The following is a 107,229-nucleotide window of genomic DNA, read 5'->3' as shown; positions in this document are numbered from 1 at the left end:
CGAATCCTCGTACCCCAGCCACATTAAAAAAGCTCGCTTCGGCGAGCTTTTTGCTTTTCTGCGTATATTCAATGCCGAATGCGATGTTGATACGTCTTATCCTTCAATGTCGGATGCGACGCTGGCGCGTCTTATCCGACCTACGGTTAGCATGACGCTACAACCCTAACGCATATTTCAGCGCCTGACGTTTCAACACGCCAGCACGCTCCGCAGCCATTAATCCGAGATTACGCACAAAACGCAGCGGCGGCAGATTATTGCTGAATCCGGCATAAAACAGATCCATACCGCTTTGCATAATGAAGTTATCCGCCATGCGCCGCATCTGGTAACGCTTGAGCACAGGATAACTGGCCCACGCTTCGCCATAGCTGCGGGCGTTGACCAGAACATCAATCAGGGCATCAACATCACGATAACCAAGATTCACCCCCTGCCCCGCCAGCGGATGGATGGTATGCGCGGCATCGCCCACCAGCGCAAGCCCTGGTTGCACATACTGCAACGCATGGCGTCGCGTCAGCGGAAACGCACCTGCGGCAAGCGGCGTCACGTAACCCAGACGCGACGGGAAATGTTTCTCGATTTCCGCCTGTAACTGCACCATATTCATATTCTGCAACTGGCGAATGCGCGCCGGAGAGTCATACCACACCAGCGATGCCCAGTTATCAAACAGCGGCAGAAACGCACGCGGTCCGTCCGGGGTAAATTGCTGCCAGGTGCTGTCGCCGGGATCGTTCTCACACTGTACGCTAATCAACATACACGACTGCGCATACTGCCAGGCATGAACGCCAATTCCCGCCATCTGCCGCACCTGCGAATTTGCGCCGTCGGCACCAATCACCAGTTTCGCGCGGATCACTTCGCCGCCCTTCAGTTCCAGCTCCTGAAGATCATTATGGCGATGCAGCGCAATCAGCGAGGTTGGCACACGTAACGTCACGTTCGGATGCGCTTCCAGCGCCTGCCAAAGCGCCTGTTGCAGGACAGTGTTTTCTACCATATAGCCCAGCAACGGTAACTTAAGTTCAGCGGCGTCAAACGCCACATGCGCCGTTTCCCACTCCCAGGTTTCCAGTCTGCGGTAAGGATGGCAACGCATAACCTGTACTGCATCCCAGACGCCTAAACCTTTAAGCAATGATACCGAAGCCGCACTAATCGCCGAGATCCGCACATCCGGCCGGCTATCAGCGACAAACGGCGCAGGTTCTGCGTGCTCGATTACCGTTACCGAAAATCCGTGCTGTGCCAGTCCCAGCGCCAGTGCACCGCCGACCATTCCTCCGCCGACAATGGCAATTTCCGTTGGTTGATTTGTCATGGTCAATCATCCTGTTAGCAATATGCTTTAAGTTTACAGGATTTTTACCCCCAAGGGCTGATAACGCTCATACTGGTCACAACGGCAGCAAAGCATTACACTATGCGCCCTGCATTCCTGGCTACTATTTCGCAAGAGCAAGTCGATGACCAAAAAACTCCATATTAAAACCTGGGGCTGTCAGATGAACGAGTACGATTCATCGAAGATGGCCGATCTGCTGGATGCCACCCACGGCTATCAACTGACCGACGTGGCGGAAGAAGCGGATGTGCTGCTGCTGAACACCTGCTCAATCCGCGAGAAGGCTCAGGAAAAAGTCTTCCATCAGTTGGGTCGCTGGAAACTGTTAAAAGAGAAGAATCCGGACCTGATTATCGGCGTCGGCGGCTGCGTGGCATCGCAAGAAGGCGAGCACATTCGCCAGCGCGCCCACTATGTCGATATTATTTTTGGGCCGCAAACGCTGCACCGTCTGCCAGAGATGATCAACTCCGTGCGCGGCGACCGCAGCCCCGTTGTAGATATCAGCTTCCCGGAAATCGAGAAGTTCGACCGTCTGCCAGAACCGCGCGCCGAAGGGCCGACTGCGTTTGTCTCCATCATGGAAGGCTGCAATAAATATTGCACCTACTGCGTGGTGCCTTACACCCGTGGTGAAGAGGTAAGCCGTCCGTCTGACGATATTCTGTTTGAGATTGCCCAGCTTGCGGCTCAGGGCGTGCGTGAAGTCAACCTGCTCGGTCAGAACGTGAACGCCTGGCGTGGTGAAAACTACGACGGCACCACCGGATCGTTTGCCGATCTGCTGCGTCTGGTTGCTGCGATCGACGGGATCGATCGTATTCGCTTTACCACCAGCCATCCGATCGAATTCACCGACGATATCATCGAAGTGTACCGCGACACGCCGGAGCTGGTGAGCTTCCTGCACCTGCCGGTACAGAGCGGTTCCGATCGTATTCTGAACCTGATGGGACGTACCCATACGGCGCTGGAGTACAAAGCGATCATCCGTAAATTGCGTGCGGCGCGTCCGGATATTCAGATCAGTTCTGACTTCATCGTTGGCTTCCCGGGCGAAACCACCGAAGACTTCGAGAAAACCATGAAGCTGATTGCCGACGTCAATTTCGACATGAGCTACAGCTTTATCTTCTCTGCACGTCCGGGTACGCCAGCCGCCGATATGGTTGATGATGTTCCGGAAGAAGAGAAGAAGCAGCGTCTGTATATTCTGCAAGAGCGTATCAATCAGCAAGCGATGGCATGGAGCCGCCGGATGCTCGGCACCACCCAGCGTATTCTGGTAGAAGGTACATCGCGTAAGAGCATCATGGAGCTTTCCGGTCGTACCGAAAATAACCGCGTGGTCAACTTCGAGGGCACACCGGATATGATCGGTAAATTCGTCGATGTAGAAATTACCGACGTCTACCCGAACTCTCTGCGCGGTAAAGTGGTGCGTACTGAAGATGAAATGGGTCTGCGCGTGGCAGAAACACCGGAATCGGTGATTGCCCGTACCCGCAAAGAAAACGACCTGGGCGTGGGTTATTATCAGCCGTAATTCTCAGGCCCGCCGGTCTGGTAAGTTTTGAGACTGACGACAAACGCAAATTGCCTGATGCGCTACGCTTATCATGCCTACATGATTCCAGCAATATATTGAATTTGCATGAATTTGTAGACCGGATAAGGCGTTTACGCCACATCCGGCATGAACAACACGCTCTTCGTCAATAATCACTGGCCCGCCGTTCCGGTGGGCCTTGTTTTTTCTCTCTTTATCCCCATCTTTATCGCAATGCTTGCGCCTTTTTCCTGTGGCGTGAATAATTTCGTTATAGGCCGGTGAATGTTCAGCTTCCGGCGGCATACAGATAAGAGGAACAGTTTGAACATAGACACTCGCGAAATCACCCTAGAGCCAGCAGACAACGCGCGTCTGTTGAGCCTGTGCGGCCCGTTTGATGACAACATCAAACAACTCGAACGCCGTCTCGGCATCGAAATCAATCGCCGCGATAACCACTTTAAACTGACCGGCCGCCCGATTTGCGTCACCGCCGCGGCAGACATTCTGCGCAGCCTGTATGTCGATACCGCCCCAATGCGCGGTCAGATTCAGGATATCGAACCAGAACAGATCCACCTTGCGATTAAAGAAGCGCGCGTGCTGGAGCAAAGCGCGGAGAGCGTGCCGGAGTACGGCAAAGCGGTCAATATCAAAACCAAACGCGGCGTAATTAAGCCGCGCACGCCAAACCAGGCGCAGTACATCGCCAATATTCTCGACCATGACATCACCTTCGGCGTTGGGCCGGCGGGTACGGGTAAAACCTACCTGGCAGTAGCTGCAGCAGTTGATGCCCTGGAGCGTCAGGAAATCCGCCGTATTCTGCTGACTCGTCCGGCGGTAGAAGCCGGTGAGAAACTGGGCTTCCTGCCGGGTGATTTAAGCCAGAAAGTAGACCCGTATCTGCGCCCGCTGTACGACGCGCTGTTTGAAATGCTGGGTTTTGAGAAAGTCGAGAAACTGATTGAGCGCAACGTTATTGAAGTCGCGCCGCTGGCCTATATGCGTGGTCGTACGCTAAACGACGCGTTTATCATTCTTGATGAGAGCCAGAACACCACCATCGAACAGATGAAGATGTTCCTGACCCGTATCGGTTTTAACTCAAAAGCGGTTATCACCGGCGACGTCACACAGATCGACCTGCCGCGCAACACCAAGTCTGGTTTGCGTCATGCCATCGAAGTGCTGGCTGATGTCGAAGAGATCAGCTTTAACTTCTTCCACAGCGAAGACGTGGTTCGTCACCCGGTCGTGGCGCGTATCGTTAACGCCTATGAAGCCTGGGAAGAAGCCGAACAAAAACGTAAAGCGGCGCTGGCGGCAGAACGCAAGCGCGAAGAACAGGAACAAAAATGAGTCAGGTGATCCTCGATTTACAACTGGCATGTGAAGATAATTCCGGGCTACCGGAAGAGAGCCAGTTTCAAACATGGCTGAATGCGGTGATCCCGCAGTTTCAGGAAGAGTCGGAAGTGACTATTCGCGTGGTCGACACCGCCGAAAGCCACAGTCTGAATATGACCTATCGCGGTAAGGATAAGCCGACCAACGTGCTCTCCTTCCCGTTTGAAGTGCCGCCTGGCATGGAGATGTCGCTACTGGGCGATCTGGTTATCTGCCGTCAGGTGGTTGAGAAGGAAGCTCAGGAGCAAGGCAAACCACTGGAGGCGCACTGGGCGCATATGGTGGTGCATGGCAGTCTGCATTTGTTAGGTTACGATCACATCGAAGATGACGAAGCAGAAGAAATGGAAGCCCTCGAAACAGAGATTATGCTTGCTCTGGGCTATGAGGATCCGTACATTGCCGAGAAAGAATAATTTGCCAGGCATTTGACTGGCAGATGTCCCCGCCGTTGGTGATTAACGACGGCGTTTTGATTAACTAACATGAGAACCCATACGACGCCATGAGCGACGACAATTCACACAGTAGTGACACGATAAGCAACAAGAAGGGATTTTTCTCCCTGTTACTCAGCCAACTTTTCCACGGTGAACCGAAAAACCGTGACGAACTGCTGGCGCTGATCCGTGATTCCGGGCAGAACGACCTTATCGACGAAGATACGCGCGATATGCTCGAAGGAGTGATGGACATCGCAGACCAACGCGTCCGCGACATCATGATCCCCCGCTCCCAGATGATTACCCTGAAACGCAACCAGACGCTGGACGAATGCCTTGATGTCATCATCGAGTCAGCCCACTCACGTTTCCCGGTGATTAGCGAAGACAAAGATCACATTGAAGGGATTCTGATGGCGAAAGACTTGCTGCCGTTTATGCGCAGCGATGCTGAAGCCTTCAGCATGGACAAAGTGTTACGTCAGGCGGTTGTCGTTCCTGAAAGTAAGCGCGTAGACCGTATGCTGAAAGAGTTTCGCTCTCAGCGTTACCACATGGCGATCGTCATTGACGAATTCGGTGGGGTTTCCGGTCTGGTGACCATTGAAGACATCCTGGAACTGATTGTTGGTGAGATTGAAGACGAGTATGACGAAGAAGATGATATCGACTTCCGTCAGCTGAGTCGTCATACCTGGACTGTGCGCGCACTGGCTTCCATTGAAGATTTCAACGAAGCGTTCGGCACCCACTTTAGCGATGAAGAGGTTGACACCATCGGTGGTCTGGTGATGCAGGCGTTTGGGCATCTTCCGGCGCGTGGCGAAACCATCGACATCGACGGTTACCAGTTCAAAGTGGCGATGGCCGATAGTCGGCGTATTATTCAGGTTCATGTCAAAATCCCGGATGACTCACCCCAGCCAAAGCTGGATGAATAAAACCGAAACTGGATAGATAACTACATGGCTTTTGCCTCATTAATTGAACGCCAGCGCATTCGCCTGCTGCTGGCGTTATTATTCGGTGCCTGCGGAACGCTGGCCTTCTCTCCTTACGACGTCTGGCCTGCGGCGATTATTTCGCTGATGGGGCTTCAGGCGTTGACCTTTAACCGCCGTCCACTCCAGTCTGCCGCTATTGGCTTTTGCTGGGGATTTGGCCTCTTTGGCAGCGGTATTAACTGGGTCTATGTCAGCATCGCGACCTTTGGCGGAATGCCTGGCCCGGTTAACATCTTCCTGGTGGTACTGCTGGCGGCGTATCTGTCGCTGTATACCGGACTGTTTGCTGGCGTGTTGTCGCGTCTGTGGCCGAAAACCACCTGGCTACGCGTGGCGATTGCCGCCCCTGCTCTCTGGCAGGTGACCGAGTTTCTACGCGGTTGGGTACTGACAGGCTTCCCGTGGTTACAGTTCGGCTATAGCCAGATTGATGGCCCGTTAAAAGGGCTGGCACCGATAATGGGCGTGGAAGCCATTAACTTCCTGCTGATGATGGTAAGCGGCCTGCTGGCACTGGCGTTAGTCAAACGCAACTGGCGTCCGCTGGTGGTGGCTGTCGTACTGTTTGCCCTTCCCTTCCCGCTGCGTTACATCCAGTGGTATACCCCGCAACCGGAGAAAACCATTCAGGTTTCGATGGTTCAGGGCGATATTCCGCAATCGCTGAAGTGGGACGAAGGCCAGCTTCTTAATACGCTGAAGGTTTACTACAACGCAACGGCACCACTGATGGGCAAATCATCGTTGATTATCTGGCCGGAGTCGGCAATTACCGATCTGGAAATGAATCAGCAACCATTCCTCAAAGAGCTGGATGGCGTTCTGCGTGAGAAAGGGAGTTCGTTGATAACCGGGATTGTCGATGCGCGCCTCAATAAGCAGAACCGCTACGATACCTACAACGCCATCATCACGCTGGGTAAAGGTGCACCGTACAGCTACGAATCAGCCGATCGCTATAACAAAAACCATCTGGTGCCGTTTGGCGAGTTTGTCCCGCTGGAGTCGATTCTGCGTCCATTAGCGCCGTTCTTTGATCTGCCGATGTCGTCATTCAGCCGTGGGCCATATATCCAGCCACCGCTGTCGGTGAACGGCATTCAGCTCACTGCGGCCATTTGCTACGAGATCATTCTCGGCGAGCAGGTGCGCGATAATTTCCGCCCGGATACCGACTATCTGCTGACTATCTCCAACGATGCGTGGTTTGGTAAGTCTATTGGTCCATGGCAGCACTTCCAGATGGCGCGAATGCGTGCGCTGGAGCTGGCGCGCCCACTGCTGCGCAGCACCAACAACGGCATTACGGCGGTGATTGGTCCTCAAGGTGAGATTCAGGCGATGATCCCGCAATTCACCCGCGAGGTGTTAACCACTAACGTGACGCCGACTACCGGACTCACGCCATACGCACGTACCGGCAACTGGCCGCTTTGGGCGCTGACGGCGCTGTTTGGTTTTGCCGCTGTGTTGATGAGTCTGCGTCAGCGACGTAAATAATCCCTTCTTATCGTGCCGGAATACATCCCGTATTTCGGCACGCTCGCCGGATGCGGCATGCACACCTTTTCCGCCTTCACCATTCTTCTGTCCATTTCTGGCACATCTATTGCTTTGTTATACAAGGCAAACCTTGAACCGGCATTAGCGCAACCCGGTTGCACCACCACAAATCAGCGGTAGCACCAAAAAGGTGCGTTTTAAGAATTTTGCTTCGGAATGGTGCGGCGTATCTCGCAAAAACAAACAATAAAACAGCAATATCTTTACATTTAGCCAAACTAAATGTTACCTAACAAGCACAACACTGCACAATAAAGTTGCAGATGATAACAACACAAACACTCACAACGGGTATCCATGCGTTTTTAACGCAGAAGATAAAGGAGTTGGATATGCAATTACGTAAACCTGCCACAGCAATCCTGGCCCTGGCGCTTTCCGCAGGACTGGCACAGGCAGATGACGCCGCCCCGACAGCGGGCAGTACACTAGACAAAATCGCCAAAAATGGTGTGATTGTCGTCGGTCACCGTGAATCTTCAGTACCTTTCTCTTATTACGACAATCAGCAAAAAGTGGTGGGTTACTCGCAGGATTACTCCAACGCCATTGTTGAAGCAGTGAAAAAGAAACTCAACAAACCGGACTTGCAGGTGAAACTGATTCCGATCACCTCACAAAACCGTATTCCTCTGCTGCAAAACGGCACTTTCGATTTTGAATGTGGTTCTACCACTAACAACGTCGAGCGCCAAAAACAGGCGGCTTTCTCCGACACTATTTTCGTGGTCGGTACGCGCCTGCTGACCAAAAAAGGCGGCGATATTAAAGATTTTGCCGACCTGAAAGACAAAGCCGTCGTAGTCACTTCCGGCACCACCTCTGAAGTTCTGCTCAACAAACTGAATGAAGAGCAAAAAATGAACATGCGCATCATCAGCGCCAAAGACCACGGTGACTCTTTCCGCACCCTGGAAAGCGGTCGTGCCGTTGCCTTTATGATGGATGATGCCCTGCTGGCCGGTGAACGTGCAAAGGCGAAGAAACCAGACAACTGGGAAATCGTCGGCAAGCCGCAGTCTCAGGAAGCTTACGGTTGCATGTTGCGTAAAGACGATCCGCAGTTCAAAAAGCTGATGGATGACACCATCGCTCAGGTCCAGACCTCCGGTGAAGCGGAAAAATGGTTTGATAAATGGTTCAAAAATCCAATTCCGCCGAAAAACCTGAACATGAATTTCGAACTGTCGGACGAAATGAAAGCACTGTTCAAAGAACCGAATGACAAAGCACTGAACTAATTACAAGAACCAGGGGCGGAAATTCCAGCCCTCTCGATTGTTACGTAGCACGGACAGACTATACGCCTGATGGTCGTTCCCCATCGGGCCTGAAAACCGCAATACGCTGGGTAACAATCTTCGAGGGTAGCAGTTAACGCTGCTACCCTCTTTTTTCTGGAGTAGATTTATGTCTATAGACTGGAACTGGGGTATTTTTTTACAACAAGCCCCGTTCGGCAACACCACCTATCTTGGTTGGATCTGGAGTGGTTTTCAGGTGACGATCGCTTTGTCGATCTGCGCCTGGATTATCGCTTTCCTCGTCGGCTCGTTATTCGGCATTTTGCGCACCGTTCCTAACCGTTTTCTCTCCGGTCTGGGTACGTTGTATGTCGAACTGTTCCGCAACGTGCCATTGATTGTGCAATTCTTTACCTGGTATCTGGTGATCCCAGAGCTGCTGCCGGAGAAAATCGGCATGTGGTTTAAGGCGGAACTGGACCCAAATATTCAGTTTTTCCTCTCCTCTATGCTCTGCCTGGGGCTGTTTACTGCGGCTCGCGTTTGCGAACAAGTACGCGCCGCAATCCAGTCACTACCGCGCGGGCAGAAGAATGCCGCGCTGGCAATGGGGCTGACGCTGCCGCAGGCTTACCGCTATGTGCTGCTGCCTAACGCTTATCGCGTTATCGTCCCGCCGATGACTTCCGAGATGATGAACCTGGTGAAAAACTCCGCCATCGCCTCGACTATCGGTCTGGTAGATATGGCGGCGCAGGCGGGTAAATTGCTCGACTACTCGGCCCACGCCTGGGAGTCGTTTACCGCCATCACGCTGGCGTATGTGTTGATTAACGCGGTTATCATGCTGGTGATGACGCTGGTTGAACGTAAAGTTCGCCTGCCCGGCAATATGGGGGGCAAATAATGTACGAGTTTGACTGGAGTTCCATTGTCCCTTCCCTGCCATATCTGCTGGACGGGCTGGTGATCACCTTGAAAATCACCATTACGGCGGTGGTCATTGGTATTTTGTGGGGCACCATGCTGGCGGTGATGCGTTTATCGAGCTTTGCGCCCGTGGCGTGGTTTGCCAAAGCCTACGTTAACGTTTTCCGCTCAATTCCTTTAGTCATGGTTCTGCTGTGGTTTTACCTGATTGTGCCGGGTTTTCTGCAAAACGTGCTGGGATTATCGCCAAAAAATGATATCCGTTTAATTTCGGCGATGGTGGCGTTTTCGATGTTTGAAGCGGCCTACTATTCAGAGATTATCCGCGCCGGTATTCAAAGTATTTCTCGTGGTCAGTCGAGCGCCGCGCTGGCGTTGGGAATGACTCACTGGCAGTCGATGAAACTGATTATTCTGCCGCAGGCGTTCCGCGCGATGGTGCCGCTGCTGCTCACTCAGGGTATCGTACTGTTCCAGGATACCTCACTGGTGTATGTGTTATCTCTGGCCGATTTCTTCCGTACCGCCTCAACCATTGGTGAGCGTGATGGTACGCAGGTCGAGATGATCCTGTTTGCCGGATTTGTTTATTTCGTTATTAGCCTTAGCGCGTCGTTGTTGGTCAGCTACTTGAAAAGAAGGACAGCATAATGATTACCCTGAAAAATGTTTCAAAATGGTATGGTCACTTTCAGGTGCTGACCGACTGCTCAACCGAAGTGAAAAAAGGCGAAGTGGTGGTGGTTTGCGGCCCGTCTGGTTCTGGCAAATCAACGCTGATTAAAACCGTCAACGGCCTCGAACCGGTGCAGCAAGGTAAAATCACCGTCGATGGTATCGTGGTTAACGACAAGAAAACCGATCTGGCAAAGCTGCGTTCCCGCGTCGGGATGGTGTTCCAGCATTTCGAGCTGTTCCCTCATCTGTCGATTATCGAAAACCTGACCCTGGCGCAGGTGAAAGTGCTTAAACGCGATAAAGCGCCGGCTCGTGAAAAAGCATTGAAATTGCTGGAGCGCGTGGGACTTTCCGCACATGCCAATAAGTTTCCGGCGCAGCTTTCCGGCGGTCAGCAGCAGCGTGTGGCGATCGCTCGCGCATTGTGCATGGATCCTATTGCCATGCTGTTCGACGAACCGACATCGGCGCTGGATCCGGAGATGATCAACGAAGTGCTGGACGTGATGGTGGAACTGGCGAACGAGGGGATGACCATGATGGTGGTGACCCACGAAATGGGCTTTGCCCGTAAAGTGGCGAATAGAGTGATCTTTATGGACGAGGGAAAAATTGTCGAAGACTCGCCGAAAGACGCTTTCTTCGATGATCCGAAATCGGACCGCGCAAAAGACTTCCTCGCGAAAATCCTGCACTAATCCTTCTGGCGCGCATACCCAGGTGCGCGCCATCTCACGCTTTATCGTTTCGGTCCTCGTATCTGTTACATTCCGGCGTTACCCTTGTCGCAAAGAAACACACAACAAGGAGCAACAATGGCACTGCCAATTCTGTTAGATTGCGACCCAGGTCATGACGACGCTATCGCAATAGTTCTCGCCCTCGCCTCACCAGAGCTTGATGTCAAAGCCATCACATCTTCCGCCGGAAACCAGACACCCGATAAAACATTACGCAATGTTCTGCGTATGCTTACCTTGCTTAATCGCACCGATATTCCGGTAGCAAGCGGTGCGGTGAAACCGTTAATGCGTGAGTTGATTATCGCGGACAACGTACACGGCGAAAGCGGTCTGGATGGTCCGGCATTACCGGAACCGACGTTTGCACCGCAAAACTGTACGGCGGTAGAGCTGATGGCGAAAACGCTGCGTGAAAGTGCGGAACCTGTCACCATTGTTTCTACCGGACCGCAAACTAACGTCGCCTTGCTGCTCAATAGCCATCCGGAACTGCACAGCAAAATCGCCCGTATCGTGATTATGGGCGGTGCAATGGGGCTTGGTAACTGGACGCCAGCCGCCGAGTTTAATATTTACGTGGACCCGGAAGCAGCAGAGATTGTCTTCCAGTCAGGGATTCCGGTGGTGATGGCCGGTCTGGATGTCACTCACAAAGCACAAATCCACGTTGAAGACACCGAGCGTTTCCGCGCGATTGGTAACCCGATTTCAACCATTGTTGCCGAACTGCTGGATTTCTTCCTCGAATATCATAAAGACGAAAAATGGGGCTTTGTCGGCGCGCCGCTGCACGATCCGTGCACCATTGCCTGGCTATTGAAACCCGAGTTGTTTACCACCGTGGAGCGCTGGGTCGGCGTTGAAACACAGGGGAAATATACCCAGGGGATGACAGTTGTTGATTATTACTATCTTACCGGTAATAAACCGAATGCCACTGTAATGGTCGATGTTGATCGTCAGGGCTTTGTTGATTTACTGGCTGAACGTCTGAAATTTTACGCTTAATACTCCTTATTGATTAAGATCACCACGTTTTACCAGGGTGGTCTTAATCTGGTTATCTCTTTTTCTTTCAAGATATAAATGCAATGGATAATGCAGAACTCGCCATTGGTATCGATCTCGGTACTACCAATAGTTTAATTGCTGTCTGGAAAGACGGTGCCGCACAATTAATTCCAAATAAATTCGGTGAATATTTAACACCATCCATAATTAGCATGGATGAAAATAACCATATTCTGGTCGGTAAACCGGCAGTGTCCAGGCGCACATCGCATCCTGATAAAACCGCAGCGTTATTTAAACGCGCGATGGGCAGTAATACCAACTGGCGTTTAGGCGGTGACACATTTAATGCACCGGAATTGTCCTCTTTGGTATTGCGTTCATTAAAAGAAGATGCCGAAGAATTCCTGCAACAACCGATTAAAGATGTGGTGATCTCTGTTCCTGCTTATTTCAGTGATGAACAACGCAAGCATACCCGTTTAGCAGCAGAGTTAGCCGGGCTAAATGCAGTGCGCCTGATTAATGAGCCAACGGCAGCCGCGATGGCGTATGGCCTGCATACGCAGCAAAATACCCGCTCGCTGGTTTTTGATCTCGGTGGCGGCACGTTTGACGTCACGGTGCTTGAATACGCTACGCCGGTGATTGAAGTGCACGCCTCCGCGGGTGATAACTTTCTTGGTGGCGAAGATTTTACTCATATGCTGGTCGATGAAGTTTTAAGACGCGCGGAAGTTGCCAAAACCACGCTTAACGAGAGCGAACTGGCAGCCTTATACGCCTGCGTGGAAGCGGCAAAATGTAGCAATCAATCGCCAATGCACATTCGCTGGCAGTACCAGGATGAAACGCGGGAGTGCGAATTTTACGAGAACGAACTGGAAGATTTGTGGTTACCGCTACTCAACCGCTTGCGTGTACCGATTGAACAGGCGTTGCGCGATGCACGTCTGAAACCGAGTCAAATCGACAGCCTGGTACTGGTCGGCGGTGCGTCGCAAATGCCACTGGTGCAGCGAATCGCCGTGCGTCTGTTTGGCAAACTACCGTATCAAAGTTACGACCCGAGCACCATTGTCGCGCTGGGCGCAGCGATCCAGGCCGCCTGCCGCTTACGCAGCGAAGACATTGAAGAAGTGATCCTCACCGATATTTGCCCCTACTCGTTGGGCGTTGAAGTTAACCGCCAGGGCGTTTCCGGCATTTTCTCGCCAATTATTGAACGAAACACCACTGTGCCTGTATCGCGTGTAGAAACTTACTCAACCATGCACCCGGAACAGGATTCAATTACGGTTAACGTCTATCAGGGAGAAAACCACAAAGTTAAAAATAACATTCTGGTGGAATCATTCGATGTGCCGTTGAAGAAAACCGGGGTTTATCAGTCGATTGATATTCGCTTTAGTTATGATATCAACGGGTTGCTTGAAGTTGACGTGCTTCTGGAAGACGGCAGCGTTAAGTCCAGAGTCATTAATCACAGTCCGGTAACATTGAGCGCTCAGCAGATTGAAGAGAGTCGGGCGCGGTTATCCGCATTGAAAATTTATCCGCGCGATATGCTCATTAACCGTACCTTTAAAGCCAAACTGGAAGAGTTGTGGGCGCGTGCGCTGGGTGAAGAGCGAGAAGAGATTGGCCGGGTGATGACCGATTTTGATGAGGCGTTGCAGTCAAACGATATGGCCCGCGTCGATGAGGTTAGGCGGCGGGCGAGCGATTATTTAGCCATTGAGCTCCCATAAACACGACTGCCGGATGCGGCGTAAACGCTGCATCCGGCCTACTCGTAGATCGGATAAGATGCGTCAGCATCACATCTAACTGAGCAACATCGCGATTTTGCCGAGAGCATAACCTATCACCAGCACCGTTAAGCTGATTTTAATAATGCTGGTAATGCTCTGTGGTTTTTCATCCTCATCATTTTTCTCTTCATGATTTTCAGGTATAGGCTCATCGACATCTTCATCCTCCGGCTCGAGTTTCACTTTTGTCAACAGCATCCGGGTGATAATGGCCTCTAATGGATGAGCGTCTCCGCCTTCCAGCCTTGTATTAAGACGGGCCAGCATCTCTTGTTTCGGAAACGCTTCCAGTACTACCTGTTCCGCTACCCGATACAGATCCAGTAACGGTGAATCTTGCCCTGTCTCGCTACCGACTCTCGATTTCCACCACGCCCATGCTTTGCGTTTGAAGAATAACGACTCGATAAACGATTGACCTAACGGCGATAATTTTCCGCTATGTAAAATTTCCGCCCATAACAGCCGCGTCCAGGCGCTCTCGCCGGGGACATATTTCAGCGGCTTACCTTGTGCATCAATCATGCTTCGCGCTTCGATAACCATCACTAATAACGCGAAATAATCCGGGCAATGACGCTTGCTCCACTGCAACAACAAATAATCCGCTAGTGTAGATGGGTAACTCTCCCAGTATGCGCAGAGATCGGCAAGCAGACTTTCCCCCTCACCGCAGTACAACCGTTGTGCACACGAGTAATATCGGGCATCTTCGCTTTCAGGTTCTTCCGTTTGCCACTGTTGGGCAACAGGAATGAGTTCCGCCATACCTGTTTGTACCGAGCTATACCAGCGCAACAATTTGCGATGCAACTTCTCATCATCAGGAATTAACCACGGACCTGCCATCGCCAAAAATGCAGTGACATAGTCAGGATGGTAACGACCGCAACGTTCCAGCGCGAAGTAATAATCAACAGTCTGGTTCTGTAACGCGACGGGATATTCCAGAAGGCTAAGGAAATCGAAACAATCCCCAGCCTGAATGGCCTCAAGAAAAGCCTCCCGCTCTTCTTCATCCATTCCTTCGCTGTCACTAAACGAATGCCAGTTCAAACGCTCTGCCAACAAAGATGCACAATTCAATGAAAGATATCGCGCCTTCATAGCGATTGCACACAGCGGCCAGCGTAATTGTTCGACATCCTCCATGTTCCAGGTATTTAATTGCTGAATAAATTTCTGCCAGGCGGAGGGCTGAAAACGATCACTTTCCGAAGCCAGTAAGGTTCTGAACGCTTTCAGTGCTTCGTGCTCTTCTGCAAGATCTTTCTCGTTATCAGCATTTTTTTCGTCTGGATTGACCGCAAGTCGCAGCGCCTCTTCATAGGCCTGGCGTAATGCTTTAAATCCCTGCGGATCGGTTTCTGGATGGTACAACGGTAAACGAGCAAGATAAGCCTGACGGATAATATCAACTTGTGTTGTGCTTTCGATTTCGAGGATTTGCCAACATGTTTTCATAGGTCGCTCACATCCTTAAGCGTTGCCGGGCATTTAGGCTGGGCAGTTAATGGCTGCCAGGGAAGCGTGGCATAGAAACGATCGGTTCCCGCTGCCAGCTCTTCGAACATCCGACTCCCGGCGCTATCGTATTTGTACAAGGTCAGCGCCTCGCGTAGCGAAGCGTTGTCTTCGCACTGAGCGGATTGCCAGTAGAGACGTCCTAACGAATAGGCGGAAAAATAGTGCATCCAACTGTGATAGTAATGGTGTGCTCGTCCATAGACACGCGATTGCAGCCATAAACTCTCGTCTTCCGTCAGCCACTTGTTGAGCACACCGACCCGTGACAGAAACCCCATTCGAACATAATCCCAGGCTTTGATTCCCCCTTCCCCGCAGCACATAGCGGTTTGTGCAACAAATTGGGTATAAATTAGCCCTCTGTCAGAGCCACCAGCAATTAATGCTTTCCACTCTTCAGGTGAAGAGCGATGCCATGCCAGATATAACCCGGCTAAATCATTTGCGTGACCATCATCGGTCATTTGGTAAATAGTCTGAATTAAATCATCACGATTATTTATTCCCCAGGATGATGACAGATCAAATTCTTTTACTCCGGTATACATTTTTGGCGAGTCCTGTGCAGGCTTGCATCCCTTATTAAGAATCTCCATTGGCGTAGAAAGCGCAAATAGAAGGCGTTGTTCTTCCTTATCCATATATTAACAATCCTTTAAGTACATTAACTGACTACTTTTTTATTAATGATGAGTATAAACTTGACGCTTTCAAAATAAAAAGAAAATCGAAGTATTGATAAATGAACAAAAAAATATATTTTATATTCGCAATATTTATAGTTGCGGCTATCACTTGTATTAGCCAACCTAAGAAAACGACCTTGCGCGATAAAGCTATGGCGAATTATGTCTTTGATTATTTAAGATCACCAGGCAGTCTTCCGTTTACCACGGCAGCAACGGAGCTTTCCGCGATTCATGGTCACTCAACGTCGCAATATCGCCTTGGCGAATTTTATCTTCATGGTAGCGACGGTAAACCACTGGATTATACACAGGCGAGATACTGGTATGAGCAATCAGCAGAACAGGAAAATCCGCGCGCACAAAGCAAACTGGGGTGGATCTACCTGAAAGGTCTGGGAGTCAAACCAGATACCCGTAAAGCAATTCTCTGGTATAAGGAAGCAGCTGAACAAGGGTATGCTCATGCTCAATATACTTTGGGTTTGATCTACAGAAATGGCTCAGGTGTTAATGTTAACCATTATGAATCTCAAAAATGGTTAAAACTGGCCGCCAAACAACATTACAAAAATGCGGAAAGATTGCTTGCCGGGCTTCCCGCACATTAACGTCGACTGTCACCCGAAGAGATGGAGTATTTTCCCTATCAAACCAGCAAAAATAAAAATATAGAAAATAATTTTAATGATGCCCAGACAGCCCGGCCCACCATCATCAACAGGCATTGGCTGCGGTTGCGGCTCCGGTTCGACGGTTTGCTTCTCGGTAAAATTCGCCGACTGAATTAATAATCGACGAATAATTAATGCTTCCAGTGGGCAACGATCTTCTGCATCAAGACGAGCGACGATCGGCATTAATGATTCTTCTGTAGGCTGGTTCGCCAGCACTAATTGTTTAGCAACTAAATATAATGGCCATAAGGAATGCTCTGTATCACGCGTGAGTGAGATTCGCGGCTTACGCCCTTTGTGCAAAACCATCTCGACCAGAGAACGCCCCAGCGCAGAGAGTTTTTCATGGCTGAGTATTTCGTATAATTGAAAGCGCGTACTGGCGCTGTCGCCAGGAACATAAAGTAGCGGTTTTCCCTGATCGTTAACCAGTTCACGTGCTTCAATCATCATAACCACTAACGGGTAATAATCGACCCGATGCTGACGGCACCATTGCAACATTAAAGCATCCGCCTGGGTAGAGGGATACTCGCGCCAGTAGTCACAAAGTTCTGCCAGCAGGTTTTCGCCTTCTCCACAATAGACGCGTTGCGCGTATTCATAATAACGCGCATCTTCATTATCAGGTTCAGCTTCCCGCCACGACCGAACATAATCCAGGAGTTCGGGTATTCCCACGTGGCTTGAGGTATACCAGCACAGTAAATTTCTGTGCAGTTTTGCATCATCGGGGATAATCACTGCGCGATGTTGCGCTAAATACAGTGTCAGCCATTCTGGATGCGATGACCAAATCCGAGCGAACATTTGGTAAAAATCAATGGTTTCATTTTGCACGGCAACGGACAGATGCAGAATGGTCTGGAAGTTAAAAATATCCCCCTTCGCAATGGCATATAAAAAGGATTCCAGTTCTTCTTCGTCTATTTCCCCAGTGTTTTCCTCCTGCAACCACCGCAATCTTTCAGCTAATAACGCCACGCACTCGAAGGATAAATGGGCAGTGTTCATAGCTATCGCGCACAACAACCAGCGTAATTCATCAATCTCTTCCATCGAGCAATAATTTAATTGCTGAATGAATCGCTGCCAGGCTGAGGGCAGAAAACGTTCGCTATCAAAGGCAAGTAACGCACGAAAGGCGAGCAGAATTTCATGTTCTGCAACTTCATGTTCTTCTGCTTGCCAAACAGATTTAGCAGGCGACTGCGCAATCCGTAGCGCGTCTTCATACGCCTGACGCAGTTGTTTAAAGCCCTGTGGATCGGTTTCTGGATGAAAGGACGGTAACAGCGCCAGATAAGCGCGACGGATAATATCGACGTCAGTCGTTTCCTCTATTTCAAGGATCTTCCAGCAATTTTTCATAGGTCGCTCATATCCTTAAGCGTTTCCGGGCATGAAGGGTAGTCAGCCAGATGTTGCCAGGGTAAGGTCGCGTAATATGCATCGTCACTGGCAACTAATTGATAAAACATATCATTGCCGGAATCGTCGTATTCTTTACGCGCTAAGAATTCACGTAATAAAGGCAGATTATCATCCTCGGGAGACTGCCAATAATGTCGACCAAAGGTATAACCGGCAAAGTATTGCCGCCAGTTACTATAATAACGTAGCGCCCGTAAATGAATGCGCGACTGGATCCATAGACTTTCTTCTTCACTCAGCCAGTTATTAAGTACGCCCATACGGCTTAAAAAACCCATCCGGACATAATCCCAGGCTTTGATTCCCCCTTCGCCACAGCATTCGGCGGTGCTGGCGACAAATTGCGCATAAGCCTGACCTTGCTCATTTAATTCAGCAAGATAGCCACGCCATTCACATGGCGAATAACGAAACCAGCGGTGATAAAATCCAGCCAACCGTGCAGCATGACCGTTATCGATCATTCGGTGAATTGTGCGCAGCAGGTCATCACGGCCATCAATTCCCCAGGAAGAAGAAAGGTCAAAAAAGCGTGTACCTAAATACATTTTGGGAGATGAATGCGAAGGTAAACAGCATTCATTGCGTATTTCCATCGGAGTGGAAAGTGCAAACAATATTTTTTGCGACTCCATGTCCATATAATTTGTCCTTAAATATTCATTTAATGAATATCAACCACATTGCGAGGCTCATTTATTTATACTTTTCTGACGCAGCATGATACGCATAAAATAAGACTTACGCAAAAACAGAACACATAAAAATATAATATGTTTTATCTGCAACCATAAGGAAATGATAATGATTTTTACGTCAAGTTGCTGCGATAATTTATCAATAGATGAGATTATCGAACGTGCTAAACAAGGCGATAGTGAGGCACAATATATTGTTGGGTTTTATTACAATCGCGATAGTGCAATTGACTCTCCGGACGACGAAAAGGCCTTTTACTGGCTCAAACTTGCCGCTGAACAAGGGCATTGTGAAGCACAATATTCTTTAGGTCGAAAATATAACGAGAATAAAAGCCGCTATAAAGATAATGCGCAAGCTATCTTCTGGTTGAAGAAAGCCGCCTTGCAAGAACAGGCATTAGCAGCCAATTTGCTGGGTTGCATACTCGACGAAGCGGCACCGCCTAACTATGAAGATGCGGTTGAGTGGTATCGGAAGGCAGCAGAGCAGGGGTTGAAATATGCACAAAATAATCTGGGGTTAATGTACCAAAATGGCACTGGGGTGACGCAAGACTATGAACAGGCTTTCTATTGGTACAAACAAGCCGCGCTCCAGGGGCATAATCCCGCACAGGATAACCTTGCTGACCTTTATGAAAAAGGTACAGGTGTTCCCCAAAACAAGACTCTCGCCGCATTCTGGTATTTGAAAAGCGCCCTGCAAGGTAATCAGCACGCCCAATTTCAAATAGCGTGGGATTATGATTTGGGCGAAGGAGTGGACCAGGACTATAAACAAGCGATGTACTGGTATCTGAAGGCTGCCGCTCAGGGAAGCATCGGCGCTTACGTTAACATCGGCTATATGTATAAACATGGGCAAGGCGTTGAGAAAGATTATAACGCTGCCTTTGAATGGTTTACGAAAGCCGCTGAATGCAATGACGCCACTGCCTGGTATAACCTGGCCATTATGTATCACTACGGAGAAGGAGGACCTGTCGATCTCCTACAGGCTCTCGACCTGTATCGTAAAGTTCAGTCATCCGGTACCAGAGATGTCAGTCAAGAAATCCGTGAGATTGAAGATTTACTGTAGAGATAAAAACAAGGGCCGGGGAATTTCATTCGGCCCAAATTCTCTTTATTGGTGTGCGAAATCAAACTATTACGGCTCGAACGGGCGTCTCTGGAACTGATCATGACCACATTTCGGGCATAGCGTCAGCACTTCCGGCGTGTAGATCGGGAGATGGAAGTGACATTTCTCGCAGACCAGATTCCCAAGCCCTACCACTTCTCCGCTGTGATAAACCCCGTGATGATTGAGATCCTGGAAAACTTCACGCCATTCAAGCTGCGTTTTATCGGTGATGTCCGCCAGTTCCTGCCAGAGGCTTTCTTTAATCACCCGCATAAAAACGCTGTCGGATTCTTCCTTCAGGCTCTCTTCATAACTCATGGCGAACTCTTCCAGGTCACGTCTGACGGCCCGAGTCAGTTCATCGACCTCGGTCCGCGTTAACTCCCCTGTTTTTATTACACGCTCACGCGCCTGTTCTACCAGTGCATCGATATCGCGTTCGCCATTACGCAGTCGCTCGCTTAATGACGCCACCAGTTCACGGTAATATTGAGCAACCTTGTTCATCATTTCATCTCCCGTGTCGTTAACTGGCTATAATAATAGACGTTATTTACGCTCAACTTTGCAAGACTGCCCACAGAGTGTGTAAATTCGTGCAAGGATTACCGCTGTGCGATTTCAACGTCGAGTGCGCGAAAGGCTGTTTTGACGCGGACGTTTGGGCTATGCTATGCGGATCTGAAAAACCACCTCTAACGCTACTTTTGTAGCCGTAATGAAAACAGGACCACTGGCTGCCATGCAAGAGCAATACCGCCCGGAAGAGATAGAATCCAAAGTACAGCTTCATTGGGATGAGAAGCGCACATTTGAAGTAACCGAAGACGAGAGCAAAGAGAAGTATTACTGCCTGTCTATGCTTCCCTATCCTTCTGGTCGACTACACATGGGCCACGTACGTAACTACACCATCGGTGACGTGATCGCCCGTTACCAGCGCATGCTGGGCAAAAACGTTCTGCAGCCGATCGGCTGGGACGCGTTTGGTCTGCCTGCGGAAGGCGCGGCGGTAAAAAACAACACCGCGCCAGCACCGTGGACGTACGACAACATCGCGTACATGAAAAACCAGCTCAAAATGCTGGGCTTTGGTTATGACTGGAGCCGCGAGCTGGCAACCTGCACGCCGGAATACTACCGTTGGGAACAGAAATTCTTCACCGAGCTGTATAAAAAAGGCCTGGTGTATAAGAAAACCTCTGCGGTCAACTGGTGCCCGAACGACCAGACCGTACTGGCGAACGAACAGGTTATCGACGGCTGCTGCTGGCGCTGCGATACCAAAGTTGAGCGTAAAGAGATCCCGCAGTGGTTTATCAAAATCACCGCTTACGCTGACGAGCTGCTCAACGATCTGGATAAACTCGATCACTGGCCAGACACCGTTAAAACTATGCAGCGTAACTGGATCGGTCGTTCCGAAGGCGTAGAAATCACCTTCAACGTTAACGACTATGACAACACGCTGACTGTTTATACTACTCGCCCGGACACCTTTATGGGTTGTACCTATCTGGCGGTAGCGGCAGGTCATCCGCTGGCGCAGAAAGCGGCGGAAAATAATCCAGAACTGGCGGCCTTTATTGACGAATGCCGTAACACCAAAGTTGCCGAAGCTGAAATGGCGACGATGGAGAAAAAAGGCGTCGATACTGGCTTTAAAGCTGTTCACCCATTAACGGGCGAAGAAATTCCTGTTTGGGCAGCAAACTTCGTATTGATGGAGTACGGCACGGGCGCAGTCATGGCGGTTCCGGGTCACGACCAGCGCGACTACGAGTTTGCCTCTAAATACGGCCTGAACATCAAGCCGGTTATCCTGGCGGCTGACGGTTCTGAACCAGACCTTTCTCAGCAGGCTCTGACTGAAAAAGGCATGCTGTTCAACTCTGGCGAGTTTAATGGTCTTGACCATGAAGCAGCCTTTAACGCTATTGCCGACAAACTGACTGAAATGGGCGTTGGCGAGCGTAAAGTGAACTATCGCCTGCGCGACTGGGGTGTTTCCCGTCAGCGTTACTGGGGCGCACCGATTCCGATGGTGACGCTGGAAGACGGCACTGTGATGCCGACCCCGGACGACCAGCTGCCGGTGATCCTGCCGGAAGATGTGGTGATGGACGGCATTACCAGCCCGATTAAAGCAGATCCGGAGTGGGCGAAAACCACCGTTAACGGTATGCCAGCGCTGCGTGAAACCGACACTTTCGACACCTTTATGGAGTCCTCCTGGTACTATGCGCGCTACACTTGCCCGGAGTACAAAGAAGGTATGCTGGATTCCGAAGCGGCTAACTACTGGCTGCCGGTGGATATCTACATTGGTGGTATCGAACACGCCATCATGCACCTGCTCTACTTCCGCTTCTTCCACAAACTGATGCGTGATGCAGGCATGGTGAACTCTGACGAACCAGCGAAACAGTTGCTGTGTCAGGGTATGGTGCTGGCAGATGCCTTCTACTATGTTGGCGAAAACGGCGAACGTAACTGGGTTTCCCCGGTTGATGCTATCGTTGAACGTGACGAGAAAGGCCGTATCGTAAAAGCGAAAGACGCGGCAGGCCATGAGCTGGTTTATACCGGCATGAGCAAAATGTCCAAGTCGAAGAACAACGGTATCGACCCGCAGGTGATGGTTGAACGTTACGGCGCGGACACCGTTCGTCTGTTTATGATGTTCGCTTCTCCGGCGGATATGACTCTTGAATGGCAGGAATCCGGTGTGGAAGGGGCTAACCGCTTCCTGAAACGTGTCTGGAAACTGGTGTACGAGCATACTACGAAAGGCGATGTTGCGGCACTGAACGTCGATGCACTGACTGAAGATCAGAAAGCGCTGCGTCGCGATGTGCATAAAACAATCGCTAAAGTGACCGATGATATCGGCCGTCGTCAGACCTTCAACACCGCAATTGCGGCGATTATGGAGCTGATGAACAAACTGGCGAAAGCACCGACCGATGGCGAGCAGGATCGCGCCCTGATGCAGGAAGCGCTGCTGGCGGTAGTTCGTATGCTTAACCCGTTCACCCCACACATCTGTTTCACGCTGTGGCAGGAACTGAAAGGCGAAGGCGATATCGACAACGCGCCGTGGCCGGTGGCTGACGAAAAAGCGATGGTGGAAGACTCCACGCTGGTCGTTGTTCAGGTTAACGGTAAAGTCCGTGCCAAAATCACCGTTCCGGTGGATGCAACGGAAGAACAGGTTCGCGAACGTGCTGGCCAGGAGCATCTGGTAGCAAAATATCTTGATGGCGTTACCGTGCGTAAAGTGATTTACGTACCGGGTAAACTCCTCAATCTGGTCGTTGGCTAAGCGCGGGAGGAAGCGTGCGATATCTGGCAACATTGTTGTTATCTCTGGCGGTGTTAATCACCGCCGGGTGTGGCTGGCATCTGCGTGATACCACGCAGGTCCCTTCCACTATGAAGGTTATGATCCTGGATTCCGGTGACCCGAACGGGCCGTTAAGCCGTGCAGTGCGTAACCAGTTACGTCTGAACGGTGTCGAGTTGCTCGATAAAGAAACCACGCGTAAGGATGTTCCATCCCTGCGTCTGGGCGCTGTATCAATCTCACAGGATACCGCGTCGGTTTTCCGTAATGGTCAAACTGCGGAATATCAGATGGTGATGACTGTTAGCGCGTCGGTATTGATTCCTGGGCGAGATATCTACCCGATTAGCGCCAAAGTCTTCCGTTCGTTCTTCGATAACCCGCAAATGGCGTTAGCGAAAGATAACGAGCAGGACATGATCATTAAAGAGATGTACGACCGTGCCGCCGAACAGCTTATTCGTAAGCTGCCAAGCATTCGCGCTGCGGACGTCCGTTCCGACGAAGAAACGTCGGCAACAACGGATACCACAGCAACGCCTGCACGCGTCTCCACCACGCTGGGTAACTGATGATTCGGTTGTACCCGGAACAACTCCGCGCGCAGCTCACTGAAGGGCTGCGCGCGGCCTATCTTTTACTTGGTAACGATCCCCTGTTGTTGCAAGAAAGCCAGGACGCCATTCGTCAGGTAGCTGCGGCACAAGGATTCGAAGAACACCACACTTTTTCCATTGTTCCCAACACGGACTGGAACGCAATATTTTCGCTATGCCAGGCAATGAGCCTGTTTGCCAGTCGACAAACGCTATTGCTGTTGTTACCAGAAAACGGACCGAATGCGGCGATCAATGAACAACTCCTCACGCTCACCGGATTGCTGCATGACGATCTGCTGTTGATCGTCCGCGGTAATAAATTGAGCAAAGCGCAGGAAAATGCCGCCTGGTTTACCGCGCTTGCAAACCGTAGCGTGCAGGTTACTTGCCAGACCCCAGAACAGGCCCAGCTTCCTCGCTGGGTTGCCGCGCGAGCAAAACAGCTCAATTTAGAACTGGATGACGCGGCGAATCAGGTGCTCTGCTACTGTTATGAAGGAAACCTGCTGGCGCTGGCACAGGCACTGGAGCGTTTATCGCTACTCTGGCCGGATGGCAAACTGACACTGCCGCGCGTTGAGCAAGCGGTGAATGATGCCGCACATTTCACCCCTTTTCATTGGGTTGACGCTTTGTTGAGCGGCAAAAGCAAGCGCGCATTGCATATTCTGCAGCAGCTGCGCCTGGAAGGCAGTGAACCGGTGATTTTGTTGCGTACTTTGCAACGTGAGCTATTGCTACTGGTTAATCTGAAGCGTCAGTCTGCTCATACTCCGCTGCGTACGCTGTTTGACAAGCATCGGGTATGGCAGAACCGTCGTAACATGATTAGCGAAGCGCTAAATCGCCTGAGTCAGCCACAGTTACGTCAGGCTGTACAACTCCTGACACGAACGGAACTTACTCTCAAACAAGATTACGGTCAGTCCGTGTGGGCAGAACTGGAGGGATTATCTCTTCTTTTGTGTCATAAACCACTGGCAGACGTATTTATCGACGGTTGATATGAAATCTTTACAAGCTCTGTTTGGCGGCACCTTCGACCCGGTGCATTATGGCCATCTAAAACCCGTGGAAACGCTGGCGAATCTGATTGGCCTGACGCGGGTAACGATTATCCCTAACAACGTTCCTCCGCATCGCCCCCAGCCTGAAGCGAACAGCGTGCAGCGAAAACACATGCTTGAACTGGCGATTGCCGACAAGTCGCTGTTTACCCTTGATGAACGCGAGTTAAAGCGTAATGCCCCCTCTTACACATCGCAGACGTTAAAAGAGTGGCGACAGGAGCAAGGCCCAGATGTGCCGCTGGCGTTTATTATCGGTCAGGACTCGCTGCTGAACTTTCCGACCTGGTATGAATACGAAACGATTCTCGACAATGCACATTTGATAGTCTGTCGACGTCCAGGTTATCCGCTGGAAATGGCACAACCGCAGTACCAGCAGTGGCTGGAAGATCATTTGACGCATAATCCGGAAGATCTGCATCTTCAGCCTGCAGGTAAAATTTATCTCGCCGAAACGCCGTGGTTCAACATCTCGGCGACAATCATCCGCGAACGTTTGCAAAACGGCGAATCTTGTGAGGAATTGTTACCAGAATCGGTACTGACTTACATTAACCAACAAGGCTTGTATCGCTGATATCTGCCGTCACGGAGGGAATGATGCGACTGTGGTTAATTCGTCACGGTGAAACGCAAGCGAATGTCGACGGGTTATACAGCGGTCATGCGCCTACACCACTTACGGAGCGCGGTATCGCGCAGGCGAAAAGCTTGCATACACTGCTACGTGATGTTCCCTTCGATAAGGTTTTATGCAGTGAACTGGAACGGGCGCAGCACACCGCGCGCCTGGTTCTTGATGCCCGTCAACTCCCCATGCAAATCATCCCTGAACTCAACGAAATGTTTTTTGGTGACTGGGAAATGCGGCATCATCGCGAGCTGATGCAAGAAGATGCCGAAAACTATAGTGCCTGGTGCAATGACTGGCAGCATACCATCCCTACTCGCGGTGAAGGCTTTCAGGCATTTTCACAGCGGATAGAAAGGTTTATTGCCGGACTTGGTGAGTATCAGCAGCACAAAAACATATTAATCGTTAGCCACCAGGGTGTGTTGAGCCTGTTGATTGCCCGCTTAATCGGCATGCCTCCCGAGGCAATGTGGCATTTTCGTGTAGACCAGGGCTGCTGGAGCGCCATTGATATCAATGACGAGTTCGCAACACTACGCGTCCTCAATAGCCGCGCCATCTGGTGCGAAGAAGCATGACTTTTCTGTTTTTTTACAGGTAAGCCGCAACGGACATTGACAGGCCCGGGCAGGCTGATATTCTCCGCAACCTGACTTTTCCGCCATACACGACTTTGTAGAAATTGTTTTACAAAAATGGCGATGCAATCTGTGACGCGGGGTGGGATGATAGCCCACTTTCAAGAGCCGATTTGCTGACATTTGTCCCGAAATCGCCTCTGCTTCAGGTATACTGACAGACCATTTTTATCTTTTTTATTTCACCCAGGGGGAAAACTTGCAGGGTAAAGCACTCCAGGATTTTGTTATCGACAAAATTGATGACCTCAAAGGTCAGGACATCATCGCCTTAGACGTTCAGGGCAAATCCAGTATCACCGACTGTATGATCATCTGTACGGGTACATCCAGCCGCCATGTTATGTCCATTGCTGACCACGTGGTTCAGGAATCTCGCGCTGCGGGTTTATTGCCTCTCGGCGTTGAAGGTGAAAACGGCGCGGACTGGATTGTGGTCGATCTAGGTGATGTGATTGTCCATGTTATGCAGGAAGAGAGCCGTCGCCTGTATGAGCTGGAAAAACTCTGGAGTTAATGCGTGAAGCTGCAACTTGTCGCCGTGGGAACGAAAATGCCGGACTGGGTACAAACCGGTTTTACCGAGTACCTGCGTCGTTTTCCGAAAGATATGCCTTTTGAACTGATTGAAATTCCGGCGGGAAAACGCGGCAAGAACGCGGATATCAAGCGCATACTCGACAAAGAGGGTGAGCAAATGCTGGCTGCCGCAGGTAAAAACCGCATTGTCACCCTTGATATCCCAGGCAAGCCCTGGGACACGCCGCAGTTAGCCGCTGAACTGGAACGCTGGAAGCTGGATGGCCGCGATGTCAGCTTGCTGATTGGCGGGCCGGAAGGGTTATCGCCTGCCTGTAAAGCGGCGGCAGAACAAAGCTGGTCACTTTCGGCGCTTACCCTCCCCCATCCGCTGGTTCGCGTACTGGTCGCAGAGAGTCTGTACCGGGCGTGGAGCATTACCACCAACCATCCTTATCACCGTGAGTGATATGGTAGCCTTAAGTAGAAAACGCAGCGGATGAAATTACAGAACTCTTTTCGCGACTATTCGGCAGAGTCCGCGCTGTTTGTGCGCCGGGCGCTGGTCGCCTTTTTGGGGATTTTGCTGCTAACCGGCGTGCTCATCGCCAACTTGTATAATCTACAAATTGTTCGCTTTACCGATTACCAGACCCGTTCTAATGAAAACCGCATTAAGCTGGTGCCTATCGCCCCCAGCCGCGGCATTATCTACGACCGTAACGGTATCCCTCTGGCGCTCAACCGAACTATCTATCAGATAGAGATGATGCCGGAGAAAGTCGATAACGTGCAGCAGACTCTGGACGCCCTGCGCAGCGTGGTTGACCTGACCGATGACGATATCGCCGTGTTTCGAAAGGAGCGTGCACGTTCGCACCGTTTTACCTCTATTCCGGTGAAAACCAACCTGACTGAAGTTCAGGTGGCGCGTTTCGCCGTTAACCAGTACCGTTTTCCTGGTGTGGAAGTTAAAGGCTATAAACGTCGTTACTATCCCTATGGCTCAGCGCTGACCCACGTTATCGGTTATGTCTCGAAAATTAACGATAAAGACGTCGAGCGACTGAATAATGACGGCAAACTGGCCAACTATGCCGCAACACATGATATCGGCAAGCTGGGGATTGAACGTTACTACGAAGATGTTCTGCACGGCCAGACGGGTTATGAAGAAGTTGAAGTTAACAACCGCGGTCGCGTCATCCGCCAGTTAAAAGAAGTATCGCCGCAGGCCGGGCATGATATTTACCTGACGATTGATCTCAAGCTCCAGCAGTACATTGAAACACTGCTGGCGGGCAGTCGTGCCGCTGTTGTGGTCACCGATCCGCGTACAGGTGGCGTGCTGGCGCTGGTTTCCACGCCAAGTTACGACCCTAACCTGTTTGTTGACGGTATCTCCAGCAAAGATTATTCCGCGTTGCTGAACGACCCGAACACACCACTGGTGAACCGTGCCACGCAGGGGGTTTATCCGCCAGCGTCGACGGTTAAACCTTATGTGGCGGTTTCGGCATTAAGTGCAGGGGTAATCACCCGTAATACCAGCCTGTTTGATCCTGGATGGTGGCAATTGCCGGGGTCTGAAAAGCGTTATCGTGACTGGAAAAAATGGGGCCACGGTCGCCTGAATGTCACTAAATCGCTGGAAGAGTCAGCAGATACCTTCTTCTATCAGGTTGCCTACGATATGGGCATCGACCGCCTTTCTGAATGGATGGGTAAATTTGGCTACGGTCATTACACCGGTATCGATCTGTCGGAAGAACGTTCCGGTAATATGCCGACCCGCGAATGGAAACAGAAACGCTTTAAAAAACCGTGGTATCAGGGTGACACCATTCCGGTCGGTATCGGTCAGGGGTACTGGACAGCGACCCCTATCCAGATGAACAAAGCACTGATGATCCTGATTAACGACGGTATTGTGAAGGTTCCGCATTTGCTGATGAGCACCGCCGAAAATGGCAAACAAGTGCCATGGGTACAGCCGCATGAACCGCCGGTAGGCGATATTCATTCTGGTTACTGGGAACTGGCGAAAGACGGCATGTTTGGTGTTGCTAACCGTCCTAACGGTACGGCACATAAATACTTTGCCAGCGCGCCCTACAAAATTGCGGCGAAATCCGGTACCGCGCAGGTCTTCGGCCTGAAGGCGAACGAAACCTATAATGCGCACAAAATTGCCGAGCGTCTGCGCGACCACAAACTGATGACCGCGTTTGCGCCGTATAACAATCCGCAAGTCGCTGTCGCTATGATTCTGGAAAACGGCGGGGCTGGCCCGGCGGTCGGTACGCTGATGCGCCAGATCCTCGACCATATTATGCTTGGTGACAACAACACCGATCTGCCTGCAGAAAACCCGGCGGTTACTGCTGCGGAGGACCATTAATCATGACGGATAATCCGAATAAAAAAACATTCTGGGATAAAGTCCATCTTGATCCCACAATGCTACTGATCTTACTGGCATTACTGGTCTACAGCGCCCTGGTAATCTGGAGCGCCAGCGGCCAGGACATCGGCATGATGGAGCGTAAAATCGGCCAGATCGCGATGGGGCTGGTCATTATGGTGGTGATGGCTCAAATTCCGCCGCGCGTTTATGAAGGCTGGGCGCCCTATCTCTATATCATCTGTATTATTTTGCTGGTAGCGGTAGATGCCTTTGGGGCCATCTCCAAAGGCGCTCAACGTTGGCTGGATCTCGGTATCGTTCGTTTCCAGCCCTCGGAAATCGCCAAAATAGCTGTGCCGCTCATGGTGGCTCGCTTTATCAACCGTGACGTTTGCCCGCCGTCGTTAAAAAATACCGCCATCGCGCTGGTGCTGATTTTTATGCCCACGTTGCTGGTGGCAGCGCAGCCTGACCTGGGAACGTCAATCCTCGTTGCGCTTTCCGGTCTGTTTGTACTGTTTCTCTCCGGACTTAGCTGGCGCCTGATTGGCGTTGCAGTGGTACTGGTGGCAGCATTTATCCCAATCTTGTGGTTCTTCCTGATGCATGATTACCAGCGCCAGCGCGTAATGATGCTACTCGACCCGGAATCAGACCCACTTGGCGCGGGCTATCACATTATTCAGTCTAAAATTGCTATTGGCTCCGGCGGATTACGCGGTAAAGGCTGGCTGCACGGTACCCAGTCACAGCTTGAATTTCTGCCCGAACGCCATACCGATTTTATCTTCGCGGTACTGGCGGAAGAGTTGGGATTAGTGGGTATTTTGATTCTGCTTGCTCTCTATATTCTGCTCATCATGCGCGGACTGTGGATTGCAGCCAGAGCACAAACTACCTTTGGTCGCGTCATGGCTGGCGGCTTAATGCTGATATTATTCGTTTATGTCTTCGTAAATATTGGTATGGTAAGCGGTATTCTGCCGGTTGTAGGGGTTCCACTCCCGCTGGTCAGTTATGGAGGATCGGCGCTCATAGTGCTGATGGCTGGGTTTGGGATTGTGATGTCAATCCACACCCACAGGAAAATGTTGTCGAAAAGCGTGTAAGAGGTGCGAATGCGTAAGCAGTGGCTCGGGATCTGCATCGCGGCAGGAATGCTCGCGGCATGTACTAGCGATGATGGTCAGCAACAGACGGTAAGTGTGCCGCAGCCTGCGGTATGTAACGGCCCTATAGTTGAAATTAGCGGGGCGGAACCACGTTTCGAACCACTGAACGCGACGGCAAATCAGGATTATCAGCGCGACGGCAGAAGCTACAAAATCGTGCAGGACCCTTCACGCTTTAGTCAGGCGGGCCTTGCAGCCATTTATGATGCCGAACCTGGCAGCAATCTGACAGCATCTGGCGAAGCATTTGATCCAACGCAGCTGACGGCGGCGCATCCAACGCTCCCCATCCCCAGCTACGCCAGAATCACCAACCTGGCTAATGGGCGGATGATCGTGGTGCGCATTAACGATCGCGGTCCCTACGGCAACGACCGTGTGATTTCACTTTCACGCGCGGCAGCTGACCGTCTTAACACCTCGAACAATACAAAAGTTCGTATCGATCCTATTATCGTCGCCCAGGATGGTTCATTTTCTGGCCCAGGCATGGCTTGTACTACCATTGCCAAACAGACTTACGCCCTGCCTGCGCCGCCCGATTTAAACGGCGGCAGCGGAACAAACTCTATGTCTGTCCCGCAGGGTGATATTCTCCCGGTCAGCAACTCAACGCTGAAAAGCGAAGATCCGACCGGCGCGCCGGTAACCAGCAGCGGCTTCCTCGGCGCGCCGACTACCCTGGCGCCCGGCGTACTGGAAGGCAGCGAACCGACGCCTGCACCACAGCCCGTTGTCTCAGCATCTGCAACAACATCTGCAATGGTGACACCGCAAGCCGCTTCGCAAAGCGCCAGCGGTAACTTTATGGTGCAAGTGGGGGCCGTTAGCGATCAGGCACGCGCGCAACAGTATCAACAGCAACTGGGACAACAGTTCGGCGTACCCGGTCGCGTGACCCAAAACGGCGCGGTCTGGCGTATTCAGCTTGGTCCATTCGCCAACAAAGCTGAAGCCAGTGCCTTGCAGCAACGTTTACAAACCGAAGCCCAATTACAGTCATTTATTACCACCGCGCAATAACGTAAGGCAGGCATCTGAAATGTCAATTTCTGTAAATGACGTTAACAAAGTCACGCGGAAAGTCGGATGCCTGGCGGTAGTGCATTTGCTATAGTAGGGCACTTATTTTAAATTCCATCACGGATGTCGTAGTTCAGACCATGAATACCATTTTTTCCGCTCGTATCATGAAGCGCCTGGCGCTCACCACGGCTCTTTGCACAGCCTTTATCTCTGCTGCACATGCCGATGACCTGAATATCAAAACCATGATCCCGGGTGTACCGCAGATCGACGCGGAGTCTTACATCCTGATCGACTATAACTCCGGCAAAGTGCTCGCCGAGCAAAATGCGGATGTCCGTCGCGACCCTGCAAGTCTGACCAAAATGATGACCAGCTACGTTATCGGTCAGGCAATGAAAGCAGGTAAATTCAAAGAATCTGATTTAGTGACCATCGGCAATGACGCCTGGGCCACCGGTAACCCGGTGTTCAGAGGTTCTTCGCTGATGTTCCTCAAACCTGGCATGCAGGTACCGGTTTCCCAGCTTATCCGTGGTATCAACCTGCAATCTGGTAACGATGCTTGTGTTGCCATGGCTGACTTCGTCGCCGGTAGCCAGGATGCTTTCGTTGGTCTGATGAACAGTTACGTTAACGCCCTGGGCCTGAAAAATACCCACTTCCAGACTGTTCACGGTCTGGACGCTGACGGTCAGTACAGCTCCGCGCGTGATATGGCGCTGATCGGTCAGGCCCTGATTCGTGATGTCCCTAACGAATACGCTATCTATAAAGAGAAAGAGTTTACCTTTAACGGTATTCGCCAGCTCAACCGTAACGGCCTGCTATGGGATAACAGCCTGAATGTCGACGGAATCAAAACTGGCCATACTGACAAGGCGGGCTACAACCTTGTCGCCTCCGCAACGGAAGGTCAGATGCGTCTGATCTCCGCAGTCATGGGCGGACGCACGTTCAAAGGCCGTGAAACCGAAAGTAAAAAACTGCTGACCTGGGGCTTCCGTTTCTTCGAAACGGTTAACCCACTGAAAGTTGGCAAAGAGTTCGCCTCTGAACCGGTTTGGTTTGGTAATACTGACCGCGCTTCGTTAGGGGTTGATAAAGACGTTTACCTGACCATTCCGCGTGGCCGCATGAAAGACCTGAAAGCTAGCTACGTGCTGAACAGCAGTGAACTGCATGCGCCGCTGCAAAAGAACCAGGTCGTTGGCACCATCAACTTCCAGCTTGATGGCAAAACTATCGAACAACGCCCGCTGGTGGTGTTACAGGAAATTCCGGAAGGTAACTTCTTCGGCAAAATCATTGATTACATTAAATTAATGTTCCATCACTGGTTCGGCTAAAAATTGAACACTTGAAAGTGTATTTTCCGCCCCCATATACTAAGCATCAGTAAAAAACTCCCGCCCTCTGGCGGGAGTTGCTATTTAATTACGTTACGCCGGAGCTGACATGAAAACCAAACTTAACGAACTGCTTGAATTCCCTACTCCTTTTACCTACAAAGTAATGGGGCAGGCGTTACCTGAGCTGGTTGATCAGGTGGTTGAAGTGGTACAGCGCCATGCGCCAGGTGACTACAACCCAACGGTAAAACCAAGCAGCAAAGGCAACTACCACTCGGTATCTATCACTATCAACGCCACTCATATCGAGCAGGTTGAAACTCTGTACGAAGAACTGGGCAAAATCGATATCGTCCGTATGGTTCTGTAATTCGCTTCTCCGTTACCCGGCCTCTGGTCGGGTAACTCCCCTCCCCTCGCTGTGATATAATTTTCCCCACTTTTACTCATTCTCCACGGAGATGCCGTTTTGTATCAGGATAAAATTCTTGTCCGCCAGCTCGGCCTTCAGCCTTACGAGCCTATTTCTCAGGCTATGCATGAATTCACCGATACCCGTGATGAAAATACCCTTGATGAAATCTGGTTGGTTGAACACCATCCTGTATTCACCCAGGGACAAGCAGGTAAAGCGGAACATATTTTAATGCCGGGTGATATTCCGGTGATCCAGAGCGATCGCGGCGGCCAGGTAACTTATCACGGGCCGGGGCAACAGGTGATGTATGTATTGCTTAACCTCAAACGCAGGAAGTTGGGCGTGCGTGAACTGGTGACCTTGCTCGAACAAACGGTAGTGAATACCCTGGCCGAGCTGGATATTGAAGCGCACCCTCGGGCTGATGCTCCAGGTGTCTACGTTGGGGAAAAGAAAATTTGTTCGCTCGGATTGCGTATTCGCCGCGGCTGTTCATTCCACGGTCTGGCATTAAACGTCAATATGGATCTTTCGCCATTTTTACGTATCAACCCTTGTGGTTATGCCGGGATGGAAATGGCAAAAATATCGCAATGGAAACCTGATGCGACCACCGATAATATTGCACCACGCTTACTGGCAAATATTTTAGCGCTACTCAAAAATCCTGACGTAGAATATATCCCTGCTTAATTCCCCCTCATAAATGACCCAAATCATATTGGGTCATTGTAGTCAGCGTGTTCCAATACTTCGCGGGAACTGATGCTATCGAATGTGTTTTGAAAAAGTATCGTTACATAGAGTTCACAGCGCCGAACGATAAAATGGCACAAACCAACAACAATTTTACATTTTCGCGACCGCTTTGGCTGCTTTCTGGGCCGTTTCAATGATATACTGCCAGTCGTTAATTCAAAAATAGTTGATAATTACAACAATCTATTGAATTGAAACGCTTTCCTTCGTAATTCGCAACTGGAACACGCACGCTATGAGTAAACCCATTGTGATGGAACGCGGTGTTAAATACCGCGATGCCGATAAGATGGCCCTTATCCCGGTTAAAAACGTGGCAACAGAGCGCGAAGCCCTGCTGCGCAAGCCGGAATGGATGAAAATCAAGCTTCCCGCGGACTCTACACGTATCCAGGGCATCAAAGCCGCAATGCGCAAAAATGGCCTGCATTCTGTCTGTGAGGAAGCCTCCTGCCCTAACCTGGCAGAATGCTTCAACCACGGCACAGCAACGTTTATGATCCTCGGCGCCATTTGTACCCGCCGTTGTCCGTTCTGTGACGTTGCCCACGGTCGCCCGGTCGCCCCGGATGCCAACGAGCCGGTAAAACTGGCACAGACCATTGCTGATATGGCGCTGCGTTATGTGGTTATCACCTCCGTTGACCGCGATGACCTGCGCGATGGCGGAGCCCAGCACTTTGCGGATTGCATTACTGCCATCCGGGAAAAAAGCCCGGAAATCAAAATTGAAACTCTGGTGCCGGATTTCCGTGGTCGTATGGATCGTGCGCTGGATATTCTGACCGCCACGCCGCCAGATGTATTCAACCACAACCTGGAAAACGTACCGCGTATTTACCGTCAGGTACGCCCGGGCGCAGATTACAACTGGTCGCTAAAACTATTGGAACGCTTTAAAGAAGCGCATCCGGAGATCCCGACCAAATCCGGTTTGATGGTGGGACTGGGTGAAACCAATGAAGAGATTATTGAAGTCATGCGCGATCTGCGCCGCCATGGTGTAACCATGTTGACGCTGGGGCAATATCTGCAGCCAAGCCGCCATCACCTGCCGGTACAACGCTACGTTAGCCCGGATGAGTTTGATGAAATGAAGGCCGAAGCGCTGGCGATGGGCTTTACCCATGCTGCATGCGGTCCGTTTGTCCGCTCTTCGTATCACGCCGACTTGCAGGCGAAAGGGATGGAAGTTAAGTAATCGTGTAATAATTGCTTACATCTGTCTGATAAAAAACCCGCTATCTGAAGCGGGTTTTTTTATCGAACAAGATATTGAGGGAGCGTCCTGCTCGCCACGTCACTCTTTATGAGAGAGCTTTTCAGCCTGAATATCAACGTCTGCGCCTTTTTTAGCCGCAGCGTCATCATCATTCATCGCTTTCTTGAACCCTTTAATGGCCGCTCCCAGGTCTCCGCCCAGCGTACGTAACTTCTTAGTCCCAAACAGCAGAACGACCAGCGCCGCAACTACCAGCAGTTTGGTAATACTAATCTCACCCATAGATACCTTCTTGACATAAAACTGGCAACAGAACGCGCCTTAAAAACCAGAGAATATTAACGGTCATTCGACGCGCGCACACAATAGCAATCTGTAACAAGGTGAATCAAGCGCCGAGTAAAAAAACATCATAATAATTGCGGCGGCGCAAAGCGACGGTTGTTTAAGACGGGAAGTTGCGCGCGCACCTGACGCACACGTTCGGGCGTCACTTCCGCCATAATGAGCGCAGGCATTTCTGCCGCTGCCGCAATGGTGATGCCAAAGGGATCTATAATCCGGCTTTGCCCGATATTTTTGTTCCCGCACTCCCCCGCTGCCACCATATAACAGGTGGTATCCAGAGCACGAGCGGCTAGCAACGTTGACCAGTGGTGCTCTTTGAGTGGCCCGCGAACCCAGGCCGCTGGCAGGATCAGGATTTCCGCGCCCTGTAATGCCAGGGCTAATGCCAACTCTGGAAAGCGTAAATCATAGCAGGTCATCAGCCCCACTTTCATGCCTTCAACCTCCAGTAAAGGGGCTATTTCATCACCTGCATCCACATGACGCGATTCCTGAATGGCAAACGCATCATAGAGATGCAATTTGGCATAATGGGCGACAATTTTCCCCGCCTGCAGCGCCACCAGCATATTCCACGCGCGCCCAGGGGTTGAGGGAACATGAATCGTCAGAATCGTCGTCATCATGTTACGTTTACTTTCCCGCAGTAAACGTCCGAGGAATTCCCCTTCCAGCAACTGTGCCGATTTAACTGACAAATTCGGGTCAAGATCGTCGCGCGCCAGAAGCGCTTCCGGCAGGACAAACAGCGATACGTCGTTTTCCGCCGCCTGTGCCATTAACGAGGCGCAAATCTCAGCGTTCTTTTCCCATATTGATGTAACAGCAAATTGTCCTGCGGCAACCAGCATTGCCACCTCCTGTCAGAGTTGTAAAATTCGCCAACGACGAATATTCGGCGTTAAACTTATCACTCATACAAATCAAATAGCAGGATTTAGCTGTGTTACAACTCCTTTTAGCAGTTTTTATTGGTGGTGGTACGGGAAGCGTGGCGAGATGGATGTTAAGTATGCGGTTTAACCCACTGCACCAGGCTATTCCACTCGGAACTCTGGCAGCAAACCTGATTGGGGCATTTATCATAGGAATGGGGTTTGCCTGGTTTAGCCGCATGACTAATATCGATCCGGTGTGGAAAGTATTAATCACCACTGGTTTTTGTGGCGGGCTAACGACCTTCTCAACATTTTCGGCAGAAGTGGTGTTTTTATTGCAGGAGGGGCGTTTTGGCTGGGCGCTACTGAACGTCTTCGTTAACCTGTTAGGTTCCTTTGCCATGACCGCACTGGCTTTTTGGCTATTTTCAGCATCAACCGCACACTGAAGACCAAAAAAAACCCGCTGAATAAGCGGGTTTTGAATTCTTGCTGACGTATCTTACAGAGCGATTACGTTTGCAGCAGAAGGGCCTTTGGCACCGTTAGTGATTTCGAACTCTACGCGCTGACCTTCAGCAAGAGTTTTAAAACCATTAGTCTGGATTGCAGAGAAGTGTACGAACACATCTTTGCTGCCGTCTTCCGGAGTAATGAAACCGAATCCTTTGGACTCATTAAACCACTTAACGTTACCTTTAATCTTAGACATCAAAATTACCTTTACATGAAAAATAGACACAAATGCTGTGTCGGTTACCAGTACACCAATTGTGGTACGCTTTGTCCAGTGCAACTTTACTAAAAAGTGATAAAAGTCGCGTTATTTTTGATGTTAATTTCATTACATGCTGATTTTTAAGGATTTTATTAAAACGTGACTTGTCTAAAACTGAAACCGTATCCAGGCAAAGTAAACATTGCCATTGTTGTAAGTGCCAGGGATATAGGTCATCTGAAAAGTCGCAGGGCCATAGCCCACAGAAGCCAATGGCAGTATCAGCGGAACAGGTATGTAGTTCCAGTTATCACGCGCCGTCACACCAGCGGTGAATCCCAGACCGACATGAAAGTTTTCATCGGCAAGCGGTCGCCAGGTACTTTCCCAACCGTATCCGGCAATGGGCTCCCATTTATTCCACGAATCCTTAAACGCCATCGCGTACAAACCGTGCCAGTTGCCTTTCTCATCCCAACGTGACTGACCAAAACCGCCCCCCCACGGTCTTTCGTTATAGCGATCGGTTTTTTCTTTGTCATAAGCGAAACGTGCATGCCAGGTAATGGCGGGAATATACAGATCATAATGTTCTGGCCGCTGCCAGGTTTCTGCGACATTATCTTTAAATGTCGCAATCCATTGCTCTGCACTAGCAGAAACTTCTTCAATGCTGATTAACTGAATAAAAGTAAAGGAAAATACGGTAACACATTTACTAGCGCCCATTAGCAACCACAGAAAACTTATCAAAAATATATTACCAGCATAGCCAAAGAAAAATAAATACAACCTTAACAAGGCAAACATAAAGAATAATCCGAGCGCCTGAAAAATTTATTTCATGAAATTTGCTAATAAAACCATCGGATTATTCCGGAGACTAAGAAATATTTTCAGCTAAAGAACAACTCATACAAATAAAAGCCACACCCATAAAAACATTTATCATTCACTTATTTTTCAATTAGATACAATAAAGCCATCAATAAAATCATTGTTTGCATTGCCACATGATACGCATACAAGATTATTTTTTGGACGTACAAAACACCATAAAACAATTAACAAAATTGCATCAATTATTCATCAGTTTATAAACATCATCATGTTGTATTTACTCCCCCTAAAATAAATTTTGTTATCCAGGTATAAAAACAGCAACATCAATGTCTTAATGACAGCTTTCTTGATTTCAATCAGCACCTGATGTCAATTTATTCGGCATATTTTTTTCTTATTTTAGGATTTTTTTATTATTTATTGTAGATTCTGGAGACAGGAAAGAATATGCAGACATTTATTGAACTCCTTATTGGGGTTGTCGTTATTGTGGGTGTAGCTCGCTACATCATTAAAGGGTATTCCGCCACTGGGGTGCTATTTGTTGGCGGCCTGCTACTGCTGATCATCAGCGCTATAATGGGACACAAAGTTTTACCTTCCAGCCAGACTTCCACTGGCTACAGCGCCACAGATATCGTTGAATACATTAAAATATTACTGATGAGCCGTGGCGGCGATCTCGGCATGATGATCATGATGCTGTGTGGCTTTGCCGCTTATATGACCCACATTGGCGCGAACGATATGGTTGTCAAACTGGCATCAAAACCGCTGCAGTACATTAACTCCCCTTACCTGCTGATGATTGCCGCCTACTTTGTCGCCTGTCTGATGTCACTGGCAGTCTCTTCCGCAACCGGTCTTGGCGTTTTACTGATGGCAACGTTGTTCCCGGTGATGGTGAACGTTGGTATCAGTCGCGGCGCGGCAGCTGCCATTTGTGCCTCACCTGCAGCAATTATTCTCGCACCAACATCTGGTGATGTGGTGCTGGCAGCACAGGCTTCTGAAATGCCGCTGATTGATTTCGCCTTCAAAACAACACTTCCTATCTCAATTGCCGCGATTATCGGCATGGCGATTGCCCACTTTTTCTGGCAGCGTTATCTGGACAAAAAAGAGCACATCTCTCATGAAATGTTAGATGTCAGCGAAATCACAACCACCGCGCCTGCGTTTTACGCCATTCTGCCGTTTACACCGATCATTGGCGTGCTATTTTTTGACGGTAAATGGGGTCCGCAATTGCACATCATCACCATTCTGGTGATCTGTATGCTGATTGCCTCTGTTCTGGAATTTCTTCGCGGCTTTAATACGCAAAAAGTCTTTTCGGGCCTCGAGGTGGCTTACCGCGGCATGGCTGATGCCTTCGCTAACGTAGTAATGTTATTAGTTGCCGCAGGGGTTTTCGCTCAGGGCCTTAGCACCATCGGCTTTATCCAGAGCCTGATCTCAATCGCCACCTCGTTCGGTTCGGCGAGCATAATCCTGATGCTGGTGCTGGTTATCCTGACAATGCTGGCAGCAGTCACCACGGGTTCCGGCAATGCGCCTTTCTACGCCTTTGTTGAGATGATCCCGAAACTGGCACACTCTTCCGGCATTAACCCGGCGTACCTGACAATCCCGATGCTGCAGGCGTCAAACCTGGGGCGCACGCTTTCGCCAGTCTCAGGCGTGGTGGTTGCCGTTGCCGGGATGGCTAAAATATCACCTTTTGAAGTGGTTAAACGCACCTCGGTGCCGGTGCTTGTTGGGCTGGTGATTGTCATTGTGGCAACAGAGTTGATGGTGCCCGGTACTACCGCCGCGGTTGCTGGTAAGTAATTTCCCAGGCCGGAGGAGCGCGTCCTCCGGCACTCTCTTCATCCGCTGTGGTAAATGCGCTGCGGCCGACCGACTTTGCCGTGAACAATCTCGGCGATGATCAGATGTCGGCTGGCGCAATATTCAAGATAACGTCTCGCGGTGGTGCGGCTTATGGTCAAAGCCTGCGCTACTGTCTCAGCCGTATGTTGCACACCAGGCTCCTTGAACAGTTTTCTCACTGCGTTTAGCGTCAACGCGTCAATGCCAGTTGGCAGCTCATCCTTTGGTTCACCGCGAGCGTAAGCGTTGAACATCTCATCAATTTGCTTCTGACTGGCGCTATCAATACTTTCCAGCATGTGTCTACGCTGGCGATAACGAGTTAATGTCTGCCCCAGACGCTCATAAGCGATTGGCTTGATTAAATAATCAAACACACCGCAGCGCACAGCCTCAGATACCGTTTCCATATCGCTGGCGGCAGTGGTAAACACCACATCGCCGGGGTAATGCGTCTGCACCAACTCATGCAACAAATTAATGCCTCTACCATCAGGGAGATAGTTATCCAGCAAGATAAGCCCCGGCTTAAAACGCTCGATCATCATTCGGGCCTGCGCCAGGTTTCCCGCCAGCAATATCTGACTGAAGCCGGGAATGTGACGAATATATTCCGCATGCATTTCTGCCAACGGTGTTTCGTCCTCAACGATCAATAGGGTTAATGGAGCTGTCATCAGGTTTCACTTTCGGAATATAGATTGAAAATAAAGTACCGCAGGGATCATTCTCTTCGAGAGTGATAACACCACCGCAGCGCGTTACATAGCTGGCAATAAGATACAACCCAATGCCATGCTCACCGGGTTCATCAGCACGCGTACTGACGCCCTGCTCAAATATTTTGTCGCGAAGAGACTCTGGAATGCCGCAGCCCTGATCGGCCACTTCAATTACCACGTCGTCGCCTTCATCGCTCAGGTATAATTCGACTGTCTTATTCCCTTTATCACTATGCAGACTGGCTTCGAAGGCATTATCGAGTAAGTTGCCCACTATCGCCGCAAATTCAGTGCTGTCCAGCCCTTGCGGCAGTTGTGAAAGTTGGCTGCCTGGAACAATCGTCATTTTTAGCCCCAGCTCCCGGGCTCGCTGCACTTTACCAAAAAGAAGCCCCGCCACCTGGCGGTCGGCAAATGCTTCACGCAGACTATCAATAAGTTGCTGCTGAGCCCGGGACTCCCCCTGAACCATCGCCAGCACACGATCATACTCTTTCATCTGCAACAGACCATTGAGCGTAGACATCCAATTGAGATGTTCATGACGTAGTGTGCGCAGGCTTTCGACATATTGTTTAATTTGCGTCAGTTGCGCATTAAGGGTAGATATTTCGTCTTTACTACGAAAACTAATAATTGCACCTAGCAAATCATCACCAGAACGAATAGCTTCGCGGTTAGCAATAACGCTCAGACCATTAAAATTCGCCACCACATCCTGACGTTTTTCATCAATTTGTTCGGTAAAGAAATCAGCCGGTCTGACAACCTCTGCAATAGGTCTGCCCAGCCACTGCCGTCCGGGGGAACTTAGCCCCAACATTTTTCTTGCGTTGCGGTTGATGGCAGTAATATGCCCATACGGGTCCACCGCAATCAGCCCTTCATAAACCGAACTAAAAAGCGCCTCTTGCTGGCGGACCACGCGCGCAATCTGCTTTGGTTCCATCCCCATCATCTGGCGGCGGATATGCGCAGCTAAGAACCACGACAGCAGCATCAGAATGCCTAACAGCACGACAAACACGCCCACCATCGGTAATAAAAACTCTGCCCGCCAGCTATCGATTTTACTCACCAGATACCCCACCGACACCACGCCAATGACTTTGCCATCGTCATCAAAGATCGGCGTTTTGGCGCGCATTGCCATACCTATCGACCCTTTGCCGGTGATGAAGTAACTCTCCCCTCTTTCCAGCGCTCCCGGTTTGGTAAACTGCATGGGGTAACCAATCTTTTCCGGATTAGGATGGTAAAGGCGGATCGAATCCCGGTCACCAATCACCACATAATCGAAGTCGGTGTCTCTTTGCAATTTGTTGGCGATAGTCGCCAGCCGTTTGTAGTCACGCATTTTCACTGCGGTGATGATACTGTCATTGGAGGCAATAATTTTCGCCTGATTCATTGCCATGTCACGAACATGAAGCGTTAAATAGTCCTCAAAGCTGGCCGTAAAATATTGCGCCAACGCAGCGATGACAAATATCGAGAACACCAAAATCAGCAAAAAAATACGCAACGGGAACGCCAGTCGTTGGAAAAAAGCAAACTGTTTATTCTCATTAAACTGCAACATTGTTTTCCTTGCGGGGTAAGCCCTGTTTTTTGGCGGATGTAATTAAAATGTTGAATCTCGATTTATAAATATCAAATATGATCGTGACAAATTTCATTCATTAAATCAATTAAATCAATTAAACCTACGGGTCAATTCGTAATTACATTAATTAAAAAACTTAAAACCATTAAATAAATAAAAAACCACTAACTCTATGTGAAATAAATCAAAATTTCACGATGCAATACTCCTTAGGATGTATGGCGAAAGGAGAAACAGAAATACCTCACTCACAACCCTTTCTCTCAACTGAAAATAAAAGGTTATCAATTTGCTACATCGAACAACATTTGTTGCAAATCGATAACAACATGCACCTTCAGGATACTATTTATTATGTTCGGCAATGATATTTTCACCCGGGTAAAACGTTCAGAAAATAAAAAGATGGCGGAAATTACCCACTTTCTGCATGAAAATGATTTGAGTGTTGACACCACGGTCGAAGTATTTATTACCGTAACCCGTAACGACCGCCTTATTGCCTGCGGCGGAATTGCCGGAAATATCATTAAGTGCGTCGCTATTAGTGAATCAGTTCGTGGTGAAGGACTGGCGCTGACATTAGCCACCGAACTGATAAACCTCGCCTATGAACGGCACAGCACGCATCTGTTTATTTATACCAAAACCGAATACGAGGCGCTGTTCCGTCAGTGCGGTTTCTATACGTTAACCAGCGTACCTGGCGTGATGGTGTTGATGGAAAATAGCGCCACACGTCTGAAACGCTATGCCGAATCGCTGAAGAAATTCCGTCATGAAGGGAAGAAGATTGGCTGTATCGTCATGAACGCCAATCCCTTTACTAACGGCCACCGTTATCTGATTCAACAAGCTGCGGCACAGTGCGACTGGCTGCATCTGTTTTTAGTCAAAGAAGACTCTTCACGCTTTCCCTATGACGACCGGTTAGATCTGGTGTTAAAAGGCACCGCCGATATTCCGCGCCTGACCGTGCATCGCGGCTCCGAGTACATCATCTCCCGTGCCACGTTCCCCTGCTACTTCATTAAAGAACAGAGCGTCATCAACCATTGTTACACCGAAATTGACCTGAAAATTTTCCGTCAGTACCTCGCGCCCGCGCTGGGCGTTACTCACCGCTTTGTTGGTACTGAACCCATTTGTCGCGTGACCGCTCAGTACAACCAGGATATGCGCTACTGGCTGGAAACACCGACCATCTCCGCACCGCCCATCGAACTGGTTGAAATTGAGCGACTGCGTTACCAGGAACTGCCGATATCCGCTTCCCGGGTACGTCAACTGCTGGTGAAAAACGATCTCACGGCTATCGCGCCACTGGTCCCGGCACCCACTCTGCATTACTTGCAGAATCTGCTTGAACACGCCCGCCAGGACGCGGCAGTTCGTCAAAAGACCCCCGCATAAGAAACAGGTGAAAAATGAAAATAAACCAGCCCGCCGTTGCAGGCACCCTTGAGTCTGGGGATGTGATGATACGCATCGCCCCACTCGATACGCAGGATATCGACCTGCAAATCAACAGCAGCGTTGAGAAACAGTTTGGCGATGCGATTCGCACCACCATTCTGGACGTTCTAGCCCGCTATAACGTGCGCGGCGTACAGCTGAATGTCGATGACAAAGGCGCACTGGACTGCATTTTACGTGCACGACTGGAAGCCTTGCTGGCACGCGCCAGCGGTATCCCGGCGCTGCCATGGGAGGATTGCCAATGATTTCCGCTTCGCTGCAACAACGTAAAACTCGCACCCGCCGCAGCATGCTGTTTGTGCCTGGCGCCAATGCCGCGATGGTCAGCAACTCCTTCATCTACCCAGCTGATGCTCTGATGTTCGACCTCGAAGACTCCGTGGCGTTGCGTGAAAAAGACACCGCACGTCGCATGGTCTACCACGCGCTGCAACATCCGCTGTATCGCGATATTGAAACCATCGTACGTGTTAACGCACTGGATTCTGAATGGGGCGTTAACGACCTGGAAGCCGTCGTTCGCGGTGGCGCAGACGTTGTGCGTCTGCCGAAAACCGATACCGCTCAGGACGTTCTGGATATCGAAAAAGAGATCCTGCGTATTGAAAAAGCTTGTGGTCGTGAACCAGGTAGCACGGGGCTGCTGGCGGCGATTGAATCACCGCTGGGCATTACCCGCGCGGTGGAAATCGCTCATGCTTCCGAGCGTTTGATCGGTATCGCCCTCGGTGCAGAAGACTACGTGCGCAACCTGCGTACAGAACGCTCTCCGGAAGGAACTGAACTGCTGTTCGCTCGCTGCTCTATTTTGCAGGCCGCACGTTCTGCGGGTATTCAGGCGTTCGATACCGTCTATTCCGACGCCAACAACGAAGCTGGATTCCTGCAAGAAGCCGCCCACATCAAACAACTGGGCTTTGACGGCAAATCGCTGATCAACCCGCGTCAGATTGATCTGCTGCACAACCTCTACGCTCCAACCCAGAAAGAAGTGGATCACGCACGCCGCGTCGTAGAAGCCGCTGAAGCCGCCGCTCGCGAAGGCCTTGGCGTCGTTTCCCTGAACGGCAAGATGGTTGACGGTCCGGTTATCGATCGCGCCCGTCTGGTGCTCTCCCGTGCAGAACTTTCCGGCATCCGCGAAGAATAAGGCAATCAAAATGACGCAGAAAATTGAACAATCTCAACGACAAGAACGGGTAGCAGCCTGGAATCGTCACGCTGAATGCGATCTTGCCGCTTTCCAGAACTCGCCGAAACAAACCTATCAGGCTGAAAAAGCGCGCGATCGCAAACTGTGCGCCAACCTGGAAGAAGCCATTCGTCGTTCTGGTTTGCAAGATGGTATGACCGTCTCCTTCCACCATGCTTTTCGTGGTGGTGACCTGACCGTCAATATGGTGATGGACGTCATCGCGAAGATGGGCTTTAAAAACCTGACCCTGGCGTCCAGTTCCCTGAGTGATTGCCATGCGCCGCTGGTAGAACATATCCGTCAGGGCGTGGTAACCCGCATTTATACCTCCGGTTTACGCGGCCCACTGGCAGAAGAAATCTCCCGTGGCCTGCTGGCTGAACCGGTGCAAATCCACTCCCACGGCGGTCGCGTGCATCTGGTACAGAGCGGCGAACTGAACATCGACGTCGCTTTCCTCGGCGTCCCGTCCTGCGATGAATTCGGTAATGCCAACGGCTACACCGGTAAAGCCTGCTGCGGCTCCCTCGGCTATGCAATGGTTGATGCCGACAACGCAAAACAGGTCGTGATGCTCACCGAAGAACTGCTGCCTTATCCGCATAATCCGGCAAGCATTGAGCAAGATCAGGTTGATTTGATCGTCAAAGTTGATCGCGTTGGCGATGCCGCGAAAATCGGTGCTGGCGCAACCCGTATGACCACTAACCCGCGCGAACTGCTGATTGCCCGCAGCGCTGCGGATGTGATTGTCAACTCTGGCTACTTCAAAGAAGGTTTCTCCATGCAGACCGGCACCGGCGGCGCTTCGCTTGCGGTAACCCGTTTCCTGGAAGACAAAATGCGTAGCCGCGATATTCGCGCCGACTTCGCCCTCGGTGGCATTACCGCAACGATGGTTGATCTGCACGAAAAAGGTCTGATCCGCAAACTGCTGGATGTGCAGAGCTTTGACAGCCACGCTGCGCAATCGCTGGCCCGTAACCCGAATCACATCGAAATCAGTGCCAACCAGTACGCTAACTGGGGCTCTAAAGGCGCATCGGTTGATCGTCTCGACGTGGTGGTACTGAGCGCGCTGGAAATTGATACCCAGTTCAACGTTAACGTGCTGAGCGGCTCTGACGGTGTGCTGCGTGGCGCTTCCGGCGGTCACTGCGATACCGCAATTGCCTCTGCGCTTTCCATCATAGTTGCGCCGCTGGTGCGCGGTCGTATCCCTACTCTGGTGGATAACGTGCTGACCTGCATTACCCCAGGGTCCAGCGTCGATATTCTGGTCACCGACCACGGCATCGCTGTTAACCCGGCACGTCCGGAACTGGCAGAACGTCTGCAGGAAGCAGGCATTAAAGTGGTTTCCATTGAGTGGCTGCGCGAACGTGCGCGTCTGCTGACCGGTGAACCACAGCCGATTGAATTCACCGACCGCGTCGTTGCCGTCGTGCGCTACCGCGATGGCTCGGTGATTGACGTTGTGCATCAGGTGAAGGAATAAGCCATGCACCTGCTCCCTGAACTCGCCAGCCACCATGCGGTTTCAATTCCCGAGTTGCTCGTCAGCCGGGATGAAAGGCAAGCACGGCAACACGCCTGGCTCAAGCGCCATCCTGTTCCACTGGTCTCCTTTACCGTGGTTGCGCCGGGTCCGATTAAAGACAGCGAGGTCACACGCCGAATTTTTAATCATGGCGTGACAGCCTTGCGCGCTTTAGCCGCAAAGCAGGGCTGGCAAATTCAGGAGCAGGCTGCACTGGTTTCCGCCAGCGGGCCGGAGGGCATGTTGAGCATTGCCGCTCCAGCTCGCGACCTCAAGCTCGCCACGATTGAGCTTGAACATAGTCATCCTCTCGGGCGTTTATGGGATATCGATGTCCTGACGCCCGAAGGCGAAATTCTCTCCCGCCGCGATTATTCGCTGCCGCCTCGCCGCTGCCTGCTATGCGAGCAAAGCGCAGCCGTCTGCGCGCGCGGGAAAACCCACCAACTGACCGATTTACTCAACCGCATGGAGGCGCTGCTGAACGATGTCGATGCCTGCAACGTCAACTAAAACCACAAAGCTTGCTGCGTCATTAATCAATGAATACGCCCTGCTGGGCTGGCGCGCCATGCTGACTGAAGTCAATCTGTCACCGAAACCAGGCCTGGTAGATCGCATTAACTGCGGTGCGCACAAAGATATGGCGCTGGAAGATTTCCACCGTAGCGCACTGGCGATCCAGGGCTGGTTACCCCGTTTCATTGAATTTGGTGCTTGTAGTGCAGAAATGGCACCGGAAGCGGTACTCCACGGATTACGCCCAATTGGTATGGCTTGCGAAGGTGATATGTTCCGCGCCACTGCGGGCGTAAACACGCATAAAGGCAGCATTTTTTCTTTAGGGCTGCTATGTGCAGCAATTGGCCGTTTGCTTCAGCTCAACCAGCCGGTAACGCCCACAACCGTTTGTTCGACGGCGGCAAGTTTCTGCCGTGGTCTGACCGAGCGCGAACTGCGTACCAATAATCAACAACTGACCGCAGGTCAACGGTTGTACCAGCAACTTGGCCTTACCGGCGCGCGCGGTGAAGCCGAAGCAGGTTATCCACTGGTGATCAACCACGCCCTACCGCATTACCTCACTCTGCTGGATCAGGGGCTAGATCCTGAACTGGCATTGCTCGATACCTTGCTCCTACTGATGGCTACCAACGGCGATACCAACGTTGCATCGCGCGGTGGTGAGGGGGGCCTGCGCTGGCTACAGCGCGAGGCGCAAACACTATTGCAAAAAGGGGGCATTCGAACCCCCGCCGATCTCGATTATCTCCGGCAGTTCGACAGGGAGTGTATCGAACGAAATCTCAGTCCAGGCGGCAGTGCCGACCTGCTGATCCTTACCTGGTTTTTAGCACAGATTTAATAATTTAAGCACTTGATAAATTTGGAAATATTAATTTTCGGAGAACCCGTATGTCTTTAGCAAAAGATAATATATGGAAACTATTGGCCCCACTGGTGGTGATGGGTGTCATGTTTCTTATCCCTGTCCCCGACGGTATGCCGCCGCAGGCATGGCATTACTTCGCTGTGTTTGTGGCAATGATTGTCGGAATGATCCTCGAGCCAATCCCGGCAACAGCGATCAGTTTTATTGCGGTTACTATTTGCGTGATTGGCAGTAATTACCTGCTCTTTGACGCCAAAGAATTAGCTGACCCAGCGTTTAATGCGCAAAAACAGGCGCTGAAATGGGGGCTGGCTGGTTTTTCCAGTACCACAGTCTGGCTGGTATTTGGCGCATTTATCTTTGCATTAGGATATGAAGTTTCTGGATTAGGCCGTCGTATTGCCCTTTTCCTGGTGAAATTCATGGGGAAACGCACGCTGACGTTAGGTTATGCGATTGTCATTATCGACATTCTGCTGGCACCGTTTACACCGTCCAACACCGCGCGTACCGGGGGTACGGTTTTCCCGGTCATTAAAAACCTGCCGCCGCTATTTAAATCATTCCCGAACGATCCGTCCGCGCGTCGTATTGGCGGCTATTTGATGTGGATGATGGTCATTAGTACCAGTCTTAGCTCCTCTATGTTTGTCACTGGTGCAGCACCAAACGTGCTGGGTCTGGAGTTCGTCAGCAAAATTGCCGGTATCCAGATTAGCTGGTTACAGTGGTTCCTCTGCTTCCTGCCGGTTGGGGTTATCTTGCTTATCATTGCGCCGTGGCTTTCCTACGTGCTGTACAAACCGGAAATCACACACAGTGAAGAAGTGGCAACCTGGGCGGGTGATGAACTAAAAACCATGGGGGCGTTGACACGTAGAGAATGGACGCTGATTGGCCTTGTGTTGCTCAGCTTAGGTTTATGGGTATTTGGCAGCGAAGTGATTAATGCCACTGCGGTTGGCCTGCTGGCTGTTTCGCTGATGCTGGCGCTGCACGTTGTGCCGTGGAAAGACATTACCCGTTATAACAGCGCATGGAACACGCTGGTCAACCTGGCAACGCTGGTCGTCATGGCTAATGGCCTGACTCGTTCCGGATTTATCGACTGGTTCGCCAGCACCATGAGTACGCATCTGGAAGGTTTTTCGCCAAATGCGACGGTTATCGTCCTCGTGCTGGTGTTCTATTTTGCTCATTACCTGTTTGCCAGCCTGTCAGCGCACACCGCAACCATGCTGCCGGTCATTCTGGCGGTCGGTAAAGGTATTCCGGGCGTACCGATGGAACAACTGTGTATTCTGCTGGTGCTGTCTATCGGTATCATGGGCTGTCTGACCCCATATGCTACTGGCCCAGGTGTGATTATTTACGGCTGCGGCTATGTGAAATCAAAAGATTACTGGCGTCTTGGGGCTATCTTCGGGGTGATTTATATTGCCATGCTGCTTCTGGTAGGCTGGCCGATTCTCGCCATGTGGAACTAATACGTTCGCCAAACGCTGAATAAATCACCGCGCCCGCCAGGTTAGCCAACCTGGCGGGCTTTTTTATGATTTAATAGATAGTATTCAGTGCATGTATGAGTTCCACACCCACTATGAAAATATTCTGGCGTAACGCCGCTTTACTGGCGGCTTCTCTGCTCCCCTTATCTTCTGTCAACGCCGCTGCATTACAGGCAAAACAGTATGGCGATTTTGATCGTTACGTTTTAGCTCTTTCCTGGCAAACCGGGTTTTGCCAGAGTCAGCACGACCGAAATCGTAACGAACGCGATGAGTGTCGACTGCAAACCGAAACGAGCAACAAGGCCGATTTTCTGACCGTACATGGTCTGTGGCCAGGATTACCTAAATCGGTTGCTGCGCGTGGCGTTGATGAACGCCGCTGGATGCGCTTCGGCTGCGCCACTCGCCCAGTCCCAAACCTGCCGGAAGCTCGCGCCAGCCGGATGTGTTCTTCACCGGAAACAGGGTTATCGCTGGAAACAGCAGCTAAATTGAGTGAAGTTATGCCGGGCGCAGGTGGTCGTTCCTGTCTGGAACGTTATGAATACGCGAAACACGGCGCCTGCTTTGGTTTTGATCCGGACGCTTACTTCGGGACGATGGTACGTCTGAATCAAGAGATCAAAGAGAGCGCAGCCGGAAAATTCCTCGCTGATAACTACGGTAAAACCGTGAGCCGCAGTGACTTTGACGACGCCTTTGCCAAAAACTGGGGGAAAGAGAACGTCAAAGCGGTCAAGTTAACGTGCCAGGGTAATCCGGCGTATTTGACTGAAATCCAGATTTCAATCAAAGCTGATGCCATCAATGCGCCGCTCTCGGCAAGCTCATTCTTGCCACAACCTCACCCTGGCAACTGTGGCAAAGCCTTTGTGATTGATAAAGCAGGTTATTGAGATCCAGCGCAGCGGACGTTGATCCATCACGAAAATTTATCCCTTACGCTGTTTTTCGATTAAGATTTATACAAATCGCTCAGCATTAAGGAATTACCTGAATGTGATGTAAATCACTTCAAAGAGTGAGCAACAGTCAGTATCATCATATGAGCTAAACCCTCGCCGCCTGACGGTGAGGGTTTTCTTTTGGGTATGTTTATCTGCGACAATCGCAGTACCGACGACATGGAGTAAAAATGTCCAGACCAACAATCATCATTAACGACCTGGATGCCGAACGCATCGATATTCTGCTGGAGCAACCTGCCTATGCCGGTTTGCCAATCGCCGACGCGTTAAACGCAGAGTTGGATCGCGCCCAAATGTGTTCGCCAGAAGAGATGCCGCACGATGTGGTGACGATGAACAGTCGGGTTAAATTCCGCAATCTTAGCGATGGCGAAGTCCGTGTGCGTACACTGGTGTATCCGGCAAAAATGACCGACAGTAATACTCAACTTTCCGTTATGGCTCCGGTTGGTGCCGCACTGCTGGGGTTGCGCGTTGGCGATACCATCCACTGGGAACTTCCGGGCGGCGTTGCTACCCACCTTGAAGTGCTGGAACTCGAATACCAGCCTGAAGCCGCTGGCGACTACCTGCTTTAATCCCATCTGCACAAGCGTTATTCGCTTTGCCCGGAGGATGCTTCTGCATCCTCTTTCCGCTCAAATATCAACCAGACTTATCATTTTGCTCTTCACCGCTGCGTTCTAATCTGAACAAGTTATCCACCAGCGGATCCCCCTATGAGCGAAGCTCTCGGTATTACTGCGTTTTATATATTCATTGCAGCAATTCTTGTTGTGGCAGTGCTATATCTTGAGCAACGCTGGTAGTAGCTGACTTAATCCATTTTCCAGATCAATTGCTATCCCAGATCAAATCAACTTCGCAAATCATAGAATCATAATCAATAATATGCTGTTATATGTTCATGCAATAGCAAGGAGGGAATGCTTATGTACAAAACAATCATTATGCCAGTAGACGTATTTGAAATGGAATTGAGCGACAAAGCCGTTCGTCACGCTGAATTTCTCGCCCAGGATGATGGCGTAATTCATTTACTCCATGTATTACCGGGCGCCGCAAGCCTTAGTCTGCACCGTTTTGCTGCTGATGTGCGTCGTTTCGAAGAACATTTGCAACATGAAGCCGAAGAACGCTTACAGACAATGGTCGGCCATTTCAATATTGATCCATCCCGTATCAAACCACATGTCCGTTTTGGTAACGTGCGAGATGAAGTGAACGAGTTAGCTAAAGAACTGGATGCGGATGTTGTGGTTATCGGTTCGCGAAATCCATCGATTTCAACCCATCTGTTAGGTTCCAACGCTTCCAACGTGATCCGCCACGCCAATCTGCCGGTATTAGTCGTTCGTTAACAAATTAACGCATTTATGACGCCCTGCCCTGAGCAATCCCGGCAGGGCGTTTTTTATAAAAAAAGCCGCCAGGTTTGACCCCGGCGGCTAAGCAATTGCAGGTGAATCTTACTTCTTCTTATGCAGTTTTGGTGCGAATCAGGTAGTCAAAAGCGCTCAGAGAGGCTTTAGCACCTTCGCCAGTAGCGATGATGATCTGCTTGTACGGAACCGTCGTACAGTCACCGGCAGCGAACACGCCTTTGACGTTGGTTTCGCATTTCGCATCAATGATTATCTCACCCATACGATTACGTTCTACTGCGCCTTCCAGCCAGTTGGTGTTCGGCAGCAGACCAATCTGGACGAAAATACCAGCCAGTTCGATGTTGTGAATATCGCCACTGACACGATCACGATATTCCAGACCTACGACTTTGCTACCGTCGCCTTTCACTTCCGTGGTTTGCGCATTCAGAATGATGTCGACGTTTTTCAGGCTGCGCAGTTTGTCCTGCAGAACCTGGTCGGCTTTCATTTCTGGGGCAAATTCCAGCAGCGTTACGTGTTCAACAATCCCTGCCAGGTCGATTGCCGCTTCCACACCGGAGTTACCGCCGCCGATAACCGCTACGCGTTTGCCTTTAAACAGTGGGCCGTCGCAGTGCGGGCAGTAGGTCACGCCTTTGGTGCGATACTGATCTTCGCCCGGAACGTTCATGTTGCGCCATTTTGCACCGGTCGCCACGATAATGCTGCGAGCTTTCAGTACCGCGCCGGAAGCCGTTTCAATCTGATGCAAGCCGCCTTCAACCGCTGCCGGGATCAGTTTGCTCGCGCTCTGGCTATCAATCACATCAACATCGTATTCATCAACGTGAACCTTCAGCGCGCCTGCCAGTTTTTGGCCTTCGGTTTTCGGCACAGAGATGTAGTTTTCGATATCAACAGTATCGAGGATCTGACCGCCGAAACGTTCTCCCATCAGACCAGTACGGATGCCTTTACGTGCGGAGTAAATTGCTGCCGCAGCCCCTGCCGGGCCAGAACCGACAATCAGCACATCGTAAGCGTCACGCTTGTTCAGCTCTTCTGCTGCACGTTTTTCAGCGCCAGTATCGATTTTGGCGACGATTTCGGAAATAGTCATGCGACCTTGACCAAACTCTTTCCCGTTTACGAACACTGCCGGAACGCCCATCACGTTGCGATCGGTGATTTCGTTCTGGAAGGTGCCGCCGTCAATTGCAGTGTGCTTGATGCGCGGGTTCAGTACGCTCATCAGGTTCAGCGCCTGCACCACGTCCGGGCAGTTGTGGCAAGAGAGCGAATAATAAGTTTCGAATTCAAAATCACCGTCAATGTTGCGGATCTGCTCCAGCAGAGACTGCGCTTCTTTCGACGGATGACCACCGGTCCACAGCAGCGCCAGTACCAGCGAGGTGAACTCATGACCCAGCGGGGAGCCTGCAAAACGCGGCCCCTGGTTGGAACCTGGGTTGGTGATCAGGAAAGACGGCTTACGCACCGGCAAGCTGTTATCTTCTTTAAAGGTGACTTTGTCTGACAGTTCTGCGATTTCAGCCAACAGTTCCTTGATTTCTGCCGATTTAGCGCTGTCATCCAGCGTGGCAATTAACTCAACAGGCTTGGTCAATTTCTCAAGGTAAGCCTTGAGTTGAGTTTTCATATTTGTGTCGAGCATGTTTATCTCCTGGGCTTTAAACATCATCATGCAAGCGGCCTTCATCGGCTACCTGGATGCAGCTTGCATCATGATGCGGGGAAGAAAATCGGGTGCCGCAGCACCCGAAGAATTAGGTGAATTTCCGAAGTATTTCGCGCCGGAGTTGGTAGCGCGAAAGACGAAGGAAATTTAGATTTTACCAACCAGGTCCAGAGACGGAGCCAGAGTTGCTTCACCTTCTTTCCATTTAGCCGGGCAAACTTCACCTGGGTGAGAAGCTACATACTGAGCAGCTTTGATTTTACGCAGCAGGTCAGACGCGTCACGGCCAATGCCTTCAGCGGTAACTTCGATTGCCTGGATGATACCCTGCGGGTCAACAACGAAGGTCGCACGGTCAGCCAGACCTTCATCTTCACGCATGTTGTCGAAGTTACGGGTCAGGGCGCCAGTCGGGTCGCCGATCATCGCATATTTGATTTTTGCGATAGTTTCAGAGCTGCTGTGCCATGCTTTGTGGGTGAAGTGAGTATCGGTAGATACTGCGTATACGTCTACGCCCAGTTTCTGCAGTTCTTCGTAATGGTCTGCAACGTCGCCCAGTTCGGTCGGGCATACGAAAGTAAAGTCAGCCGGGTAGAAGAAGAAGACGCTCCAGCGGCCTTCGGTATCTTTCTCGGTGATTTCGATGAATTCGCCGTTTTTGAATGCCTGGTTTTTAAAAGGTTTAATTTTGGTGTTAATCAAGGACATCTATACTTCCTCCGTGTTTTCGATGAGATGTAAGGTAACCAATTTTTGCCGATTCGGCTAATGCGTTTCCATTATCAAATCGATAAGTTTTACCTTACAACCTTCGTAAGACAACTTTGTGAACTTTGCACCGCCAGCGGCGATAAAAGTAAAATGGGCCTCCTTTCCAGGTGGCCGCGTAACCTGAACTACCCTTTGGTATCTTCAGCGCCTGTTCAGCAGGCTGCGGTGTTGCGATGACGACCGCAATGCCGAGAGGGATTACAACACCCTCATAAACAAAGGGCAATCACCTGTTCTAAGCTCTTACCTATGACAGTGATAGGTTATGCCTTTTACTCAAATTTTGCACTGACTGAAAAGGACAAATTAATGTTAAAAAAGATAATTTTTTTTACCCTGCTACCGGGAATCGTTTACGCCGAAGAGCTTCCCGCCCCCGTAAAAGCGATTGAAAAACAGGGGATTACGATTATTAAATCGTTCGATGCGCCAGGCGGTCTGAAAGGTTATCTGGGGAAATATCAGGACATGGGGGTCACTATCTACCTTACGCCAGACGGTAAACATGCCATCTCTGGCTATATGTACAACGAAAAGGGAGATAACCTCAGTAACGCTCTTATTGAAAAAGAGATTTACGCGCCTGCCGGACGCGAAATGTGGCAGCGTATGGAACAATCAAACTGGCTACTTGACGGTAAAAAAGACGCGCCGATCGTGGTTTATGTTTTTGCCGATCCTTTCTGCCCATATTGCAAACAATTCTGGCAACAAGCACGCCCGTGGGTTGAGGCCGGTAAAGTACAGATTCGTACTTTGTTGGTTGGCGTGATAAAACCAGAAAGCCCCGCCACCGCAGCGGCAATCCTCGCGTCTAAAGATCCGGCAAAAACGTGGCAAGAATATGAAGCATCTGGCGGCAAATTAAAGCTGAACCTCTCCGGGAACATTACACCTGAACAGATGAAGATTCTCAGTGCCAACGAGGCGTTGATGGACGAACTGGGTGCAAATGTCACCCCTGCGATTTATTACATGAGCCCAGAAAAAACATTACAGCAGGCTGTTGGATTACCAGATAAAAAGACCTTAAACATTATTATGGGGAATAATTAACATTCAATTCATGGATAACTGAAATACATATCACTTTTCAGTTATCCAAATAATAGCAAGTATTGCTCACCTCACGCATATCAACTATGCTAGTTTAGAAAAACTTAATCATAGATTAAGCAAAACAACATAATATATTGAAATACATAAAGCCATATCATTGACTTGATGAATATCATGAAAACAAGTATATGAATGGAGTACATCATGGCTAATCTTTACGACCTAAAAAAATTTGATTTAAACTTACTTGTCATTTTTGAGTGCATCTATCAACATCTCAGTATTAGCAAGGCAGCTGAATCGTTATACATAACACCTTCTGCAGTAAGCCAGTCTTTACAACGTCTACGAGCGCAATTTAATGATCCCTTGTTTACTCGATCCGGTAAAGGGATTGCACCAACAACAACGGGTTTAAATTTGCATCATCATCTTGAGAAAAACCTTAAAAATCTTGAACAAACCATCAACATTGTCAATAAATCTGAGCTAAAGAAAAAATTTATTATTTACGGCCCGCAACTTATTTCCTCAACGAACAGTAGCCTTTTGATCGGATGTCTCCGACAAGATTCGTCCGTAGAAATTGAACATCATGACATTATGATGTCAGCAGAAAGTGCCGAAGATTTATTAGCTTATCGCAAAGCAGATCTGGTCATCACATTAACGCCAGTTATCAGTCGCTCGGTGAGCTGTGTACCTTTTCAATCGATACGCAATACACTTATCTGTAGTTCATCCCATCCGAGAATAACGGAATACAGCAGCCGCGAAGAAATTCTTGATGAAGAGTTTACTTTTCTGATATCAAAAGCATCTGGACTTGAAGATTTTCAGATGGAAATAGAAGCGCTTCTGACAAACCGAAAAATAGCATTCCGTAGTTCTTCACTGTTTACTATCATCAATACTATTGCGGTAACCGATTTATTGGGCATTGTTCCCGTTGAGTTATATCGCAGCAATCAAAAGAACCTACAATTAAAACAAATAAAGCTAGAGCAAAACCTACCCTCTAATACGCTTTATATCTCCTATAACAAATCATCATTAAACAATCTGGGATTCTCCCGATTTATTGATCGCTTAAATGATAATTTATCCTGAACACCGTTCAATAAGGACAATGCTCCTCATAAAAAATTCAGCCGATGAATATAAAATGAGATATCTTATTTTAATTTGTTACTACTATAATCAGAAAACTATCGCACTATTCTCCAGATCACGTTAAGAGAGCGTTTTCAGATGTCCATTTATAAAATTCCGCTTCCGCTCAATATTCTGGAAGCTGCACAAGAGCGTATTACCTGGACACTCAACACCCTACCCCGCGTTTGTGTCTCATTTTCTGGCGGTAAAGATTCAGGCTTAATGCTTCATCTAACCGCGAATCTGGCCAGAAAAATGGGAAAAAAAATATACGTTCTGTTTATCGACTGGGAAGCACAGTTTTCTTTAACTATTCACTATATTCAGTCCCTACGAGAGCAGTATGCAGATGTCATTGAAGAATTTTATTGGGTAGCGCTGCCTCTTACGACGCAAAACTCTCTTTCTCAGTATCAACCCGAATGGCAATGCTGGGAACCTGATGTTGAATGGGTACGCCAGCCCCCGGAATATGCGATAACCGATCCGACATTTTTCTCGTTTTATCAACCGGGTATGACGTTTGAACATTTCGTGCGTGAATTTGCCGAATGGTTTTCGCAAAAACGTCCGGCGGCCATGATGATCGGCATCCGGGCTGACGAGTCCTATAACCGTTTCGTTGCTATCGCCAGTTCGAATAAACAGCGTTTTGCCGACGATAAACCCTGGACTACGGCCGCACCAGGCGGTCATAGCTGGTACATTTACCCCATCTACGACTGGAAAGTGGCTGATATCTGGACCTGGTATGCAAATCATCAAAGTCTCTGCAACCCACTGTATAACCTAATGTATCAGGCAGGCGTCCCTCTGCGTCAGATGCGAATTTGCGAACCTTTTGGCCCGGAGCAACGGCAGGGATTATGGCTCTATCACGTTATCGAACCGGATCGCTGGGCTGCTATGTGCGCACGAGTCAGCGGTGTAAAAAGCGGCGGAATTTACGCCGGACATGACAATCATTTCTATGGGCATCGGAAAATCCTCAAGCCAGAGCATTTAGACTGGCAAGAGTATGCATTATTGCTGCTCGATAGCATGCCGGAGAAAACAGCTGAGCATTACCGCAATAAAATCGCCATTTATTTGCACTGGTATCAGAAAAAAGGCATCGAGGTTCCACAAACCCAGCAAGGGGACATTGGCACGAAAGATATCCCCTCCTGGCGGCGAATATGCAAAGTTTTACTCAATAACGATTACTGGTGCCGGGCATTATCATTTAGTCCTACGAAAGCGAAGAACTATCAGCGTTATAACGAACGGATAAAAGGAAAACGTCAGGAATGGGGGATACTATGCAACAACGATTAACGCAGGATTTAACCCAATTTCTCGCCAGCTTGCCGGAAGACGATCGCATCAAAGCGATTAATGAAATCCGCATGGCGATCCATCAGGTTAGCCCCTTTCGTGAAGAGCCCGTGGATTGCGTTCTGTGGGTTAAAAATAGCCAACTCGTGCCGAATGATTACAACCCCAATAATGTGGCACCGCCAGAGAAGAAGCTGCTAAAAAAATCCATTGAAATTGATGGTTTTACCCAACCTATCGTGGTGACTAACACTCAATCTGACACAATGGAGATTGTTGATGGCTTTCACCGTCATGAAATTGGTAAAGGATCTAACACGTTAAAAACGCGCTTAAAAGGGTATTTACCGATTACCTGTCTGGGAGGGGATCGTAACGAGCGCATCGCAGCAACAATTCGCCACAACCGCGCTCGTGGACGCCATCAAATCACTGCAATGTCGGAAATCGTCCGTGAACTCAGCCAGTTGGGATGGGACGATAATAAAATTGGCAAAGAACTGGGAATGGACAGCGACGAAGTGCTGCGCCTGAAGCAAATTAACGGCCTGCAAGAACTGTTTGCCGACCGTCAATATTCCCGCGCCTGGACTGTCAAATAACTAAAGCTGGCGCAGGCGTTCAGCTGCTGCCAGCAACGTCGATTCCTTCTTGGCAAAACAGAGACGAATCAGTTTATGGGGGAAGGGATCGGCGCAAAATACCGACAGCGGGATCGCCGCCACGCCATGCTCCCGCGTCAGCCACTGGCAAAACTCAACATCATCCAGCGTAGACACGGCGCTGTATTCCACCAGCAAAAAGTAAGTACCTTCGCAGGGTAGTATCTCCAGCCGACTTTCACTTAAGGCGTTCACCAGAATATCGCGTTTCTGCCTATAAAAGTCCGGTAACGCAAGATAATGCTCAGGTTCTGCACGTAGCATATCCGCAAGCGCCAGCTGTGCCGGGGTATTCACCGAAAAGGTCAGATACTGATGCACTTTGCGGATCTCGGCACTGATGGGCGCAGGCGCAACGCAATAGCCCACTTTCCAGCCGGTCATATGATAGGTCTTGCCAAATGAAGAAACTGCCACCGCCCGCTCACGCAACTGCGGATGCGCCAGCACGCTGGCATGGCCCTGCTGTGAAAAGTTGATGTGCTCGTACACTTCATCACTAATAACAAAAATCTCGCGCCCGGCAATCGCCTGCCACAAAGCAGTGAAATCAGCCTGTTGCCAGACGGTGGCGCTGGGGTTATGCGGGGTGTTGAGGATCACCAGTCGGGTGCGCTCGCTTAACAATGCGGCAAATTCCTGCCAGTCAACGCGAAAATGCGGAGGTTGCAGTGCAATACGTTTCACTATTCCCCCAGAAAGCGCGATGGCGGGGGCGTAACTGTCATAGCTGGGATCAAAGCAAATCACTTCATCACCATTGCGCACCAATGCGGTAATCGCTGCATATAACGCTTCCGTCGCCCCTGCCGTTACGGTGATATCGCTATCGGCATCTGGTTGATAGCCATACAGCCGCGCGGTTTTCTCAGCAATCGCCTCGCGCAATGCCTGCACGCCGGCCATGGGCGCGTATTGATTTGCCCCCTGGGCAACGTGGTACGCCAGCCGCTCCTGTAAATAGCGCGGACCATCAAAATCAGGAAAGCCTTGCGACAGGTTAATCGCCTGGTGTTGCTGCGCCAGTGCGCTCATCTGGGTGAAAATAGTGGTGCCAAGTTGTGGAAGTTTGCTTTGTGGAATCAGAGGGTTATTTGTCATTTTTATTGTACCTGACGAAGTTGCGTGTTGAAGGCACTATAACACGATGCTAGTATTTGGCAATCAAGACGTTTAGATGTCTAAATAAAACAATAAGGACAACACAACATGCCTCACAATCCCATCCGCGTCGTCGTCGGCCCGGCTAACTACTTTTCACATCCAGGAAGTCTTAATCACCTGCTCGATTTTTTCACTGATGAACAGCTTTCTCGCGCGGTGTGGATCTACGGCGAACGCGCCATTGCTGCGGCGCAAACCAAACTTCCGCCAGCGTTTGGGCTGCCAGGGGCAAAGCATATTTTGTTTCGCGGTCATTGCAGCGAAAGCGATGTACAACAACTGGCGGCTGAGTCCGGTGACGATCGCAGCGTGGTGATTGGCGTCGGCGGCGGCGCACTGCTCGACACCGCGAAAGCCCTCGCCCGCCGTCTCGGTCTGCCGTTTGTTGCCGTTCCGACGATCGCCACTACCTGCGCAGCCTGGACACCGCTCTCCGTCTGGTATAACGATGCCGGACAGGCGCTGCATTATGAGATTTTCGACGACGCCAATTTTATGGTGCTGGTGGAACCGGAGATTATCCTCAATGCGCCGCAACAATATCTGCTGGCGGGGATCGGTGACACGCTGGCGAAATGGTATGAAGCGGTGGTGCTGGCTCCGCAACCAGAAACGTTGCCGCTAACCGTGCGTCTGGGGATTAATAACGCGCAGGCCATTCGCGACGTCTTGTTAAACAGGAGCGAACAGGCGCTTGCCGATCAGCAAAATCAGCAGTTAACGCAATCATTTTGCGATGTGGTGGATGCCATTATCGCCGGAGGCGGAATGGTCGGTGGTCTGGGCGATCGTTTTACTCGCGTTGCAGCGGCCCATGCCGTGCATAACGGTCTGACCGTGCTGCCGCAAACCGAGAAGTTTCTCCACGGCACCAAAGTTGCCTACGGTATTCTGGTGCAAAGCGCCTTGCTGGGTCAGGATGATGTGCTCGCGCAATTAACTGGAGCGTATCAGCGTTTTCATCTGCCGACTACGCTGGCGGAGCTGGAAGTGGATATCAATAATCAGGCGGAGATCGACAAAGTGATTACCCACACCTTACGTCCGGTAGAATCCATTCATTACCTGCCAGTCACGCTGACACCTGATACCTTGCGTGCAGCGTTCGAAAAAGTGGAATCGTTTAAAGCCTGACATACAAATTTAGCAGCAGCGCGCGCCGCCTTTTCCACCGTAGCGCGCGTCCTGCCGCTCACGGAAAAACTCCTCGTAGGTCATCGGCGTTTGATCAGGATGGTTAACCCGCATATGTTCGACATAGTTGTCGTAATCAGGCATACCGATCATCAGCTTCGCCGCCTGACCTAAATATTTTCCGGCTTTTGCCAGTGAATCAAACATCTAAACCTCCGGTAATACAAATGCCCTCCTGAATTATGAGGGCTTAATTGCTATCAACACGCTCGGGCTGAGAGTAAGGGGAACGCTCGGCATATTCCCCCACACTCTGACTTTAGTGCGCGCCTTTCGCCTGCGCCACGATCTCCTCGACATTTTCCGGCATTGGCTCATACGGCGTTTCTTTCGCCGTTGGCTTCGGCTCTTTCAATGCCGCCAGTGCCGTCTTAATCGAGAACAGTGCCAGAACCACCACGACCACCATAAAGAAGATGGTTAACCCAGCATCCAGACGGTTGTTGAACACCAGTTGCGCCAGTTGTGACTCAGTATACTGCGACGGAATATTGCCGCTGTCGATCATTGCCTGGAACTTGTTAGCAATCGCCAGGAAGCCGACTTTCGCATCCGGGCTAAACGCTTTCTGCCAGCCTGCGGTCAGGGTACAAATCAGCAACCAGGCCGTTGGTACCAGCGCCACCCAGGCGTAACGTTGACGTTTCATTTTGAACAGCACTACGGCACAGAGCATCAGCGCCATCCCTGCCAGCATCTGGTTGGCTATACCAAACAGCGGCCACAGAGTGTTAATACCGCCCAGCGGATCGACCACCCCCTGATGCAGGAAGTAGCCCCACGCCAGCACGCACAGCGCCGTTGCCAGCAGGTTAGCAGGCAGTGAATCGGTCCGTTTCAGGCCCGGAGAAACCACGCCCAGCAGATCCTGCAACATAAAGCGCGCAGCACGCGTACCTGCATCCACCGCCGTCAGAATAAACAGTGCTTCAAACAGAATGGCGAAGTGATACCAGAACGCCACATCCATCATGCCGCCCAGCGCGCCGTGCAGAATGTAGGCCATCCCCACCGCCAACGTCGGCGCACCGCCCGCACGGGAAATGATCGACTGTTCACCCACTTCGCTGGCAATCTGGTTTAGCGTATCCGGGGTAATCGCAAAGCCCCAGCTACTCACCACCTGCGCCGCAGAAGCGACCACATCCGTCGTTCCTGCCGGAGCCAGCACCGCCATCGGGCTGTTCATGGCGAAGTACACACCCGGATCGATGATACAGGCAGAAACCAGCGCCATAATCGCCACGAAGGATTCCATTAACATTCCGCCGTAGCCGATAAAACACGCCTGCCCTTCGTTCGCCAGCATCTTCGGCGTGGTACCGGAAGAGATCAGCGCATGGAAGCCAGACACCGCGCCACAGGCGATGGTGATAAACAGGAACGGGAACAGGTTACCAGTCCATACCGGGCCAGTACCATCAACAAATTTAGTCAACGCAGGCATGGTCAGCGTCGGGCGCATAATCAAAATGCCTACCGCCAGACCGACGATAGTCCCGATTTTCAGGAAGGTAGAGAGGTAGTCACGCGGAGCCAGCAGCAACCACACCGGCAGCACCGCCGCCACAAAACCGTAACCCACCAGCATCCAGGTCAACTGCACGCCGGTAAAGTCAAAGTACGGCGCCCAGGTCGGGCTTTCTGCCACCCAGCCGCCAGAGATAATGGCGAAAATCAGGAACACCAAACCGATGACCGACACTTCGCCAATACGCCCCGGACGCAGATAGCGCAGGTAGATCCCCATAAACAGCGCCAGCGGAATGGTAAACGCAACGGTATACGTTCCCCACGGGCTATGAGTCAGGGCTTTCACCACGATCATCGCCAGCACCGCCAGGATAATCACCATGATCATAAAGCAGGCTACCAGCGCAATCACCCCAGCAGTTGGTCCCATCTCTTCTTTGACCAGTTCACCCAGCGAGCGACCGTCGCGGCGCGTGGAAACAAACAGCACCATAAAGTCCTGCACTGCACCAGCGAGAACCACCCCGGCTAGCAGCCAGATCATCCCTGGCAGGTAACCCATTTGCGCCGCCAGTACCGGCCCCACCAGCGGGCCAGCTCCGGCAATGGCCGCAAAATGGTGACCGAACAGCACTTTTTTATCTGTCGGTACATAGTCCAGCCCGTCGTTATGGCGCACCGCTGGCGTCATACGCGTCGGGTCAACCGCCAGCACATTTTTGGCGATATACAGGCCATAAAAACGGTAAGCGATCAGATAGATACAGACCGACGCCACCACAATCCACAGTGCGTTGATCTGTTCCCCACGATTTAAAGCAATGTATCCCAGAGCAAATGCTCCCATTACAGAGAGCACTGTCCAGACGAGGTATTTCCCTGATTTGTTCATAGTTGTTATCCGTGTGCGTGTCCATAGAGATGTTACATTTTGTTTCTATAACATCTTTGTACGATTTAACAACACAGCAACCATGTAAATCGGAGTTGAAACCAATATTTAACTTCACAATGTTAACTCGATCACTCCGTTAACCGAGTTTTCCAACAATCTCATTTAATTCTGTCGGGCTCATCCCAAAACTGCCGTACCCAGCCGACAAGTGCAGCAACGCCGCCCCTGTTCATCGAAAACGACGATTTCCCAACTCTGATTTTGCCGCCCAAGATGCAACGGCTGGCAGACGCCGCGTACCTTGCCTTCAGACACCGGGCGATGATGGGTGGCGTTAAGTTCCGTGCCCACCACACACTGTCCGTCGCGGGTCATCATAAATCCGGCCATCGATCCCAGCGTTTCCGCCAGCGCTGCCGACGCGCCGCCATGCAGCAGGCCAAACGGCTGATGAGTACGGGTATCAACCGGCATTTCGGCTTCCAGCACATCATCGCCCAGACGGGTATACACAATTCCCAGATGCGCCACCATTGTGTTATCGCTGGTGGCGTTCAGTTCGTCGAGCGTTAAATGGCGTTTCCAGATCATGCTTATGCCCCCAGCGTTGAGCCGCCATCTACCACGATATCCTGTAGGGTGATATGGCTGGCGAGGTCAGAGGCGAGGAACAAAATCGTGTTGGCGATCTCTTGTGGACGGGCGATTTTCCCCAGCGGAATGCCGAGTTTAAACTGCTCGCCAAAGCCGCGAATACGCTGCTCTTCGGCGTCATCGCTCACCCACAGCGTGCGTTGCATATCGGTGTCGGTGGAACCCGGTGAAACCACATTACAGCGCACACCGCTACCCGCCAGTTCCAGTCCGACGCTCAACGCCAGGCTTTTCAGCGCCGCTTTCGACGCGCCATAAGCACTCATGCCAATACGCGGTGTGTGCGCAGCGTCGGACGCCACAGTGACAATCGCCCCGCCCCGTTGGCGACGAAACTGATTCATGGTCTGCTGGAACAGGTTAAACGCACCGCCGACATTGACCGCAAAAGTCTGTTGCCAGTCCTCCTTACTGAGCTGATCGGTCGCGCCCATGCGCAAAATTCCCGCCGCATTGACCAGCACGTCCAGTCGCTCCGTTTCAGCTAACAGTCGCTGACATACCTGCGCCACCTGCGCAGCATCGGCAACATCCATTACTTCGGTCGCAAAGGGATATTGCTCCTGAGCGAACGCTTGATCAAAACCTGTAACTTTTGCTCCCGCTTCAACAAACGCCAGCGCCGTGGCGTAGCCGATACCTTTCCCCGCGCCGGTTACCCAGACATTTTTACCGCTGAAATCCATTATTTCACCTCGCGGGAGAGTAGCTTCCACCAGGCGTCGATGGTCGGGTTTTTCGCCAGCATGACAAAATCGATATCGCCATGCACTTTGCGCCAGCGCGCCGCCAGCGCCATCATCCGCACCGAATCCAGACCGTAGTCGATCAGGTTGTCGTCATCGAACGGTTCATCGGACTCGTCCAGCAACGGCAGGATCACCTCACGCAGCGCCGCTTTGCTGGCGGGGATAGGTGCTGGCAGTAATTCTTCGGTCATCACCACCCGGCCAGAACGTCCGGCCACATATTTCAGCGACATCAAATGCTCGTCACGGCTGAAATCGGCCAGCGCATCCGCCACCATAAACGGTTTAATATCGCGCATAAATGCGTCGGTTGCGGTGGTCATACAGCCAATGTGGGCATATACCCCGGTAATAATCAGCTGGTTACGCCCACTCTCTTTGAGCATTTGCTCCAGCGGAGAACGATGAAACGCGCTGTAGCGCCACTTCACCAGCACCGTGTCGTCGGCATCTGGCGTCAGGCGCTCCACCACCTTTTGCTGTTCCGGCGAACGGGTCAGGCCCGGCCCCCACATATCATTCAACAGCGCCCGATCTTCATCGCTCTGATCTTTCGGCTGGGCAGTGTAATAAACCGGAATATTGTGCTGTTTGCAGTAGTCGCGCAGCGCCGCAATATTGGCGATCACCTGCTCCATCATCGGGCAGTTCTCACCCCAGAAGCTGACAAAATAATCCTGCATATCATGGATTAACAACGCGGCACGTTGCGGTTCAAAGGCCCAGTCGACTTTATTCTGCGGAATATCGTGAGACTCCGGCAGCGCGTAAGCCTGTAATTTTGGAATAGCCATCGTGTTCTCTCCTTCAGGCTGAAGCGCGTGACGCCAGCCACTGACGTAATTGTTTTTTATCGACTTTCCCGACCGCCGTCAGCGGAAGTGAATCCACACACTCCACGCGATCCGGTAATTTAAATTCGGCAATACCCTGTTCGCGCAGAAAACGACGCACCTGCACCGCGCGCAGCGGCTCTTTTACCACCAGATAAGCACAGCTTTTTTCGCCCATCAGCTCATCTTCCATACTCACCAGTGCGGCGTAGATCACCGCCGGATGGCGCAGCAGCAGGTTTTCGATCTCTTCGGCAGCGATCTTCTCGCCGCCACGGTTGATCTGATCTTTCTCGCGCCCCTGCACGGTGATGTAGCCCTCTGGATCAATAGAGATCAGATCGCCGGAACAGTAAAAACCGTTGGCATCAAAGGCGCTGGCATTGTGCTGTGGACTTTTGTAATAACCGCGGAAGGTATACGGCCCGCGCGTCATCAGGCGTCCAACTTCCCCTTGCGGCAGTGGATTTCCATCGGCATCGGCAACCCACACTTCATCGTCCGGGCACATTGGGTAGCCCTGGGTATGGATAATTTTCTCCGCGCTATCATCAAGTCGGGTGTAGTTCACCAGCCCTTCCGCCATGCCGAATACCTGCTGTAACTGGCAGCCAATCTCTGCGGGAATACGCGCCGCAAGCGTGGCAGAAAGACGTGCGCCACCAACCTGTAACAGTTTCAGCGAGGCAAGCTGCGCCCGGCTTTCGCCTTCAGCCAGTGCCTGCAACCACAGGCTGACTGCCGGTGGCACCAGCGCGGTGACGTTAACCTGATGTTTTTCAATCAATGGGAAGCAAAGCGTGGCGCTGGGATCGGCCGCCAGAACGACAGTGCCGCCAGCAAGAAATACCCCCAGCGATCCCGGCGAACTCATGGCGTAGTTATGAGCCGCCGGGATCGCGCACAGGTAGCGCGTCTGTTGTGTGAACTGACAAATCTCGACGCTACGGCGCACGCTGTAGTAGTAGTCGTTATGAGTGCGCGGGATCAGTTTCGGTGTGCCGGTGGTGCCGCCGGAAAGCTGGAAATAGGCCACTTCATCGGCAGGTGATGGCGTGGCAGTAAAATCCTCTGCCGGATGGTTAATCGCATCCTGCAAATTATGCTCGCCGCTATCGTTGTGCAGTTGCACCACGCGAATGGAGGAATGCTCTGTAACAAATGTGTTGAGGAAATCATCCCCGCTAAACAGCGCATGTTGGCGATCGGCAATCAGCAATGTGGGTTCAATCTGGCTGGCATAGGCGTTCAGTTCACTACGCTGATGGCTGAACAGCGCCAGCACCGGCGCAACGCCCAGTTTCAGCAGCGCGAAAAAGGTAATATAAAGTTCAGCGACGTTACCCAGTTGTACCAGCGCGGTTTCACCAGGTTTAATGCCCTGACGGCGCAAACTACAGGCGAGGTTATCCGCCGCCTGATTCAGCTCCCGGTAACTCAACTGCCGCTCGCCGTCGATAACCGCGATGCTATCACTCGCGGCGTGGCGGGTCAGAATGTCGGTCAGCGGCAAATCCTGCCAGTAACCTTTTTCCCGATAGCGACGGGCAAACTCTTCCGGCCAGCGGGTGAATGGAATGCTCATCCTCGCTCCTTAATGCAATCCAAAAACGTTCAACATGGTAGAAAGTTTGACGCCTGTTTCGCGCCACTCACCCAACGGTGACGACGCAGGCACAATCCCCGCTCCGGCAAACAGACGCACCTGATTTTCCCGCAGCTTCGCGCAGCGGATAGTCACCACCCACTCGCCGTTACCTTCGCTGTCACACCAACCCACAATGCCGCCAAACAGCTCACGGTCGAACGGCTCCAGATCAGCAATAACCTGGGTCGCGGCCTGATGAGGGAAACCACTCAGCGCGGGGGTCGGATGCAGCAGGCAGGCCAGAGTCAGTGCGTTTTCTTGCGAATTCGCTTTACCTTCAAAGGGAGTTGCGAGATGCCACAGCGTCGGCGTGGTGATCAATTGTGGAGAGGAGGGAACGTGTAACTCACTACTGCGTTCGCGCAGTACCTCTTTCATCGCCTGAGTCACTAGTTCATGTTCATGGCGATCTTTTTCTGACGCCAGCAGACGATTACCCGCTTCGCGATCGAGCACTTCATCCGGCTGACGACGCGCGGAACCGGCTAACGGAATAGAGCTAAAACGCTCGCCGTCTTTGCGCAGCAGCAGTTCCGGGCTGGCCCCGAGCAGAACGCCACCATCAGCCAACGGCACATGGAAGTTGTAACTAACCGGGTTTTGCGCAATCAACCGTTCCAGCAATACGCCGCTATCAATGGAGGCGTCAGTGGTGATATCAATCAACCGTGACAACACCACTTTGTCGACCTGCGGCGTGGCGGTAAGTGCGGCGGCGCGGGCAACCATTTGTTCAAACGTGGCTTGTTCCGGAATTGTCTGGCGTTCCACCACATTCAGCGACTGGCTGCGGGTGAAACGGCGTGCGGAAGCTTGTTTTTCCTGACGGGAGAACGACTGCCAGGATTCGGGAATATACAGCGATGAAGGCTGACGTGGATCGAAGGGAATCGCCCCGACCATCACCGGATTTTTAATGCCCTGCGCTTTGGCATCGGCAAACAGCGCGGCGAGTTTTTGCTGGAAGGGACTGTCGGGCGAATCCCCGTTCACAGCCGGTTCATCGAAGCGGGCGAAACATCCTGACGTCGTAAAACTGCGGTACGGCGACATAAAGAAAAAGCGATTGGGCGCAAGTGTTGCCATGGTCTGCTGTACTTCCTCAGCCAGTGACGTATCCATATCATCCTCCACAAAATGATAAAGGCTTTAATAATGATTATCATTTATATTTTCGGTCGCTAACCTAAAAGCAAACGCGCACTATGTCAACTCTTGAGGTAACGCAATCTGCAACTCAGGGTTGCATCTGGTTGTCGTTACAATGAAAATGAGAAGCATTAACTTCATTAATAACAGGACGCTGATTTGTGAGACTCGCCCCGCTCTACCGCACCGCTCTTCTACTAACAGGCTTTTTACTTTCAGGAATATCCGCAGTGCAGGCCGCCGACTGGCCGCGTCAGGTGACTGACAGCCGCGGCACTCATATGCTGGAAAGCCAGCCACAGCGCATCGTCTCAACCAGCGTCACGCTGACGGGTTCGTTGCTGGCGATTGATGCCCCAGTGATTGCCAGTGGTGCAACTACGCCAAATAACCGCGTCGCGGATGACCAGGGCTTTTTACGCCAGTGGAGCGAGGTGGCGAAAGAACGCAAACTGCAGCGCCTCTATATCGGGGAACCGAACGCCGAAGCCGTTGCCGCGCAAATGCCAGATCTGATTTTAATTAGCGCCACCGGCGGTGATTCGGCGCTGGCGCTGTACGATCAGCTTTCCACCATCGCGCCGACGTTAATCATCAATTACGACGACAAAAGCTGGCAGTCGCTGTTAACGCAGTTAGGCGAAATTACCGGGCATGAGAGACAAGCGGCAGAGCGGATTGCGCAGTTTGATAAGCAACTGGCGGCGGCGAAAGCGCAGATCAAACTGCCGCCGCAGCCGGTTACCGCCATTGTTTATACTGCTGCCGCGCACAGCGCCAATCTCTGGACGCCGGAATCAGCACAAGGGCAGATGCTGGAACAACTCGGCTTTACGCTGGCGAAGTTGCCCGCAGGGTTAAACGCCAGCCAAAGCCAGGGCAAACGCCATGACATCATTCAGCTTGGTGGGGAAAATCTGGCGGCAGGGTTAAATGGCGAGTCACTATTCCTGTTCGCTGGTGATCAGAAAGATGCCGATGCAATTTATGCCAATCCGCTGCTCGCGCACCTGCCTGCAGTACAAAACAAGCAGGTTTATGCGCTGGGAACCGAGACGTTCCGACTGGATTACTACAGCGCCATGCAAGTGCTGGAACGACTTAAGGCGCTGTTTTAAGCATTAACTGTCGGACGCTGTCACCTGCGGCGGCGTCTGGCGAAAACGCCGCAACTCCACCAGCACCAGCAACAACAACACGCCGATAATCAACAAAGCAAAACCGCTCGCGCTTGCGGAAGCCACCGGTGTCATCATCGCTCCCAAACCGCCCAGCAGCGCCGCGCCTATGGCATCGCCCGTCACGTTCTGTGCCGTCCACAAACCGTTAATCCGCCCTAACATCGCTTCCGGCGTCTGTGTTTGCAGCATTGTATATTGCAGCAACGAACTGACCGCGCTCAGCCAGCCGAACAGCGCCAGACAAACCACGCCTAAAATCCACATCGGCATCAGGCCAAACAGACCAATGGCGAGGAACGATCCCAGCGTGGAGAGCAACATCAACAACCCTGGTCGCGCGCTATGTGCCAGCTTCCCGCTGGTTAATGCGCCGATAGCAGCGCCGAGCGGGATCGCCGCATAGAGAAAACCAATCTGTGCCGCCGACATCTGCCAGTTGGTAGCCAGCGCCGGATACAGTACCCGCACCGCGCTCGCCATCGTCAATAAACCACCCAGCAGCGCAATGCCGCCCACCAGCGGACTGGCGAGCAGAAAACGAAATCCTGCCAGTAATGATTTCAACGGATGCTCACGCGGCTGCGGTGGCGGTGGCAACGCCGGAAGGCTTAACAACGGTAGCAAGGTAATAAACGTGCCCGCCGCCGCCAGCCCGTAGTTCCAGGCTACGCCGCCAGTCGCCAGCAGTAAACCGCCCATCATGGGCGAAATCACCGATCCCAGCCGCACGGTCAACATGGTGATCGCCCCGGCCTGCATTAAGTTTTCACGCCCTACCAGTGCAGGTGTCGCCGCCAGTAGCGCCGTAACGCCAAGTGACGCGAAAAAACCATCCCATAATCCGAGTAAATAGATTGCCAGCAAAGACGGCTCCGGCAGCAGCGCGTTCAGGCACAGTCCAATGAAGCCAATGCCACAGGTGCCGCGCGCCAGCAGAATCACTTTTTTGCGCTCATAGCGATCCGCCAGCACGCCGCCGACCATCAAACCGACAAACATCGCGCCGCCAGTCAGCGTCACCGAAAGCCCCACCTGCCAGGTAGAATGCGTCATCATCTGGATCTGCACCGGCACCGCGACGCCGAGCAAACCCAGAGAAACAATAGAGATAAAACGAGCGAGGAATACTGCGCGAAACGCCGGGTGCGTTTTCAACAGGCTGAGGTTAAGCAGCCAGGATTGTTTATTCATTACAATGCCTTGCCATCAAATATTTTAAATACCTATTCTTAGGCTGCACATGCTAACATATCCAAATAAGATCGATAACGATAATTAATTTCATTATCATGGAAGTTCGTATGTCTGGTTCTGTTGCCGTGACACGCGCCATTGCCGTGCCCGGATTGCTGTTATTACTGATTATCGCGACGGCATTAAGCCTGCTCATTGGGGCAAAATCACTCCCCGCTTCCGTCGTGCTGGAGGCCCTCTCCGGCACCTGCCAGAGCGCCGACTGCACTATCGTGCTCGACGCGCGACTGCCGCGTACCCTGGCCGGATTGCTGGCGGGCAGTGCGCTTGGGCTTGCCGGGGCGTTAATGCAAACCCTCACCCGAAATCCACTTGCCGATCCTGGTTTACTTGGCGTGAATGCCGGAGCCAGCTTTGCCATTGTGCTGGGTGCGGCGCTGTTTGGTTACTCATCCGCGCAGGAACAACTGGCGATGGCCTTCGCCGGGGCGCTGGTGGCCTCGTTGATTGTAGCCTTTACCGGCAGCCAGGGCGGCGGGCAATTAAGTCCGGTGCGTTTAACCCTGGCGGGCGTGGCGCTGGCGGCGGTACTGGAAGGACTGACCAGCGGCATCGCCCTGCTTAATCCTGACGTCTACGATCAACTGCGTTTCTGGCAAGCCGGTTCGCTGGATATTCGTAATCTACACACTTTAAAAGTGGTGCTGATCCCGGTGCTGATCGCCGGAGCAACTGCGCTATTACTGAGTCGCGCGCTGAACAGTTTAAGCCTTGGCAGCGACACCGCGACGGCGCTGGGCAGTCGCGTGGCGCGCACACAGTTGATTGGTCTGCTGGCGATTACCGTGCTTTGTGGTAGTGCGACGGCGGTAGTTGGCCCGATTGCCTTTATTGGCCTGATGATGCCGCATATGGCGCGTTGGCTGGTAGGTGCCGATCATCGCTGGTCGCTGCCCGTCACGCTACTCGCTACCCCTGCCCTGCTGCTGTTTGCCGATATCATCGGGCGTGTGATTGTGCCCGGCGAGCTGCGCGTTTCCGTGGTCAGTGCCTTTATTGGTGCTCCGGTGCTGATCTTCCTCGTGCGACGTAAAACACGAGGTGGCGCATGATTTACGTCTCTCGCCGATTAATCATCACCTGCTTACTGCTGATTACCGCCTGCGTGGTGGCGAGTGTCTGGGGATTACGCAGCGGTGCCGTCACGCTGGAAACCTCGCAGGTATTCGCCGCGCTGATGGGTGACGCACCGCGTAGTATGACGATGGTAGTCACCGAATGGCGTTTACCGCGCGTGCTGATGGCGCTGTTGATCGGCGCGGCGCTGGGCGTCAGCGGCGCGATTTTTCAGTCGCTGATGCGTAACCCACTCGGCAGCCCTGACGTAATGGGCTTTAACACCGGAGCGTGGAGCGGCGTGCTGGTGGCGATGGTGCTGTTTGGTCAGGATCTGACGGCTATCGCGCTGGCAGCAATGGCGGGCGGCATTGTCACCTCGCTGCTGGTCTGGCTGCTCGCCTGGCGTAACGGTATCGACACCTTTCGGTTAATTATTATCGGCATCGGCGTTCGCGCCATGCTGGTGGCCTTTAATACCTGGCTGTTGCTGAAAGCGTCTTTAGAAACGGCGCTAACAGCGGGTTTGTGGAATGCCGGATCGCTCAACGGCCTGACGTGGGCAAAAACCTCGCCTTCCGCGCCCATCATTATATTGATGCTCATTGCCGCCGCCTTACTGGTACGGCGAATGCGCTTGCTGGAGATGGGCGATGACACCGCCTGCGCGCTGGGCGTCAGTGTCGAACGTTCGCGTCTGTTAATGATGCTGGTGGCGGTGGTGCTTACCGCTGCGGCAACGGCGCTTGCCGGGCCGATTTCCTTTATTGCTCTAGTCGCGCCGCACATTGCCCGACGCATTAGCGGCACCGCTCGCTGGGGGCTGACCCAGGCGGCGCTGTGCGGGGCGTTGTTACTGCTGGCAGCAGATCTCTGCGCTCAACAACTGTTTATGCCGTATCAACTTCCGGTTGGTGTCGTTACCGTCAGCCTCGGCGGTATTTACCTTATCGTCTTGTTAATTCAGGAGTCTCGCAAAAAATGACCGAATCAGTAGCCCGTTTGCGCGGCGAACAGTTAACCCTCGGATATGGCAAATATACCGTTGCGGAAAATTTGACTGTAGAAATTCCTGATGGTCACTTCACGGCAATTATCGGGCCAAATGGCTGCGGTAAATCCACGTTACTGCGTACCCTAAGCCGCCTGATGACGCCTGCTCACGGGCATGTCTGGCTGGATGGCGAGCACATTCAACATTACGCCAGTAAAGAAGTTGCACGCCGGATTGGTCTACTGGCGCAAAATGCTACCACGCCGGGAGATATCACCGTGCAGGAGCTGGTAGCGCGGGGGCGTTACCCGCATCAACCGCTGTTTACCCGCTGGCGCAAAGAAGATGAAGAAGCGGTAACGAATGCGATGCAGGCCACGGGAATAACTCATCTGGCGGATCAAAGCGTGGATACCCTCTCCGGCGGACAACGCCAGCGGGCGTGGATCGCGATGGTGCTGGCCCAGGAAACGGCGATTATGCTGCTTGATGAACCAACGACCTGGCTGGATATCAGTCATCAAATTGATTTGCTGGAACTGCTAAGCGAACTGAACCGTGAGAAAGGCTATACCCTGGTGGCAGTGCTGCACGATCTTAATCAGGCCTGTCGTTACGCCAGCCATTTGATTGCATTGCGGGAAGGGAAAATTGTTGCTCAGGGAGCGCCGAAGGAGATTGTCACTGCTGAATTGATCGAGCGCATTTACGGTCTGCGCTGCATGATTATTGACGATCCGGTAGCCGGAACGCCGCTCGTGGTGCCGCTCGGAAGAACGGCACCTTCAACCGCAAAGATTTAAACTAAGTGGTCTGCCATCATGGCATCCTGTTTTCTGGATGCCATCGCATGGCGCAACAGCACGCCACCACAAGCCACCATACCGCCGATCAACGCGGAAAGGATCACAATAATCGCTTTGCCCGGACCGTCTTTTTTCACCGGCAAAGTCGGACGCAACTGATATTTAAACGGCGTAAAATCAACATCGTTGACATTTGCTTTTGTTAATTGTTCTACAAGATACTGACGATTACGTAATTCACCATTCAGTTCCGCAACATCGGTGACCGCTTTTTCAATTTCCAGTTTGCGTTCAATACCGTCTGCGCCGAGAGAAATAGAAAAATCAGGGTCATCTTTTACTGCCTGACCATTACTGTAAACAGGTTTTTTAATGCCTGCTGCATTAGCAATATCGAGTGAATAATTGAGCCGCTGAATGTTTGCATCAAGTTGGTTTTTCGTTTTAATGCGATCCTGCGCCAGCTTTTCTTTTTCAAACTGGGTTCTGATTTCCAGCTTATTACGCACATTTTCTAGCGACTCTTTCACCACCAACGCAGAGATATAATCGATATACCCGGCCAACACTTTCTGTGCCTCTTCACTGGTGGGTGCGGTGAAACTTAGCGTCCAGGAGGTATACAATGACGGTTCATCTTTTTTCTTACTGGCATTGTCATCCACCGCTTTCATTTTTTCGCTCAATGCGACAATTGCGCGATGCAAATCTAGTTCGTCGATTTTCGCCTCTTTCAATTGGTCCATCACATAAGGTGATGAACGCAAGTATTCTTCCAGCAAGCTAACAGACTGAAACTTCTTGATAAACAGGTTAAATGCTTCTGTACGATCAATTTTGATATCCAGATCCAGTACCCGAAGGTTAGTAAATGTTTTCTCCAGATCTTGCCATTGCACAGGTTCTGCCGGCGTTATAACCGCCGCACTGGTCCACTTTTGCGGTAGGATAAATGACACCAGCAACCCGATACAGGCAAAGGCAAAAACGACAGCCATGATCTGTTTTTTTGCGTGCCATAAAACTTCGATAAGATTAAGTAAATCAATTTCATTATTACCGGCTGGCGCCAGATGATAATCGGGAAAATGCGAGTCGCTTTCCTGCTTAATATTCAGTGTTGACATACGGTATAACCTGAAAATGAGTCCAATGAGGGTAAATTTCCACGGCGCACACTTTACCAGTTGGTGAGAATTATCCGAAGCTGAACTTTGTAAATTCCACGCAGCAAACGCAATGTTTGGCGCATTTTCAGACAAACCACTCAGTAAATATTAATACGATAAATAACAAAATCCATAATTATTTATCGTAATTATGGATTCGCATTTAAGATAAAGTTATTTATTTAGCGCGGCACGAATAATTGGTCCAATTTTTTCAAATGCGATTGGAGAAATAATATCCACATGCGCGCAATCCTGGCGATAAATATCCAGCTTTGCTATCCACGGCGACCAGGCGCGTTCGGGGCTCGTACCTTCCTGAAGTGTACGCTCCGCAACAAACAGCGTCGCTTTGCCATCAAACGGTTCACTATGGGCGGTGGTTAATAGCCGCACTGCATCGGCATAATTGCCTTCAATGGTGGTAAACAACTCTGTCGACGCCGTTCCCTGCTGGGCTGCCAGAAAGGCCTCGCGCTCGCGGTTAATCTCCGCCAGCACTTCCGAGTCCAGACCATTGGCTTCTTTTTCCTGCCAGTTTTGCGTTTCTGGCGGCCAGGTATCCAGCAAGCCAAGAAATGCCACCTGTTCGCCACGGGCACGCAGCCGCGCCGCAATGCCCTGCGCCAGCGTACCGCCCAGCGAATACCCCAGCAGGTAATAAGGACCGTGCGGTTGTTGCTCAAGTAACGTTGCCAGATGCGCTTCGCAGACTTCATCCAGATTTGCCGCCGTCTGCATGGGTCCATAAGGGCGCGGCGACTGAATACCGATAATCGACCACTGTGGATCGAGATAACGCGAGAGCACGCTAAACTGCCAGGCAAAACCGGACGCCGGATGGAAACAAAACAGCATCGGGCCATTACCTTCACGCAACGACAGAATGGTTTCGAATCCCATACGCCGGGAGCTGTCTTCTTCACCATCAATAATCGTTGCCAGTTTGGCGACGGTTGACGCGACCATCACCTGCCCCGGCGTCACCTGGCGGGCAAACTGTCGGCTTAACTGCGCTGCCAGTTTCATTGCCAGTAGTGAATGACCGCCAAGCGCAAAGAAATCAGCATCGGCATCCTGCACGTCACAACCCAGCAACGACGCGAATGCCGCGGCGATAATCGTTTCACTGCCCGCTTTCGGCGCACGCCCCGGCGCTTGTGCCTTCAGTTCAGGCAACGGTAAGGCTTTGCGATCCAGTTTGCCATTGGCGCTAAGTGGTAACTGTGGAAGTTGCAGCAGAACCACGGGCACCATATGCGGTGGCAATGTTTCGCGAAGCTGCGCCTGCAATGCGCTGGTATCCAGCGGCAGGCCTGATTGCGACACCAGATAGCCCACCAGTTGACGCGCATCACCACCAGTGGCTGCCGCCTGGTTAATTACACAGGCATGAGTAACAGCCTGTTCGACATCCGGCAGCGCCTGCATCACGCGGTCGATTTCGCCCAGTTCGATACGCTGCCCGCGAATTTTTAGCTGATCGTCACTGCGCCCGAGGTACTCCACCGCGCCGTTATCCAGCCAGCGGGCAACGTCTCCAGTACGGTACATCCGTTCACCTGGGGCAAAAGGATCGGCAATAAAGCGGCTGGCGGTCAGATCGGGTCGTCCAAGATACCCCTGCGCCAGTTGAATGCCGGTGAGATAGAGATCTCCCGCCACACCCGGCGGCACCGGATGCATCATCGCATCGAGAATGCGCAGGCCCGTGTTCCACACCGGATAACCAATCGGCACGCTGCTGCCGCGCACCTGTGCCAGTTCTTCGCCAAAAGCCGGATACCAGCTGACATCTACCGCCGCTTCCGTCGGGCCATACAGATTATGTAACGGCGCACCGGTTAACTGCTGCCATTCGCGGCATAAATCGGCCGGTAAGGCTTCACCGCTACAGAAAACCTGTTTCAACGTCGCGCAACTTTGGCGAGCGGTTTGTGGTGTCAGCGAAGCAACAAACGCCGCCAGCATCGACGGCACAAAGTGCGTGGTCGTTACGCCATATTCGGCAAAGAATTGCTGCATAGCGAGCGGGTCGCGGTGCGCTTCCGGTTCAGCCATCACCAGTTTCGCCCCGGCAATAAACGGCCAGAAAAACTCCCACACCGAGACATCAAAACTGCACGGCGTTTTTTGGGCAACGACATCTTCGCCCGTGAGCGGGTAATGATTTTGCATCCAAAGCAGGCGGTTAACGATAGCCGTCTGCCCGACCATTACCCCTTTTGGCCTGCCGGTGGAGCCAGAGGTAAAGATGATATAAGCCGTGTGATGCGGTTGTGAAAGTTGCAGCGGCGCACTGCCCTGTGCGGTAAGCGGGGCGTTATAGCAAAGGCTGGTTAAATCAGGAACATCGGCAAAGCGCGGCAGTTGATCGTCGGTGGTGATTAACAGTGACGGACGCGCATCTTCCAGCATCATCTTCAGGCGATCGTCCGGATAGCCGGTATCCAGCGGTAACCAGGCCGCACCTGCTTCAACAATCGCATGTAGCGCCAGGGTCAAAAAGACCGAGCGCGGTAGTGCCACCGCCACGCTGTCCCCTGGTTTAACGCCGCGCTCACGCAGCAGATTCGCCAGCGCCACCACCTGCTCGCGCATTTCCCGATAGCTAAACTGGTAACGCGCATCTGCCAGCGCCGGAGCATCCGGTGTTTTTGCCGCTTGTTCTGCCACCAGCGCGCTAAGCGTGGTTTCTGGAATCTCAACCTGAGTGGCGTTGATCTGCGCCAACTGCGCATACTCACCTGGCAGCATAATATCGACATCGCCGCACAACAGCGCCGGATCCGCGGCGAACTGGGCGATCAGCATTTTCAGGCGTTCAGCATGCTGGATTAACGTTGGCTCAGCGTAACGCTGTTTATTGGCGAGGATCTCAATACTCAAATCACCGTGTTCATCCAGGAACAGGGCCAGCTCAAGGTCATTAACCGGACCGGTTGCCAGGGTATGGGTTTGCGCCTGTACACCAGGAATATCCAGCTGGTAATCAAATACCTTGATATTGAGTACCGGACCGAACAACAGTTCCTCTCCCACCGCGCGTCCGCTGTCACGGACAATCTGTTCTGCATCGTAACGTTGATGGCGACGCATTTTTTTCAGTTGAGCCGCCAGTCGGGTTGCCAGTTCCGGCAGCGTTTCTTGCGCCGCAATGTGAATACCCAACGGCAAAACGTTGAGCACGGGTCCGGTCGCCGTCAACGCTGCCGATCCCAGGCGGCGCATAAAGATAAATCCGGCGGCGTAGTCCATTCGGTTGCACAATCGCCCCAGCCACAAAGCCGCCAGCGCAAGGGCTAAATCGGTACGCTGCACACCTGAAAGTTGCGTAGCCAGCTGGCGGAATTCCCCGTCGGTAAATTCCAGTTTCAGGCGTAAAATATCTGCCGAAGCGCTGCGCCCCGGTAAAGGTGCCGGAGAAAGTGACGCGGGCGGCGGCAGTTGACGACGCTGTTCCGCCCAGAATGCCGCATCACGCTGCCAGGCCTCGCTTTCACGGTATTGCTGGTACTCTTCCACCACATCAGCGAAAGGCGTAAACGGCGAAGCAGGCGTTGGTTCGCCACGCAGCCATGCGCGGTAAATGTTGGCGATCTGGCGGGTAATGGCCGGGAAACTGAAGCCATCGACCAGCAAATGGTGATAACGCTGATACCAGTACCAGCGGTTATACGCCACCTGTATCAGCTGATGAAAGACCAGTGGTTTACCGCTATCGACGCGCAGATTTTGTTGCAAATCTGCCTGCATTAATGCCTGCGCAGTACCGTGCGGATCAATGTTGGTTCTCAGGTCGATAATTTCTGGCAGTTCGAACGTCAGCGCATCATCGACCCACTGCCAGACTTCGCCGTTATCTTCCGTAAAACGCATCCGCAACGTATCTGCTTGCGCTAATCCGGCAACCACCGCGCGGGCCAGTAATGACGCATCAACCTCTCCGGTTAACTCAACGTAATGCGCCACGCTCCAGGCGGAGGGTAAATCCGACAGTTTTTCTGCCATCCAGATGCCGGGCTGTGCAGCGACCAAAGGTAAATGCTGGCTCATTGCGCCTCCTGCAACTGGGTGAAATTCGCCGGTGTCAGAGTACGCCAGTGGGCTTCCAGCCACTGCTGGCAGGACGCCTGTGACTGCGGCTGACACACAACGTCCCAGCCTGCCGGTAACGCGCATTGTTGCGGCCACAGACTGAATTGCCCCTGCGCATTGCGCAAAATGTAAAACGCTCCCTGTGGATCATCGAAGGGATTACTGAATGCCATATTCAACTCCTGTCATGGAAAAGCGGTTGCCAGAGGTCGATTAGCCCCTGCATCAAGCCACCGCGCCAACAAAGCGCATCATGTCCGCCGTCAACCTGACGCCAGAAAATGGATTCTTTTATGGGGTGTAATTGCGCATACAGCGCCTGATTGGCCCGCATGATCATCGGCTCGCGAATACCCGCTTCCAGCACAATGCGCAGACCTTCGGCGCTAACTTCACCAGCTTTTAGCTGTTCAAGTAACACGCCCTCTTGCTGCCCGCCCCGATGCGGCCACCAGTACGATCCTGACTGGCTTAATACACAACCAAAGCGTTCAGGCCAGTGCAGTCCGGCATACAGCGCGGAAAGCCCACCAAAACTTTGCCCGGCGACCACGGTGCAATCGGCACGATCGCTAAAAGGGGCAATAGCTTTCACCAGGGGTAATAACTCTTGCTGTACTGCCAGCCAGAAATCGGCATTACACGGCAGTTCGTGGGCGCGGTGCGTGGTGTCGATAGCGTCGATCAACACATACACGGCGGGAGGAAGTTGCTGACGATGGGTCAGCGAAGTCAGCGCAGGCCAGACAGGCATACTTTGCGCCCAAAATTCGCCATCAAGCAAAACTGCCAGCGGACGTTCTCCTGCTGTTACATCTCCGGTGGTAAAAATCCATACACGGCGTGAATTTTTCAACCGTTCACTTTTCCAGATAATTTCTTTGGCAGGTATTTCTGGCGCTTGCGGACAATCCCAACCAGGTTGCAGAGGCGCTTGCGGCATTTCGAGTGCAGAGACAGCGTGCCCTCGACCGCCTTTCCAGCTTTGTGGATTCAGCGGATCGGCTATCGCCTGGGGTAATAGTTTTCGCCAGCCTTCACGCAATTCGAGGCGATCGGGGGATGGTGCAGAAAAAATGTCATCGCGTTCGCTGGGAACAAAACAGTAGCTGCCGCGCCATTCGGCATTGAGTTGTGTCGTCCACAGCCAGACATCGGTACCTGCAATTCGCTGCATCGACTGGGGGCGGCTATTTTGATGGTGATCGGTGACGCCAGTGATGTAGACCCATACGCGCTTTATCGTCGAGTAGTCTTCAGAACCTTGTGGATCACGCCACCAGAAAGTGACCTCAAACATTTCGTCATTAAGACGCTGCCATTCAGGGCCATGTTTCGACTGCCACCAGCTATCACTTCCCACCTTTAACGCCGCCACATCATAACCTTATGTTTATTGTGAATTTTTTCATTGATCGCAGAAATATATTGATAATATTATTGATAACTATTTGCATTTGCAATAGCGTAATGGCGCGCCGTGGGAAGCGCGGACATTTATTAACCAACTGCACTGCGTGTCTTTCAGGATCAAAGGTTTTCGCGGTAGCGGGATGCGTCGTGTTGATGACGACCATGCCCGACAGTTGCAATTCGTGGCAAAAATGCAGGAATAAAACAATGAACAAGAAGATTCATTCCCTGGCCTTGTTGGTCAATCTGGGGATTTATGGGGTAGCACAGGCACAAGAGCCAACCGATACTCCTGTTTCACATGACGATACCATTGTCGTTACCGCCGCCGAGCAGAACTTGCAAGCGCCTGGCGTTTCTACCATCACCGCAGATGAAATCCGCAAAAACCCCGTTGCCCGCGATGTGTCGGAAATCATCCGTACCATGCCAGGCGTTAACCTGACCGGCAACTCCACCAGTGGTCAACGTGGTAATAACCGCCAGATTGATATTCGCGGCATGGGGCCGGAAAACACGCTGATTTTGATTGACGGCAAGCCGGTCAGCAGCCGCAACTCAGTACGTCAGGGCTGGCGCGGCGAGCGCGATACCCGTGGTGATACCTCCTGGGTGCCGCCTGAAATGATTGAACGTATTGAAGTTCTGCGTGGTCCGGCAGCTGCGCGTTATGGTAACGGCGCTGCGGGCGGCGTGGTTAACATCATTACCAAAAAAGGCAGCGGTGAGTGGCATGGCTCCTGGGATGCTTATTTCAACGCCCCAGAACATAAAGAGGAAGGTGCCACCAAACGTACCAACTTCAGCCTGACCGGTCCGCTGGGAGATGAATTCAGCTTCCGTCTATATGGCAACCTCGACAAAACCCAGGCCGACGCGTGGGATATTAACCAGGGGCATCAGTCCGCGCGTGCCGGTACATATGCGGATACGCTGCCCGCCGGGCGCGAAGGGGTGATCAACAAGGATATTAATGGCGTAGTTCGCTGGGACTTCGCGCCTCTGCAATCACTCGAACTGGAAGCAGGCTACAGCCGCCAGGGCAACCTGTATGCGGGCGACACACAGAACACCAACTCCGATTCCTATACCCGCTCAAAATATGGCGATGAAACTAACCGCTTGTATCGCCAGAACTACTCACTGACCTGGAACGGCGGCTGGGATAACGGTGTGACCACCAGCAACTGGGTACAGTACGAACACACGCGTAACTCGCGTATTCCGGAAGGTCTGGCGGGCGGCACCGAAGGGAAATTTAACGAAAAAGCGACACAGGATTTCGTCGATATCGATCTTGATGACGTGATGTTGCACAGCGAAGTTAACCTGCCGATTGATTTTCTCGTTAACCAGACGTTGACGCTGGGTACGGAGTGGAATCAGCAGCGGATGAAGGACTTAAGTTCCAACACCCAGGCGCTGACCGGAACGAATACCGGTGGTGCTATTGATGGCGTGAGCGCCACCGACCGTAGCCCATATTCAAAAGCAGAAATTTTCTCGTTGTTTGCCGAAAACAACATGGAGCTGACTGACAGCACCATCGTAACGCCAGGGCTGCGTTTCGATCATCACAGCATTGTTGGCGATAACTGGAGCCCGGCGCTGAACATATCGCAAGGTTTAGGCGATGACTTCACGCTGAAAATGGGCATTGCCCGCGCCTATAAAGCGCCGAGCCTGTACCAGACCAACCCGAACTACATTCTCTACAGTAAAGGTCAGGGCTGTTACGCCAGCGCGGGCGGCTGCTATCTGCAGGGGAACGATGACCTGAAAGCGGAAACCAGTATCAACAAAGAGATTGGTCTGGAGTTCAAACGCGACGGCTGGCTGGCGGGTGTGACCTGGTTCCGTAACGATTATCGCAATAAGATTGAAGCGGGCTATGTGGCTGTAGGGCAAAATGCGGCTGGCACCGATCTCTACCAGTGGGATAACGTGCCGAAAGCGGTGGTTGAAGGTCTGGAAGGATCGTTAAACGTACCGGTTAGCGAAACGGTGATGTGGACCAATAACATCACTTATATGCTGAAGAGTGAAAACAAAACCACGGGCGACCGTTTGTCGATCATCCCGGAATATACGTTGAACTCAACGCTGAGCTGGCAGGCACGGGAAGATTTGTCGATGCAAACGACCTTCACCTGGTACGGCAAACAGCAGCCGAAGAAGTACAACTATAAAGGTCAGCCAGCGGTTGGACCGGAAACCAAAGAAATCAGTCCATACAGCATTGTTGGCCTGAGCGCGACCTGGGATGTGACCAAGAATGTCAGTCTGACCGGCGGCGTGGACAACCTGTTCGACAAACGTTTGTGGCGTGCGGGTAATGCCCAGACCACGGGCGATCTGGCAGGAGCCAACTATATCGCAGGTGCCGGGGCGTATACCTATAACGAGCCGGGACGTACGTGGTATATGAGCATTAATACTCACTTCTGAAGCTAACGTCAGATTGTTGACAAAGTGCGCGTAGTTCATGCCGGATGCGGCGTGAACGCCTTATCCGGCCTACAAAAATCTTGCCAATTCAATATATTGCAGGACCACGTAGGCCTGATAAGCGTAGCGCATCAGGCAGTTTTGCGTTTGTCATCATTCTCTAATATGGTTGACATGAAAACTACGCATACCTCCCTCCCCTTTGCAGGACATACGCTGCATTTTGTTGAGTTTGATCCGGCGAGTTTTCGCGAGCAGGATTTACTCTGGCTGCCGCACTACGCACAACTTCAACACGCTGGACGTAAACGTAAAACAGAGCATTTAGCCGGGCGGATCGCTGCAATTTATGCGCTGCGGGAATATGGCTATAAATGTGTGCCTGCAATCGGCGAGCTACGCCAACCTGTGTGGCCTGCGGGGGTATACGGCAGCATTAGTCACTGTGGGACTACGGCATTAGCCGTGGTTTCCCGTCAACCGATTGGCATTGATATTGAAGAGATTTTCTCTGCACAAACCGCAAGAGAATTGACAGACAACATTATTACACCAGCGGAACACAAGCGACTTGCAGACTGCGGTTTAGCCTTTCCTCTGGCGCTGACACTGGCATTTTCCGCCAAAGAGAGTGCATTTAAGGCAAACAAGATACAGGCCGCTCCAGGCTTTCTGGATTATCAGATAATTAGCTGGAATAAACAGCGGATCATCATTCGACGAGAGGATGAGCAGTTTGCTGTGCACTGGCAGCTTAAACAAAAGATAGTCATAACGCTGTGCCAACACGATTAATTGACAACATCTGGTACGGTTCGCCCGCAGCCATCACTAACCGCGGGCGAAAGTGTAAAGCAGGTGCCTTACCACCCTGACCTGACAACCGGATATGCGGGGATTGCTCCCCGCACAACGGCTACTTCTTCGGTTCGTAAGCGAGAACAGCCTTAAACTCAATATTACGTTCCTTTACCGTGAACTCACACAGCGAGTCTCCGACCAGAAGCGTAAATCCCAGCACCGTTAAACACAGCACTATGACTGCCACAAGGGCATATTTCGTCAGCATGTTTATATTGCCTCCATGCGAAGAAGGGACTACCATCCGAGTTGTTGAGGTTCGGAGTGGCAGCCCCAGGGTTGATAGAAATATCTCCTGGGGCTTCATCTTTCCAGACCTCAGAGTAAACCTGAAACCGGAAAGCTTCAGGCACCCGCAGTTATCTTACCCTTCCTTAGCAAAATAGCTGTTTATTTATACAGCAAATCCTGTTTCGGACTTCTGTCGGCAAAACTGATCATTGCCCTTAAAACGAAATCGCCCGCAGCCATCACTGACCGCGGGCGAAAGTGTAAAGCAGGTGCCTTACCATCCTGACCTGACAACCGGATATGCGGGGATTACTCCCCGCACAGCGGCTACTTCTTCGGTTCGTAAGCGAGAACAGCCTTGAACTCAATATTACGTTCCTTCACCGTAAACTCACACAGCGAGTCTCCGACCAGAAGCGTAAATCCCAGCACCGTCAAACACAGTACTATGACTGCCGCAAGGGCATATTTCGTCAGCATGTTTATATTGCCTCCATGCGAAGAAGGGACTACCATCCAAATTGTCTGGTTTGGAGTGGCAGCCCCAGGGTTGATAGAAATATCTCCTGGGGCTTCATCTTTCCAGACCTCAGAGTAAACCTGAAACCGGAAAGCCTCAGGCACCCGCAGTTATCTTACCCTTCTTTAGCAAAATAGCTGTTTATTTATACAGCAAATCCTGTTTCGGACTTCTGTCGGCAAAACTGATCATTGCCCTTAAAACGAAATCGCCCGCAGCCATCACTGACCGCGGGCGAAAGTGTAAAGCAGGTGCCTTACCACCCTGACCTGACAACCGGATATGCGGGGATTACTCCCCGCACAACGGCTACTTCTTCGGTTCGTAAGCGAGAACAGCCTTAAACTCAATATTACGTTCCTTTACGGTGAACTCACACAGCGAGTCTCCGACCAGAAGCGTAAATCCCAGCACCGTTAAACACAGCACTATGACTGCCACAAGGGCATATTTCGTCAGCATGTTTATATTGCCTCCATGCGAAGAAGGGACTACCATCCAAATTGTTCAGGTTTGGGTAGGTAGCCCCAGGGTTGATAGAAATATCGTCCTGGGGCTTCATCTTTCCAGACCTCAGAGTAAACCTGAAACCGGAAAGCTTCAGGCACCCGCCGTTATCTTACCCTTCCTTAGCAAAATAGCTGTTTATTTATACAGTAAATCCTGTTTCGGACTTCTGTCATTCATTATCCGATCCGCAACTGGGCCAGGCTTTTTTTCTGCCCTCCCAGCTCGTCAAAATTCTCCTCCGCCAGCCAGCTCTGCAGCACCTTGCCACATTGCGGCCATTCGCTATCAATAATCGATAACCAGTCGCTGTCACGGTTACGCCCTTTGCGCACGATTTTCTGCCGGAAACGACCTTCAAAAACAAAACCTAAACGTTCAGCAGCGCGGCGTGATGCCAGATTAAGCGAATCACATTTCCACTCCACGCGCCGATAATTATGAGCAAACGCGCATTGCAAAAGTAACCAGATCGCTTCTGTACCGAGCACGCTATTTTTCATTCGCGGTGACCAGGTAACATGGCCGATTTCAACCGAACCATGTTCGCGTTCGATTGCCATAAAACAGACCAGCCCAACGGCCCGCGCAGAACGATTATCAACCACGGCAAAGGGTACCAGTGAAAGATCATTCACTTTGCCAGCAATCCATGACTCGGTAGCAACAACACTTGCCGGACGACTGCTGGCAAGCCACGTCCAGTCACGTTCGTCTGGCGCCTGAGCATATGCATCAAACAGATCGCCTGCGTGACGTTGCGCGTCTAGTGGCTCCAGTCGACACCATTGTCCTTCCAGTAAATGACGCGGTAAAACCGCTGCACCTTGCCAGTCCGGCAGCGCATCGCCGACCGTCTGTCCATATTGATTAATTTCCGGCACGACCTTCCCCTTTTGCTGATGTTTTAAACTGTTATATCAGTTCGCAATCATAACAAGAAAGAAACATTCCAGAACTTCCGCATCTCGCCCAGCCGCTCCCACTTCTATACTGAAATGAAAACGCCAACATAAGAGAAACCTATGCCATTACCCAATTTTCATGTTTCTGAACCTTTTACCCTCGGTATTGAACTGGAAATGCAGGTGGTTAATCCGCCGGGCTATGACTTAAGCCAGGACTCTTCAACGCTGATTGACGCGGTTAAAAATGAGATCACTGCCGGAGAGGTAAAGCACGATATCACCGAAAGTATGCTGGAGCTGGCGACGGATGTTTGCCGTGATATCAACCAGGCTGCCGGGCAATTTTCAGCAATGCAGAAAGTCGTATTGCAGGCAGCCGCAGACCATCATCTGGAAATTTGCGGCGGTGGCACACACCCGTTTCAGAAATGGCAGCGTCAGGAGGTATGCGATAACGAACGCTATCAACGAACGCTGGAAAACTTTGGCTATCTCATCCAGCAAGCGACCGTTTTTGGTCAGCATGTCCATGTTGGCTGCGCCAGTGGCGATGACGCTATTTATTTGCTGCACGGCTTGTCACGGTTTGTGCCGCACTTTATCGCCCTTTCCGCCGCGTCACCGTATATGCAAGGAACGGATACACGCTTTGCCTCCTCACGACCCAATATTTTTTCCGCCTTTCCCGATAATGGCCCGATGCCGTGGGTCAGTAACTGGCAACAATTTGAAGCCCTGTTTCGCTGTCTGAGTTACACCACGATGATCGACAGCATTAAAGATCTGCACTGGGATATTCGCCCCAGCCCCCATTTTGGTACGGTGGAAGTTCGGGTGATGGATACCCCGTTAACTCTTAGCCATGCGGTAAATATGGCAGGATTGATTCAGGCTACCGCCCACTGGTTACTGACGGAACGCCCGTTCAAACATCAGGAGAAAGATTACCTGCTGTATAAATTCAACCGTTTCCAGGCCTGCCGTTATGGTCTGGAAGGCGTCATTACCGATCCGCACACCGGCGATCGTCGGCCTCTAACGGAAGACACCTTGCGTTTACTGGAAAAAATCGCCCCTTCCGCACATAAAATTGGTGCGTCGAGTGCGATTGAGGCCCTGTATCGCCAGGTTGCCAGCGGCCTGAATGAAGCACAATTGATGCGCGATTTCGTCGCCGATGGCGGCTCGCTGATTGGGTTGGTGAAAAAGCATTGTGAGATCTGGGCCGGTGACTAAGCCGGGAATTGCCTTACAGAAGAATATCCCTGACAATGGTGTTTTAACTTACATTTAACAATGTTATGAAACACCCTTTAGAAACCTTGACCACCGCAGCTGGCATCTTGCTGATGGCTTTTCTCTCTTGCCTGCTGCTGCCCGCCCCCGCACTGGGGCTGACGATGGCCCAGAAACTGGTGACCACGTTCCGTCTGATGGATCTGAGTCAACTTTACACTTTGTTATTTTGCCTGTGGTTTTTAGTGCTGGGCACTATTGAGTATTTTGTTCTGCGCTTTATCTGGCGACGCTGGTTCTCGCTGGCGGATTAAACGTCGATTATCGTCGTGCTTCGCGGCATACTTTGCTTATTCTCCTTCGCCTAAAGGAACGTTTATGGATAAGCAATCACTGCACGAAACGGCGAAACGCCTGGCCCTTGAGTTACCCTTTGTCGAGCTTTGCTGGCCGTTTGGCCCGGAGTTTGATGTCTTTAAAATTGGCGGCAAGATTTTTATGTTGTCGTCAGAACTGCGCGGCGTTCCCTTTATCAATTTGAAGTCCGATCCACAAAAATCCCTGTTAAATCAGCAGATATATCCAAGCATTAAGCCTGGGTATCACATGAATAAAAAGCACTGGATTTCGGTCTATCCCGGCGAAGAAATCTCCGAAGCGTTACTTCGCGATCTGATCAACGATTCATGGAATTTAGTGGTTGATGGCTTAGCTAAACGCGATCAAAAAAGGCTGCGCCCTGGCTAAAACGTAAATCTATAGCGCATTTTTCTCGCTTACCATTTCTCGTTGAACCTTGTAATCTGCTGGCACGCAAAATTACTTACACATGGAGTCTTTATGGATATCATTTCTGTCGCCTTAAAGCGTCATTCCACTAAGGCATTTGATGCCAGCAAAAAACTTACCCCGGAACAGGCCGAGCAGATCAAAACTCTACTGCAATACAGCCCATCCAGCACCAACTCCCAGCCGTGGCATTTTATTGTTGCCAGCACTGAAGAAGGCAAAGCGCGTGTTGCCAAATCCGCCGCCGGTAATTATGTGTTCAACGAGCGTAAAATGCTTGATGCCTCGCACGTCGTGGTGTTCTGCGCGAAAACTGCGATGGACGATGCCTGGCTGAAGCTGGTTGTTGACCAGGAAGATGCCGATGGCCGCTTTGCCACGCCGGAAGCGAAAGCCGCGAACGATAAAGGTCGCAAGTTCTTCGCCGATATGCATCGTAAAGATCTGCATGATGATGCAGAGTGGATGGCAAAGCAGGTTTATCTCAACGTCGGTAATTTCCTGCTCGGCGTGGCGGCTCTGGGTCTGGACGCGGTACCCATCGAAGGTTTTGACGCCGCGATCCTCGATGAAGAATTTGGTCTGAAAGAGAAAGGCTATACCAGTCTGGTGGTTGTTCCGGTAGGTCATCATAGCGTTGAAGATTTTAACGCGACGCTGCCGAAATCTCGTCTGCCGCAAAGTATCACCTTAACCGAAGTGTAATTATCCTGACAGCCGGGAACCCATCCCGGCTCAGATTGCTAACAAAGTGCGCTTTGTTTATGCCGGATGCGGCGTGACCGCCTTATCCTGCCTACAAGTTCGTCCAGTTCATTCAAGGTAGGCATGATAAGCGTAGCGCATCAGGCAATTTTATATTTGCCATCAGCTCTCGCAGGAAATTCCCCCTCAGATTCTCCTGATTTGCATAACCCCCTTTCAGCCGTCATCATAGGCCGCTGTTGTATATAGGAGATGTTATGCAGGATTTAATATCCCAGGTTGAAGATTTAGCGGGTATTGAGTTTGATCACACCACCTCGATGGTGATGATTTTCGGTATTATTTTTCTGACCGCCGTTGTAGTGCATATTATTTTGCACTGGGTGGTACTACGTACCTTCGAAAAACGTGCCATCGCCAGCTCACGGCTGTGGCTGCAAATCATTACCCAAAATAAACTCTTCCACCGTTTAGCTTTTACCCTCCAGGGGATTATCGTCAATATTCAGGCGGTATTCTGGCTGCAAAAAGGCACTGAAGCAGCTGATATTCTGACCACCTGCGCGCAGTTGTGGATCATGATGTATGCGCTGCTTTCTGTCTTCTCGTTGCTGGATGTTATTTTGAATCTGGCGCAGAAATTCCCGGCGGCAAAGCAGTTGCCATTAAAAGGGATATTTCAGGGGATTAAACTGATCGGCGCGATTCTGGTCGGCATTTTGATGATCTCACTGCTGATTGGTCAGTCGCCAGCAATTCTGATCAGTGGTCTTGGCGCGATGGCCGCCGTGCTGATGTTGGTGTTTAAAGATCCGATCCTCGGTCTGGTGGCCGGCATTCAGCTTTCCGCAAACGATATGCTGAAACTGGGCGACTGGCTGGAAATGCCAAAATACGGCGCGGATGGCGCAGTAATTGATATTGGTTTAACCACCGTCAAAGTGCGCAACTGGGACAATACTATTACCACTATTCCCACCTGGTCGCTGGTATCTGACTCTTTTAAAAACTGGAGCGGGATGTCAGCATCCGGTGGGCGACGTATTAAGCGCAGTATCAGTATTGATGTCACCAGTATTCGTTTTCTTGATGAAACTGAAATGCAGCGGCTGAATAAAGCGCATTTGTTAAAGCCTTATTTAACCAGCCGCCATCAGGAAATTAATGAGTGGAATCGCCAGCAAGGTTCTACGGAGTCGGTATTAAACCTGCGCCGAATGACCAATATTGGAACCTTTCGTGCCTATCTGAACGAATATCTGCGTAACCATCCGCGGATTCGTAAAGATATGACCTTAATGGTGCGCCAGTTAGCTCCGGGCGATAACGGTTTACCGCTTGAGATCTACGCGTTTACTAATACCGTGGTATGGCTGGAATATGAAAGCATTCAGGCTGATATATTCGACCACATATTTGCGATCGTCGAAGAGTTTGGTCTGCGACTTCATCAGTCGCCAACCAGCAATGATATTCGCTCCCTGGCGGACGCATTTAAGCAGTAATTAAAAGCCGCTCTCATCGAATGGATGAGAGCGGCTTCAGATTGTTGTCATCGTGTTGTCGGATGCAGCGTGAATGCCTTATCCAATCGGCACTATTATTTCGCTTTCCGACGCAGCGTTTTAAACGCCACAAACAGGAATACAATCCACACCGGCAGCAGAATTGCCGACAAGCGCATATCATCCATCGTGCACATCAGCAGCAAAATCATGCCGAGGAAGGCAATGCAGAGATAGTTGCCGAACGGATAAAGCAGCGCCTTAAACTGTGTTTCACGCCCCTGACGTCGCATCGCCGCGCGAAAACGCAGATGCGCCAGACAGATCATAATCCAGTTCAACAGCAGCGTTGCTACCACCAGCGCCATCAGCAGACCAAACGCTTTTTGCGGCAGCAGATAGTTAATCAGCACCACCAGCGAAGTGATCGCTCCGGAAAGCATCAGTGAGTTGATCGGCACGCCGCGACGGCTGACGCGAGTCAAAAACTTCGGCGCATTACCCTGCACAGAAAGACCAAACAGCATCCGGCTGTTAGAGTAAACCCCGCTGTTGTACACCGATAATGATGCCACCAGAATAACGAAGTTCAGCGCAGAAGCCACCACGTTGCTGTCAAGATTATGGAAAATCATCACAAACGGGCTACTGTTGGATTTCACTTCCACCCACGGATAGAGTGCCAGTAAAACCACCAGTGAACCGATATAAAACAGCAAGATGCGATACACCACCTGATTCACTGCTTTAGGGATGCTTTTTTCCGGATCGCGCGCTTCAGCGGCAGTAATACCAATCAGTTCCAGCCCTCCGAAGGAGAACATAATCACCGCCAGCGACAAAATCAGCCCATTCCAGCCGGTGGCAAAGAAACCACCGTAGCGCCAGAGGTTGTCGATACTGGCTTTCTCGCCGCCATGACCAGAAAACAGCAGCCACAGGCCAAAGCCGATCATGCCGATAATCGCCAGCACTTTAATCAGCGCAAACCAGAACTCAGTTTCACCATATAAGCGCACGTTCACCAGGTTAACGGCGTTGATGATAATAAAGAAGGCGGCAGCCCAGATCCAGGTGGGGACATCCGGGAACCAGTACTGCATATAGATGCCCGCAGCGGTCAGCTCTGCCATTCCCACCAGCACGAACATCACCCAGTAGTTCCAGCCAGAAAGGAAGCCCGCAAACGGTCCCCAGTATTTATAGGCAAAGTGGGCAAATGAACCGGATACCGGCTCTTCGACCACCATCTCGCCAAGCTGGCGCATAATCAGGAAAGCGATGATCCCGGCGACGCCGTAGCCCAGCAATACAGCCGGACCCGCCATCTGAATCGCCGGGCCAATGCCAAGAAACAGACCAGTACCAATAGCGCCGCCCAGCGCAATCAGTTGAATATGACGGTTATGTAATCCGCGATGAAGCGTCGGCTCTTGATTCGACGCAGTATCTTCCGATACGGTTGACGCGTTTTTCACGCCTTTCCCCTGTGTGTCTTTTTTGTTGAGGGGCACCTTTTAACATTTAGTGCCCATCGTCGCAAGACACAATCCACACAGTTAAACCGGGTATCCTTCCCCGGCTCTACTTTTATTTCCAAACCCGATGCCGATGCAGCCACATCAGCTTATACGCCGCTGGGATAATAAACAGCGACAGCAAAGGTGCGGTGATCATGCCGCCAATCATCGGCGCGGCGATGCGGCTCATCACCTCTGAACCTGCTCCCGTTCCCCACAGAATCGGCAGCAGACCAGCGATAATCACCGCCACCGTCATCGCTTTCGGGCGCACGCGCAGTACCGCGCCGTGATACAACGCCTCATCCAGCTTCTGCTCGCTGAATGTTTGCGGATTATTCAACGACGGCTCGGCCTCTATGGCGTGACGTAAATACATCAGCATCACCACGCCAAATTCGGCGGCGACCCCGGCAAGGGCGATAAAGCCAGTGCCCGTTGCCACAGAAAGATGAAAGCCCATCCACCACAGCAACCAGATGCCGCCCACCAGCGCAAACGGTACGCTGCTGATAATCAGCAACGCTTCGCCCACCCGACGGAACGCCAGATACAACAGCACGAAGATGATCATCAGCGTCATCGGCACCATGAGTTTCAGCTTATGGTTGGCACGCTCCAGCAACTCAAACTGCCCAGAAAACGCCACGCTGGTGCCCGGTTTTAACTGCACTTTCTCGGCAATCGCTTTTTGCAGATCGTGAACCACCGACACTATGTCACGATCGCGGGCATCGATATAAATCCAGCTCGTCGGGCGCGCATTCTCGGTTTTCAGCATCGACGGTCCGGTAGAGACTTTAACGTCGGCCACGTCTGCGAGGGTAATTTGCTGCTTCATCGGCGTCAGGATCGGCAGCTGACGCAGCGCCTGCGGACTATCGCGCCAGCTTTGCGGATAACGCAGATTAATTGGATAACGGGCAATCCCTTCCACCGTTTCGCCAACCATCGCCCCGCCCACTGCAGAAGTCACAAACAACTGCACATCCGCCACCGTCATACCGTAACGCGCGGCTTTTTCACGGTTAATCTCGACGTTGATATAGCGCCCACCTTCCAGACGCTCGGCAAGAGCAGAAGCCACGCTTGGTACCGTTCGCGCCACTTCTTCAATTTGCTCCGCCATCGCATCGATATCCGCCAGCACAGTGCCGGAAACTTTAATGCCGATGGGGCTTTTAATGCCGGTTGAGAGCATATCGATACGGTTACGAATTGGCGGCACCCACAGATTCGCCAGCCCCGGCAGACGCACGGTGTTATCCAGTTCCTCAATGATTTTGTCCATCGTCATGCCTGGCCGCCACTGATCCTGCGGCTTAAGCTGGATGGTCGTTTCGACCATCTCCAGCGGAGCAGAATCGGTGGCGGTTTCCGCTTTCCCAGTTTTGCCAAATACCCGCGCCACTTCAGGTACGCTCATAATCAGCTTGTCGGTTTTTTGCAGCATGCTCGCCGCCTCCGCTGCGGAAATCCCTGGCAGCGTCGATGGCATATACAACAAGTCGCCTTCATTGATCTGCGGTAAAAATTCCCCGCCAACTTTATTGAGCGGCCAGATAACCGTCAGCACCGAAAGTGCCGCCACCAGCAGCGTGGTTTTTGGCCAGTGCAATACTTTCAGCAACAGCGGATGATAAATACGAATCAAAAAGCGATTGAGCGGGTTACTGCTTTCTGGCGGAATTTTGCCACGGATCCAGTACCCCATCAGGATAGGGATCACTACGATCGCCAGCAGCGCCGCCCCCGCCATCGCATAAGTTTTGGTGAACGCCAGCGGGCCAAATAGACGCCCTTCCTGCCCTTCCAGGGTGAAGATCGGGATAAACGACAGCGTGATAATCAGCAGACTGATAAACAGCGCCGGACCTACTTCAACAGATGCATCGGTGATCACCTGCCAGCGCGTTTTATTATCCAGCGTGGCGTCAGGATGCTGGTGCTGCCACTCTTCGAGCCGTTTATGCGCATTCTCGATCATGACGATGGCGGCATCGACCATCGCCCCGACGGCAATCGCAATACCGCCCAGCGACATAATATTGGCGTTCAGTCCCTGGAAGTGCATGACAATAAAAGCAATACACAACCCCAGCGGCAACGAAATAATCGCCACCAGCGCCGAGCGCACATGCCAGAGAAACAGCGCACAGACTACCGCCACCACAATAAACTCTTCCAACAGCTTGCCGCTGAGGTTGTCGATGGCCCGGTCAATGAGCTGGCTGCGATCGTATGTTGTAACTATCTCCACGCCTTCCGGCAGACTACTTTTCAGCGTTTCCAGTTTGTCCTTCACGGCAGCGATCACTTCACGGGCGTTTTTGCCGGAGCGCAGGATCACCACCCCGCCAGCCACTTCGCCTTCGCCGTTCAGTTCGGCAATGCCCCGGCGCATTTCCGGTCCAATCTGGACCTTGGCAACATCACGCAGATAAACAGGCACGCCATTTTCACTGGCTTTTAAAACGATATGATTAAAGTCGTCGAGCGTTTGCAGATAGCCGCTGGCGCGCACCATATATTCCGCTTCCGCCAGTTCGATCGACGAACCGCCCGCTTCCTGGTTTGAAGCATTCAGCGCGCTTTTCACTTCGGCGAGACTGATGCCATACTGCGCCAGGCGCTGGGGATCGATAACCACCTGATACTCTTTCACCACACCGCCCACCGACGCCACTTCCGCAACGTCAGGGATGGTTTTTAGCTCATATTTGAGAAACCAGTCCTGCAATGAGCGTAAATCGGCCAGATCGTGCTTACCGCTGCGATCCACCAGTGCATATTCATAGATCCAGCCAACGCCCGTGGCATCTGGCCCCAGCTCGGCGCTGACTCCCGCAGGCAGCTTACCCTGTACCTGGTTGAGGTACTCCAGCACCCGCGAGCGCGCCCAGTACGGATCGGTGCCATCTTCGAAAATGACATACACATAAGAGTCGCCAAACTGCGAGAAACCGCGCACCGTCTTCGCGCCAGGCACCGACAACATGGTGGTGGTCAGCGGATAAGTCACCTGATTTTCAACGATTTGCGGCGCCTGACCGGGATAGCTGGTTTTAATAATCACCTGCACATCGGAGAGATCCGGCAGCGCATCCACTGGCGTGTTAATGATGGTCCAGGTACCCCAGATACTTAGAAACAACGCGCCCATCAGTACCAGAAAACGGTTTGCCACCGAGCGACGAATAATCCATTCAATCATTGGTTATTCCCTCAATGCGCATGGGTAGCACTTTCAGAGCGCATCCGCTCCAGAGCGCCAGAAATATTGGCTTCGGAATCAATCAGGAACAGGCCGCTGGAAACCACCTTTTCACCTTCTGCCAGACCAGAGCGTAACGCGGTGACGCCTTGCGATGCCTGGAAAACGGCAACGCGTTTCGGTACAAAGCGCCCGTCGGCATCAACAGTAATCACCCGCTGTTCGCTGCCGGTATCTATCAGCGCCTGTGACGGAATGAGCAGCATCGGTTCGCTGACAGTGTTGAGTTGCAACCAGGCGTTCATGCCCGGTTTTAGCGCCTCGTCGGCGTTGTCGACTTCCAGACGCAGCTGCAGCGTGCGGGTCGCGGCATCCACGCCGGGTAACAGCGTCCATTTGCGGATGGTGAGTGTTTTATCCGGTCGCGCCGGAACGGTGAGCGTAAACTGCGAGGCATCTTTCACCAGCCAGGCAATGGACTCCGGGATTGCGGCAGTGACCCACACCGGGTCCATACCCTGAATTTTCGCGACCACGTTATCTTTGGCAATATTCATACCCGCGCGCAGATCAAACGCGGTGATCACGCCATCAATGGGCGCTTTGAGCGTAAAGCGAGTCTGGATTTTTTGCGTGGCAATCAGGCGGCGAATATCCGCCTCCGGCATTCCCGCCAGTCGCAGCCGCTCAAGAATGCCTTCAGTCTGGGTCGCCGTACCGCCGGTTTCGCGCAGCAGTAAATACTCACTCTGCGCTTCCACCCAGTCGGGAATGGTCAGATCGAGAAGCGGTGTCCCCTTTTGCACTTTATCGCCCACGGTAAGCGGATAAACCTTATCGATAAACCCGGCAGCGCGAGCCTGCACAATGGCATACTGATACTCGTTGTAACTGACATTGGCAGGGAAACTCTGGGCAAAAGTCAGCGGCCCGCGCGTGACGGTAGCCGTTTTCACCCCCAGATTTTGCGTCTGGGTCGGGTCAATGCGTACACCAGACGCAGAACTCTCTTCATCGGCATATTTCGGCACCAGATCCATATCCATAAACGGCGATTTACCTGGTTTATCGAACCGCGTATTGGGATACATCGGGTCGTACCAGAATAAGACTTTACGTTCTGCGGTCGACGTTTTTTCTGCGGGCGGTTCAGCTTGGGCAAACCAGGTAAAACCTGCCGCAGAAATAATACCGCCCGCGATCATGCTGCCGATAATAAGCGCGATTTTTTTCATCTCATTAAACCTGGGTTACTGGCTGACTTTAATATCCTGTAATAAAGAAAGGTTGCCCTGCTGGACAAAATTAAACGCCACTTTGTCGCCGGTTTTAATTTCACTCATTTTCGTCTGCGGGGTGATAGTAAAGCGCATGGTCATCTCCGGCCAGTTCACGGCAGCAATCGGATCGTGATGGATGGTGATTTTTTTGCTTTCCAGATCAACACCTTTTACCACGCCAGTGGCGCTAATAACCTGTGGTTGTGCTTCGCTCATGGTTTCATGATGATGTTCGTTAGCCTGGGCATTAAAGCCAATAACGGTAAACAGACTGAACATTGCGACTTGCAGTGCTTTTTTCATTTATTCTCTCCTGGAGTTAAAAGTCATACTCTAAATAATTCGAGTTGCAGGAAGGCGACAAGCGAGTGAATCCCCAGGAGCTTACATAAGTAAGTGACTGGGGTGAGCGAACGCAGACGCAGCACATGCAACTTGAAGTATGACGAGTATATTGGTGTCAACCGCCACCAAGTGCGGTATATAAAGAAATTTCGTTAACCTGACGGGCATAATTCAGGTCAAGTAAAGTTTGTCGGGTTGCAAATAAAGAACGTTCGGCATCCAGCACTTCCAGATAACTTACCGCGCCGTGCTGATATAATGCCCGCGCCCGTTGCAAAGTAATTTGCAGCGATGCCAGATAACGCTGCTGGGCGCTGATTTGATCGTTCAGGCTTTGACGTAATGCCAGCGCATCTGCCACTTCTTTAAAAGCATTCTGGATTTTCTGTTCATAATTCACCACCGACTGCTGCTGGCGAATTTCGGCGATATCCAGATTTGCCTGGTTGCGTCCGGCATTAAAAATGGGGATCTCAATTTTGGGAATAAAATTCCACATCCCGCTGCTGGCGTTAAATAATGACGACAGATCGCTGCTGGCGGTCGATATTCCGCTGGTCAGGTTTATAGACGGGAAAAATGCCGCACGTGCTGCGCCAATATTGGCATTAGCCGCCATTAACGCGTGTTCAGCTTCCATAATATCCGGGCGCTGCAATAAAATTTGCGACGACAAGCCCGCCGGTAATTTAACGCTTTGCAGGCTGCCGCTGTTTACTGTCTGCGCTTGCGGCAGCTTGCCGTAGCTACCCAGTAACAGTTGCAATGCATTATTCGCCTGCGCCAGTTCACCCTGACGTTTAGCGATGTCGCTGCGGGTACTTTCTATCACTCCGCGAGCCTGTTCCAGCGCCAGAACATTGCTGCTACCGGTCAACAATTGTTTTTCGACAAACGCATATGACTGCTGATAATTACGCAGCGTTTCTTCGGCTATTTGCAATTGCGCATACGCCAGCTGCTGATTGAAATAGCTTTGCGCGACATTAGAAACCAGCAGAATATGCACCGCGCGTCGGGCTTCCTCAGTGGCTAAATAATTCTGTCGCTCGGCTTCACTCATGTTCTTTAAACGACCGAAAAAATCGAGGTCAAAGCTGGCGTTAAGGCCAGTCGAGAACTCCCGCGTCGTGGCGGAATCGCCTTTAAGATTGCCGCTCCAGCTGCCGCTGCCCTCGCCATTGAGCTGTGGGTAGCGGTCGGCATCGGTCAGACGATATTGCGCCCGCGCCTCCTGAACTTTCAGCGTCGCCATGCGCAAATCCCGGTTATTCACCAGCGCCTCGCTAATCAGCGTCTTCACCTGATTATCAACAAAAAAGGTGCACCAGCCCGCGTTCTGGTAGTTATCCGCTGCGTTAACCAGGCCGTTCTGGCTGAGTGAGAACTGCTGCGGCACGGGCATTGCCGGACGCTGATAATCCGGTGCCAGTGAGCAACCGCTTAGCGCAAGGGCCACACAAAGTGTCAGGAATTTACAATGAGACATAGGCGCATAATTTCTGGTGATTTTATGCCGCCAACTTTACTCGCCAGGCTCTGATTTTCCGGTGACAGGAAAATGACAAAATTGTCATTTTGCCAATAAGCGATTGCCATCTGATCCCGCTACTCTAGAATTGCCCGAGCAACATGCGGAGGAAATATGAAACTGTTGATTGTCGAAGATGAAAAGAAAACCGGAGAATACTTGACCAAAGGGTTAACCGAAGCCGGTTTTGTGGTCGATTTGGCCGACAACGGGCTGAATGGCTACCATCTGGCGATGACCGGTGATTATGACCTGATAATCCTCGATATTATGCTGCCGGACGTGAACGGCTGGGATATCGTGCGCATGTTGCGTTCCGCCAATAAAGGGATGCCGATTCTGTTGCTTACCGCGCTTGGCACCATTGAACATCGCGTCAAAGGGCTGGAGCTGGGAGCGGATGACTATCTGGTGAAGCCGTTCGCTTTTGCTGAACTGCTGGCGCGGGTGCGCACTCTACTGCGGCGCGGGGCGGCGGTGATTATCGAAAGTCAGTTTCAGGTTGCCGATTTGATGGTCGATCTCGTCAGCCGCAAAGTCACCCGCAGCGGCACGCGCATCACTTTGACCAGTAAAGAATTTACTCTGCTGGAGTTTTTCCTTCGTCATCAGGGCGAAGTGCTGCCCCGCTCGCTTATCGCCTCGCAGGTGTGGGACATGAATTTCGACAGCGACACCAACGCCATTGATGTGGCGGTGAAGCGGCTACGCGGCAAAATCGACAACGACTTTGAGCCAAAGCTGATTCAAACCGTGCGCGGCGTAGGCTATATGCTTGAGGTGCCGGATGGCCAGTAAGCCATTTCAACGCCCGTTTTCGCTGGCAACCCGCCTGACCTTTTTTATCAGCCTTGCCACCATCGCGGCGTTTTTCGCCTTTGCCTGGATCATGATCCACTCGGTAAAAGTGCATTTTGCCGAGCAGGATATTAATGATTTAAAAGAGATTAGCGCTACCCTTGAACGGGTACTTAATCACCCTGACGAAACGCAAGCCCGACGCTTAATGACGCTGGAAGATATCGTCAGTGGTTATTCCAACGTGTTGATTTCCCTGGCAGATAGCCACGGTAAAACGGTGTATCACTCCCCCGGTGCGCCAGATATCCGCGAGTTTACGCGTGACGCAATACCCGATAAAGACGCGCAGGGCGGTGAGGTGTATCTCCTTTCCGGCCCGACGATGATGATGCCGGGCCACGGTCACGGGCATATGGAACACAGCAACTGGCGGATGATTAGCTTGCCGGTTGGCCCGCAGGCGGACGGCAAACCGATTTATACGCTCTACATCGCGCTTTCGATCGATTTTCATCTTCATTACATAAATGATTTGATGAATAAACTTATTATGACCGCATCGATCATCAGCATCCTGATCGTCTTTATCGTGCTGTTGGCGGTACATAAAGGTCACGCGCCGATCCGCAGCGTCAGCCGTCAAATCCAGAATATCACCTCGAAAGATCTCGACGTTCGCCTTGACCCGCAGACCGTGCCGATTGAGCTGGAACAGTTGGTACTGTCGTTCAACCATATGATCGAGCGTATTGAGGATGTCTTTACCCGCCAGTCCAATTTCTCAGCGGATATCGCCCACGAAATTCGCACACCAATTACGAATCTCATTACGCAAACGGAAATCGCCCTCAGCCAGTCGCGCAGCCAGAAGGAGCTGGAAGATGTGCTCTACTCTAATCTCGAAGAGCTGACCCGAATGGCGAAAATGGTCAGCGATATGCTGTTTCTCGCCCAGGCCGATAACAACCAGTTAATCCCCGAAAAGAAAATGCTCAACCTGGCGGATGAAGTCGGCAAAGTGTTCGATTTTTTTGAGGCGTTAGCAGAAGATCGCGGCGTGGAGTTGCGGTTTGTTGGCGACAAGTGTCAGGTTGCGGGCGATCCGCTGATGCTGCGTCGGGCGTTAAGCAACCTGCTTTCTAACGCCCTGCGTTATACGCCAACCGGAAAGGCAATTGTAGTGCGCTGCCAGACGGTCGATCACCAGGTGCAAGTTTCCGTCGAAAACCCCGGAACGCCCATTGCGCCCGAGCACTTACCACGATTGTTTGACCGTTTCTATCGCGTTGACCCTTCCCGCCAGCGAAAAGGCGACGGTAGCGGTATCGGCCTGGCGATAGTGAAATCAATTGTTGTCGCGCATAAAGGCACGGTTGCGGTAACGTCAGATGCGCGGGGGACAAGGTTTGTGATTGTGCTGCCGGAGAGGGAGTGATTGTTCACATAGTGCAATGGATATTATTTGAATTGAGAATTTGATATTTCGCCGGGATAAAAAGCGTAAAATCCGTTTCGTGCAGATGGTGAGTTTTATCAGGGTATGGCGGTAGCGTAACTGCCTTTGGATAATATATATAACATGAATGTATTACCCGGATAACTTCACCAGCCAAATATATTGTTTTTATAAAAACAACTTATATTATTTTTAATGGATAAATTCTTGTTAATAATTCGTATTACACTCGATTTATATGGTGATAATTTATCTCCGCATAAATTATTATCACAACTTAAAGAATCATTCAAATTTATTGATTCAAACAAAAAGACCGATGTTGATAAAATACGGCACCGCCAATACGACTTTGGCGCACTATCACTTCAACATCCAGATTGTATTGGCATTGAATATAAATTAACCGAGTACCAAAAATGGTATATCGATTTTATTTTAAAAAATCATATAGCATTTACCACGAACGGTGTCGACCGTGTAGATTTATTTTACAATGTATATTATTCACATCAATGCAATTTTGAAATTTTAGATAAAGAACTACTAAGTTCAATTTCAGGACTTGGCATATCATTTCCTATTAGTGTTTATCAACTAACAAAGGAAGAGCTTATTGATTTATTGGAAACCGAAGGATATTCAACTTTTGAAATTCGAGAAATATTTAGACATGAGCCGTAGGTAAAAATATATAACCAGTGGTTCTTTAGAGTAAAGGTATAACTATCCCCATGATTACAAAATTAATTAAAATAACATGCGAAAAAAATCAAAATAATGACTTTCCCTGATTTAATGCTTTCGTAATCTCATCCATTTATCTTGAGTAAAAAAATATGGAAAAAGTTAATTATATATCGCTATCACTCATTCAAAAAATAGATGATCATTCTCATTTTGGTTCTAAATCTGAACTCTGTATACATGGTGAAAATACAGGAATTACAATTCCTGCAGATTATCTTGAAACTGCAACTTTATTAGATGACGGGCGTTATTTACTTTTTGTGACTGAGGATGTGCCTTTTGAAGAATCTCTTGAATTGCTATTGATAGATATAAAACAGGATATTCAGGAACACGTTACCATTGCACTCCCCTATGGTACCGGAACCTTACGTGAAATGAGACTATATGAGAACCATGTCGAATTTAGTTATTTTTCTGATGAAATATGGAGAGTGGAAGTTTCGTCATCTCGTTTTTTCAGGCTTCCTTTTCAGGATGGTTTTTTAGTAACACGTCATCCATTTCGCTTTAGCTATTTTATTCATATCAAGTTATTTCGGTGATGTTCATACAATCACAATTAAAAATCATTTCAACCAATGATGTAAGCAAGTTTATAAGATGCGGATAAAAATCTTTATATAAAAAGGATTACGAATGGCAACTGCCAGGATAAATGTTTTTTGCACGAATGAAGAGTTGTCTGATTGGCTCGCTATTATAGCCTCAAAATATCAATTACATACAATTTGGTTTGCACTACAAGATGAATACTCTAAGCAATTAGATATCTTAACAGAAAAAATCCCTGCTGTAGCACATCGAATTTATCTTATGCCCAGCATTAGACCTAACAATAGAAGAATAAAGTTTAGTAGCATTGATCGTTGTTGCGGTTGGATTGAAATAAAGCCGGGGTATTTAGTTGAGTATAATGGAGCAAAGATTTTACAACTTACTGAAATTAACACAACTGATTCTGAGGATAAATCAATATGTTTATGTAAAGCCATTAACTGGCTTAAACGACAGATTAAAGCTAATGAATTCTCAGGTGTAACTGGAAAGAACATCATTTATGGTGGAGAAACTATTTATCCTCATATTCTTTATACGCATCAAGCCAAATCTCTTTTTTATGATAAAGTTATCTGGAAACAAGACTTCCTATTCAATTCTGTATATGAGCCATTTATTCCTTAACTCTTTCAGCAAACAATATTAATCACTATGGATATGACTAAAAAAGAAGCATTAGCATTCCTCGCTCTAAATCAACCTATGCCAAATGATTATGACATCACACAGGAACTTATCGATAAATATGACGACGTAAGGCTTTATTTTTGTGCAAATCCTGCTGAAGAAGCCATACCATTATTTTTACAATCGTTTGGGGAAGGTATTGGCTTCGGTGTATATCAGTTGGTCGAAGATTTTTTGTACAAGTGTGATAAAAACATTGTAGCTTCAAATATAGCCAACATACTGGAAAATCCTCTGACAATAAAAAGTGTCCGATATTGGTGTACATTATTAGCAATGGCTTTTCCCGATAACACCTTAATTAAAGGATTAAATATTTCTCTACAATCTGATGATGAAGATACCCGAGACATGGCTATGTTAAGTTTAAAGATGATTACAGAGGAATATAAAACATTTGAATTCCAATAATTCCCCCTTGCATAAAAGATCACCATCATGACAAAAACACAAGCAAAGTTGCTTATTTATAAAGCAAACAAATTTATGCAAAAGCTTGATGGAATTGACTCGTTTAGTATAACCCTGCTATATGATAACTCGTCATTAATGAGAAAAGAGTTTCATCAAACACATAATATTGATTGCCTCAACGACAGACTTTTTTTACCTCATCCGGTCAATATAAATCTTCTAATCAGTCAGATAGTGACATTATCTGGTACAGCTGAATGCTTCCGTTGCTGGCTTATCTATGAAGGTAAAGTAAAAATAGTTATAAATGGGAATAATTTCACCTCATTTGTGCAGAGTATTTTCAGAGAACAGGGAACCTATGATTTAACGTTATTTTTTGACATAACTCGTAGAGTAATAGTAGTCTGTGATAATGAGCATGACATTGATATTTACACCACCACCTATTAAAGCATTGTTTTAGTCAACCAGGAAATGTTCCAATAAAATACACAACTTAAGAGCATAATAACCATGCAATCTACCAATAGCGAATCCCCTTATAAATTTGCAAACAAACTACTGATTGGCCTGTTAGCATGCATGCTATACAGAATAATTTCCATCATAATTACAATCATTTATACCTATTTTACTGTTCCTCATAAAGTACATATATCAACGAATATTTATATATTTTTTCTTTCTTATTTATATCATTGATATTTTTTGTCGTCACCTTCACATCTAGTAAAAAAGTGGCAATTATAATTGCAACGCTATCGATAATATTATTAGGAGTCGAAACCTTTAATTCAGGATTGCCATATCGCGCTTTATCAATGATGTTTTCAGCCATGCTTTCATATTTCTTTATATTTTTATGTAATTTTAAAGATAAAGAAAATTCTAAACATAAAAACGTCCTGAAAGTTGCGTGCGCAATTTTGTACGTTTTTTATCTTTTTTATGAGCACGAATTTTTCAGGAATGTCTCTTTGATTATTTTTTCCTTTGTTATTTTAATGTTCTTTATTTCCTGGTTGAATATTAAACTTTAATAGTCGAAAGAGAAATGAAGTTAACCTTCCTGTACCCACAGCAACGCCGTCTTTTTGTTCAGCACGGGGAAAATGATCTCCCCTGCTCACCTCCTCCAGGCACTTCCACTACATGATGACCTGATCGGTGCCACCGCTCCTCTTCACTATGACGTTAACCTCCCCTCCTTGACACCACGCTTTTGTCTACATTCTACGCAATCGGCAGCTTTTATAACCAGTGTAAAAATAACGTGCCGCAATAGTCATACCTATTAACGGTAAAAAGCTGTCACAATTCATAAAAAACCTTAATATACGCCACCCTAAACATAACCAGCGTTAATGTAAGGTTTTTGTGTGGACTGGCTTCTTGATGTTTTTGCTACCTGGCTCTACGGCTTAAAAGTAATCGCGATAACGTTAGCGGTCATAATGTTCATCAGCGGGCTGGACGATTTTTTCATTGATGTCGTCTACTGGGTACGCCGCATTAAGCGCAAGTTGAGTGTTTATCGCCGCTACCCGCGAATGAGTTACCGCGAACTGTATAAGCCGGATGAAAAACCATTAGCGATTATGGTTCCGGCGTGGAACGAAACAGGCGTCATCGGCAATATGGCCGAGCTGGCAGCGACCACGCTCGACTACGAAAACTATCATATCTTTGTTGGCACTTACCCCAACGACCCTGACACTCAGCGTGATGTTGACGAAGTGTGCGCTCGCTTCCCGAACGTGCACAAGGTGGTCTGCGCGCGTCCTGGCCCCACCAGTAAAGCAGACTGTCTGAACAATGTGCTGGATGCCATTACCCAGTTTGAACGTAGCGCCAATTTCGCCTTTGCTGGTTTTATCCTGCATGATGCTGAAGACGTGATTTCGCCAATGGAGTTGCGTCTGTTCAACTATCTGGTCGAGCGTAAAGATCTGATTCAGATCCCTGTGTATCCGTTCGAACGCGAATGGACGCACTTCACCAGCATGACCTATATCGATGAGTTTTCAGAACTGCATGGCAAAGATGTTCCGGTGCGTGAAGCTCTCGCCGGACAGGTGCCTAGCGCAGGCGTCGGTACCTGCTTCAGCCGCCGCGCCGTGACCGCGCTGTTAGCCGACGGTGACGGTATCGCTTTCGACGTGCAGAGTCTTACTGAAGATTACGACATTGGTTTCCGCCTGAAAGAGAAAGGTATGACGGAAATTTTTGTCCGTTTTCCGGTGGTGGACGAAGCCAAAGAACGCGAGCAGCGTAAATTTTTACAGCACGCGCGGACATCAAACATGATCTGCGTGCGCGAATATTTCCCCGATACCTTTTCGACTGCGGTTCGGCAAAAGTCTCGCTGGATCATCGGCATTGTTTTCCAGGGTTTTAAAACTCACAAATGGACCTCCAGCCTGACGCTGAACTACTTTCTCTGGCGCGACCGCAAAGGGGCAATCAGTAACTTTGTCAGCTTCCTCGCGATGCTGGTAATGATCCAGCTTTTGCTGTTGCTGGCGTATGAAAGCTTGTGGCCTGATGCCTGGCATTTCCTTTCTATCTTCAGCGGCAGTGCATGGTTTATGACCCTGCTGTGGCTAAACTTTGGCTTGATGGTTAACCGCATTGTGCAGCGGGTGATTTTTGTCACCGGCTACTACGGTTTGACACAGGGCCTGCTTTCCATCCTGCGTCTGTTCTGGGGCAACCTGATTAACTTTATGGCTAACTGGCGCGCGCTGAAACAGGTTCTTCAGCACGGCGATCCGCGTCGCGTGGCGTGGGATAAAACGACGCACGATTTCCCCAGCGTGACTGGCGATACCCGTTCGTTGCGCCCATTAGGTCAAATTCTGCTGGAAAATCAGGTCATCACCGAAGAGCAACTCGATACAGCACTGCGTAATCGTGTCGAAGGTTTACGTCTCGGCGGTTCGATGCTAATGCAAGGATTGATCAGCGCCGAACAACTGGCGCAAGCGCTGGCTGAACAAAACGGCGTGGCGTGGGAATCCATCGATGCCTGGCAGATCCCTTCTTCGCTGATTGCCGAAATGCCGGCCTCCGTGGCGCTACATTATGCGGTGCTGCCGCTGCGTCTGGAAAATGATGAGTTAATTGTCGGTAGTGAAGACGGTATTGACCCGGTTTCTCTGGCAGCGCTGGCGCGTAAGGTCGGACGGAAAGTACGTTACGTCATTGTTCTGCGTGGACAAATTGTCACTGGATTACGTCACTGGTATGCACGTCGGCGCGGCCACGATCCACGGGCAATGTTGTACAATGCGGTTCAGCATCAGTGGCTCACGGAACAGCAGGCCGGTGAAATCTGGCGGCAATATGTGCCGCATCAGTTCCTGTTCGCCGAAATACTGACCACGCTCGGTCATATTAATCGTTCAGCCATTAACGTGTTGTTATTGCGCCATGAACGCAGTTCTCTGCCGCTCGGCAAGTTTTTGGTCACCGAAGGCGTTATCAGCCAGGAAACGTTGGATCGCGTACTGTCAATTCAACGCGAATTACAAGTTTCGATGCAATCATTATTACTCAAAGCAGGTTTAAACACAGAACAGGTTGCGCAACTGGAGTCCGAAAATGAAGGAGAATAACCTTAATCGCGTCATCGGATGGTCTGGTTTACTGCTGACGTCTTTATTGAGTACCAGCGCACTCGCAGACAATATCGGCACCAGCGCAAAAGAGCTGGGGCTGAGCGACTATCGCCATTTTGTTATTTATCCCCGTCTCGATAAGGCGCTGAAGGCACAGAAAAATAACGACGAAGCAACCGCCATCCGCGAATTTGAATATATACACCAGCAGGTGCCGGATAATATTCCGTTGACGTTATATCTGGCGGAAGCTTATCGCCATTTTGGTCATGATGACCGCGCGCGATTATTGCTTGAGGATCAACTGAAACGTCACCCAGGGGATGCCCGGCTTGAGCGAAATCTGGCGGCAATTCCAGTGGAAGTGAAAAGCGTCACTACTGTTGAAGAGTTGCTCGCCCAGCAAAAAGCGTGCGATGCTGCACCGACCCTGCGTTGTCGCAGTGAAGTCGGGCAGAATGCGCTGCGGCTGGCGCAGTTGCCTGTCGCCAGAGCGCAACTGAACGATGCAACGTTTGCCGCATCGCCGGAAGGGAAAACGCTGCGAACCGATCTGCTGCAACGGGCAATCTACCTGAAACAATGGTCGCAGGCAGATACGCTATACAATGAAGCACGCCAGCAGAATACATTAAACGCGGCAGAGCGCCGTCAGTGGTTTGACGTTCTTCTTGCCGGAGAACTGGACGATCGGATCCTTGCTCTGCAATCAGTGGGGATCTTCACCGATCCACAGTCATACATTACTTACGCGACCGCGCTGGCTTATCGTGGCGAAAAAACACGTCTCCAGCGTTATCTCGCTGAAAATACACCGCTATTTACCACTGATGCTCAAGAGAAAAGCTGGCTCTATCTGTTATCGAAATACAGCGCCAATCCCGTGCAGGCATTGGCGAATCATCAGGTACAGTTTGTCGATAACCGCCAGTATGTTGTTGGCGCAACGCTACCGGTGCTGTTAAAAGAAGGTCAGTACGACGCGGCGCAAAGACTGCTCGCTACCCTCCCCGCCGATGAAATGCTTGAAGAGCGTTATACCATCAGCGTGGCGACCCGTAATAAAGCAGAAGCGCTGCGTCTGGCACGATTGTTGTATCAGCGAGAACCGGCAAATCTTACGCGACTGGATCAACTCACCTGGCAACTGATGCAGGCCGGGCAGTCACGCGAAGCTGCCGATTTATTATTGCAACGCTATCCCTTCCAGGGCGATGCGCGTGTCAGCCAGACTTTAATGACACGGCTGGCTTCTCTGCTGGAAAGTCATCCTTACCTGGCGACGCCTGCAAAAGTGGCGATTTTATCGAAACCCTTGCCGCTGGCGGCGCAACGTCAGTGGCAAAGCCAGTTACCGGGTATTGCGGATAATTGCCCGGCAATCGTTAGTTTGCTTGGGGATATGTCACCTTCTTACGATGCTGCCGCCTGGA

At 50.9% G+C, this 107,229-nt stretch carries 102 protein-coding genes and 4 pseudogenes (1 of these 106 cut by a window edge); 68 read left to right on the top strand and 38 right to left on the bottom strand.

Features of this window, described 5'->3' with window-relative positions:
- Positions 1 to 157 precede the first annotated feature (157 nt).
- Entirely contained in the window at positions 158 to 1,333 is a 1,176-nt protein-coding gene (gene ubiF, locus D9734_RS07585) for a 3-demethoxyubiquinol 3-hydroxylase (protein ID WP_130206520.1), read from the bottom strand.
- A gap of 145 nt (positions 1,334 to 1,478) precedes the next feature.
- Between ubiF and miaB the strand changes: the two genes are divergently transcribed.
- Entirely contained in the window at positions 1,479 to 2,903 is a 1,425-nt protein-coding gene (miaB, locus tag D9734_RS07580; RefSeq protein ID WP_000162740.1) for a tRNA (N6-isopentenyl adenosine(37)-C2)-methylthiotransferase MiaB, read from the top strand.
- 51 nt (positions 2,904 to 2,954) lie between these two features.
- On the opposite strand, the pseudogene D9734_RS23705 reads toward miaB, so the two are convergent.
- A pseudogene (locus tag D9734_RS23705) lies at positions 2,955 to 3,053 on the bottom strand (hypothetical protein); the annotation flags it as partial.
- A gap of 177 nt (positions 3,054 to 3,230) precedes the next feature.
- On the opposite strand from D9734_RS23705, the gene D9734_RS07575 reads away from it, so the two are divergent.
- From D9734_RS07575 to hscC, 10 genes are all read left to right on the top strand, one after another.
- Entirely contained in the window at positions 3,231 to 4,271 is a 1,041-nt protein-coding gene (locus D9734_RS07575; RefSeq protein ID WP_001018040.1) for a PhoH family protein, read from the top strand.
- Entirely contained in the window at positions 4,268 to 4,735 is a 468-nt protein-coding gene (gene ybeY / locus D9734_RS07570) for an rRNA maturation RNase YbeY (RefSeq protein ID WP_130206518.1), read from the top strand. The genes D9734_RS07575 and ybeY overlap by 4 nt, the downstream gene beginning before the upstream one ends.
- Before the next feature lie 89 nt (positions 4,736 to 4,824).
- Complete coding sequence (gene corC / locus D9734_RS07565) at positions 4,825 to 5,703, top strand: CNNM family magnesium/cobalt transport protein CorC (RefSeq protein WP_001278605.1); 879 nt, start codon at positions 4,825 to 4,827, stop codon at positions 5,701 to 5,703.
- A gap of 24 nt (positions 5,704 to 5,727) precedes the next feature.
- On the top strand, positions 5,728 to 7,266 hold the full coding sequence (lnt, locus tag D9734_RS07560; RefSeq protein ID WP_130206515.1) for an apolipoprotein N-acyltransferase: 1,539 nt from the start codon (positions 5,728 to 5,730) through the stop codon (positions 7,264 to 7,266).
- 395 nt (positions 7,267 to 7,661) lie between these two features.
- A complete protein-coding gene (gene gltI / locus D9734_RS07555) occupies positions 7,662 to 8,570 on the top strand; it encodes a glutamate/aspartate ABC transporter substrate-binding protein GltI (protein ID WP_130206513.1) in 909 nt (302 codons plus the stop codon).
- 169 nt (positions 8,571 to 8,739) lie between these two features.
- Complete coding sequence (gltJ, locus tag D9734_RS07550) at positions 8,740 to 9,480, top strand: glutamate/aspartate ABC transporter permease GltJ (protein WP_000020950.1); 741 nt, start codon at positions 8,740 to 8,742, stop codon at positions 9,478 to 9,480.
- Complete coding sequence (gltK, locus tag D9734_RS07545) at positions 9,480 to 10,154, top strand: glutamate/aspartate ABC transporter permease GltK (RefSeq protein ID WP_069198421.1); 675 nt, start codon at positions 9,480 to 9,482, stop codon at positions 10,152 to 10,154. The genes gltJ and gltK overlap by 1 nt, the downstream gene beginning before the upstream one ends.
- Positions 10,154 to 10,879 carry a glutamate/aspartate ABC transporter ATP-binding protein GltL gene (gene gltL / locus D9734_RS07540; protein ID WP_130206511.1) on the top strand — a complete coding sequence of 242 codons (726 nt, stop codon included), beginning with the start codon at positions 10,154 to 10,156 and terminating at the stop codon, positions 10,877 to 10,879. Before gltK ends, gltL begins: the two co-directional genes overlap by 1 nt.
- A gap of 117 nt (positions 10,880 to 10,996) precedes the next feature.
- Entirely contained in the window at positions 10,997 to 11,932 is a 936-nt protein-coding gene (rihA, locus tag D9734_RS07535; protein WP_130206509.1) for a pyrimidine-specific ribonucleoside hydrolase RihA, read from the top strand.
- 83 nt (positions 11,933 to 12,015) lie between these two features.
- Entirely contained in the window at positions 12,016 to 13,686 is a 1,671-nt protein-coding gene (hscC, locus tag D9734_RS07530; RefSeq protein ID WP_130206507.1) for a molecular chaperone HscC, read from the top strand.
- Positions 13,687 to 13,761: 75 nt separating this feature from the next.
- Here hscC and D9734_RS07525 read toward each other — a convergent pair whose 3' ends face one another.
- Together D9734_RS07525 and D9734_RS07520 are read right to left on the bottom strand one after the other, a co-directional pair.
- Positions 13,762 to 15,213, bottom strand: coding sequence for a J domain-containing protein (locus D9734_RS07525; RefSeq protein WP_130206505.1), 1,452 nt, complete (start codon positions 15,211 to 15,213; stop codon positions 13,762 to 13,764).
- A complete protein-coding gene (locus D9734_RS07520; protein ID WP_130206503.1) occupies positions 15,210 to 15,917 on the bottom strand; it encodes a DUF1266 domain-containing protein in 708 nt (235 codons plus the stop codon). The genes D9734_RS07525 and D9734_RS07520 overlap by 4 nt, the downstream gene beginning before the upstream one ends.
- Before the next feature lie 101 nt (positions 15,918 to 16,018).
- Between D9734_RS07520 and D9734_RS07515 the strand changes: the two genes are divergently transcribed.
- The gene (locus tag D9734_RS07515) at positions 16,019 to 16,573 is read left to right on the top strand and encodes a tetratricopeptide repeat protein (protein WP_130206501.1); all 555 of its coding nucleotides are present in this window, start codon (positions 16,019 to 16,021) and stop codon (positions 16,571 to 16,573) included.
- A 9-nt stretch (positions 16,574 to 16,582) separates the two neighbouring features.
- On the opposite strand, the gene D9734_RS07510 is transcribed toward D9734_RS07515, so the two are convergent.
- Positions 16,583 to 18,010, bottom strand: coding sequence for a J domain-containing protein (locus tag D9734_RS07510; protein WP_130206499.1), 1,428 nt, complete (start codon positions 18,008 to 18,010; stop codon positions 16,583 to 16,585).
- Complete coding sequence (locus tag D9734_RS07505; RefSeq protein WP_130206497.1) at positions 18,007 to 18,714, bottom strand: DUF1266 domain-containing protein; 708 nt, start codon at positions 18,712 to 18,714, stop codon at positions 18,007 to 18,009. The genes D9734_RS07510 and D9734_RS07505 overlap by 4 nt, the downstream gene beginning before the upstream one ends.
- A gap of 157 nt (positions 18,715 to 18,871) precedes the next feature.
- On the opposite strand from D9734_RS07505, the gene D9734_RS07500 reads away from it, so the two are divergent.
- Positions 18,872 to 19,855, top strand: coding sequence for a tetratricopeptide repeat protein (locus D9734_RS07500; RefSeq protein ID WP_276320412.1), 984 nt, complete (start codon positions 18,872 to 18,874; stop codon positions 19,853 to 19,855).
- 69 nt (positions 19,856 to 19,924) lie between these two features.
- Here the strand turns inward: D9734_RS07500 and D9734_RS07495 are convergent, their stop codons facing one another.
- On the bottom strand, positions 19,925 to 20,407 hold the full coding sequence (locus tag D9734_RS07495; RefSeq protein WP_001044880.1) for a zinc ribbon-containing protein: 483 nt from the start codon (positions 20,405 to 20,407) through the stop codon (positions 19,925 to 19,927).
- A 235-nt stretch (positions 20,408 to 20,642) separates the two neighbouring features.
- Here D9734_RS07495 and leuS point away from each other — a divergent pair, with 235 nt between their 5' ends.
- The 14 genes from leuS (at position 20,643) to lipA (ending at position 35,041) form a co-directional block, all read left to right on the top strand.
- Complete coding sequence (leuS, locus tag D9734_RS07490; RefSeq protein ID WP_130206493.1) at positions 20,643 to 23,225, top strand: leucine--tRNA ligase; 2,583 nt, start codon at positions 20,643 to 20,645, stop codon at positions 23,223 to 23,225.
- A gap of 14 nt (positions 23,226 to 23,239) precedes the next feature.
- Positions 23,240 to 23,818 (top strand): LPS assembly lipoprotein LptE, encoded by a 579-nt coding sequence (gene lptE / locus D9734_RS07485; RefSeq protein ID WP_130206491.1) that lies wholly within the window; start codon positions 23,240 to 23,242, stop codon positions 23,816 to 23,818.
- The gene (holA, locus tag D9734_RS07480; RefSeq protein WP_130206489.1) at positions 23,818 to 24,849 is read left to right on the top strand and encodes a DNA polymerase III subunit delta; all 1,032 of its coding nucleotides are present in this window, start codon (positions 23,818 to 23,820) and stop codon (positions 24,847 to 24,849) included. The genes lptE and holA overlap by 1 nt, the downstream gene beginning before the upstream one ends.
- 1 nt (position 24,850) lies before the next feature.
- Entirely contained in the window at positions 24,851 to 25,492 is a 642-nt protein-coding gene (gene nadD / locus D9734_RS07475) for a nicotinate-nucleotide adenylyltransferase (RefSeq protein WP_064528967.1), read from the top strand.
- A 23-nt stretch (positions 25,493 to 25,515) separates the two neighbouring features.
- Positions 25,516 to 26,127 carry an adenosylcobalamin/alpha-ribazole phosphatase gene (locus tag D9734_RS07470; protein WP_130206532.1) on the top strand — a complete coding sequence of 204 codons (612 nt, stop codon included), beginning with the start codon at positions 25,516 to 25,518 and terminating at the stop codon, positions 26,125 to 26,127.
- 259 nt (positions 26,128 to 26,386) lie between these two features.
- Positions 26,387 to 26,704, top strand: coding sequence for a ribosome silencing factor (gene rsfS / locus D9734_RS07465; protein ID WP_001161662.1), 318 nt, complete (start codon positions 26,387 to 26,389; stop codon positions 26,702 to 26,704).
- Positions 26,705 to 26,707: 3 nt separating this feature from the next.
- Positions 26,708 to 27,175, top strand: a complete 468-nt coding sequence (rlmH, locus tag D9734_RS07460) for a 23S rRNA (pseudouridine(1915)-N(3))-methyltransferase RlmH (protein ID WP_000776104.1) — start codon at positions 26,708 to 26,710, stop codon at positions 27,173 to 27,175.
- Positions 27,176 to 27,205: 30 nt separating this feature from the next.
- Positions 27,206 to 29,107, top strand: a complete 1,902-nt coding sequence (mrdA, locus tag D9734_RS07455; protein ID WP_130206487.1) for a peptidoglycan DD-transpeptidase MrdA — start codon at positions 27,206 to 27,208, stop codon at positions 29,105 to 29,107.
- Positions 29,108 to 29,109: 2 nt separating this feature from the next.
- A complete protein-coding gene (mrdB, locus tag D9734_RS07450) occupies positions 29,110 to 30,222 on the top strand; it encodes a peptidoglycan glycosyltransferase MrdB (RefSeq protein ID WP_000131717.1) in 1,113 nt (370 codons plus the stop codon).
- Between the two features lie 9 nt (positions 30,223 to 30,231).
- Entirely contained in the window at positions 30,232 to 31,308 is a 1,077-nt protein-coding gene (rlpA, locus tag D9734_RS07445; protein ID WP_130206485.1) for an endolytic peptidoglycan transglycosylase RlpA, read from the top strand.
- A 140-nt stretch (positions 31,309 to 31,448) separates the two neighbouring features.
- Positions 31,449 to 32,660 carry a D-alanyl-D-alanine carboxypeptidase DacA gene (dacA, locus tag D9734_RS07440; RefSeq protein WP_130206483.1) on the top strand — a complete coding sequence of 404 codons (1,212 nt, stop codon included), beginning with the start codon at positions 31,449 to 31,451 and terminating at the stop codon, positions 32,658 to 32,660.
- Between the two features lie 109 nt (positions 32,661 to 32,769).
- Positions 32,770 to 33,033 carry a DUF493 family protein YbeD gene (gene ybeD / locus D9734_RS07435; protein WP_130206481.1) on the top strand — a complete coding sequence of 88 codons (264 nt, stop codon included), beginning with the start codon at positions 32,770 to 32,772 and terminating at the stop codon, positions 33,031 to 33,033.
- Between the two features lie 99 nt (positions 33,034 to 33,132).
- Positions 33,133 to 33,774: a lipoyl(octanoyl) transferase LipB gene (gene lipB, locus D9734_RS07430; protein ID WP_130206479.1), complete on the top strand. Its 642-nt coding sequence runs from the start codon at positions 33,133 to 33,135 to the stop codon at positions 33,772 to 33,774.
- Positions 33,775 to 34,075: 301 nt separating this feature from the next.
- Entirely contained in the window at positions 34,076 to 35,041 is a 966-nt protein-coding gene (lipA, locus tag D9734_RS07425; RefSeq protein WP_000042625.1) for a lipoyl synthase, read from the top strand.
- 99 nt (positions 35,042 to 35,140) lie between these two features.
- On the opposite strand, the gene tatE is transcribed toward lipA, so the two are convergent.
- Both tatE and D9734_RS07415 read right to left on the bottom strand, forming a co-directional pair.
- Positions 35,141 to 35,344 (bottom strand): twin-arginine translocase subunit TatE, encoded by a 204-nt coding sequence (gene tatE / locus D9734_RS07420; protein WP_064528973.1) that lies wholly within the window; start codon positions 35,342 to 35,344, stop codon positions 35,141 to 35,143.
- 128 nt (positions 35,345 to 35,472) lie between these two features.
- Complete coding sequence (locus D9734_RS07415; protein ID WP_130206477.1) at positions 35,473 to 36,261, bottom strand: deaminated glutathione amidase; 789 nt, start codon at positions 36,259 to 36,261, stop codon at positions 35,473 to 35,475.
- Positions 36,262 to 36,353: 92 nt separating this feature from the next.
- Between D9734_RS07415 and crcB the strand changes: the two genes are divergently transcribed.
- A complete protein-coding gene (gene crcB / locus D9734_RS07410; RefSeq protein ID WP_130206475.1) occupies positions 36,354 to 36,737 on the top strand; it encodes a fluoride efflux transporter CrcB in 384 nt (127 codons plus the stop codon).
- 53 nt (positions 36,738 to 36,790) lie between these two features.
- On the opposite strand, the gene cspE is transcribed toward crcB, so the two are convergent.
- Together cspE and pagP are read right to left on the bottom strand one after the other, a co-directional pair.
- Positions 36,791 to 37,000 carry a transcription antiterminator/RNA stability regulator CspE gene (gene cspE / locus D9734_RS07405; RefSeq protein ID WP_000034825.1) on the bottom strand — a complete coding sequence of 70 codons (210 nt, stop codon included), beginning with the start codon at positions 36,998 to 37,000 and terminating at the stop codon, positions 36,791 to 36,793.
- 174 nt (positions 37,001 to 37,174) lie between these two features.
- A complete protein-coding gene (gene pagP, locus D9734_RS07400; RefSeq protein WP_130206473.1) occupies positions 37,175 to 37,735 on the bottom strand; it encodes a lipid IV(A) palmitoyltransferase PagP in 561 nt (186 codons plus the stop codon).
- A 561-nt stretch (positions 37,736 to 38,296) separates the two neighbouring features.
- Between pagP and dcuC the strand changes: the two genes are divergently transcribed.
- Positions 38,297 to 39,682 (top strand): anaerobic C4-dicarboxylate transporter DcuC, encoded by a 1,386-nt coding sequence (dcuC, locus tag D9734_RS07395; protein WP_130206471.1) that lies wholly within the window; start codon positions 38,297 to 38,299, stop codon positions 39,680 to 39,682.
- A gap of 38 nt (positions 39,683 to 39,720) precedes the next feature.
- On the opposite strand, the gene dpiA is transcribed toward dcuC, so the two are convergent.
- Entirely contained in the window at positions 39,721 to 40,401 is a 681-nt protein-coding gene (gene dpiA / locus D9734_RS07390) for a two-component response regulator DpiA (protein ID WP_130206469.1), read from the bottom strand.
- A complete protein-coding gene (dpiB, locus tag D9734_RS07385; protein WP_130206467.1) occupies positions 40,370 to 42,028 on the bottom strand; it encodes a sensor histidine kinase DpiB in 1,659 nt (552 codons plus the stop codon). The genes dpiA and dpiB overlap by 32 nt, the downstream gene beginning before the upstream one ends.
- Positions 42,029 to 42,406: 378 nt before the next feature.
- Between dpiB and citC the strand changes: the two genes are divergently transcribed.
- From citC to uspG, 10 genes are all read left to right on the top strand, one after another.
- On the top strand, positions 42,407 to 43,465 hold the full coding sequence (gene citC, locus D9734_RS07380) for a [citrate (pro-3S)-lyase] ligase (RefSeq protein WP_130206465.1): 1,059 nt from the start codon (positions 42,407 to 42,409) through the stop codon (positions 43,463 to 43,465).
- 14 nt (positions 43,466 to 43,479) lie between these two features.
- Positions 43,480 to 43,776 carry a citrate lyase acyl carrier protein gene (citD, locus tag D9734_RS07375; RefSeq protein WP_000700703.1) on the top strand — a complete coding sequence of 99 codons (297 nt, stop codon included), beginning with the start codon at positions 43,480 to 43,482 and terminating at the stop codon, positions 43,774 to 43,776.
- Entirely contained in the window at positions 43,773 to 44,681 is a 909-nt protein-coding gene (gene citE, locus D9734_RS07370; protein ID WP_000622357.1) for a citrate (pro-3S)-lyase subunit beta, read from the top strand. The genes citD and citE overlap by 4 nt, the downstream gene beginning before the upstream one ends.
- Positions 44,682 to 44,691: 10 nt before the next feature.
- Positions 44,692 to 46,224 carry a citrate lyase subunit alpha gene (gene citF, locus D9734_RS07365; RefSeq protein ID WP_130206463.1) on the top strand — a complete coding sequence of 511 codons (1,533 nt, stop codon included), beginning with the start codon at positions 44,692 to 44,694 and terminating at the stop codon, positions 46,222 to 46,224.
- Positions 46,225 to 46,227: 3 nt separating this feature from the next.
- Positions 46,228 to 46,779 carry a citrate lyase holo-[acyl-carrier protein] synthase gene (gene citX / locus D9734_RS07360; protein WP_000550408.1) on the top strand — a complete coding sequence of 184 codons (552 nt, stop codon included), beginning with the start codon at positions 46,228 to 46,230 and terminating at the stop codon, positions 46,777 to 46,779.
- Positions 46,754 to 47,632 (top strand): triphosphoribosyl-dephospho-CoA synthase CitG, encoded by an 879-nt coding sequence (citG, locus tag D9734_RS07355; RefSeq protein ID WP_130206461.1) that lies wholly within the window; start codon positions 46,754 to 46,756, stop codon positions 47,630 to 47,632. Before citX ends, citG begins: the two co-directional genes overlap by 26 nt.
- 50 nt (positions 47,633 to 47,682) lie before the next feature.
- The gene (gene citT, locus D9734_RS07350) at positions 47,683 to 49,146 is read left to right on the top strand and encodes a citrate/succinate antiporter CitT (protein ID WP_130206459.1); all 1,464 of its coding nucleotides are present in this window, start codon (positions 47,683 to 47,685) and stop codon (positions 49,144 to 49,146) included.
- A gap of 113 nt (positions 49,147 to 49,259) precedes the next feature.
- On the top strand, positions 49,260 to 50,066 hold the full coding sequence (gene rna, locus D9734_RS07345; RefSeq protein ID WP_130206457.1) for a ribonuclease I: 807 nt from the start codon (positions 49,260 to 49,262) through the stop codon (positions 50,064 to 50,066).
- A 239-nt stretch (positions 50,067 to 50,305) separates the two neighbouring features.
- Entirely contained in the window at positions 50,306 to 50,716 is a 411-nt protein-coding gene (gene rnk / locus D9734_RS07340; protein WP_130206455.1) for a nucleoside diphosphate kinase regulator, read from the top strand.
- 354 nt (positions 50,717 to 51,070) lie between these two features.
- Positions 51,071 to 51,499 carry a universal stress protein UspG gene (gene uspG, locus D9734_RS07335; protein WP_130206453.1) on the top strand — a complete coding sequence of 143 codons (429 nt, stop codon included), beginning with the start codon at positions 51,071 to 51,073 and terminating at the stop codon, positions 51,497 to 51,499.
- A 118-nt stretch (positions 51,500 to 51,617) separates the two neighbouring features.
- On the opposite strand, the gene ahpF is transcribed toward uspG, so the two are convergent.
- Positions 51,618 to 53,183 (bottom strand): alkyl hydroperoxide reductase subunit F, encoded by a 1,566-nt coding sequence (gene ahpF, locus D9734_RS07330; RefSeq protein WP_130206451.1) that lies wholly within the window; start codon positions 53,181 to 53,183, stop codon positions 51,618 to 51,620.
- Between ahpF and D9734_RS23230 the strand changes: the two genes are divergently transcribed.
- A complete protein-coding gene (locus tag D9734_RS23230; RefSeq protein WP_165383272.1) occupies positions 53,182 to 53,358 on the top strand; it encodes a hypothetical protein in 177 nt (58 codons plus the stop codon). The genes ahpF and D9734_RS23230 overlap by 2 nt on opposite strands.
- Here D9734_RS23230 and ahpC read toward each other — a convergent pair.
- Positions 53,355 to 53,918 (bottom strand): alkyl hydroperoxide reductase subunit C, encoded by a 564-nt coding sequence (ahpC, locus tag D9734_RS07325; RefSeq protein WP_000052796.1) that lies wholly within the window; start codon positions 53,916 to 53,918, stop codon positions 53,355 to 53,357. The genes D9734_RS23230 and ahpC overlap by 4 nt on opposite strands.
- 372 nt (positions 53,919 to 54,290) lie before the next feature.
- On the opposite strand from ahpC, the gene dsbG reads away from it, so the two are divergent.
- The 4 genes from dsbG (at position 54,291) to D9734_RS07305 (ending at position 58,114) form a co-directional block, all read left to right on the top strand.
- The gene (gene dsbG, locus D9734_RS07320; RefSeq protein ID WP_130206449.1) at positions 54,291 to 55,037 is read left to right on the top strand and encodes a thiol:disulfide interchange protein DsbG; all 747 of its coding nucleotides are present in this window, start codon (positions 54,291 to 54,293) and stop codon (positions 55,035 to 55,037) included.
- A 207-nt stretch (positions 55,038 to 55,244) separates the two neighbouring features.
- On the top strand, positions 55,245 to 56,150 hold the full coding sequence (locus D9734_RS07315) for a LysR family transcriptional regulator (protein WP_130206447.1): 906 nt from the start codon (positions 55,245 to 55,247) through the stop codon (positions 56,148 to 56,150).
- A 141-nt stretch (positions 56,151 to 56,291) separates the two neighbouring features.
- Entirely contained in the window at positions 56,292 to 57,512 is a 1,221-nt protein-coding gene (locus D9734_RS07310; protein WP_130206445.1) for a phosphoadenosine phosphosulfate reductase, read from the top strand.
- Positions 57,485 to 58,114, top strand: a complete 630-nt coding sequence (locus D9734_RS07305) for a ParB/RepB/Spo0J family partition protein (protein WP_130206443.1) — start codon at positions 57,485 to 57,487, stop codon at positions 58,112 to 58,114. Before D9734_RS07310 ends, D9734_RS07305 begins: the two co-directional genes overlap by 28 nt.
- On the opposite strand, the gene ybdL is transcribed toward D9734_RS07305, so the two are convergent.
- On the bottom strand, positions 58,115 to 59,275 hold the full coding sequence (gene ybdL / locus D9734_RS07300) for a methionine-oxo-acid transaminase (RefSeq protein WP_130206441.1): 1,161 nt from the start codon (positions 59,273 to 59,275) through the stop codon (positions 58,115 to 58,117).
- A gap of 108 nt (positions 59,276 to 59,383) precedes the next feature.
- Here ybdL and hcxA point away from each other — a divergent pair, with 108 nt between their 5' ends.
- A complete protein-coding gene (gene hcxA / locus D9734_RS07295) occupies positions 59,384 to 60,472 on the top strand; it encodes a hydroxycarboxylate dehydrogenase HcxA (RefSeq protein WP_130206439.1) in 1,089 nt (362 codons plus the stop codon).
- A 9-nt stretch (positions 60,473 to 60,481) separates the two neighbouring features.
- Here the strand turns inward: hcxA and D9734_RS07290 are convergent, their stop codons facing one another.
- From D9734_RS07290 to entC, 7 genes are all read right to left on the bottom strand, one after another.
- Positions 60,482 to 60,679 (bottom strand): YbdD/YjiX family protein, encoded by a 198-nt coding sequence (locus D9734_RS07290; protein WP_000460431.1) that lies wholly within the window; start codon positions 60,677 to 60,679, stop codon positions 60,482 to 60,484.
- 112 nt (positions 60,680 to 60,791) lie between these two features.
- Entirely contained in the window at positions 60,792 to 62,897 is a 2,106-nt protein-coding gene (gene cstA / locus D9734_RS07285; protein ID WP_001043161.1) for a pyruvate/proton symporter CstA, read from the bottom strand.
- A 180-nt stretch (positions 62,898 to 63,077) separates the two neighbouring features.
- Entirely contained in the window at positions 63,078 to 63,491 is a 414-nt protein-coding gene (entH, locus tag D9734_RS07280) for a proofreading thioesterase EntH (protein ID WP_000637953.1), read from the bottom strand.
- 2 nt (positions 63,492 to 63,493) lie between these two features.
- Positions 63,494 to 64,240: a 2,3-dihydro-2,3-dihydroxybenzoate dehydrogenase EntA gene (gene entA / locus D9734_RS07275; RefSeq protein ID WP_000347633.1), complete on the bottom strand. Its 747-nt coding sequence runs from the start codon at positions 64,238 to 64,240 to the stop codon at positions 63,494 to 63,496.
- A complete protein-coding gene (gene entB / locus D9734_RS07270) occupies positions 64,240 to 65,097 on the bottom strand; it encodes an enterobactin biosynthesis bifunctional isochorismatase/aryl carrier protein EntB (protein ID WP_130206437.1) in 858 nt (285 codons plus the stop codon). Before entB ends, entA begins: the two co-directional genes overlap by 1 nt.
- A 13-nt stretch (positions 65,098 to 65,110) precedes the next feature.
- A complete protein-coding gene (gene entE / locus D9734_RS07265) occupies positions 65,111 to 66,721 on the bottom strand; it encodes a (2,3-dihydroxybenzoyl)adenylate synthase EntE (RefSeq protein ID WP_130206435.1) in 1,611 nt (536 codons plus the stop codon).
- 9 nt (positions 66,722 to 66,730) lie between these two features.
- Positions 66,731 to 67,906, bottom strand: a complete 1,176-nt coding sequence (entC, locus tag D9734_RS07260) for an isochorismate synthase EntC (protein ID WP_130206433.1) — start codon at positions 67,904 to 67,906, stop codon at positions 66,731 to 66,733.
- Between the two features lie 188 nt (positions 67,907 to 68,094).
- Here entC and fepB point away from each other — a divergent pair, with 188 nt between their 5' ends.
- Entirely contained in the window at positions 68,095 to 69,051 is a 957-nt protein-coding gene (gene fepB / locus D9734_RS07255) for a Fe2+-enterobactin ABC transporter substrate-binding protein (RefSeq protein WP_130206431.1), read from the top strand.
- A 3-nt stretch (positions 69,052 to 69,054) separates the two neighbouring features.
- On the opposite strand, the gene entS is transcribed toward fepB, so the two are convergent.
- Positions 69,055 to 70,305, bottom strand: a complete 1,251-nt coding sequence (entS, locus tag D9734_RS07250) for an enterobactin transporter EntS (protein WP_130206429.1) — start codon at positions 70,303 to 70,305, stop codon at positions 69,055 to 69,057.
- A gap of 110 nt (positions 70,306 to 70,415) precedes the next feature.
- On the opposite strand from entS, the gene fepD reads away from it, so the two are divergent.
- Genes fepD through fepC form a run of 3 tightly spaced genes read left to right on the top strand, consistent with a single transcriptional unit; the run spans position 70,416 to position 73,221 of the window.
- Positions 70,416 to 71,420 (top strand): Fe(3+)-siderophore ABC transporter permease, encoded by a 1,005-nt coding sequence (gene fepD / locus D9734_RS07245; protein ID WP_130206427.1) that lies wholly within the window; start codon positions 70,416 to 70,418, stop codon positions 71,418 to 71,420.
- A complete protein-coding gene (gene fepG, locus D9734_RS07240; RefSeq protein ID WP_130206425.1) occupies positions 71,417 to 72,409 on the top strand; it encodes an iron-enterobactin ABC transporter permease in 993 nt (330 codons plus the stop codon). The genes fepD and fepG overlap by 4 nt, the downstream gene beginning before the upstream one ends.
- Positions 72,406 to 73,221, top strand: coding sequence for an iron-enterobactin ABC transporter ATP-binding protein (gene fepC / locus D9734_RS07235; protein WP_130206423.1), 816 nt, complete (start codon positions 72,406 to 72,408; stop codon positions 73,219 to 73,221). The genes fepG and fepC overlap by 4 nt, the downstream gene beginning before the upstream one ends.
- Here the strand turns inward: fepC and wzz(fepE) are convergent.
- The 4 genes from wzz(fepE) to fes form a co-directional block, all read right to left on the bottom strand.
- The gene (wzz(fepE), locus tag D9734_RS07230) at positions 73,218 to 74,351 is read right to left on the bottom strand and encodes an LPS O-antigen length regulator Wzz(fepE) (protein WP_130206421.1); all 1,134 of its coding nucleotides are present in this window, start codon (positions 74,349 to 74,351) and stop codon (positions 73,218 to 73,220) included. The two genes, fepC and wzz(fepE), sit on opposite strands and share 4 nt — an antisense overlap.
- 216 nt (positions 74,352 to 74,567) lie before the next feature.
- Positions 74,568 to 78,449, bottom strand: a complete 3,882-nt coding sequence (gene entF, locus D9734_RS07225) for an enterobactin non-ribosomal peptide synthetase EntF (RefSeq protein WP_130206419.1) — start codon at positions 78,447 to 78,449, stop codon at positions 74,568 to 74,570.
- Positions 78,446 to 78,664: an enterobactin biosynthesis protein YbdZ gene (gene ybdZ, locus D9734_RS07220; protein ID WP_000885787.1), complete on the bottom strand. Its 219-nt coding sequence runs from the start codon at positions 78,662 to 78,664 to the stop codon at positions 78,446 to 78,448. Before ybdZ ends, entF begins: the two co-directional genes overlap by 4 nt.
- 2 nt (positions 78,665 to 78,666) lie before the next feature.
- Complete coding sequence (gene fes / locus D9734_RS07215) at positions 78,667 to 79,869, bottom strand: enterochelin esterase (RefSeq protein ID WP_130206417.1); 1,203 nt, start codon at positions 79,867 to 79,869, stop codon at positions 78,667 to 78,669.
- 242 nt (positions 79,870 to 80,111) lie between these two features.
- On the opposite strand from fes, the gene fepA reads away from it, so the two are divergent.
- On the top strand, positions 80,112 to 82,352 hold the full coding sequence (gene fepA, locus D9734_RS07210; protein ID WP_130206415.1) for a siderophore enterobactin receptor FepA: 2,241 nt from the start codon (positions 80,112 to 80,114) through the stop codon (positions 82,350 to 82,352).
- Positions 82,353 to 82,526: 174 nt separating this feature from the next.
- Positions 82,527 to 83,147: an enterobactin synthase subunit EntD gene (entD, locus tag D9734_RS07205; protein WP_130206413.1), complete on the top strand. Its 621-nt coding sequence runs from the start codon at positions 82,527 to 82,529 to the stop codon at positions 83,145 to 83,147.
- 121 nt (positions 83,148 to 83,268) lie between these two features.
- Here the strand turns inward: entD and hokE (D9734_RS07200) are convergent, their stop codons facing one another.
- Positions 83,269 to 83,421 carry a type I toxin-antitoxin system toxin HokE gene (gene hokE, locus D9734_RS07200; RefSeq protein ID WP_000956465.1) on the bottom strand — a complete coding sequence of 51 codons (153 nt, stop codon included), beginning with the start codon at positions 83,419 to 83,421 and terminating at the stop codon, positions 83,269 to 83,271.
- On the opposite strand from hokE (D9734_RS07200), the pseudogene D9734_RS23785 reads away from it, so the two are divergent.
- Positions 83,390 to 83,640, top strand: a pseudogene (locus tag D9734_RS23785) (hypothetical protein); the annotation flags it as partial. The gene hokE (D9734_RS07200) and the pseudogene D9734_RS23785 sit on opposite strands and share 32 nt — an antisense overlap.
- A 131-nt stretch (positions 83,641 to 83,771) precedes the next feature.
- On the opposite strand, the gene hokE (D9734_RS07190) reads toward D9734_RS23785, so the two are convergent.
- Positions 83,772 to 83,924 carry a type I toxin-antitoxin system toxin HokE gene (gene hokE, locus D9734_RS07190; RefSeq protein WP_000956455.1) on the bottom strand — a complete coding sequence of 51 codons (153 nt, stop codon included), beginning with the start codon at positions 83,922 to 83,924 and terminating at the stop codon, positions 83,772 to 83,774.
- Between hokE (D9734_RS07190) and D9734_RS23780 the strand changes: the two are divergent.
- Positions 83,893 to 84,142 (top strand): annotated as a pseudogene (locus D9734_RS23780) (hypothetical protein); the annotation flags it as partial. The gene hokE (D9734_RS07190) and the pseudogene D9734_RS23780 sit on opposite strands and share 32 nt — an antisense overlap.
- 131 nt (positions 84,143 to 84,273) lie before the next feature.
- Here D9734_RS23780 and hokE (D9734_RS07185) read toward each other — a convergent pair.
- A complete protein-coding gene (gene hokE, locus D9734_RS07185; protein ID WP_000956465.1) occupies positions 84,274 to 84,426 on the bottom strand; it encodes a type I toxin-antitoxin system toxin HokE in 153 nt (50 codons plus the stop codon).
- Here hokE (D9734_RS07185) and D9734_RS23775 point away from each other — a divergent pair.
- Positions 84,395 to 84,646 (top strand): annotated as a pseudogene (locus D9734_RS23775) (hypothetical protein); the annotation flags it as partial. The gene hokE (D9734_RS07185) and the pseudogene D9734_RS23775 sit on opposite strands and share 32 nt — an antisense overlap.
- A 4-nt stretch (positions 84,647 to 84,650) precedes the next feature.
- On the opposite strand, the gene D9734_RS07175 reads toward D9734_RS23775, so the two are convergent.
- On the bottom strand, positions 84,651 to 85,355 hold the full coding sequence (locus D9734_RS07175) for a GNAT family protein (protein WP_130206411.1): 705 nt from the start codon (positions 85,353 to 85,355) through the stop codon (positions 84,651 to 84,653).
- A 141-nt stretch (positions 85,356 to 85,496) separates the two neighbouring features.
- Between D9734_RS07175 and D9734_RS07170 the strand changes: the two genes are divergently transcribed.
- The 5 genes from D9734_RS07170 to ybdG all read left to right on the top strand — a co-directional run bounded on the left by D9734_RS07170 (position 85,497) and on the right by ybdG (position 89,614).
- The gene (locus D9734_RS07170) at positions 85,497 to 86,615 is read left to right on the top strand and encodes a YbdK family carboxylate-amine ligase (protein ID WP_130206409.1); all 1,119 of its coding nucleotides are present in this window, start codon (positions 85,497 to 85,499) and stop codon (positions 86,613 to 86,615) included.
- 65 nt (positions 86,616 to 86,680) lie between these two features.
- Entirely contained in the window at positions 86,681 to 86,929 is a 249-nt protein-coding gene (locus D9734_RS07165; RefSeq protein ID WP_130206407.1) for a DUF1158 domain-containing protein, read from the top strand.
- Between the two features lie 64 nt (positions 86,930 to 86,993).
- The gene (locus tag D9734_RS07160; RefSeq protein ID WP_130206405.1) at positions 86,994 to 87,362 is read left to right on the top strand and encodes an MmcQ/YjbR family DNA-binding protein; all 369 of its coding nucleotides are present in this window, start codon (positions 86,994 to 86,996) and stop codon (positions 87,360 to 87,362) included.
- Positions 87,363 to 87,455: 93 nt separating this feature from the next.
- Complete coding sequence (gene nfsB / locus D9734_RS07155; RefSeq protein ID WP_130206403.1) at positions 87,456 to 88,109, top strand: oxygen-insensitive NAD(P)H nitroreductase; 654 nt, start codon at positions 87,456 to 87,458, stop codon at positions 88,107 to 88,109.
- A 257-nt stretch (positions 88,110 to 88,366) separates the two neighbouring features.
- Positions 88,367 to 89,614, top strand: coding sequence for a mechanosensitive ion channel YbdG (ybdG, locus tag D9734_RS07150; RefSeq protein WP_130206401.1), 1,248 nt, complete (start codon positions 88,367 to 88,369; stop codon positions 89,612 to 89,614).
- Positions 89,615 to 89,709: 95 nt separating this feature from the next.
- On the opposite strand, the gene pheP is transcribed toward ybdG, so the two are convergent.
- From pheP to cusC, 5 genes are all read right to left on the bottom strand, one after another.
- Positions 89,710 to 91,092, bottom strand: a complete 1,383-nt coding sequence (gene pheP / locus D9734_RS07145; protein ID WP_112006421.1) for a phenylalanine transporter — start codon at positions 91,090 to 91,092, stop codon at positions 89,710 to 89,712.
- 112 nt (positions 91,093 to 91,204) lie between these two features.
- A complete protein-coding gene (cusA, locus tag D9734_RS07140; RefSeq protein ID WP_130206399.1) occupies positions 91,205 to 94,348 on the bottom strand; it encodes a Cu(+)/Ag(+) efflux RND transporter permease subunit CusA in 3,144 nt (1,047 codons plus the stop codon).
- A gap of 11 nt (positions 94,349 to 94,359) precedes the next feature.
- A complete protein-coding gene (cusB, locus tag D9734_RS07135) occupies positions 94,360 to 95,583 on the bottom strand; it encodes a Cu(+)/Ag(+) efflux RND transporter periplasmic adaptor subunit CusB (RefSeq protein WP_130206397.1) in 1,224 nt (407 codons plus the stop codon).
- A 15-nt stretch (positions 95,584 to 95,598) separates the two neighbouring features.
- Positions 95,599 to 95,931 (bottom strand): Cu(+)/Ag(+) efflux RND transporter periplasmic metallochaperone CusF, encoded by a 333-nt coding sequence (gene cusF, locus D9734_RS07130; RefSeq protein ID WP_000709873.1) that lies wholly within the window; start codon positions 95,929 to 95,931, stop codon positions 95,599 to 95,601.
- Positions 95,932 to 96,088: 157 nt separating this feature from the next.
- Positions 96,089 to 97,462 carry a Cu(+)/Ag(+) efflux RND transporter outer membrane channel CusC gene (gene cusC, locus D9734_RS07125; RefSeq protein ID WP_130206395.1) on the bottom strand — a complete coding sequence of 458 codons (1,374 nt, stop codon included), beginning with the start codon at positions 97,460 to 97,462 and terminating at the stop codon, positions 96,089 to 96,091.
- A gap of 156 nt (positions 97,463 to 97,618) precedes the next feature.
- Between cusC and cusR the strand changes: the two genes are divergently transcribed.
- The 7 genes from cusR to D9734_RS07085 all read left to right on the top strand — a co-directional run bounded on the left by cusR (position 97,619) and on the right by D9734_RS07085 (position 102,626).
- Positions 97,619 to 98,302 carry a copper response regulator transcription factor CusR gene (gene cusR / locus D9734_RS07120; protein WP_000770953.1) on the top strand — a complete coding sequence of 228 codons (684 nt, stop codon included), beginning with the start codon at positions 97,619 to 97,621 and terminating at the stop codon, positions 98,300 to 98,302.
- On the top strand, positions 98,292 to 99,740 hold the full coding sequence (gene cusS, locus D9734_RS07115; RefSeq protein ID WP_130206393.1) for a Cu(+)/Ag(+) sensor histidine kinase CusS: 1,449 nt from the start codon (positions 98,292 to 98,294) through the stop codon (positions 99,738 to 99,740). The genes cusR and cusS overlap by 11 nt, the downstream gene beginning before the upstream one ends.
- A gap of 228 nt (positions 99,741 to 99,968) precedes the next feature.
- Positions 99,969 to 100,445 (top strand): hypothetical protein, encoded by a 477-nt coding sequence (locus tag D9734_RS07110; RefSeq protein ID WP_130206391.1) that lies wholly within the window; start codon positions 99,969 to 99,971, stop codon positions 100,443 to 100,445.
- A 155-nt stretch (positions 100,446 to 100,600) separates the two neighbouring features.
- Positions 100,601 to 101,056, top strand: coding sequence for a hypothetical protein (locus tag D9734_RS23495; RefSeq protein WP_240780534.1), 456 nt, complete (start codon positions 100,601 to 100,603; stop codon positions 101,054 to 101,056).
- Positions 101,057 to 101,150: 94 nt separating this feature from the next.
- Entirely contained in the window at positions 101,151 to 101,696 is a 546-nt protein-coding gene (locus D9734_RS23490; protein WP_240780533.1) for a hypothetical protein, read from the top strand.
- A 33-nt stretch (positions 101,697 to 101,729) separates the two neighbouring features.
- Positions 101,730 to 102,170, top strand: a complete 441-nt coding sequence (locus tag D9734_RS07090) for a hypothetical protein (protein WP_240780532.1) — start codon at positions 101,730 to 101,732, stop codon at positions 102,168 to 102,170.
- 27 nt (positions 102,171 to 102,197) lie between these two features.
- Positions 102,198 to 102,626, top strand: coding sequence for a hypothetical protein (locus tag D9734_RS07085; RefSeq protein WP_130206387.1), 429 nt, complete (start codon positions 102,198 to 102,200; stop codon positions 102,624 to 102,626).
- Between the two features lie 181 nt (positions 102,627 to 102,807).
- Here the strand turns inward: D9734_RS07085 and D9734_RS23225 are convergent, their stop codons facing one another.
- Positions 102,808 to 103,014 carry a hypothetical protein gene (locus tag D9734_RS23225; protein WP_165383271.1) on the bottom strand — a complete coding sequence of 69 codons (207 nt, stop codon included), beginning with the start codon at positions 103,012 to 103,014 and terminating at the stop codon, positions 102,808 to 102,810.
- Between the two features lie 541 nt (positions 103,015 to 103,555).
- On the opposite strand from D9734_RS23225, the gene nrfB reads away from it, so the two are divergent.
- Entirely contained in the window at positions 103,556 to 105,793 is a 2,238-nt protein-coding gene (gene nrfB, locus D9734_RS07075) for a cyclic di-3',5'-guanylate-activated glycosyltransferase NrfB (RefSeq protein WP_130206385.1), read from the top strand.
- Positions 105,780 to 107,229: the beginning of a bacteriophage adsorption protein NfrA gene (gene nfrA / locus D9734_RS07070; protein WP_130206383.1), read on the top strand. It continues 1,523 nt past the right edge of the window; only the first 1,450 of its 2,973 coding nucleotides appear in the window; its start codon is at positions 105,780 to 105,782; its stop codon lies off the right edge, out of view. The genes nrfB and nfrA overlap by 14 nt, the downstream gene beginning before the upstream one ends.

The organism is Escherichia sp. E14S1 (assembly GCF_004211995.1).
GTDB lineage: Bacteria > Pseudomonadota > Gammaproteobacteria > Enterobacterales > Enterobacteriaceae > Escherichia.
The sequence above is the reverse complement of the archived record's forward strand: the minus strand, read 5'-3'. Positions and strand labels throughout refer to the sequence as shown.

Coding starts and splice junctions, on each gene's coding strand:
- D9734_RS07415 (WP_130206477.1), bottom strand. CDS start 36,261: ATGCTGGTTGCCGCAGGACAATTTGCTGTTACATCAATATGGGAAAAG.
- citC (WP_130206465.1), top strand. CDS start 42,407: ATGTTCGGCAATGATATTTTCACCCGGGTAAAACGTTCAGAAAATAAA.
- D9734_RS07165 (WP_130206407.1), top strand. CDS start 86,681: ATGAAACACCCTTTAGAAACCTTGACCACCGCAGCTGGCATCTTGCTG.
- entA (WP_000347633.1), bottom strand. CDS start 64,240: ATGGATTTCAGCGGTAAAAATGTCTGGGTAACCGGCGCGGGGAAAGGT.
- fepA (WP_130206415.1), top strand. CDS start 80,112: ATGAACAAGAAGATTCATTCCCTGGCCTTGTTGGTCAATCTGGGGATT.
- dcuC (WP_130206471.1), top strand. CDS start 38,297: ATGCAGACATTTATTGAACTCCTTATTGGGGTTGTCGTTATTGTGGGT.
- entD (WP_130206413.1), top strand. CDS start 82,527: ATGAAAACTACGCATACCTCCCTCCCCTTTGCAGGACATACGCTGCAT.
- D9734_RS23490 (WP_240780533.1), top strand. CDS start 101,151: ATGGCAACTGCCAGGATAAATGTTTTTTGCACGAATGAAGAGTTGTCT.
- D9734_RS07315 (WP_130206447.1), top strand. CDS start 55,245: ATGGCTAATCTTTACGACCTAAAAAAATTTGATTTAAACTTACTTGTC.
- holA (WP_130206489.1), top strand. CDS start 23,818: ATGATTCGGTTGTACCCGGAACAACTCCGCGCGCAGCTCACTGAAGGG.
- ybdL (WP_130206441.1), bottom strand. CDS start 59,275: ATGACAAATAACCCTCTGATTCCACAAAGCAAACTTCCACAACTTGGC.
- D9734_RS07470 (WP_130206532.1), top strand. CDS start 25,516: ATGCGACTGTGGTTAATTCGTCACGGTGAAACGCAAGCGAATGTCGAC.
- D9734_RS07495 (WP_001044880.1), bottom strand. CDS start 20,407: ATGAACAAGGTTGCTCAATATTACCGTGAACTGGTGGCGTCATTAAGC.
- uspG (WP_130206453.1), top strand. CDS start 51,071: ATGTACAAAACAATCATTATGCCAGTAGACGTATTTGAAATGGAATTG.
- nadD (WP_064528967.1), top strand. CDS start 24,851: ATGAAATCTTTACAAGCTCTGTTTGGCGGCACCTTCGACCCGGTGCAT.
- ubiF (WP_130206520.1), bottom strand. CDS start 1,333: ATGACAAATCAACCAACGGAAATTGCCATTGTCGGCGGAGGAATGGTC.
- citX (WP_000550408.1), top strand. CDS start 46,228: ATGCACCTGCTCCCTGAACTCGCCAGCCACCATGCGGTTTCAATTCCC.
- ybeY (WP_130206518.1), top strand. CDS start 4,268: ATGAGTCAGGTGATCCTCGATTTACAACTGGCATGTGAAGATAATTCC.
- hokE (WP_000956455.1), bottom strand. CDS start 83,924: ATGCTGACGAAATATGCCCTTGCGGCAGTCATAGTACTGTGTTTGACG.
- fepC (WP_130206423.1), top strand. CDS start 72,406: ATGACCGAATCAGTAGCCCGTTTGCGCGGCGAACAGTTAACCCTCGGA.
- ahpC (WP_000052796.1), bottom strand. CDS start 53,918: ATGTCCTTGATTAACACCAAAATTAAACCTTTTAAAAACCAGGCATTC.
- entB (WP_130206437.1), bottom strand. CDS start 65,097: ATGGCTATTCCAAAATTACAGGCTTACGCGCTGCCGGAGTCTCACGAT.
- D9734_RS07305 (WP_130206443.1), top strand. CDS start 57,485: ATGGGGGATACTATGCAACAACGATTAACGCAGGATTTAACCCAATTT.
- D9734_RS07515 (WP_130206501.1), top strand. CDS start 16,019: ATGAACAAAAAAATATATTTTATATTCGCAATATTTATAGTTGCGGCT.
- lipA (WP_000042625.1), top strand. CDS start 34,076: ATGAGTAAACCCATTGTGATGGAACGCGGTGTTAAATACCGCGATGCC.
- D9734_RS07310 (WP_130206445.1), top strand. CDS start 56,292: ATGTCCATTTATAAAATTCCGCTTCCGCTCAATATTCTGGAAGCTGCA.
- dacA (WP_130206483.1), top strand. CDS start 31,449: ATGAATACCATTTTTTCCGCTCGTATCATGAAGCGCCTGGCGCTCACC.
- cspE (WP_000034825.1), bottom strand. CDS start 37,000: ATGTCTAAGATTAAAGGTAACGTTAAGTGGTTTAATGAGTCCAAAGGA.
- rna (WP_130206457.1), top strand. CDS start 49,260: ATGAAAATATTCTGGCGTAACGCCGCTTTACTGGCGGCTTCTCTGCTC.
- ybdG (WP_130206401.1), top strand. CDS start 88,367: ATGCAGGATTTAATATCCCAGGTTGAAGATTTAGCGGGTATTGAGTTT.
- cusR (WP_000770953.1), top strand. CDS start 97,619: ATGAAACTGTTGATTGTCGAAGATGAAAAGAAAACCGGAGAATACTTG.
- miaB (WP_000162740.1), top strand. CDS start 1,479: ATGACCAAAAAACTCCATATTAAAACCTGGGGCTGTCAGATGAACGAG.
- gltL (WP_130206511.1), top strand. CDS start 10,154: ATGATTACCCTGAAAAATGTTTCAAAATGGTATGGTCACTTTCAGGTG.
- citE (WP_000622357.1), top strand. CDS start 43,773: ATGATTTCCGCTTCGCTGCAACAACGTAAAACTCGCACCCGCCGCAGC.
- dsbG (WP_130206449.1), top strand. CDS start 54,291: ATGTTAAAAAAGATAATTTTTTTTACCCTGCTACCGGGAATCGTTTAC.
- dpiB (WP_130206467.1), bottom strand. CDS start 42,028: ATGTTGCAGTTTAATGAGAATAAACAGTTTGCTTTTTTCCAACGACTG.
- mrdB (WP_000131717.1), top strand. CDS start 29,110: ATGACGGATAATCCGAATAAAAAAACATTCTGGGATAAAGTCCATCTT.
- D9734_RS23225 (WP_165383271.1), bottom strand. CDS start 103,014: ATGGCTGAAAACATCATTGATAAAGCGCGATATGGCAATCCTGAATTA.
- rihA (WP_130206509.1), top strand. CDS start 10,997: ATGGCACTGCCAATTCTGTTAGATTGCGACCCAGGTCATGACGACGCT.
- cusC (WP_130206395.1), bottom strand. CDS start 97,462: ATGTCTCATTGTAAATTCCTGACACTTTGTGTGGCCCTTGCGCTAAGC.
- pagP (WP_130206473.1), bottom strand. CDS start 37,735: ATGGGCGCTAGTAAATGTGTTACCGTATTTTCCTTTACTTTTATTCAG.
- lnt (WP_130206515.1), top strand. CDS start 5,728: ATGGCTTTTGCCTCATTAATTGAACGCCAGCGCATTCGCCTGCTGCTG.
- D9734_RS07510 (WP_130206499.1), bottom strand. CDS start 18,010: ATGAAAAATTGCTGGAAGATCCTTGAAATAGAGGAAACGACTGACGTC.
- rnk (WP_130206455.1), top strand. CDS start 50,306: ATGTCCAGACCAACAATCATCATTAACGACCTGGATGCCGAACGCATC.
- nfsB (WP_130206403.1), top strand. CDS start 87,456: ATGGATATCATTTCTGTCGCCTTAAAGCGTCATTCCACTAAGGCATTT.
- citG (WP_130206461.1), top strand. CDS start 46,754: ATGTCGATGCCTGCAACGTCAACTAAAACCACAAAGCTTGCTGCGTCA.
- D9734_RS23495 (WP_240780534.1), top strand. CDS start 100,601: ATGGAAAAAGTTAATTATATATCGCTATCACTCATTCAAAAAATAGAT.
- leuS (WP_130206493.1), top strand. CDS start 20,643: ATGCAAGAGCAATACCGCCCGGAAGAGATAGAATCCAAAGTACAGCTT.
- hscC (WP_130206507.1), top strand. CDS start 12,016: ATGGATAATGCAGAACTCGCCATTGGTATCGATCTCGGTACTACCAAT.
- citF (WP_130206463.1), top strand. CDS start 44,692: ATGACGCAGAAAATTGAACAATCTCAACGACAAGAACGGGTAGCAGCC.
- ahpF (WP_130206451.1), bottom strand. CDS start 53,183: ATGCTCGACACAAATATGAAAACTCAACTCAAGGCTTACCTTGAGAAA.
- D9734_RS07500 (WP_276320412.1), top strand. CDS start 18,872: ATGATAATGATTTTTACGTCAAGTTGCTGCGATAATTTATCAATAGAT.
- D9734_RS07160 (WP_130206405.1), top strand. CDS start 86,994: ATGGATAAGCAATCACTGCACGAAACGGCGAAACGCCTGGCCCTTGAG.
- D9734_RS07090 (WP_240780532.1), top strand. CDS start 101,730: ATGACTAAAAAAGAAGCATTAGCATTCCTCGCTCTAAATCAACCTATG.
- fepD (WP_130206427.1), top strand. CDS start 70,416: ATGTCTGGTTCTGTTGCCGTGACACGCGCCATTGCCGTGCCCGGATTG.
- D9734_RS07520 (WP_130206503.1), bottom strand. CDS start 15,917: ATGGATAAGGAAGAACAACGCCTTCTATTTGCGCTTTCTACGCCAATG.
- cusA (WP_130206399.1), bottom strand. CDS start 94,348: ATGATTGAATGGATTATTCGTCGCTCGGTGGCAAACCGTTTTCTGGTA.
- entF (WP_130206419.1), bottom strand. CDS start 78,449: ATGAGCCAGCATTTACCTTTGGTCGCTGCACAGCCCGGCATCTGGATG.
- gltI (WP_130206513.1), top strand. CDS start 7,662: ATGCAATTACGTAAACCTGCCACAGCAATCCTGGCCCTGGCGCTTTCC.
- D9734_RS07525 (WP_130206505.1), bottom strand. CDS start 15,213: ATGAAAACATGTTGGCAAATCCTCGAAATCGAAAGCACAACACAAGTT.
- cusS (WP_130206393.1), top strand. CDS start 98,292: ATGGCCAGTAAGCCATTTCAACGCCCGTTTTCGCTGGCAACCCGCCTG.
- D9734_RS07290 (WP_000460431.1), bottom strand. CDS start 60,679: ATGTTTGATTCACTGGCAAAAGCCGGAAAATATTTAGGTCAGGCGGCG.
- citT (WP_130206459.1), top strand. CDS start 47,683: ATGTCTTTAGCAAAAGATAATATATGGAAACTATTGGCCCCACTGGTG.
- D9734_RS07170 (WP_130206409.1), top strand. CDS start 85,497: ATGCCATTACCCAATTTTCATGTTTCTGAACCTTTTACCCTCGGTATT.
- mrdA (WP_130206487.1), top strand. CDS start 27,206: ATGAAATTACAGAACTCTTTTCGCGACTATTCGGCAGAGTCCGCGCTG.
- D9734_RS23230 (WP_165383272.1), top strand. CDS start 53,182: ATGTTTATCTCCTGGGCTTTAAACATCATCATGCAAGCGGCCTTCATC.
- hcxA (WP_130206439.1), top strand. CDS start 59,384: ATGCCTCACAATCCCATCCGCGTCGTCGTCGGCCCGGCTAACTACTTT.
- dpiA (WP_130206469.1), bottom strand. CDS start 40,401: ATGACAGCTCCATTAACCCTATTGATCGTTGAGGACGAAACACCGTTG.
- cusB (WP_130206397.1), bottom strand. CDS start 95,583: ATGAAAAAAATCGCGCTTATTATCGGCAGCATGATCGCGGGCGGTATT.
- rlpA (WP_130206485.1), top strand. CDS start 30,232: ATGCGTAAGCAGTGGCTCGGGATCTGCATCGCGGCAGGAATGCTCGCG.
- citD (WP_000700703.1), top strand. CDS start 43,480: ATGAAAATAAACCAGCCCGCCGTTGCAGGCACCCTTGAGTCTGGGGAT.
- entE (WP_130206435.1), bottom strand. CDS start 66,721: ATGAGCATTCCATTCACCCGCTGGCCGGAAGAGTTTGCCCGTCGCTAT.
- corC (WP_001278605.1), top strand. CDS start 4,825: ATGAGCGACGACAATTCACACAGTAGTGACACGATAAGCAACAAGAAG.
- entH (WP_000637953.1), bottom strand. CDS start 63,491: ATGATCTGGAAACGCCATTTAACGCTCGACGAACTGAACGCCACCAGC.
- hokE (WP_000956465.1), bottom strand. CDS start 84,426: ATGCTGACGAAATATGCCCTTGTGGCAGTCATAGTGCTGTGTTTAACG.
- gltK (WP_069198421.1), top strand. CDS start 9,480: ATGTACGAGTTTGACTGGAGTTCCATTGTCCCTTCCCTGCCATATCTG.
- D9734_RS07085 (WP_130206387.1), top strand. CDS start 102,198: ATGACAAAAACACAAGCAAAGTTGCTTATTTATAAAGCAAACAAATTT.
- cusF (WP_000709873.1), bottom strand. CDS start 95,931: ATGAAAAAAGCACTGCAAGTCGCAATGTTCAGTCTGTTTACCGTTATT.
- ybeD (WP_130206481.1), top strand. CDS start 32,770: ATGAAAACCAAACTTAACGAACTGCTTGAATTCCCTACTCCTTTTACC.
- cstA (WP_001043161.1), bottom strand. CDS start 62,897: ATGAACAAATCAGGGAAATACCTCGTCTGGACAGTGCTCTCTGTAATG.
- gltJ (WP_000020950.1), top strand. CDS start 8,740: ATGTCTATAGACTGGAACTGGGGTATTTTTTTACAACAAGCCCCGTTC.
- ybdZ (WP_000885787.1), bottom strand. CDS start 78,664: ATGGCATTCAGTAATCCCTTCGATGATCCACAGGGAGCGTTTTACATT.
- fepG (WP_130206425.1), top strand. CDS start 71,417: ATGATTTACGTCTCTCGCCGATTAATCATCACCTGCTTACTGCTGATT.
- hokE (WP_000956465.1), bottom strand. CDS start 83,421: ATGCTGACGAAATATGCCCTTGTGGCAGTCATAGTGCTGTGTTTAACG.
- D9734_RS07505 (WP_130206497.1), bottom strand. CDS start 18,714: ATGGACATGGAGTCGCAAAAAATATTGTTTGCACTTTCCACTCCGATG.
- tatE (WP_064528973.1), bottom strand. CDS start 35,344: ATGGGTGAGATTAGTATTACCAAACTGCTGGTAGTTGCGGCGCTGGTC.
- entS (WP_130206429.1), bottom strand. CDS start 70,305: ATGAATAAACAATCCTGGCTGCTTAACCTCAGCCTGTTGAAAACGCAC.
- entC (WP_130206433.1), bottom strand. CDS start 67,906: ATGGATACGTCACTGGCTGAGGAAGTACAGCAGACCATGGCAACACTT.